Here is a 110,442-nt window from a genome sequence, read left to right as displayed (position 1 = left end):
GCCGCCCTGGTCAAGCAATTTGCCAAGACCTTGGAACAAAGCGTGGTGACCGGGCACCATTGATTGCCGGGCGGGGCATTCAATGTGACAATGTTCCCGCCAAATCAACAACAAGCAGACAGGCAATGACGGGACAGGAAAAGGACGGGTTTGAACCCCGCCTGGCGGAGCGGATCTCTAGGCTCATCAACTGGGGCCACTGGTTTACTTTCTTCAATATCCTGCTGGCGATGGTGATCGGCAGCCGCTATCTCATCGACAACGGCCTGCCCGACAGCTTCCTGGGCCTGCTCTACACCGCGGCCACCTGGGCCGGGCACTTCGCCTTCCTGACCTTCATCCTCTACATCGTCACCCTCTTCCCCCTCTCGATACTGGTGCCGCTGCCAAGGCTTATCCGCTTCGCCGGTGCCCTGGTGGCCACCCTGGGGCAAGGGGTGCTGCTGGCCGATACCTTCGTGTTCGGCCAGTACCGGCTGCACCTCAACGGCTTCATCTGGGATCTCATCGCCTCAGGCGAGGGCCAGATCCTCACCAAGCACTATTTCACCTGGATGGCCCTGGGGGGCCTGATGGTGCTGATCTTTGCCCTGGAGCTGACGGCCGGTAACTACCTCTGGAAGCGGCGCCACCGCTTCAAGGAAAAGCGTATCGGCTTCAACGTGGCCACCGCCTTCGTGGCCTGTTTCTTCGCCTCCCACAGCCTGCACATCTGGGCCGACGCCAGGCTCTATTACCCCATACTGCGCCAAGGCGCCGTCTTCCCCCTGTCCTACCCCGCCACCGCCAAGGCCTTCCTGGCCAGCCACGGCCTGCTGGACATGGAGGACTACCAGAAGCGGTTGCGTGACGCGGCCGACACCGACAGCCTGCTGAAGCTGCCCAAGACCCTGGCGCCGTTCGAGAAGACTCCCAAGGTGCTGCTGGTGGTAGTGGAAGGGCTGAGGGCCGACGCCCTCAACGGCGATGTGATGCCGAACCTCGAGGCCCTGGCCGATGGCGGCCTGCGCTTCAACCAGCATTTTGCCGGTTCCAACGAACCCAAGGACGGCCTCTTCAGCCTCTTCTACGGCCTGCCTGCCGTCTACCAGGATGCGGTGCGCCTGGGCCGTGACCCTTCGCTGCTGGTGCAAAGCTTCCGCGACCAGGGGGACGCCCTCGGCATCTTCGCCTCAGACGGCTTCAAGCAGAATGGCCTCGACCAGACCGCCTTCCAGGGCCTGGACATACCCCACTTCCAGGGCAGTGTCGCCACCCGCGACCAGGAAGCCCTCAACGCCCTGCTGGCCTGGACCGCCAAGCAGCAAGGGGGTTACTTCGGCTACCTGCAGCTGGGCGCCCCGGCCAGCTTCTCCACCCCCCAGGACTACAGCAACCCCTACCAGCCCGACTGGCAGGTGGTGAACCTGGCGGAGCTGGACAACCAGAGCGACATCACGCCGGTCAAGAACCGCTATCTCAATGCCGTCCATTACGCCGACGGCCTGCTGGGCCAGCTGATCGACAAGCTCAAGGCCAGCGGCCAGCTGGACGACACCTTGCTGCTGGTCACCTCGGATCACGGCATGGAGTTCAACGACAACCGTGACAACAGCTGGGGCTACAACTCCAACTTCAGCCGCTACCAGACCCAGGTGCCCCTGGTGATCCACTGGCCGGGCATGACCCACCAAGTGATCAACCATATCACCAGCCACCAGGACATACTGCCGACCCTGGCCGGCAGCGCCTTCGGCAGCCAGGTGCCGGCCAGCACCTTCAGCTCAGGGGCCAGCCTCTTTGCCGATACGGGCCCCGGCTGGGTGATCCTCGGTGACTTCCACCAGTTCGCCGTGCTGCAGAACGACAGGGTGCTGGTGATGGACAAGATGGGCCAGTACAGCATCCGCGACAACAACTACCAGCCCCTGGATCAGGCCCATGTGCGGGTCGGCACCCTGATGGATGCCCTCAAGGAGCTGAAACGCTTCTACCGCTGAGGCTTGCCGCCTTGTGAAAGCGCCCGCCTTGTTGCGGGCGCTTTCGTACTGATTTCCCTGGATAAAGTCCCCTACCTCTGGAGACAAAGGCGGCAAAACGGCGCTTTGGTCGCCAGCGAGGGCAAAAAGTCGGCAAACGGTTGGCCTGGATGCAAAGAACCCTTGCATGACGGCGCCGGATCAGTAAACTTGTCGGCGTTGCAGGGCAAGTCCCCACGCTTACTGCAACGCAAGTGGTCAACGGCGCGTAGCGCAGCCTGGTAGCGCACTGTCATGGGGTGTCAGGGGTCGGAGGTTCAAATCCTCTCGCGCCGACCATAACGAGAAAGCCCTCACCGCAAGGTGGGGGCTTTTTCTTTGCGCGCTCGCCTCCCCTCTTGACCCTGCCCTTGCCAACAGCGATGCTGGGGCCATGAAGAACTTCCCTGCCCTCACCAGCGTCATTATTACCGCCATTCCCTTGATGGCGGACTAGCGCTGGTATCGGCAGCAGACCCGCCCTGGAAGGCGGGTTTTCGTTTTTCAGGGCATAGGCAACCAAGGAGAGATACCCATGCCCTCAACAAGACTGCACTTTTTCTGTGGCAAGGCCGGGGCCGGCAAGTCCACCCTGGCCAAGCGCCTGGCGGCAGAGCCGGGCCACCTGCTGCTGAGCGAAGACGACTGGCTGGCCGCCCTCTTCGGCCCCGAGCTTAAGAGCCTGGCCGATTACGGCCGTTTTGCCCCCAGGCTGCGCACGGCGCTCAAGGGCCACCTGCTGGCGCTGTTGGACCAGGGGCTGAGCCTGGTGCTGGACTTCCCCTTGAACACCCGTGCCAGCCGGGCCTGGGCAAGGGAACTGGCAGAAGAAGCCGGCCTGCCCCACCAACTGCATTACCTGGACCAGCCAGAGGTCCTCTGCCTGGACAGGGTGCTCGAGCGCAATGCCAGGGGCGAGCATCCCTTTGCCCCCACCCAGGCCCAGTTCGCCGCCCTGTGCAGCTACTTCGAAGCACCGGACGCCGCAGAAGGTTTTTGCCTGGTTCACCACCCCTGATGCTCAATGCGCTAGCAAGTCGGCCAGAAAGTCGGCAGTCGGCAGGGGAAAATGCAAAGAGCACTTGCATCCAAGGCCAAGATCGAGGACATTAGCGGCCGCTGCACGGCAAGTCCCCACGCTTATTGCAGCAAAGTGGTCAACGGCGCGTAGCGCAGCCTGGTAGCGCACTGTCATGGGGTGTCAGGGGTCGGAGGTTCAAATCCTCTCGCGCCGACCATAACGAGAAAGCCCTCACCGCAAGGTGGGGGCTTTTTCATTTTGCGGCTTTTCTGCCTGGGCCAGAGCGCCCAAAATAGGCCTATCCCTTTTTGGAGTACCGCCATGTCCTGGGTGCTTTGCCATATCGACGACAGTTTCTCCCACACCATGCTGCTGGAGCGTGGCAGCCAGTACCAGTGGCTGGATGACGACGACAGCCTGCACCACTACCTGCTGGAAGACTACCTGCAACTGGTAGCCCAGGCCGGGGAGCTGGACGAAGAGCAACAGGAATCGGCCCGGGAGCGCTTCGAGCTGCTCTGCGACAGCCTCGAAGGCCAGGCATTGGCGGAAGCCTTGAACGACCTCACCGTCGGCCTTAGGCGCATCGTCTACCTTGGCACCATCGAGGAGCTCTGCGAGCAAAGCAGTCCCTTCAGCGACGCCCTGCGCGCCTTCTTCTGGGCCGAAGAGGATGAAGGGGACGAAGACGACCCCACGGCCCCGGTACCGCTGGAGCGGGCCGACGATCTGGTAGCGGCCCTCGACGACTTCCTCTTGGAAGGGGACTACCGGCACATCTAAAAAAGGCGGGGTAACCCGCCTTTTTCGCTTCAGGAAGCGCTGGCCTTGAGCCGCAGCTGCTCAAGGGGCTGGGGCTCGTCGATGGCATAGCCCTGGACCATGTCCACCCCCAGGCGTTTGAGCAGCGCCAGGGTGGCCTCGTCGGTGACATACTCGGCGATGGTCATCTTGCCAAGGGCCCTGGCCAGGGAGGCGATGGTGCGCACCGCCACCCTGTCGAAATGGGTGTGCTTTATCTCGCGGACAAAGGCGCCGTCTATCTTGATGTGATCCACCGGCAGGGCCTTGAGGTAGGACAAGGAGCTCATGCCGGAGCCGAAATCGTCCAGTGACAAGGTGCAGCCCTGGGCCTTCAAGGCATCCATCAGCTCCACCGCATGGCCAAGGTGTTCTATGACGGCCGTTTCAGTGACCTCGAAGCAGAGCTGCTCGGCGGCAACGGAGCTCTTGGCCAGGGTATCGAGCAGCCAGCGGCAGAAACCCTGGTCCGACAGCGAGGCGCCGGAGAGGTTGAAGGCCAGCTTTTCCTGGGGCTGGCCGGCCAGCCAGGCCAGGCCCTTGGTGATCACCGCCCTGTCCAGGGCCACCATCAGGCCGTAGCGTTCGGCGGCCGGGATGAAGCGGCCGGCCGGCACCAGTTGGCCGGCCTCGTCCAGCAGCCGCACCAGCACCTCCCGGTGGGCCACCCGGTTCGGATGCTGGGCCAGGGCGATGCTCTGCACCGCCAGCACCAGCCTGTCCTGCTCCAGGGCCAGGCGCAGCTTGTCGGCCCAGGCCATCATCTCTTCCCTGGCCTTGAGCCAACCGTCCCCCTCCCGGTAGCACTGCAAGCGGTTGCCGCCGGCTTCCTTGGCGGCATAGGCGGCCATGTCGGCAATGCGTTTCAAGGACTGGGGATCCGGAGCGGCGCCAAAGGGCACCAGCCCCAGGCTGGCGGTGACGGAGAATTGGTGGGGGCCGGCCTGGAGCGGCTCTGCGCACAGGGCTTGGCGCAGTGCATCTGCCTGGCCATCCAGGGCCTGGTGATCCCCCTGCAGCAGGACGGCGAATTCGTCACCCCCGAGCCTCGCCAACAGGCCCTTGCCGCCCAAGGCCAGTTCCAGGCGCTGGGCCACGGCCACCAACAGGGCGTCCCCCAGTTCATGGCCAAAGCGGTCGTTGACCAGCTTGAACTGGTCGAGATCCATCAGCAGCAGCCCCTGGCAGGGCTCGCCGCTTTCCCAGGCCAGGCCCAGGGCCTTGTCGAAGGCGTAGCGGTTGGCAAGGCCCGTCAGGGCATCGTGGGCCGCCTGGTGGCGGATGCGCCGCAGCAATTCTGCCTCGTCGGTCACATCCCGTAAGATGCCCTCGAAGCCCCCCTCCACCTTGCCAAGGGCCACTTCGACCCGCCGTTCGCCCAGTTCGGGCAAGGCCAGGGGCAGCTGCAACCGCACCGAGCTTTCCCCGGCCAGCAGCCTGGCCTTGGCCTCCTGCCAGCGGTTGTGGCCCCGCAGCTCCTCCAATACGGCAGTCGCCTCCCGCTGGCCGAACAGCTCGGCCCCGCCTTTGGAGATGAAAGCCGGCTGGCCCTGCTCGTCGAGGGTGAAGATGAGGTGGCCGCGCAGCCCTTCGATGAGGCGCCGGTACTTGGCCTCACGGTCGGCCAGATCCTGTTCCTTTAGCTTGAGCTCTGTGATGTCGCGCAAGGTGATGGCGAGGTTCTCCCCCGCCGCTACGCCCTGCAGCTGCAGCCAGCGGCCATCAGGCAGGCCAAACTGGCGGATAAGGCTGCCGGCCTGGGCCGGCAAGGCCATCAGCTCTGCCGCCAGGGCCGGCTGCTGTAGGCGCTGGCAAAGCTCCATCAGTGTCAGGCCTGGGCTTACCGGCAGGATCCGGACCAGGGCGGCGTTATGCTCGGCCACCGACCAGTCCTCCCTCCCCGGGCTCAGCACCAGCAGGCCGTCCATGGCGGCCTGGGAGGCCCCCTGGAAAAAGACGCGGCTGCGGTTGAGGGCCCAGGCGCGCTTGAGGGATACCTGGATCAGCACCGACAGCATCAATACCACCAGCATCGCCGCCCCTATCATCAGGTAAAGGTGCCAGCCAAGGCGGGCCGAAGGCGACAGGCTTAGGCGCAAGGAGCTACCGAACCAGGGGAACTGCTCCGCCACCTGGATATCGCCACCCTGCCCCAACCGGTAGACGGTCTGGTCCCCCAGTTGCACCTCGGCGGCAAAACCGGTGGCCAGGGCGCTGTCGAGGATGGTGGGCAGTACCTGGCAGAGGGCGATGCGGTAGCGGATCTGCCCGAGCTGTGGGCTGATGGGGGTGCTGCCCTCTTGCTGTTCACAGCCCTGGATCTCGGCCGTCCTGCGGCTGATGCGCAGCCGCCCCTGGCCGTCTTGCCAGGCAAGGTAAGACAGGCCCGGCAGCATGTTCTGGAGGTTGCCGGCCTCCTGATAGAACCAGTTTTCGGTGTTGGGATGGGTCAGGGGCCAGACGGCGGCCAGCTGTTTCAGGGCCGCCTGGCGCTCTTTGGCAAAGGTCTTGAGGCGCTCCTCTATCTGCAAAGCCAGGATATGGGTCTGCTGGGCCTGGTGATGCTGGTTCTGCTGGACCAGCCAATAACCGCCCCAGCCCAGCAGGGTCCAGAGGAAAACCAACAACAACAAGGGGAGGTAGCGATTTGCCGAGGGGGACACTTGCACCAGGACCATAGCCGGGGAGCCAATGCCCGGCAGGCTACCCCAGCTCCATGACAGGGGCGTGACAACCTCAGGGCTGGGAGCTGGCCTGGGCCTTGGCCTGGATCAGCAGCAGCCGGTCTCGCACCTGGTCCTGAGGGCCGGGCAACAGCAGCAACCAGCCGGGGCCGGCCAGCCAGCGGCCGCCGTCCTTGGGCAGGGGCAGCTTCAGCCGCTGCAAGCGCTTGAGCCTGTCGCCTTCGAGCCCATAGAGGCTTACCTCGTCTTCGTCGCTCTGCACCACAAAGCTGGCTTGGCGGCCCTCCAGGCGGGCCGCCGCCATCAATGGGATGCGAAACTCGCCGCTGCCGATGGACACCTTCATGTCTGCCGTCACCCCCTTGCCGGCGGCCTGGAGCCGGCGCTGTGGGGTCTGCCTTTCCAGGCGCAGATCCACCGACACAGAGCCGGTGAGCAACGCCGATACCACCTTGCCGAGGCCGAGCCTGACGGCCGGGGTGAAGAAGTCGATGCGGCCGTCACCGTCCACGTCCTGGCGGCGCAGGCTGAATACTACCCCCTGGGTCTTGAAGGTGGCGTCCGGGGCCACGGTAAAACCCAGGCCACTGTCGGTGCGGCGCCCAAAGTGGATCTCGAAGACCACCTCCTGATCCAGCAGACTCTTGGTGCGCAGGCTGCTCACCACCAGGTCGGCCAGGCCGTCCCCGTCCAGATCGGTCACCGCCTCCAGGGTGCGGATCCTGAGCTTGGCGAAGTCCTCGCCGTCGTTCAGCCGCACGGCACGCCTGGCCAGGGGCGTCAGCTCGAGGGCCGGCGCGAAGCGCAGCGGCTCGGGTTCAAAGCCGGCCCCCTTGCCGCGAAAGTAGTAGAGGCCGTCGTCCTCCACCAGCAGATCGGCGGTGCCGTCCAGGTCGATGTCGGCCAGGTAGAGGGACTTGCCCCTGTAGCTGGGGGCTCCGCGGTTCAAGGACATGAAGGCGCTGACCGGCAGCCCGGCGTCCAGCTTGAGTTGGCCTTGAACCAGGGAATAGACGCGCAGCTGGTCGAAATCGGGGAGGAAGAGACGGTTGCCCTGGCACCAGCCGACCTTGTTGAGATCCCGCGGCGCCAGGCCGCGCCAGAGACTGGGAAAGCGGCCAAGCAGCCTGGGCTGGTCGCCGCCCAGCCAGATCTGGTCCCGGGAAAAGAGCAGCAGGCTGCCGTCGTCCAGGGCGCAGAAGCGATCGGTATCCGCTGGCAGGGGAACGGCGCTGGCCTGCCAGGTGCGGTTGTCCAAGCGGTTAAGGACCGGCCGGCCCTGGTCACGGCCGGCGACATAGACAGTGCCGGCCGCCTCCTGCCAGTCCCCGTCCCCCGGGGCAGGCAGGGGCAACGCCGTCCATTGCGCCCCCCAGGCCGGTAGTGACAGCATCACCAACAAAATCCCTTTTGCGCCCATGCTGCCGTCCCCTTCAGAGTGCCGAGAGCAACGGCTGCTGGTTGAGGGTCAGCTGCTTGTTCTTGATCTGGAAGTCCAGCAGCAGATCCTGGCCCTGCTCCTTGAGCCAGCCCCTTTCCTTGAACAGGGCCAGGGTGTCGGCATCCAGGGGCTCCAGGCTCCCCAAGTGCTGAGGCAGGCTGAGCCGTACCTGGCCGTCGGCCTGGGCCATGAAGCCCTTGAGGCTGTCGAAGGGCCCTGCCTTGACGGTCAAGTGGCCCTGGCCAGAGAGGTTGCCGGTGTCGGAGCTGAGGCGCAGCTTGTCGAAGGAAAGGCTACCGCCCTTGGCCAGCAGCGCCGTCAGGGTGCTGAGGAAATTATCCGTGGTGGCCTTGTCATCGCTCTTGTCCAGGGCCAGGGCCAGCACGGCCGAGCCCAAACGGGACAGGGCCTCTTCATCCAAGTTATCCAGGGCCAGGTCCAGGCCCAGATCCTTGAAATGCTCGCTGTTGTACTTGCCCTCGTCGGCCTGCCACTGGCTGTGGCGCTGTACCCTGCCCCCCTGGCGCGCCAGATCGCCGGTGATCTTGAGGTTGGACAGGCCAAGGAAGCCACCGTCGCTAAAGGTCAAGGCCCCGATTTCGGCCTGGTATTGCTGGTCGTCGCCCTGCCCTTTGCGGCCCAGCTTGACCCCGGACAGCACCAGGCGGTCCTGGCCGGCCTGCCATTCGAGGCCGTTCCAGTTGAGGTGCTGGGTCCAGCCGTCGGCGTTGCCATGGAAGCTGAAGGTCAGGGGGAAAAGCCGCAGGCCGTGACCGTCCTCGTTCCGCTGCAGGTAACCCAGGCGGCCTTCGACAGACTGGCTACCCCAGAGGGTCTGGACGCTGGTGACGGCCAGGGGGCTGGCATCGTCGAAGAGGCCCTTGAGTTTGGCGCCATCCCCTTCCCAGAGCGGTTGGGTATGGCCTGTCACCTGCCAAGGCAGGAAGCGGAACTGGTGTTCGAGGATGATGCTGCTGGGCAGGCCCTGTTCGGCCAACAGCGCCACCAGCTCAGGATCGGTCAGGGTCAGGCGGGTCTTGGCCGTGGCCTCCAGCAGCTTGGCGTCATAGCCCAGGCTTTCGGCCTTGAGGCCCTTGCCGGACAGGCCCTGGATCCAGGCCTCATATTGAGGTTCGGCCTGCTGGCCGACATAAAAGGTGCTGCCGGCAGCGGTCAATGCAAGCACGGAGACGGCTATCAGTGTTTTTTTCAAAGCCCTAATTCCTTGTTTTTTCGCCGCTTAAAACGGTCTCTTTGTCTACAACGCCATGTTACTGCAATGTAAATGTACAAGTACAGGCACAAAGCGCTAATACCTCATCAGTGTCTGCCTTGCTTTTTGAGAGCCAGCCCCCATATTGCAAACATGACTCAAACGCCAAGAACCCTATGAGCCAATACAGCTTCGACGCCACCCTAGAAAATGTTCAGCAGCAACTGCTGGAAGCCTCCTTCGCACAGCCGATCCTGGTCGCCTTCCACGTCAAGGGCCACGGACCCAGCGAACAGCTGCTGGCCCTTGCCGAGAACCTGGCCGGGCAGTACCAGGGCCGTTTCCTGTTGGCCAAGGTCGACTGCGACGCCCAGCAGATGCTGGCCGCCCAGTTCCAGATCCAGAGCGTCCCAACCCTCTACCTGGTCGACCAGGGCCGCCCCATCGACGGCCTGGCCGGCCCCCAGACCGAGCAAAGCCTCAAGGCCCTGCTGGACAAGCACCTGCCGGCCCCTGTGGACCCGGATCTGGAAGCGGGCCTTGCCGCCCTTGACGCCGGTGACAGCACCGGCGCCATCAGCCACCTGTCCCAGGCGGCCCACAACGCCGCCGATCCCTACCCGGTGCAACTGGCCCTGGCCCGCGCCTACCTGCTGGCCCAGCGCCTGGACGAGGCACAAAAGCTGCTGGCCGGCTTCCCCTTGGCCCAGCAGGACGGCGACTACAAGGCGCTGGTGGCAGAACTGACGCTGAAACAGGACGCGGCCGACAGCCCGGAGATCCGTGAGCTGAGCCAGGCCTTGGAGGCCGCCCCCGAGGACAATGGCCTGCGCCTCAAACTGGCCGTGCAGCTCTCCGCCGCCGGCCGCCACGAGGAGGCCCTGGAGGCGCTGCTGGCCATACTGCGCGCCGATCTGGGCTTCCAAAACGGCGAGGCCAAGCAGACCTGCCTGGATATCCTCGCCACCCTGGGCCAGGGTAACGCCCTGGCCGCCAAGTACCGCCGCCAGCTGTTCAGCTTGCTGTACTGACAGTGTCAGGAAAGGATAAAGGCGCCGCTCTGGCGCCTTTATTTTTACCGTTTTTTGAAAAATGAACTGTAAAAGTTAGAAGCGGCTGGGACGCTGGCAGCGCCAGCAGATCTCGAAGGCGCCGCCATTGACCTCGCCACAGCCGCCACAATACCAGTCGCTGTTGGCGGTCTGCAGGTAGCCGGCCAGGACCTGTTTGGCCCTGTCGAGCTGATAGGCATTGCACCAGATCCGCACCTGCTGCACCTCGGTGGGCAACTCGCCCACGGCCCCCATCAGGGCGTCACTGTCCAGCCAGACCCCTATGCCCTCCCCCTGGAAGAGCCCTTGCAGCAGGTAGGCCTCCAGGTTGTTGGCGGCGGTGTAGATCAGGCTGTCGTTCAATGGCGAGCCCCCAGGGTCAGGAACTGGTACTCCTCGACGCTGTGTTCGTTGATGTCACTGATATCCTTGGCGAATAACCATTGGCCGTGGTACTGGCAGCGGTCCCAGAAGCCGTCCCACCAGCGCTGGCCGTCGGCCAGATGCAGCCGGCCCGTAGCGTCGAAATAGCTGAGATGGCCGCCGTGGCGGTAACCAAAGCAGCGGGGCGGCAGCCGGGTCACCACGTCCTGGTCGTTGACCACCCGCCAATAGAGTTCCCCCAGCACCTCTTCCAGGGCGGCGGCCAGGCGGTTGTCGAATACCCTGGGGCTGCCGAAGGTGCAGAGTCCCGTGACTTCCAGCTCCTCCACCAGCGCCAGCTCGGCGGCCAGCACTGAGGCGATGGCGCCGCCGACGCCGTGGCCGGTGAGCCAGAGCGCCACCCCGGCCTTGAGGTGTTTGGCCAGCACCGGCACCAGCTGTGGCAGGCATTGGTGGGCCAGGGCCAGGAAGCCCTGGTGGACCTTGCCAAGGGGCCTGGCCTCAGGCCAGGGCACCGGCAAGGCCTTGAGATCCGTGGCCCAGTCGCGGGTATTGGTTTCGGGATGGTGCACCACGACGATCAGGTGCTTGTTGGTGATCTCCAGCCCCAGGCGGACCTCGCCGACGGCCAGGGCTTCTTGCTTGAACATGCCCTCACCCAGCTCGAGGCTGAGGGTGCTCAGGTGGGCCAGGTTGGCCCTGCTCAAGTGTTGGGGGTGATTGTAGAAACTCACGGCAACTCACTCTGGTCTTTTGAAAAGACCATAGCCGCCTTTTAGTCGAAACGCACCTTGCCGCGGCCCGACTTCACCTGGGCCCTGCCCTTCTTGGACTGGATGCGGCGCTCCTGGGAGGCCTTGGTGGGCTTGGTGGCCCGCCGTACCTTGGGCCTGTGCCCGGCCTGCTCCAGCAGCGCCTTGAGCCGCTCTATGGCCGCGTCCTTGTTCATATGCTGGGAGCGGTATTCCTGGGCCTTGATGACGATGAGGTTGCCGTGGATCAGGTGGGAGCTCAGGCGCCTGAGCCCCTCCTTGTAATGCTCGGGCAGCGAAGGAGAGGCTTCGAAGTCGAACTTGAGCAGCACAGAGGAATCGGTGGTGTTAACGTGCTGGCCGCCGGCCCCCTGGGCGCGCTGAGTCGAAAACTGCAGCTCGTTCAAGGGAATATGGACGCGGCCAGAGAGCAACAGCATCAGTTGTCCCTGTCGATGCGGCTGGCCACGGCGCCCTGTTGGTCCTTGTACTTGGCGTCTTGGCGCTTGTTGTAGGGGCGCGCCGCCGGGGCGGACAGGGTCTCGAAGTTGAGCGCCCCTATCTTCATCTTGGGCCGCAGGGCCAGGGGCAGCTTGCCGGAGTTGTAGAACTCCAGGACGATGCGCCCGGACCAGCCCGGATCGATGCGGTGGGCGGTGACGTGCACCATCAGCCCCAGGCGGGCAAGGGACGAGCGGCCGTCCAGCCAGCCGACGATGTCGTCGGGCAAGGTCACGGACTCCAATGTCACGGCCAGGGCCAGCTCGCCGGGGTGCAGGAAGAAGGCGTCGCCGTCGGCAATGGTGATCTCATCGCTCATCACCCTTTCCAAGGCGGCGTTGACCTCGGAACGGGGGCCGGACAGGTCGATGAAGGGCGCCTGGTGATCCTGGAAGACCCGGAACTGGTTACCGAGGCGCACGTCGACGCTGACGCCACTGATGGAGTCGCTGGCCGGCGGCGGCACTATCTGGATGCGGCCATCGGCCAGGTAACGTTCGATGTCGGTATCACAAAGGCGCATGGCAATTCCCTAGAGGTACTGGCGGATCTTGGCTTTGAGCATGTCGATGGCGATGCGGTTCTTGCCGCCCCGCGGCACTATGATGTCGGCGTACTGCTTGGACGGCTCAATGAACTGCAGGAACATGGGGCGCACCGTGTCCACGTATTGGCGAAGAACCGACTCCATGGTGCGGCCGCGCTCGGCCACGTCCCGCTGCAGGCGGCGCTTGAGGCAGATGTCCAGGGGCGCGTCCACGAACACCGACGCTTGCAGCATGTCCCGTAACGGCTTGTAAGACAAGAGCAGTATCCCCTCGAGGATGATCACCTTCTTAGGGGTCAGGCTGTGGGTGCTGGCCTTGCGGGTGTGCTGCTCGTAGCAGTACTCGGGGATCTCCACCGCCTGACCGTCCTTCAAGGCCTGCAGCTGGGAAACCAGCAGATCGTGCTCGAAGGCCTGGGGATGGTCGTAGTTGGTCTTGACCCGCTCTTCCATGCTGAGGTGGCTCTGGTCACGGTAGTAGCTGTCTTCGGTGATGACGGCAATTTCCTCGCGCCCCACCTCGGCCTTCAGCTCATTCAGGATAGTCCTTGCAATCAATGACTTACCTGACGCAGACGCGCCGGCTATACCGATAATCACACAAGGCTGTTCCGCTGACATGGCTCGCTACTCTCGTTACCTGGGCAAAAAATTGCGGGGAGTCTACACCATTTTGATGTCGATGGGGGCCGGCACCACAGGTCTTTTCAGGAGTTCGGCCAGGAGCCGGCGCGCCGCCTGGTCATAATGCGAGGCTTCCATGCTGGAAGGCGCCGCCAGCACCTGGGGTTTGCCGCCGTCCGTGCTCTGGCGGATGGCGAGGGTCAGAGGGATCTGGCCGAGCAGCGTCACCCCCTTCTCTTTCGCCAGGGCGGCGCCGCCGGCATCGCCGAAGAGGTGTTCCTTGTGGCCGCACTGGCTGCACTGGTGGTAGCTCATGTTCTCCACCAGCCCCAGTATCGGCACCGAGACCTTGTCGAACATGGCCATGCCCTTGATGGCGTCGCTCAGGGCCAGGTCCTGGGGGGTGGTGACGATGACGGCCCCGGCCAGGGGCAGCTTCTGGGAGACGGTCAGCTGGATGTCGCCTGTGCCGGGCGGCATGTCGATGAGCAGCAGGTCGATGTCGGGCCAGTGGGTCTCGTTCACCAGCTGCATCAAGGCCGTGCTGGCCATGGGGCCGCGCCAGACGGCGGCATCCCCTGCGTCCACCAGGTAGCCGATGGACTGGGTATAGAGGCCCAGGGCCTTGACGGGCAGCATGGTCTTGCCGTCGGGGCTGTCCGGGTGCTCGCCTTTTTTGCCCACCATGATCGGCAGCGAAGGGCCGAACAAGTCGGCGTCCAGCACCCCCACCTTGAGTCCCAGGGCCTTGAGGGCCAGGGCCAGGTTGATGGTGGTGGTGGACTTGCCCACTCCGCCCTTGCCGGACGCCACCGCCACCAGGTTCTTGATCTCCCCCAGGGGCTTGCCGTGGCGCGCCAGCTCCCCTTCCAGGTGCAGCTTGCGGCCCTTGAGCAGGGGCTCTGCCGCCGCCTTGAGCTCGGCCTCCAGGGCCGCCACAGGGTAAGGCAGGCGCAGCGACAATAGCGCCTCGCTGTCTTCCAGTACCTTGGCCACCTCCAACAGGGGCCTTTGGGTGATGGGGCAAAGGGGGGCGGTGGCGGGCTTTTTACTGAAAAAACGCATGGGGAATTCGTGCTGATGGCGGTGGCGACAGTCTAGCACCAAGGCCGGCGGCCCGGAATCGCAGCTCTTTTCCCTTAGTGCTTGAATTGCCAAGCGCCCCTCGGCCCCAACACAGGTACAAGGGCCCGCAAATTTGGCGTAAACTGTCGCCCTTATCGAAAGAGACAACCAAGAGCGAGAGAGATGGCTAATTCGCGCCGCATTCTGGTCACCAGCGCCCTGCCCTATGCCAACGGTCCCATCCACCTGGGCCACATGCTGGAATACATCCAGACCGACATCTGGGTCCGTTTCCAAAAACTCCGTGGCAACGAAACCTATTATGTGTGCGCGGACGACGCCCACGGCACCCCCATCATGCTCAAGGCTAGAGAGCAGGGGATAAGCCCTGAGGAGATGATCGCCAAGACCAATGTGGAGCACCAGGCCGACTTCGCCGACTTCGAGATAGGCTTCGACCACTACCACAGCACCCACAGCGATGAGAACCGCGAGCTGGCCGAACTCATCTATAACCGCCTCCATGACGGCGGCTATATCAAGACCGAGACCATCTCCCAGTTGTTCGACCCCCAGGAACAGATGTTCCTGCCGGACCGCTTCGTCAAGGGTACCTGCCCCAAGTGCGGCGCCGAAGATCAGAACGGCGACAACTGTGAAGTCTGCGGCGCCACCTACCAGCCGGTGGACTTGAAAGATCCCAAGTCCGTGGTATCCGGAGCCACCCCTGTACTGAAGGACTCGGTGCACTACTTCTTCGATCTCCCCGCCTTCGAGGGCATGCTCAAGGCGTGGATCCGCTCCGGCTCCTTGCAGGAAGAGATGGCCAACAAGCTCGGCGAATGGTTCGAACAGGGCCTTGCCCGCTGGGACATCTCCCGCGACGCCCCCTACTTCGGCTTCGAGATCCCCAATGCCCCCGGCAAGTATTTTTACGTCTGGCTGGACGCGCCCATCGGCTACCTCGCCTCCTTCAAGGCGCTCTGCGCCAAGACGGGGCTGAACTTCGACGACTTCTGGAAGCAGGACTCCGATGCCGAGGTCTACCACTTCATCGGCAAGGACATCATCTACTTCCACAGCCTGTTCTGGCCGGCCATGCTGGACGGCGCAGGTTTGCGCAAGCCGTCCAACGTCTTCGCCCACGGCTATGTCACCGTCAACGGCGCCAAGATGTCCAAGTCCCGCGGCACCTTCATCAAGGCCCGCACCTACCTGGACCACCTGGACCCGGAATACCTGCGCTACTACTACGCAGCCAAGCTGTCCCACCGTATCGACGATCTGGACTTGAACCTCGAAGACTTCAGCCAGAGGGTCAACGCCGACCTGGTGGGCAAACTGGTCAACATCGCGTCGCGCACCGCCGGCTTCGTCACCAAGCGCTTCGACGGCAAACTGGCCGACGCCTTCGATACCGGCCTCTTCGACGAGTTCGTGGCCAAGGGCGACGACATAGCCCGCGCCTTTGAGGCCCGCGAGTTCGGCCGCGCCGTCCGCGAGATCATGGCCCTGGCCGACAAGGCCAACGTCTACATCGCCGACACCGCCCCCTGGGTGCTGGTCAAGAACGACGACACCCTGGAAGAGGCCCACAGGGTCTGCACCGCCAGCCTCAACCTCTTCAAGGTGCTGGTCACCTACCTCAAACCCGTGCTGCCTACACTTGCCAAGAAGGTCGAGGCCTTCCTGGGCGTGGAACTGGGCTGGGACAACCGCAGCGAACTGCTGGTCGGCCGCGCCATCAACCCCTTCCAGGCCATGATGAGCCGCATCGAGCCGGCCAATATCGAAGCCATGGTCGAAGCTTCCAAGGAGAACATGGTGAAGAAAGTCGAAGGCCCCCTGATGGATGACCCCATCAGCCCGGAGATCAGCTTTGAGGATTTCGCCAAGGTCGACCTGCGCATCGCCCGCATCAATAAGGCCGAGCACGTGGAAGGGGCCGACAAGCTGCTGCGCCTGGAGCTGGACTTGGGCGGCGAGACCCGCCAGGTGTTCGCCGGCATCAAGTCCGCCTACGCGCCCGAGGATCTCCAGGGCAAGCTCACCGTCATGGTGGCGAACCTCGCGCCCCGCAAGATGAAGTTCGGCATGAGCGAAGGCATGGTGCTGGCCGCCGGCCCCGGCGGCAGCGATCTCTGGGTGCTGGGCCCGGACGACGGCGCCTCAGCCGGCAGCGCCCAGCCCGGCATGCGCGTCAAGTAAGCAAAAACCCCGCCTCCTGGCGGGGTTTTCTTTAGGGGATCCTGTTTTGACGCGGGGTTTTGGCGTGTTAGCCTGGCGGTGAGCAAACTGCATGGAGGCAAAATGCTTAGAGCCCTGCCCTTGGTGTCCCTGTTGGCACCCTTTAGCCAGGCCGCCGTCTATCAATGCGGCCCAGGCCAGTACCAACAAGTCCCCTGCCCCGAACAAAAAGCCGAAAAGGACGACAAGCCCGGGCCTAAACCGCTGGCAACCGCTCCCACCGGCACTGTGCCCTCCTGGCACCCCTGCGCCGGGGTCGACCGTTCTGGCTTCGATCAGGCACTGCAAGCCCACCAGCTCCGCCGCTGCATGACCCTAAACCAACTGCTGGACATCGCCAGCAGCCGCCAGAACAGCTACAGCGTCAAACCCATCAAGGTCGAAGGGAAACCCATGACCCGATACCGCTTCGCGAAGAGTTGGGAAGGCTTTCCCGGCATCGCCACTGTCTACACCGGCTATGTCGTCTCCTTGGAATGAAGAAAAGCCGCCCAAGGGCGGCTTTTTTAGAGCTCTTTTTTCCTGACCTGGTGCTTGATGGCGTCGTGGGCCGCGTCCTGCTCCTTGAGCAGCTTGCGGCGCAGTATGGCGGCCTCGAAACGCTGCTTTTCCTCCTCGGTGCCGGGCACCAGGGGCGGCACCGGCGTCGGCTTGCCCTCGTCATCCAGGGCCACCATGGTGAAGTAACAGCTGTTGGTGTGGCGCACCACCTTGTTGCGGATGTCCTCGGTGATCACCTTGATCCCCACCTCCATGGAGGTGGTGCCGGTGTAGTTGACCGAGGCCAGGAAGGTCACCAGCTCGCCGACGTTGATGGCCTGGCGGAACATCACCCTGTCCACCGACAGGGTCACCACGTAGGCGCCGGCGTAACGGCTTGCGCAGGCATAGGCCACCTTGTCGAGGTAGGACAGCAGTTCGCCGCCATGGACCTTGCCGGAGAAGTTGGCCATGTCCGGCGTCATCAAGACGCTCATGCTGAGCTGGTGGCTGGGGGTATCCATAGGGGTACTTCCTAAAAGGGACTTCGGCACACCTTAGCAGCTGGGGCGCCCCAGCTGCTAGGTCCCAGAGCTGTCCGGCTCAGGCCAGGCCCAGCAGGTGCTGGCGCAGGATCAGGCTGCCGACGACGATAAGCACCAGGCCGCCGGCCACCTCGGCCTTCTTGCCAAGCCAGCTGCCCAACTGCCGACCGACGAGCAGGCCCAGGGTCACCATCAGGGTGGTGGCCAGGCCGATCAGCAGGGATGCGACCAGGATATCGACCTTGACGAAGGCAAAGCCGAGGCCCACCACCAGGGCATCGACGCTGGTGGCCATGGCGGTGACCAGCAGCAGCCAGATGGCGCGGCGTCTGGGTTCGACATCCGTATCCGGGGCCTGCAGGCCCTCATGGATCATCTTGGCGCCCAGGGCCGATAACAGGCCGAAGGCCAGCCAGTGATCCCATTCGGCGATATAGCCGGCGGCCCCCACCCCCAAGAGCCAGCCCAGCAGCGGGGTCAGGCCTTCCACCAGGCCGAACAGCAAGCCGTCTTTCAAGGCATGGGAGAAGCGGGGATGGCGCAGGGCGGCGCCCCTGGCCAAGGCTACGGCAAAGGCGTCAGTGGACATGGCAAAGGCGATGAGGATGAGGGAGAAGAGGCTCATTGAATTGTCCTGAACAGGCAAATAACAGCAGCAAGGCAGGCACCCGATGGCACGGCCTTGCCTATCTGGAGGTCGCCTGCACCAGGGTCCTTGGGACCCGGCATCCTGATAGAGGCCATCTTTGGCGAGAGCCGGCTACTCCCCAAAGCGGCGGCCAAGGTATCAAGGCAAGCTATTGAAAGCAAGGTCAGGATCCTGGGCTATGCTGATGAACGGCTGTTCAATAAGGAAGCGGTTGTCTCCCATCACTCAGGAAGGTCATCATGGCAACAAGACAGCACTACGGGTTCCTTGCCCTAACCGCCATGCTGGGCACCACCCTCTGCCTGGCCCTAGGCGTTACCTTAGATGTCTACCGGCAAGACCAGTCAGCACATCAACTGGACGTCAATTCCCTTCCCGCTCCTGCCGCCGGCCCTTCTGGGCTGGACGAGTTGGAAGGCCTGGCCAGGCAAAACCTCTTCAAGCCCGACAGCTTCGAGCGCCTGGCGGTCAACCGCTGGCCGGCCGGCAGCGATTTCGTGGTGCGGCTGACGTACAGCGCCGTCAACAGCAGGGGCGATCGCACCGAGCGCCACATCGAGGCCAAGCTCAACAGCGACGGCAAGGTGCTGGAAGTCATAGGCCGCTGGTGAGTGGTCTACCCGAAAAGCGCCGGATTGGCTATTCGTCTTGCGCCGCTGTCGCTCTAAGGTAAGGCCATCCCCGCAGTGCGCGGGCCACCTTAGGAGACAGTACCATGACCGCCAGGATCCAATGGGCCAAAGCGGCCCCCGACGCCTTCAACGCCATGTTGGCAATGGAAGAGGCCGTAACCAAGTCAGGCCTGGATAAACCTCTGCTGGAGCTGGTGCGACTGCGCGCCTCCCAGATCAACGGTTGCGCCTATTGTGTCAACATGCACGCCGAGGACGCCCGTAAGGGCGGTGAAACCGAGGCCCGCCTGCAGACCCTGGGCGTCTGGCGCGACACCGACTTCTTCACCCCCAGGGAGCGTGCCGCCCTGGCCTGGACCGAGAGCAATACCAAATTGTCCCAGCAGCACCCCAGCGACCAGGAATTCGAGGCCCTGCGCCAGCACTTCAGCGACGCCGAGATAGTCAACCTGACCCTGGCCATCGCCACCATCAACGCCTGGAACCGCTTCGGCGTCGGCATGGCCCTCAAGCCCTGAACCCTGGGCCCGGCACAAACCGGGCCTTTTCTTTGTGCACCTGCCCTGTTCAGCCCCACCCAAGGGGAGTTAGGCTAATGGCCTTGCCCCCTTGGGAGAGGAAGATGGAGTTACACCTCGTCATCGAAGGCGACAGGGATCTTGGCGCGCAGCTCTACCGCCAGCTCAAGGACGCCATAAGATCGGGCCGCCTGGCACCGGGCAGCCAGCTCCCGCCCAGCCGGCTGCTGGCCAAGCAGCTGGGGCTGTCCCGCAAGACAGTGGCCGACACTTACGCCCTGCTGACCTACGACAACCTGCTGCAAGGCAAGGTCGGTGTCGGTACCTTCGTCAGCCCAAGGCCTCCCGAGCCCAACACCAGGGACCACCAACCCCGGCTCGCCAGTGCCAATACGCTGCGCCGCTGGCAAGGCATAGCGAACAACCTGCGCCACCCTCCTCCAGACCAGGCCCTACGCTACGAATTTCTCGGCGGTGCCGTCACCAAGACCCATTTCCCCCAAGACGATTGGCGGCGCTGCGTGCAGCATGCCCTGCGCCAGGCCGACAAGTCCCGTGGCCTCTACAGCCAGCCGGCAGGGCTGCCGGCATTGCGCCACGCCATAGCCCACCACATCGGCTTCAGCCGCGGCGTTCAATGCCAGGCTGACGATCTGGTGGTCTGCAACGGTGCCCAGCAGGCCCTGGATCTGCTGGCCAGGGTGCTGGTCGAGCCCGGTTGCCTGGTGGCGGTGGAAGAGCCCGGCTACCCTCCGGCCCGCCAGTGTTTCGAGGCCCAGGGCGCCAAGGTGCAAGGCGTGCCGGTGGATGCCGAGGGCCTGGTGGTGGACGCCATCCCTGAAGGGGTTCGCCTCATCTACGTGACCCCGTCCCACCAGTTTCCCCTCGGCATGCCCATGAGCGACGCCAGGCGCAAGGCCCTGCTGGCCAAGGCCGAGGCCCTTGGCGCCGTCATCATCGAAGACGACTACGATTGCGAGTTCCGCTACGAAGGCAGGCCCCTTGACACCCTCTACAGCCTGGACCAGGCCGGGCTGGTGGCCTACGTCGGCACCTTTTCCAAGACGTTGCTGCCCGAGCTGCGCCTGGGCTACACAGTGCTGCCGCCATCCCTGCAGACCGCCGTCATCGCCGCCCGCCACCTCATCGACAGGCATAGCCCGACCCTCAGCCAATGGGCGCTGGTCAAGTTCATCGAGGAGGGCCTGCTGCTCAAGCACATCCGCCGCTGCCACGAGCTCTTCAGCAGCCGCCGCGAACGGCTGCTGGCCCGTTTCCAGGGGGACCTGGCTCCCTGGTTCGAACTGGTGCCGTCGGTAGCCGGCTTCCACCTGACGGCCCTGGCCAGGCAGAAGCTGGATCTGGTGCAGCTCATCGCCCAGGCAAGACAGCGGCAACTGGGGCTCTACCCCATCGACGGCTTCTACCATGAAGGCCTAGGCGCCCAAGGGCTGCTGCTGGGCTACGGCGCCATAGAGACCCTCGACATAGATCCGGCCCTCGACATCCTGGGGGATATCCTCACCCAGCTGGCAGGCCCGGGCGCCAGGTGACGGCGGCGGCGGATTTTGTCATAGTCCAGGCGTTTTCCCTTCAGCCCGAACCATGATGCAAATCCACGACAACCCTGAACCGGCCCTGCTTGAGCGCCTGAGCCTTGAGATACGCAGCTTCAACAGGGCCCATTGGCCGGCCATAGCGCGCAAACCCCTGGCCGTGTCCCTGGCAGGCGACCAGGGCGAGCTGCTGGGCGGCATCGACGGCAACACCTTCGGCAACTGGCTCTTTATCGAGCACCTCTGGGTCAACCCGGCCCAGCGCGGCCAGGGCACCGGCAGCAAGCTGCTGGCCGCCATGGAAACCGCCGCCCGTCAGCGCGGCTGCACCAAGGCCTTCCTCGACACCCTGGACTTCCAGGCCAGGCCCTTTTACGAGCGCCACGGCTATGTGCTGGCCTTCACCCTGGACCACTACCCCCTGGACGGGGCCCGCCATTACCTGACCAAAGATCTTTAAAGCGGCCCAGGCCCTGTATACTGGCGGGCCAAGCCATGAAAAGACGAAGACAGATGCTAGGTACCCTGGACAAGATGCGCACCCGCCAAGGGGATGAAGTGGCCTACCAGCTGGTGGTGGGCGAGCAGCTGCTGGACCTCAATCCGCTGATCGGCAAGCCCATCTCCCTGGCCTTTACCGGCAACATCTATTGCTGCCATTGTGGGCGTAAGACCAAGAAGAGCTTTTCCCAGGGCTACTGCTTTCCCTGCATGAAGAAGCTGGCCCAATGCGACATGTGCATCCTCAAGCCCGAGACCTGTCACCTTCACCTGGGCACCTGCCGGGAGCCGGACTGGGGCGAAAGCCACTGCATGATCCCCCACCTCGTTTACCTGGCCAACACCTCTGGGCTCAAGGTCGGGATCACCCGCCAGGCGCCGACCCGCTGGATGGATCAGGGTGCCAGCCAGGCCCTGCCCATCATCAAGGTGGCCACCAGGCGCATCGCCGGCCTGGTGGAAGTGGCATTGGCCGATTTCATCAACGACAAGACCGACTGGCGGGCCCTGCTCAAGGGCGAGGCCGAGCCGCTGGATCTCAAGGCGGAGGCGGCCAGGCTGCTGCCGCAGATAAGCCAGTCACTGGACGGCCTCAAGCTGCAGTTCGGGACTGACGCCTGGGAACTGCTGGACGAAAGCGTGCTGGAATTTAACTACCCGGTACGCCAGTACCCGGCCAAGCTGAGCGCCCTCAACCTGGACAAGACCACGGCTATCGACGGCACCCTGCTGGGGATCAAGGGCCAATACCTGATCCTCGACTGCGGCGTCCTCAATGTCCGCAAGTTCAGCTCCTACGAGGTGGAAGTTCTAGCCTGAGCGAAGATGGGGAAGGAAAAAAGGCGGCCAAGGCCGCCTTTTTTTATCAGCAACCGAGGTCGCTGGCCAAGCCGCCGAAGCTCGCCTCCAGGGCGTCCTGGGTGGCGGCGGGCAGTTGGGGCAGGACATTGAGGCCGGTGCGGTATTCCACCTCGTCGATGGTGGTCTGGTAGCCGCAATGGCTGTCGCTGCGGGGGGTGTCCTGATCCATGATGAAGGCCGAGGCCTTGAGGCCCTGGCTGGTGCTGCGCACCACTATCTTCCAGTAACCGGACGGGATCACATGGCTCTCGTCGGCACCCGGCAAGGTGCCCCAGTAGCGCTCGTAGAGGGGGCCTGTCAGCACATAGGTGTCGCCCTGGGCGCGCACCAGGCTCCTGACGGCGTTCTCCAGCTTTTCCCAGGCACCTTCGTTGAGGTCGGCGTTCTGGGGGGTGATGTTGGAGAGGTAGTTGGCGGCGGCCCAGTTGCTGGTGTTGGAGAAACTGGCCAGCGGTACCTGGTGGCCGCGGTCTGTGCCCAGCTCGGCGTTGGCGCCGGTGTAGTCGGCCGGCTCCAGGGTGTCGGCGGCGGGCAGCTCGGGATCGGCCTTCCAGTAACGCTTGCGGGTCGGGCCGTCGATGGTGGCCTGGGTCACCACATAGGCGGCCCAGTCGGCGAACTTGGTGGTCTTGTTGTTGGACAAGGTGTAGATGTCCCTGAAGATCAACTCGTCTGACGCAGCAGCCCCCTCGGGACAGCCGTAAAGGCAGTTGGGTGAGGTAACGGCAGCGGCAGAAGCCGACACCAGGGCACTGATCAATATCCATTTTTTCATGTTTGTCTCTCTAGGTTGTGTAAAGCCACAGCCAAACTAACCGAGATCGACAACAAAAATATTTCACGGAGAATACAAAAGGATAAAAATCAGGCGATAGTCACAAAGCGAGCACGAGGAGGACTAGAAAGGCATCTTTCTTGTTGTTTTCAAAGGAAAAAGGAGATAAGGGAAAATGGTGCCCGGAGCGGGACTTGAACCCGCACAACGCGAACGTCGAGGGATTTTAAATCCCTTGTGTCTACCAATTTCACCATCCGGGCTGGTGTAAAGCTGGAGGCGCGACCCGGAGTCGAACCGAGATACACGGATTTGCAATCCGCTGCATAGCCATTCTGCCATCGCGCCAAATTGTGCAGGACCCTGGGGTCCATCAGACCAGGCAGGGAGCCCAGTCTTGAATTGGAGGCGCGACCCGGAGTCGAACCGAGATACACGGATTTGCAATCCGCTGCATAGCCATTCTGCCATCGCGCCTTGGTGAACATCGCCGCTGGCGTTGTTCTAGGTTGGTAGCGAGAAAGGAGACTGGAAGGGGGCACCTAGCCCGAGCGACCTGTCGCTTTCTTGCCGCCGGTGACCGGCCTATTGACCCATCACCTGTCTTGTTTGGAGCGGGAAACGAGACTTGAACTCGCGACCCCAACCTTGGCAAGGTTGTGCTCTACCACTGAGCTATTCCCGCTTGTCTTGCTGCCGGAGCAGCTTGGAAAGGCTTTCACTCGCGAGGCTGCGCGCCCCGCCCCAACCTCGTGAGGTTGGCTTTGCCACCAAGCTATTCACGTTTTGCGTTACCCCGGGAGGCCCCGGAAGTGCGAGCCATTCTACCTGTCTGCCCCGCCGAGTCAATAAGGTGAAACAGGGGGTTATGACTGTTTAGCCAAAAAAACAGCAATCAGCTGGTGTTTTGAGCATTAACTGCCGGCATGCTTCCACAGGTACTGCCAGGCGGCCGCCAGGTAGCTCACCATGGACCAGAGGGTCAGCACGGCGGCGATGTAGAGCAGCGGCATGCCGAGGAACACGAAGGGCTCCCAGCCGGACACCAGGCCAATGAGGGCCAGCATCTGGGCCGTGGTCTTGACCTTGCCTATCCAGGACACGGCCACCTGCTCGCGCTGGCCCATCTCGGCCATCCATTCCCGCAGCGCCGAGATGACGATCTCGCGGCTGATCATGATGATCGCCGGCACCGTTACCCAGAGGCTCTGGTAGTCCTGGACGATCAGCACCAGGGCGGCGGTGACCATCACCTTGTCGGCCACAGGGTCGAGGAAGGCGCCAAAGGGGGTGCTTTGCTGGAGCTTGCGGGCCAGGTAGCCGTCCAGCCAGTCGGTGATGGCGGCCAGCCAGAACACGAAAGCGGCGGCCCAATGCGCCCAGAAAACAGGCACATAGAACATCACCAGGAAGATGGGGATCAGCAGCAGGCGGAACAGGGTCAGGATATTTGGAATGGTCATGATTGTCTGACGGGGCCCTTCAATGGCTGTGCAGTGTAGCATGGATCTTTTCGGCCAAGGCACGGCTTATGCCGGGCACCTTGGTCAGTTCGTCGATACTGGCGGCCCGCACTTGTTGCAGGCCGCCGAGGTATTTGAGCAGCGCCTGGCGCTTCTTGGGCCCGACCCCCTCGATGTTCTCCAAGGTCGAGGTGCGCCCGGCCTTGGCTCTCTGGCCGCGGTGGCCTGTGATGGCGAAGCGGTGGGACTCGTCGCGGATGTGCTGCACCAGGTGCAGGGCCGGGCTGTCCGGGGGCAGCGTCAGTTCCTTGTGGCTGTAGCCGAGGATCAGCACCTCCTGCCCTGCCCGCCTGTCCACGCCCTTGGCCACCCCCACCAGCAGCGGCGGCTTGGGCCAGTCCTGGAAATGGGCTTCCGCCTGGGCCAGTTGGCCCTTGCCGCCATCGATAAAGAGGATGTCGGGCAGGTTGTCGTCCGGGCTCTTGAAACGCCTGGCCATGGCCTGGGCCATGGCGGCGTAGTCGTCACCCGGGGTGATGCCCTCGATGTTGAAACGGCGGTAATCGGATTTGAGCGGCCCCTCAGGGCCGAACACCACGTTGGAGGCCACCGTATGGGTGCCCTGGGTGTGGGAGATGTCGAAACACTCCATCCGCTCTATGGGGTCGGGCAACGCCAGGAAGGTCTTCAGGGCCTTGTAACGGGTACTGACGGTGCCCTTATGGGCCAACTGGGCATCGAGGGCAGTGGCGGCGTTCTTGGCCGCCAGCTCCAGGTAACGGCGGCGCTCACCCCTGACCTTGGTCCTGAACTGCACCTTGCGGCCGGCCTCGGCGCCCACCGCCTCACCCAGCAGGTCCAGCTCCGGCAGCTCGCGGTCGAGGATCACCTCCGCCGGCACCTGGCGGCCGTGCAGGCCCCCCAGGTAAAACTGCTGCAAGAAGCCCTGCAGGCCCTCGATGAGATCGGTGTCCCTGGGCAGCTTCGGGAAGTAACTGCGCGAGCCCAACACCTTGTTGTCACGCACCACCAGCACCTGCACCACCAAGGTACCCTGGCGCTCGGCGCAGGCGATGACATCCAGCTCCTCGGCGTTGCCGCTCACCCACTGGCTTTCCTGGACCTTGCGAAGCGCCTGGATCTGGTCACGCAGCCGCGCCGCCTGCTCGAAATCCAGGGCCTGGGCTGCCTGCTCCATTCGGGCCACCAACTGGGCTATCACCTGCTGGTTCTTGCCGCTCAAGAACAGTTTGGCCAGGCGCACCTGCTCGGCGTAGTCCTGGTCAGTGACATAGCCGGCCACGCAGGGAGCCAGGCAGCGCTTGAGCTGGTATTGCAGGCAGGGGCGGGAGCGGTTCTTGTAATAGCTGTCGTCGCACTGGCGCACCGGAAAGAGCCGCTGCATCAGTTTCAAGGATTCACGCACGGCGCCGGCCGACGGATAGGGGCCGAAGTAGTCGCCCTTCTCCCGGCGGGCACCGCGGTGCACGGCGATGCGGGGATGCTGATGACCGGACACCAGAATATAGGGATAGCCCTTGTCGTCCCGCAGCAGCACGTTGTATTTGGGCCTGTGGGCCTTGATCAGGTGGTTTTCGAGGATAAGGGCTTCGGTCTCGGTATTGGTGACCGTCACCTCTATGTTGGCGATGTTGGCCACCAGGGCCACCGTCTTGGCGCTGTGCTGGCTGCGGGTGAAATAGCTGGAGACCCGCTTCTTCAGATCCTTGGCCTTGCCCACATAGATGACGGTGCCGTCGACATCGAACATGCGGTAGACACCAGGCTGGCTGGTGAGGTGCTTGAGGAAGGCCTTGTGGTCGAACATCAGAGCTTGCTGGTGTCGAGCATCCCGAAGCGGATCGCCAGGTGGGTCAGTTCCACGTCGTTGGTGATGTCCAGCTTCTCGAACAAGCGGTAGCGGTAGCTGTTGACCGTCTTGGGGCTCAGGCTCAGCTTCTCTGAGATGTCCTGCACCTTCTCGCCCTTGGTGATCATCATCATGATCTGCAGCTCACGGTCGGAGAGCTGACCGAAGGGGTTCTCGTCGCCGCCATCGAACTGGCGCAAGGCCATCTTCTGGGCGATCTCCGGGGCCAGGTAGCGCTGGCCGGTGCAGACGGCCTTGATGGCCTTGATCATCTCGTCGGGGTTGGCGCCCTTGGTGAGGTAACCGGCGGCGCCGGCCTGCATCACCTTCTGGGGGATGGGATCTTCGGTGACGACGGTCAGTACGATGATCTTGGTGTCGGGGCAGTAACGGGCCAGCTTGCGGGTGGCCTCCAGGCCGCCGATGCCGGGCATGTTCATGTCCATCAGCACCACGTCGGGGGCATTGTCACGGCACAGCTTGATGGCTTCCTCGCCGGTCTGGGCTTCGCCCACCACCTTGAGTCCCTTAGTGTCTTCGATGATCCGGCGGATCCCCGTCCGTACCAGATCATGGTCATCGACCAGCAGAACCTTGATCAAAGCGTGCCCCCAAAAAAGGCCAATGTCTCTGCACCACAATCTAAGCAATGGTCGGGGGTCAGGCAAGGTATTCCGGCACGGCGCGGGCGCGAATGCCCAGAAATAAAGCAAAAAGTAAGGAAGTCAGAAGCTTGAATGCAAAAAGGCCGCCCCAAGGGCGGCCTTTCAGGATTTGGCGGAAGGTCAGGGATTCGAACCCTGGATGGGCGTTAACCCATGCCGGTTTTCAAGACCGGTGCATTCAACCGCTCTGCCAACCTTCCAAGTCGATAGCGAAGCGGCTCGCTATCGACGGCCTGCACTATAGCCAGATGCCGAAAGGCTGTAAAGAGGCCCTTGAATTGTTTGCCTAAATCCCGAGCAACCCGCCCTGCCTGGCGCGGCGAACTTTGTTAAGATGGCGAGGTTCAAAGGGTTAGACGCATTCCTCAAGGAGCCTTCATATGCAGCAATACCAAACCCAGACCCGTACCCTAGGCCGCGCCGTCGGCGTCAACAAGGTGCTTCGCAACACCTATTGGCTGCTGGGCATGACCCTGGCCTTCAGCGCCCTGGTGGCTTTCGTGGCCATGAGCCTGAACCTGCCCTACCCCGGCCCCATCATCACCCTGGTGGGTTTCTACGGCCTGCTCTTCCTCACCGCCAAGACCGCCAACTCCGGCGCCGGCATCCTCTCTGTGTTCGCATTGACCGGCTTCATGGGTTACACCCTGGGCCCCATCTTGAGCCTCTACCTGCACGCCGGCATGGGCGAGCTGGTGTTCATGGCCCTCGGCGGCACCGGCCTCATCTTCTTCGCCCTCTCCGCCTATGTGCTGGTCACGGGCAAGGACATGTCCTTCCTGGCCGGCATGATCCAGGCCGGCTTCTGGGTGCTGCTGCTGATGATGATCGGCAGCTTCTTCGTGCACGCGCCTTTCTTTTATCTGGCCATGTCCGGCCTCTTCATGCTGTTTTCCAGCGCCGTGATCCTGCTGCAGACCAGCGCCATAGTGCATGGAGGCGAGCGCAACTACATCATGGCCACCGTCACCCTCTTCGTCAGCCTCTACAACATCTTTGTGAGTCTGCTGAACATTCTGGGTATCATGAACGACGATTGATAAAGACCCGAGGCAACAAGGGCCCGGCAGGGCCTTTTTTAGTGGAACCATGGCGACTTTCACCCTGCTAATCACAGACGATCCCTGGGCGGGCCTGGCCTTTGCCGAGGCGGCCCTGGCCGAAGGCCATGCCCTGGCGCGCATCTTCTTCTACGGCGAGGCGGTGCGCACGGCCAACGGCATGGTGCCCCAGATAGGGGACGAACCCCATGTCGGCAAGGCCTGGGCGGACTTTGCCAAGGCCCAGGGCCTGGAACTGGCCGTCTGCGTGGCCGCCGCCGAGCGGCGCGGCATTTTGGATGCCGAGCAGGCCGAGGAGGCGGAATTGGCCCCGGCCATGGCGGCCCCCTTCTGCCAGGCGGGCCTCGGCGAGCTCATCACGGCCAGCGCCGCCTCAGAGAGGACAGTGCAATGGTAGAAAAACGCATCCTGGTCATCTTCAGCGCCCCGCCCTTCGCCGGTTTCCAAGGCCGCGAGGCCCTGGACGCCGTGCTGGCGGCCTCGGCCTATGAGCAACAGCTTAGCCTGCTCTTCCTCGACGACGGCCTCTGGCAACTGGTCAAGGGCCAAGACCCTTTACAAGGGCGCAGCAAGGACTATCTTTCCACCTTCAGGGCCCTGCCGCTTTATGAGGTGGAAGACATCTACGTCTGTGGCGAGGCCCTGGCAAAAAGGGGGCTGAGCGCTGCCGATCTCAGCCTTGAGGCCAAGGTCCTGGACAGCCAGGGAATGGCCGAGCTGCTGGCACAGCAGCAGTGCATCTACAGGTTCTGATGATGAGCACACTCCATATCATTTCCAACCGCCAGGCCTTTGCCCGGGCCCAGTCCTTGATGCAAAGCGGCGACGCCGTGCTCTTCCACGGCGACGGTTGCTATCAGGCCCTGGAGGCCTTACCCTCCCTGCCCTGCTACTGGCTGCAGAGCGATGCCCGGGCCCGCGCCCTCTGCTCGCGCTGCCCGCCGGCCATCACCGCCATCGAATGGCCCAGGGTGGTGGCCCTGACCCTGGATTTCGACAACACGGTTACCTGGTAAATGCTGGACAACATCGCCCGCGACAAACAAGGCTATCTGCTCAACACCAACGACTGGACCGAAGCCCTGGCCCCCCTGCTGGCCGCAGAGGAAGGCATAGAGCTCACCGAGGCCCATTGGGAGATAGTGCGCTTCGTGCGCGACTTCTACGGCGAGTACAAGACCAGCCCCGCCGTGCGCCTGCTGGTCAAAGCCGTGAAGGAAAAATACGGTGAGGAAAAAGGCAACTCCCCCTACCTTTTCAAGCTCTTCCCCGAAGGCCCAGCCAAGCAGGCGACCAAGATAGCGGGGCTGCCTAAACCCGCTAAGTGCCTGTAAAAATTTCAGCAGTGGCGTTCTGACCCGTCCCTGGTGGCAGGACCCGGCCCGGCCATCCAGTGCCTCTGATAAAAAGCCCAGCGGTTGCTGGGCTTTTTATTCGGTGATCTCCACATAATCGGCCTTGGCGGCGCCGCATTCGGGGCAGACCCAGTCGTCAGGGAGTTCGTCCCAGAGGGTGCCGGGGGCAATGCCGTCCTCCGGCTCGCCCTTCTCCTCGTCGTAGATATGGCCGCAGACGGTGCATTCGAACTTGCGGTATGTCATGGGGCGTCCTCTCTCCTGGCTGGTGTCTTCTCAGCATAGAAGCCAGGTTGCCGTGGATGACCCGGGAAACCGATGTATGGCGTTTTATCTGCGACTTCCCATCCTCAAAACGCGCAAAGAAAAAAGCGGGCCATGGCCCGCTTTTTTCAAGGTTGATTAGGCTTAGAAGAAGATGAGGTAAATCAGGCCGAAGTAAAAGCCGTATTGCACAACGTTGTAGAGGGGCTTGTTGATGCCCTTCAGCTGCCTAACCCAGTTCCGCACCTTGAACAGGTAATGGAAAACCCTGTTGATGATACCGACCTTGTCGCCTTTCACGTTCTTGGTGGCGGAGGCGGCCATCAGCGTATAAGACAGGACGTTGTTGAACCAATCGACAAGGAAGAACTTCACCGGCCTTTTGACATCCAGGAACAGGATGATCCGGTTTTTATCGGTATTGTTCTCGGCGTGGTGCACAAAGGTCTCGTCGAAGATCACCGACTCGCCGTCTTTCCAATGGTACTTCTGCCCGTCCACGACGATGTTGCAGTCTTCGGAGTTCGGCGTGACCAGCCCAAGGTGGTAACGCAATGAGCCGGCATAAGGGTCTCTGTGCTCGCCCAGGCGCGAGCCCGGCGGCAGCATGGTGAATACGGCCGCCTTGACGCTGGGAATACCGGAGAGCAGCTCGACCGTCTTGGGGCAAAGTTGCTGGGCAGATTTGAGGTTGGTGCCACCGTACCACTTCAGGTAAAAGCGTTTCCAGCCGGTGCGAAAGAAGGAATTGAAACCGAGATCGTCCAGATCCTCGGAGGCCTTGATTTGCGCGGCCTCGTTCAGGCTCAAGGCTTCGTCACGGATCATCTCCCAATGGTCATCGATGACTTTCAATTCGGGAAAGTCCTTGACCTCGAGAAAGGGGGTATTCTTGACGCCGGAAAACAAATAGAAAATGCAGTTGATGGGCCCCATCAGGTTGGCGTGATCCGTGACCTTACGGAGCAACTTATCATGTTGCACCACACCACGATTCTGAACATAGATGCCACACAAAATAAACACGGCTAAAACAGTCAGTCCCATGACCCGCTCCTCGTCGATAAGCAGTGTGATCAATATCCCAAAAAGCCCCAAAACGCCACCGTCGCCCCTGAAAAAGTCGCTCGGATGGTTGGGCTTTAACCAGAGTCCGGGCCATGGCTGCCGCGGCCTCGCCGGCCTTCCCCCCTTGCGTCGGGGGCCTCACTGGCCAGTTGGGCTTCACCTCATAGCAAGGTGTGTCGTGCTGTAGCAAAGTGTGCGCTGCACGGGCACGACGAATCATGTGGCGACGCCTTTAGCCAAGCGAGCCAGATTGAGTGGCCTTTTTATTCTTACTGCGCAGCGGGTTTTACTCCTAAGGGACCGTTTTTAACGGCGTTGTTGATCAAATCAGAGCCTGGAAAGCCTGCTCCTAAAGGGCTTGCTGCCCTTAACTGACCTGGCGAACAGGCATGCCGAGGCCCAGCATTTTGTTCATCACCTTCACCCCAGCCAAAGCCTCTGCCACTTGGCCGTTGTAGTCGCGCAGACTCAGCTTCGGGCTGATGAGCTGCTTGTATCGCGACATAGCCGTTTCCGCTTTTGAGCGTTGGTGATAGCCGCTTTCCCTTTTCCACTCGGCCAGTTGCCCGGCTTTCAGCGCCGCCACTGCCTCGTTCCTTGGGTGACCTTGCTCCCAGTACCCCGCTGTCTTGCGAGGCGGGATGCTGGCTTTGGCGCCTTTTCTTTGCAGTAGCCGGTGGCAGGCTCTGCTGTCGTAAGCCCCGTCGGCGCTGACTTGGTCGATACGGCGGCGCAGAGGATTGAGCAGGCCGGGCAGTACCTCGCTATCACCGACGTTTTCCAGGCTGACTTCGGCGGCGATAGCCTCATGGGTCTGCGCATCGACGGCCAGGTGTAGCTTGCGCCAGACACGGCGCTTCTCCTTGCCGTACTTGCGTTGCTTCCACTCGCCTTCGCCATAGACCTTGAGCCCGGTGGCGTCGATAACCAGGTGGGCAACTGGGCCCTTGCTGGGCAGGCGGTAGCGGATGTTGACCGTCTTGGCGCGCTTGCTGATGCAGCTGTAACTGGGCGAGGTCAACGGCAGTTCCATCAACTGGAATAGCGAGTTGATAAAGCCTTCCAAGGCACGCAGCGGCAGGTCGAACAGGCCCTTGAGCATCAGCGCTGTCTCGATGGCGGTGTCGCTGTATTCGAAACCACGACCCCGACCGCCGTGATGCTGTTGGCAATGCCAATGGCGGGTAGCCGCTTCATCCATCCAGAAGGTTAATGAGCCTCGGTTAACCAAGGCGCGGTTGTAGTCTGCCCAATTGGTGATAGTGCGTTTAGCCTGACCCATCTGCTGTTCCCCATCGATACGTCGGGGATCGGATCACAGTCAGGCGGATTGGTTCACCGGATTTGGGAAACAACGCCGTTTTTAACCCAAGTTGCTTTATATGCCGGGACTCGCCCCGGCAGGCGACCTACTTTCTTGCTTGTCCAAGAAAGTAGGCGGGGCCACCCAGGCAAAGAATGACACCCCAGCGTTACGCTCAATCTTCGTCTCTGGTCGCTCGGAGGCCACCGGTTCATACGCGATCCCGGCACGTACTCACCTGCACCTGGGCGGTCCCCTGCCATCCTGTCTCGGCTGGCCTTTCACTCCCGCCGACTCAGCGCTTCACTAAAAGGGGCCCCGAAGCCGCTTCGAGCAACATCGCATGAATCTTGAATTATTTCCGCCTCGAAACAGGCCGCTGCCAGATGTTCGTTAGCGTTAGCCGGTAAAAGGACTGGCAATAACAGTGACGGGCAGGGTGAAATTAGTATCAGGCTTGCTGGCAAGCAGGGCGTAGAGGCTGTCAAAGTCGGCTGGGCTTTCCTGATGACTGCGCCAGATAGCGCTGGTGTCACCTATGACCAAATCCAGGGCTCCGGCCAGCCGCACCATGATCCGCTGCTCGCGGTTGCAAAAGCGAAGCAGCCGGTCAAAGGCGCCGACAGCGCCACTGATGGCTATCTGCTCTTGGTGCCTGCCTCTTACGGCCTGTTCCATGACAGCATTGGTGACCCGCAGTTGTACCGTATCCATTGTTGCCTGCCTTCCTTTGGTAAGGGGGAACCGGATTTAGGATAGTCCCTACCGCCAGAAACTTGCGCAAAATTCCGCCCAACAAAACCATAGTCCTGCGCCCCTCGCTCCTTGCCTTGGTCGCTTGCCGCTGACCGCTGCGTACGGTTCCCAACGCATCCTCTGCTCAACCAAGCTGGCCGCCTCGCATCCTTGTCTCGCGCCAGCTCACTCCCCTGAAGGGTCAGTGCTTCACTTTAAGGGGCCCTAAAAGCTGCTCCGTTCAGCTCCGAATAAATGGTCGCAGCGTCATTCTCCCTTACCCATAAAACGACAAAGTCCGGCTTATGCCGGGCTTCGGGAAGCAGGTTACAGCTAGCTAGGTCAGTCCGCTTTGAATGTGGCCGTAGCTGAAAGTGACTGTCCTATGTACTTCTCCTGAAATGTCGTCTTTTCAAGGGCGTTGAGGGTCTCAGCGTCCAAAGTCTTTCCTGCCGAAGCCAGCACCTTGAGATTGGTTGGCTTACGATCCTTACCAACGATGAACCCAATCTTCACTGTCCCCTCTTGATGCTTGGTTAAAGCCGCTTCGGGGTACGCTGGGGTGAAATAGAAGATGGGTGTTGCCCCTTCGAAGGAGACAGTAACACCCACGCCAGACTTGGCCGTCTTAGTGGATGCACAAGCTGACAGCAATATGGCGGAAAGAAGTACCAAGATTTTTTTCACGAAAGTCACTCAACGTCATGTCTCAATGACTGCCGATCCTCGCACAAGTGGGCCACAGGCACCATTCATCCCGGCGTTTGAATGGATTTCTGACGCAGCCAACGCAAAAGGGTGCCAGGCAGGCTATTGCTGCCCAACAGGACTGTCAAAGTGCGAAAGGTTTTCCTAATGAGAGCATCATATGATGATCTTATCGCCAATCCTCGTTATAGCCTCCACTTATGGGTTTTATTAGCATAATTAGTTATTTAGCGGAACTTAAGTCAATGAACATGCCATAATAAATCCCGACTCTCGTCGGGATTTTAATTCAGAGGACCGTCATTCAAGTCGATAGCTTGGCACAAACTAGGCGATTTAAGCTCACACCGGTTTCAGCGGCTTCTATCGCCAAGGCCCGGTGTTGCTCAGGAAGCAATCTGACCTGAAAGTTACCGCTGTACTTCCTCTCAGAGTATGGCTGCGGTACAGGCTCACCACTCTCAACAAGCTCCTCAATTACCGCCCGAACGACTTCTCCGATACCTTCAAAAGCCCCGACTTTAGTTTCATCCAGGCACGACAAGCTCGGGAACTCAGCACACAGGCCAACGAACTCCTGATCATCCTCAGACCAGGTAACCCGGTAGGTATAGTGATCAAAGTTAACCATGTTTCACCTCTCGCTCATCAAAATCTTCGCCGTCACAGTCCATTCGTTTGAGCTTATCAATGGCCTTTAAGACTTGTTTCACCTGATAGGACTTAGCCCTACCATTCCGACCTTCTTGGATGTTTATCCTAGGGTCTCCCACCCAAGGTGTCTTGAAGATCCGGTGGCTAGTACGGTTCTGTCTGCCTTTACCAAAATGGTGTTCACATAGCCTTTCCAAGTCGCTGAAGCGAACGTCACCCGGGTTGGCCCTGCAGGCGTTCTCAATGTCTTCAATAGATGCCATAAGGCTCACTCCTTTGATACCATTATTAGTACCAATTTGAGAGCAGTCAACTAGTCTCTGACAGTTTTGGAGCCCACCTCTCACTCCACCGTCTTGCAATAGTCGTATTCGTCCGCACAACTTTAGACCAGTTCTAGGCTGAGAGAGCCGCTCTCCCGCCCGTTAAGTGCAGCGCTGAGGCGGCGGGAGTGGAGGGGCAGCCGAGACAGGGATGTCGAGGCAGGTGAGTACGTGGTTGGACCCGCGTATGAGCCGGTGAACCGGGAACGACCAGAGGCGAAGACCAAGCGGAACGTGGGCAAGGTTTTTGCCTACTTTTGACCCCAAAAGTAGGGCGCCGCGGGGCGCCCCCCGCAAATCAAAGCCGTGGCGCAGCCACATCAGATCGACTGTTTCTACGAGCAGATGTGAAGGCTCAGGGTCACACAAAGGATTCAAAATCCCTCGCACCTCAGCAAGCGGAGCTGCACACCTCAAGCGCCGCCTGGCCGGCAGCCACCAACGCTTCTTTGCGCGCTTTGCTAAAGCGCTTCACCTCCATCTCCCTCCTAAGCGCCTCCGAATGCGAGCCAACGCATTCGGCATAAACCAAGGCAAGGGGCCCTTTGCCCCTAAGGGCCTTCGCCCCCTTCCCTGCTTGATGCTCGGCAAAGCGCCGCGCCACATCGAGGGTGATACCGGTATAGAGATGCCCCCTGGCGGTGCGCACCAGGTAGAGATACCAAGGCTTGGGGGCGGGACCTGACGAAAGGGGCCTTTCGGCCCCGTTCTGGTCAGTCATAGAGGGTGGGGATGGGTTTGCGCTTGTGCTGGGTGGCGAGGTAGATCTGCACCAGGCGGTCACGCACGGCATCCTTCACCGGCCGGCCTTCGAGGAAGTCGTCTATTTCGTCGTAGGTCAGGCCCAGGGCCACTTCGTCGGCCTTGCCGGGATTGAGGGTCTCGAGATCGGCGGTCGGCACCTTGCCCACCAGCAGCTCGGGGGCGCCGAGGTGCTTGGCCAGGGAACGGACCTGGCGCTTGGAGAGGCCGAACAGCGGCGCCAGATCGCAGGCGCCGTCGCCCCACTTGGTGTAGAAGCCGGTGATGTTCTCGGCGCTGTGGTCTGTGCCCAGCACCAGGCCGTGGACCAGGCCGGCGATTTCGTACTGGGCGATCATGCGGCTACGGGCCTTGACGTTGCCTTTGACGAAGTCGCGCTTGAAGTCGTCTTCCGGCACCAGGCCGGTGGGGGCCAGGCCGTCGTGGGCGGCGGCGGAAAGGCCATCGACCCCGGCCTGGATGTTGACGGTGACGGCGTGGCTTGGCTGGATGAACTGGACGGCCAGCTGGGCCTCGTCCTCGTCGTGCTGCACCCCATAGGGCAGGCGCACGGCGATGAAACGGTAGCTGTTGTCGCCGCTCTCGGCGTTCAGCTCGTCCACGGCGATCTGGGCCAGGCGGCCGCAGGTGGTGGAGTCCACGCCGCCGCTGATGCCCAGCACCAGGCTGGACAGGCCGGCGCCCTTGAGGCTGCTCTTGATGAAATCCACCCGGCGGCGCACCTCGTGGGCGACGTCTATCTCGGGCAACACGCGCATCTCGTCGCGGATCTGTTGTTCAAGGGACATGGGTCAATATCCTTCTGCCAAAGAGACAGGGCGCCGATGGCGCCCTTTTTTCTTAACCGATATGGGTCTTGCCGCCCAGGTAGGGGCGCAGCACTTGTGGTACCTCGATGCGACCGTCGGCTGTCTGGTAGTTTTCCATCACCGCCACCAGGGTGCGGCCCACCGCCAGGCCGGAGCCGTTGAGGGTGTGCACCAGCTCGGGCTTGCCGGTCTCGGGATTGCGGAAACGGGCCTGCATGCGCCTGGCCTGGAAATCGCCGACGTTGGAGCAGCTGGAGATCTCGCGGTAGGTGTTCTGGGCCGGCAGCCAGACTTCCAGGTCGAAGGTCTTGGTGGCGCCGAAGCCCATGTCACCGGTGCAAAGGGCGACAGTGCGATAAGGCAGGCCCAGCTTCTCCAGCACCTTTTCGGCGTGGCCTGTCATTTCGTCCAGGGCCGCGAAGGAGGTGTCGGGGTGCACTATCTGCACCATTTCCACCTTGTCGAACTGGTGCATGCGGATAAGGCCACGGGTGTCACGGCCATAGGAGCCGGCCTCAGAGCGGAAGCAGGGGCTGTGGGCGGTGAACTTCAGCGGCAGGCTGGCGGCCTCGACGATTTCGTCGCGCACCAGGTTGGTCAGCGGCACCTCGGCGGTAGGAATGAGGGACAGCTGCTGGCGCTCTTCGGTGGCCGGCTTGATATTGAACAGATCCTCGCCGAACTTGGGCAGCTGGCCGGTGCCTTTGAGGCTGTCTTCGTTGACCAGATAAGGCACATAGGTCTCGAGGTAGCCGTGCTCCTCGGTGTGGAGATCCAGCATGAACTGGGCCAGGGCCCGGTGCAGCTTGGCCAGCTCACCGCGCATCACCACGAAGCGGGAGCCGGACAGCTTGACGCCGTCCTCGAAGGACAGGCCGCCCAGGCTGGTGCCCAGATCGACGTGGTCCTTGACCTCGAAGTCGAAGCTGCGGGGGCTGCCCCAGCGGCGCACTTCGACGTTCTCGCTCTCGTCCTTGCCCACAGGCACGGACGCGTGCGGCAGGTTGGGAATGGCCATGGTGATGGCGTCCCAGTCGGCCAGCACCTGATCCAACTCGGCCTTGGCGGCGTCCAGCTCGTCGTTGATCTGGCTGACGGCGGCGCGCAGCGGGGCTATGTCTTCGCCGCTGCGGGCGGCCAGGCCTATGGCCTTGGAGCGGGTGTTGCGCTCGTTCTGCAGCTCCTGGGTACGCACCTGCAGGGCTTTGCGTTTCTCTTCCAGGGCTTCGATGGCGGCCACGTCCAGCTTGAAGCCGCGGGTGGCAAGGCGCTCGGCTGTGGTGGCCAGCTCCAAGCGCAGAAATTTGTTATCCAGCATGGTGTTGTTTCAGGTCCGTTCAGTCTTGGGGCAGTGTATCAGAGCCCTCGGCGGTGGTGTAGCGCTGCACCGGGCTTTGGCTGTCTCGCTCGGCCAGATAGGCGAGCTTTTCGCCGATTTTCAGTTCCAGGCCGCGGTTGCTGGGCTGGTAGTAGCGCCTGTCCTTGAGCGCTTCGGGGAAGAAGTTCTCGCCGGCGGCGTAGGCGCCGGGCTCAAAGTGGGCATAGCGGTAATCGGCGCCATGGCCCAGCTCTTCCATCAGCTTGGTGGGGGCGTTGCGCAGGTGCAGCGGCACCGGCAGGTCCCCGGCCTCCCTGGCGTCCTTGCGGGCGGCCTTGAAGGCGGTGTAGACGGCGTTGGATTTGGGGGCGCAGGCCATGTAGACGGCGGCCTGGGCTATGGCCCTCTCCCCTTCGGCGGGGCCGACCCGGGTAAAGGTGTCCCAGGCGTTGAGGCCTATGGTCAGGGCCTTGGGGTCGGCGTTGCCGATGTCCTCGGAGGCGATGGCCAGCAGCCGGCGGGCCACATAGAGGGGATCGCAGCCCCCTTCGAGCATCCGGCAATACCAGTAGAGGGCGGCGTCCGGCGCCGAGCCGCGCACCGACTTGTGAAAGGCGGAGATCATGTCATAGAAGAGGTCGCCACCCTTATCAAAGCGGTTGACCTCCCTACCCAAGGTGCCGGCGATAAGATCCTTGGTGATACGGCCGTCGTCCGCCATGTCCGACAGCATCTCGAGGTAATTGAGGGCCCGGCGGGCGTCGCCCCCGGCCATCTTCACCAGCACCGCCAGAGCCTCTTCATCCAGGCTAAGGCCGGACAGGCCCTCAGGCACCGACAGGGCCCGCAGCAAGAGGCCGCGGATATCGCCCTCTTCCAGCGCTTTCAATACATAGACCCGGGCCCGGGACAACAAGGCGCCGTTCAGCTCGAAAGAGGGGTTCTCGGTGGTGGCGCCGATGAAGATGATGGTGCCGTCTTCGATATGGGGCAGGAAGGCGTCCTGCTGGGACTTATTGAAGCGGTGCACCTCGTCCACGAACAGCAATGTCTTGCGGGCACGGGCCTTGGCCGCCTCTATGGCGGCGCGGATGTCCTTGACGCCGCTGGTCACGGCCGAGATCCGTTCCACCTCGGCGTCGGCATAACGGGCGATAAGCTCGGCCAGGGTGGTCTTGCCGGTGCCGGGCGGCCCCCAGAGGATCATGGAGTGGGGCTTGCCCGCCTCCAGGGCGCGGCGCAGCGCCTTGCCCTCGCCCACCAGGTGCTGCTGGCCCACATAGTCTTCGAAGCGCCTGGGGCGCATCCGCGCCGCCAGGGGTTCGACAGGGCCGTCGCCGAAGTCGAAACCCAGGTTCATCGCTGGTCGTCTACCGCCACCCCGGCGGGGGGGGTGAAGTGGAACTGGACGGCCGCATCTGTGGTGCGGGGGGCCTTGAAGCCGGTGAAGGTGACGGTGTTCTGCTGGCCGGAGGCGTCATGGATCACCAGGCCCGCCACCTTGTCGCCGTCAAACTTCACGGTCAGGGCCGTGACGTAGGCGTCCTTCTCGTCTTTCGGGGAGATGGAGAAGTCCTTGCCCTCGGCCTTGATGTCGAACTGGTCCCAGATCTTGGGATCCTGGCTGGAGAGCAGCAGCATGGGGGTGCGGCCCACGGCCTGGGTCGGGGAATAGAGGGTGACCTGCTCGACGAAGGGGTTGTAGAGCCAGAGGGTCTTGCCGTCCGAGACCATCAGGGTCTCGTCGGGGGACTGGGTGTGCCAGTAGAGCTTCTGGGGGCGCTCCACGGCCATCTCCCCCTGGGCTTCCATGGCCAGGTTGCCGTCGCCGTCCACCACCTTCTGGGTGAAGTGGGCGGAGAAGCTGTCGAAGCCGGCCAGTTTGGCCTTGAGGGCGGCGGCATCGTCCGCCAGGGCGGAACTGCTGGCCAACAGCAGGGCCAGGGACATCAAGCGCATATCAATCTCCGTGGTGGGGCACCAGCACATCGCGGTTGCCGTTGTGGCCGGCGCTCGAGACGATGCCGGCCATTTCCATCTGTTCTATGAGGCGGGCGGCGCGGTTGTAGCCGATCTTGAGCTTGCGCTGCACGCTGGATATGGAGCCGCGGCGGCTCTCGATGACGAAGGCCACGGCCTCGTCGTAGAGGGGGTCCTGCTCGCCGTCTTCGTCCATGGATTCGCCCGGCAGCAAGGTTTCCTGGGTCATCTCGCCACTCAAGATGGCGTCGATGTACTGGGGCTTGCCGCGTTTCTTCCAGTCTTCCACCACCCTGTGTACCTCGTGGTCGTCCACGAAGGCGCCGTGGACTCGGGTCGGAACCCCTGAGCCCGGCGGCAGGTAGAGCATGTCGCCTTGGCCCAGCAGGCTTTCGGCGCCCTGCTGGTCGAGGATGGTGCGCGAATCTATCTTACTGGACACCTGGAAGGCGATACGGGTGGGGATGTTGGCCTTGATAAGGCCGGTGATGACGTCTACCGAGGGGCGCTGGGTGGCCAGGATCAGGTGGATGCCGGCCGCCCTCGCCTTCTGGGCGATACGGGCGATAAGCTCTTCCACCTTCTTGCCGACGATCATCATCATGTCGGCGAATTCGTCCACCACCACCACGATGCGCGGCAGGGGCCCGAGGTCCGGCGCCTCGGTCTCCATGGAGGCGTTAGGGTTCCACATGGGATCCTTGATGGGCTGGCCCTCTAGAATGGCGTCCTTGACCTTCTTGTTGAAGCCCTTGAGGTTACGGACCCCCAGCAGCGACATCAGCTTGTAGCGGCGCTCCATCTCGCCGACGCACCAGCGCAGGGCGTTGGCGGCGTCTTTCATGTCGGTAACCACCTCGGCCAAGAGATGGGGTATGCCTTCGTAGACCGACAGCTCCAGCATCTTGGGGTCGATCATGATGAGGCGCACGTCCTCCGGGGTGCTCTTGTAGAGGAGCGACACCAGCATGACGTTGACCCCCACCGACTTACCCGAGCCTGTGGTACCGGCCACCAGCAGGTGCGGCATCTTGCCGAGGTCCACCACCACCGAATTGCCGGCGATGTCCTTGCCCAGCACCATGGCGAGCGGCGAGTCGTTGTTGTTGAACTTGTCGTCGTTGATGACTTCGGAGAGGTACACCACTTCCCGGTGCTTGTTGGGCACTTCCAGGCCGATCACCGACTTGCCGGGTATGACTTCCACCACCCGCACCGAGATGGCGGACAGGGCCCGGGCCAGGTCCTTGGAGAGGTTGGAGATCTTGGAGACCTTGACGCCGGGGGCGAGATCCAGCTCGAAACGGGTGATGACGGGGCCGGGGTGGACGTCCACCACGTTGGCCTGGACCCCGAAGTCCAGCAGCTTTTCCTCCACCAGGCGGGAGACGGCGTCCAGCTCTTCCTGGCTGATGGGGTTGCGGTTCTTGTCGGGCCTGTCCAGCAGATCCATGGACGGCAGGGGCAGCAGCTCGCCCTGCCCTGCTTCTTGGCCGTCGGCCATGGCCGCCGCCAGGCTCTGTGGGAAGTCAGCCTTGGGAGCAGCCGCGGGGGCAGCCTTGGGCGCCGGCTTATGCACTTGCTTGGGCGCCAGGGCGACCTCGCTGTCTGCCGCGCCGGGCTCGTCCAGCCAGGGCAGATCCAGTTCGTCGTCATCGCCCGGCAGGGACAGGCTGAGCTCAGGATCGCTACCGAAGTTGAAGCTGGGTTCGGCGTCGAACTCGGGCTCGCTGGCCTTGGCTTCTTCGGCAGCGCTGCTGTCGAGGGCGTTGCCGATGGCCAGCACCGGCTCCTTGATGCGGGGCAGCTTGCGGGCCGGCTCGGCCTGACTTTCTTCCTGCGGCTCGGCGTCCAGCACCTGGTCGGCGCGGCTGCGCTGGGCTATGCCGGCCAGGCGCTGCCAGGTCCAGGAAGCGCCTTCCACCACCAGGGCGCCGAGGCGGTCCACCACCGCCACCCAGGACAGGCCCGTCATCATGGTGATGCCGACGGCGGTGAGGCCCAGCAGGATAAGGAGGGTGCCGACGAAGTTGAACCAGGGGCGAAGGGCCGTAGCCACCAGGTCGCCGATAAGGCCACCGGCGGAATAGGTGTGGATGTCACCAAGATAAACGGAACAGAGGCCCGCCAGGCCCAGCAGGGTCAGCACGGTGCCGATAAGGCGCAGCCCCGCCGCCAGGTAGTCGATGTCCATCAGGGTGCGGTAATGGCGGAAGCAGAACCAGCCACACAGGGCCACCCCAAAGGGCAACAGGTAGGCCAGCAGGCCGGTGCCGAACAGCAGTATGTCCGCCACCCAGGCGCCTATGGTGCCGGCGGCGTTTTGGATCTGGCCGGGCACGCCGGTCTGGGACCAGCCGGGATCGGCCGGGTTGAAGCTGGCCAGGGCCACCAGCAGGAACAGGGAAAAAAGGGTGCACAGCACCAAACCGGCTTCCAGCAGCCGCTGTACCCCTGATAAACGTCTGAGCTCCATGCGCTCCAAAGACCCCACTCCAAACTTGCTTCTTATCTTGGCGATGATACCAGCCTCACCCATTGATCAGTACCTTGGATACACTCTTTACTTCTTCCATCACCACGTAGGTTCGGGTCTCCTTGACCCCCGGCAACCGCAGCAGGGTTTCCCCCAATAATTCGCGGTAGGCAGACATATCTGCTACCCGGGTCTTGAGGAGGTAGTCGAAATCACCAGAAACCAGGTGGCACTCCTGGATGATGTCGAGCTTCTGCACCGCCAGGTTGAATTGGTCGAACACCTCGGAACTGGTGCGCTCCAATGTCACCTCCACGAAGACCAGCAGCGCCGAGCCCAGGTAACGTGGGTTGATGATGGCCGCATAACCCTGAATGAAGCCTTGCCGTTCGAGCCTTTTTACCCTTTCCAAACAAGGCGTTGGGGAGAGCCCGACGCGCCTGGATAATTCCACGTTGGACAGCCGGCCGTCATTTTGCAGCTCTTTCAATATGTTGCGATCGATGCGGTCAAGCTCTTTGACCCCTTTTTTGGCGGATGACAGCATAAATCCTCTAGCGCACTGGGCCACATCAGCACAAAATACTGAAAAATCCCTAAATAAAGCAACCTATTCTCTAGGGTGCTCCCTATACTAGCCGCACTTTCCACTACCTGTTTGATAACAAAGGAAACAGCAGATGATCATCGGCGTACCTAAAGAGATTAAGAACCACGAATACCGCGTCGGCATGGTGCCCGCTTCCGTCCGCGAGCTGGTCAACCACGGCCACCAGGTTCTGGTTGAAACCAACGCCGGCCTCGGCATCGGTTTTACCGATGAAGATTACGTCGCCGCCGGCGCCGGTATCCTGGCCACCGCCGAAGAGGTGTTCGCCAAGGCCGAGATGATCGTCAAGGTCAAAGAGCCCCTGGCCCAGGAACGCGCCCGCCTGCGCCAAGACCAACTGCTGTTCACCTATCTGCACCTGGCCCCCGACCTGGCCCAGACCGAAGATCTGGTCAAGTCCGGCGCCGTCTGCATCGCCTATGAAACCGTCACCGACGATCGCGGCGGCCTGCCCCTGCTGGCCCCCATGTCCGAAGTAGCCGGCCGCATGTCCATCCAGGCCGGAGCCCAGGCCCTGGAAAAATCCCGCGGTGGCCGTGGCGTACTGATCTCCGGCGTCCCCGGCACTGAACCTGCCAAGGTCGTCATCATCGGTGGCGGTGTGGTGGGTTCCAACGCTGCCCGCATGGCTGTCGGCATGCGCGCCGACGTTACCATCCTCGACCGTTCCATCGACACCCTGCGCCGCCTGGACGCCGAGTTCGGTGGCCGCGCCAAGGTGCTGTACTCCACCGCTGACGCCCTGGAGCACCACGTGCTGGAAGCCGATCTCGTGATCGGTGCCGTACTGATCCCCGGCGCCGCCGCGCCCAAGCTGGTCACCGCCGACCACATCAAGCGCATGAAGCAAGGCGCTGCCATCGTTGACGTCGCCATCGACCAGGGCGGCTGCTTCGAGACTTCCAAGGCCACCACCCACGCCGAACCCACCTACATCGTTGACGACGTGGTGCACTACTGCGTAGCCAACATGCCTGGCGCCGTGGCCCGTACCTCCACCTTCGCCCTGAACAACGCCACCCTGCCCTACATCATCAAACTGGCCAACAAGGGCTACAAACAAGCCCTGCTGGACGACAAGCACCTGCTGGCCGGTCTGAACGTGATGCACGGCAAGGTCACCTGCAAAGAAGTGGCCGAAGCCCACAAGCTGGCCTTCACCGAGCCCATGAGCCTGCTGAACACTTAAGCGATTAGCTGGATCGGAAAACCCCCGCCTCGCCGGGGGTTTTTTGTTTGCGCCCTTTTCCCTAGAATGCGCTCAACGATTTGCAAGGAGTCTCTATGAAACACGCTCGCCTGATGATCCTGGGCTCAGGCCCTGCTGGCTACACCGCCGCCGTCTATGCCGCGCGCGCCAACCTCAACCCTGTGCTGATCACCGGTATGCAGCAGGGCGGCCAGCTGACCACCACCACCGAAGTGGAAAACTGGCCCGGCGACGCCGACGACCTGACCGGCCCTCTGCTGATGGAGCGGATGCAGCGTCACGCCGAGAAGTTCAACACCGAGATCCTCTTCGACCACATCAACGAAGTGGACTTCAACCAGCGCCCCTTCATCCTCAAGGGTGACAACGGCGAGTACTCCTGCGACGCCCTGATCATCGCCACCGGCGCCTCCGCCAAATACCTGGGCCTGGAATCCGAGACCACCTTCGCCGGTCGCGGCGTTTCCGCCTGCGCCACCTGCGACGGTTTCTTCTACCGCAACCAGAAGGTGGCTGTAGTGGGCGGCGGCAACACCGCCGTTGAAGAGGCCCTGTATCTCGCCAACATCGCGTCCGAAGTGCACCTGGTGCACCGCCGCGACAGCTTCCGCGCCGAGAAGATCCTCATCGACCGCCTGCACAAGAAGGTCGAAGAGGGCAAAATCGTGCTGCACCTCAACCGCACCCTGGACGAAGTGCTGGGCGACGACATGGGCGTCACCGCCGTACGCCTGGCCTCCACCATTGGTGAAACTTCTGAAGACGTGGCCGTGGCCGGTTGCTTCATCGCCATAGGCCACAAGCCCAACACCGACATCTTCGCCGGCCAGCTGGAGATGAAGGACGGCTACCTCAAGGTCCAAAGCGGCCTGGAAGGCAACGCCACCCAGACCTCCGTCCCCGGCGTCTTCGCCTGTGGTGACGTCATGGACCATATCTACCGTCAGGCCATCACCTCCGCCGGCACCGGCTGCATGGCGGCCCTGGACGCCGAGCGTTATCTCGACGGCCTGGCAGGCTAAACATCGAGCTTCACGAAACAAGGGCCGCTATCGCGGCCCTTTCAGTTAGCGCTACACTCAAAAAAGACATCGACGCCCTTAGATCGCCATGACCATAGCGTTGCCTGAACTGCCCGACAATCCCTGCCTCTTTCCCGATCCTGTCCACGCCCTGGATCAACCCAACGGCTTGCTGGCGTTTGGTGGCGATCTCTCCCCTACCCGGCTGATGGCGGCCTACCGGCTGGGGATCTTCCCCTGGTTCAACCCGGGCGAACCCATCCTCTGGTGGTCCCCCAATCCCCGCGGCGTGATAGCGCCGGGGGAAGTGGTGATCAACACCAGCCTGCGAAAATGGCTGCGCAAGACCCCCTACCGCTACCGCTGCAATACCGCCTTCGACCAGGTGCTGGGCGGCTGCGCCGCCCCCCGTGAGGGCCAGAGCGGTACCTGGCTGAGCCCGCAGATGCGCACCGCCTACAACCGCCTCCACGGCCTGGGCTTTGCCCACAGCGTCGAGGTCTGGCTGGAAGACAAACTGGTGGGGGGCCTCTATGGCGTGACGGTGGGCAATATCTTCTGCGGCGAGTCCATGTTCCACCGCCACCCCAATGCCTCCAAGGCCGCCTTTGTGGCCCTGCACGCCCACCTCGAGGGCAAGGCGGCCCTCATCGATTGCCAGCTGATGAACCCCCACCTGGCGCGGCTCGGGGTGTACGAAATGCCCAGGGCCCAGTATCTGGCCCTGCTGGCCGCCGAACGCGACAGGCCCATGGCGCCTGAACTCTGGATCCCGGGAGAATGGCCATGTCCGTTAACCTCCTGAAGGGCCTTTACTGCGGCCTCACCAAACCCTTCCCCTGTGCCTACCTGCCGGGCAAGGACGAGCAGCTGCTGGTGGTCACTCAGTCACCCATGGATGCCGAGCGCTACGAGGTGCTGCTGGCCATGGGCTTTCGTCGCAACGGCTCCGACGTCTACCGCCCCTACTGCAACCAGTGCCAGGCCTGCCAGTCGTTGCGGGTGGATGTGAAGGCCTTCGAGCCGGACCGGCGCCAGCGGCGCATCCTGAAAAAGAACAGCGATCTCAGCTTGCGTATCGAGCATGTGCTGCGGCACCAACACTTCGATCTCTATTGCCGCTACATCAATGCCCGCCACCAGGACGGCGGCATGTATCCGCCGTCGGAGAGCCAGCTCACCCATTTCGCCAAGGCCACTTGGCTGCCCTTGACCTTACTCTGCCTTTACCGAGGGCGGCAGCTGATGGCCTGTGCTATCACCGATGAAACCCCGGGGGTCTACTCGGCCCTTTACACTTTCTTTGATCCGGATGAGGAGAAGCGCTCTCTGGGCACCCTGGGGGTGCTGATGCAGCTGGAGGCGGCGAAACGGCGGGGTAAGAGTTGGCTCTACCTTGGTTACCAGATAGATGAATGCACTAAAATGAATTACAAGACGCAGTACCTGCCCCACGAGCGATACAAGGGCGGCGCGTGGCAACGCTTTACACCCGGGGCCAGTTAGGGCAAGATCTGCGCCGATTTATGGTAACAAGAGGTTTTGCATCTAAATGTCGAAAGAAGACGTGATTGAGTTGCAGGGGACTATCCTGGAGACCCTGCCCAACACCATGTTCCGCGTCGAGCTCGAGAACGGCCACGTGGTAACCGCCCATATCTCCGGTAAAATGCGCAAGAACTACATCCGCATCCTGACCGGGGACACCGTTACCGTGCAGATGACGCCGTACGACCTGAGCAAGGGCCGCATCGTCTTTCGGCAGCGTTGATGACGAGCCGCTAAAAAACCCGCCAGTTGGCGGGTTTTTGTTTTTGCTCTCAGGCCGTGGTGGCGGCTGCCTGGCCTTCCACCTCGAGGCGCAAATCGCCGTCCTTGACGCCGACCAGCACCTTGCCACCTTCCGACAGCTTGCCGAACAGCAGCTCGTTGGCCAGGGGCTTCTTGAGATGCTCCTGGATGACGCGGGCCATGGGCCTGGCGCCCATGGCATGGTCGTAGCCCTTTTCCGCCAGCCAGGTCTTGGCCTCGGCATCCACTTCCATGGTGACGCCTCTGGCATCCAACTGGGCCTCCAGCTCGGCCAGGAACTTCTCCACCACCTGGGCGATAACGGCCGGGCTCAAATGGTTGAACCAGATGATGCCGTCCAGGCGGTTACGGAATTCCGGCGAGAAGATGCGGTTGATCTCGGCAAGGGCCGTGTCGTCGTGTTCCACCGCCTTGAAGCCCATGGACTTGCGCTCGGTTTCCCGCACGCCGGCGTTGGTGGTCATCACCAGGATCACGTTACGGAAATCCGCCTTGCGGCCGTTGTTGTCGGTCAGGGTGCCGTTGTCCATCACCTGCAGTAGCAAGTTGAAGACATCGGGGTGGGCCTTCTCTATCTCGTCCAGCAGCACCACCGAATGGGGGTGCTTGATGACCGCTTCGGTCAAGAGGCCGCCCTGGTCATAGCCCACGTAACCCGGAGGGGCACCGATGAGCCGGGACACAGTGTGGCGCTCCATGTACTCGGACATGTCGAAGCGAATGAGCTCCACTCCCATCTGCCGGGCCAGCTGCTGGGTGACCTCGGTCTTGCCCACGCCGGTAGGGCCGGCAAAGAGGAAGGAGCCCACCGGCTTGTGCTCGACGCCGAGGCCGGCACGGCTGAGGCGGATGCTGGCTGACAGGGCCTCTATGGCTTGATCCTGGCCGAACACCACCAGCTTTAGGTTGCGGTCCAGAGCCTCCAGGGTGTTCTTGTCGTTGCTGGACACGGATTTTTCCGGGATCCGCGCCATCCGGGCCACCACAGATTCGATATCCGCTTCGTTGACCGTCTTGCGCCGCTTGGGCATCAGGCGGGCACGGGCGCCCGCCTCGTCTATGACATCGATGGCCTTGTCGGGCAGGTGGCGCTCGTTGATGTACTTGGCGGACAGCTCGGCAGCCGCCTTCAGGGCCCCCTGGGTGTAGCGCACATCGTGGTGTTCCTCGTAATGGCCCTTGAGGCCTTGGAGGATCTTGATGGTGTCCGCCACTGTGGGTTCCACTATGTCTATCTTCTGGAAACGCCGGGCCAGGGCCACATCTTTTTCGAAGATGCCGCGGTATTCCTGGTAGGTGGTGGAGCCCATGCACTTGATGTTGCCGGACGCCAGCAGCGGCTTGATGAGGTTGGAGGCGTCGGTCTGGCCGCCGGAAGCGGCGCCGGCACCGATCAGGGTGTGGATCTCATCGATGAAGAGGATGGCCCCTTCTTCTTCCTTCAGTTCCTTCAAGAGGCCCTTGAAGCGCTTCTCGAAGTCGCCACGGTATTTGGTGCCGGCCAGCAGGGCTCCCATGTCCAGGGAATAGACGGTGCAGTGCTCTATGAGTTCGGGCACTTCGCCGTCGACGATGCGCTTGGCCAGGCCCTCGGCGATAGCGGTCTTGCCGACGCCGGCCTCCCCCACGAACAGCGGGTTGTTCTTACGGCGGCGGCACAGCACCTGGATGGTACGCTCCAGCTCCGCCTCACGGCCGATCAGAGGGTCGATGCGACCACTGCGGGCCAGTTCGTTGAGGTTGTTGGTGAGCATCTCCAGGTAACTTTCGGCCTTGCCCTCCCCTTCCAGCTCCTTGGGCTGAGGCTCGCTGGCGCTGGGTTCGTCTTCCTGCTTGCGCACCCCGTGGGAGATGTAGTTGACCACGTCCAGGCGGGTGATGTCGGCCTTGCGCAAGATGTAGACGGCCTGACTCTCCTGTTCGCCGAAGATGGCCACCAGCACGTTGGCGCCGGTCACCTCCTCCTTGCCGGAACTCTGGACATGGAAAACGGCCCGCTGCAGCACCCGTTGGAAACCCAGGGTCGGTTGGGTCTCGCGATCGTCGTCGTCTTCAGGAATGCGGGGAGTTGTCTGGTCAATGAAACTGCCAAGCTCGGAACGCAGCTGCGCCAGATCGGCGCCGCAGGCGAGGAGGGCCTCGGCCGCGGCGCTGTTGTCCAGCAGCGTCATCAGAAGGTGCTCAACAGTGAGGTATTCGTGCCGTTCGTTCCTGGCCCGACGGAAAGCGTCGTTCAGGCTCTGCTCCAGCTCTTTGTTCAACATATGCGCCCCCTTGAGTTACAGCATGGGTCAAGCCGGTTCCATGGCACAGAGCAAGGGATGGCCATTGTCCCTCGCGAATCGATTCACCTGGGCGACCTTGGTTTCGGCCACGTCGGCGCTGAAGACACCACAGACTCCCTTGCCCTGATAGTGTACGGACAACATCACCTGGGTGGCCTTCTCGTGATCCATGCTGAAGAAACGCTGCAGCACCAGTACCACGAAATCCATAGGGGTGTAGTCATCGTTCATCAATACCACCTTGTACATGGGCGCTCTTTTGAGCGCCGGGTCGGCGGTTTTTGTCTGCTCTTTATGTTGAATATCGGTACTGCCGGCCATGCTTTTCAAGTCCTAGGGCTGCATTTTTTACCAACCATGCATCAGCACAGCCTCGTTGTTAACCTGTTGTTAAAAAAACTTGACTCCGTTTTTTTCTCCACTAAATTGTACTTTGAGGTAGGTCGGGGCTCCACTTTTTAGCGGTAACCGACTGCAGGAAAACAGGTATATAGACGACGGGAATGACGTATGGCTACCGGAACAGTCAAATGGTTTAACAACGCCAAGGGATTCGGTTTCATTTGCCCCGAAGGGGGTGGTGAGGATGTCTTTGCGCACTACTCCACTATCCAGATGGACGGCTATCGTACTTTGAAGGCCGGCCAGGAAGTGGACTTCGATATGAGCCAAGGCCCCAAGGGCTACCACGCGGTGAATATCAAGCCCAACGAGAAATGAGCCGGTAGTCACCGGTCGTAACGAAAGCCCGAAAGGGCTTTTTTATTGCAAAAAAAAAACCGCCGGCAGCTGCCGGCGGTCTTGCCTTCACATCAGCTGCCTTGTCAGAGGGCGGCCAGGGCGGCATTGAAGGTAGCGCTGGGGCGCATGGCCTTGGCGGCGAGATCCGCATCAGGCTTGTAGTAGCCGCCGATGTCCATGGCAACGCCTTGGGCACCGTTCAGCTCACCGACGATGGTCTCTTCTTCACGGCTCAGGGTCTCGGCCAGGGCAGCGAACTGGGCTTTGAGCTCGCTGTCCTTGTCCTGGGCGGCCAAGGCCTGGGCCCAGTACTGGGCCAGGAAGAAGTGGCTGCCGCGGTTGTCGATCTGACCGACCTTGCGAGCAGGAGACTTGTTGTTGTCCAGGAACTTGGCGGTAGCGGCGTCCAGGGTGTCGGCCAGGACCTTGGCCTTGGCGTTACCGGCGAACTCGGCCAGGTGCTCCAAGGACGCGGCCAGGGCCAGGAACTCGCCCAGGGAATCCCAACGCAGGTAGTTTTCCTTTTCGAACTGCTGCACGTGCTTGGGCGCAGAGCCGCCGGCACCGGTCTCGAAGAGGCCACCACCGTTCATCAGCGGCACTATGGACAGCATCTTGGCGCTGGTGCCGAGCTCGAGGATGGGGAAGAGGTCGGTCAGGTAGTCACGCAGCACGTTACCGGTAACGGAGATGGTGTCCTTGCCTTCTTTCATGCGCTGCAAGGAGAAGCGAGTGGCTTCCTCCGGGCTCATGATCTGGATGTCCAGGCCGTTGGTATCGTGCTCGGGCAGGTAGGCCTTGACCTTCTTGATGATCTCGCTGTCGTGGCCACGGTCCTCGTCCAGCCAGAAGACGGCCGGGGTGCCGGTGGCGCGGGCGCGGTTGACAGCCAGCTTGACCCAGTCACGGATGGGGGCGTCTTTGGTCTGGCACATGCGCCAGATGTCGCCTGCTTCCACGTCGTGGGCCATCAGCACCTGGCCGTTCTGGTCGACAACCTGCACAGTGCCGGCGGCGCCGATCTCGAAGGTCTTGTCGTGGGAACCGTATTCCTCGGCCTTCTGGGCCATCAGGCCGACGTTGGGCACGCTGCCCATGGTGCGGGGATCGAAGGCGCCGTTTTCCTTACAGAAGGCGATGGTTTCCTGGTAGACGCCGGCGTAGCAGCGGTCGGGGATCACTGCCTTGGTGTCCTGCTGCTTGCCTTCGCTGTTCCACATTTGGCCGGAGGCACGGATCATGGCCGGCATGGAGGCGTCGATGATGACATCGGAAGGCACATGCAGGTTGGTGATGCCGCGGTCGGAGTCCACCATGGCCAGGGCCGGGCTTTGGTCGTAGACGGCCTTCAGATCCGCTTCGATGGCCTCACGCTGCTCGGTAGGCAGTTGAGCGATACGGGCATAGACGTCACCGATACCGTTGTTGGCATCCACACCCAGCTCTTTGAAGAGATCGGCGTGCTTGGCGAAGACGTCCTTGTAGAACACCTTGACGGCGTGGCCGAAGATGATGGGGTCTGAGACCTTCATCATGGTGGCCTTCATGTGCAGGGAGAAGAGCACGCCTTTGGCCTTGGCGTCTTCGATCTCTTTTGCGAAGAAGTCGCAGAGGGCGTTCTTGCTGATGGTGGAGGCGTCGATGACTTCACCGGCCAGCAGGGCCAGCTTGTCTTTCAGTACCTTGACCTGGCCGTCCTTCTGCACCAGTTCGATGCGGATGCTGCCGGCGTCTTTCATGGTCACGGACTTCTCGGAACCGTAGAAGTCGCCGTGGTCCATGCTGGACACGTGAGACTGGGAATCCTTGGCCCATGCGCCCATGGAGTGGGGGTGCTTGCGGGCATATTGCTTGACGGAGGCCGGGGCGCGGCGATCGGAGTTACCTTCACGCAGCACGGGGTTGACGGCGCTGCCTTTGACCTTGTCGTACTTGGCCTGGATGGCCTTTTCTTCGTCGTTCTTGGGCTCTTCGGGGTACTCGGGCAGGGCATAGCCCTTGGCCTGCAGTTCCTTGATGGCCGCCTTGAGCTGGGGTACGGAGGCGCTGATGTTGGGCAGCTTGATGATGTTGGCTTCGGGAGTCTTGGCCAGTTCGCCCAGCTCGGCCAGGTCGTCACCGATGCGCTGGGCTTCGGTCAGGTACTCGGGAAAGGTGGCGATGATACGACCGGCCAGGGAGATATCCCGGGTCTCCATCTCGACACCGGCCTTGGCGGCAAAAGCTTCGATGATGGGCAGCAGCGACTGGGTCGCCAGGGCCGGCGCTTCGTCGGTGATGGTGTAGATGATCGTGGACTTGCCTGTTGTCATGTTACGGCTTCCTAAGCTTGGTGTGGCGAAAGGACTTCGCATCAGGCCCCGGCTGTGGTTTTTTATCCTTATCCCGGGACCGGCTAGAAAAGGGTGCGCGGATTATAACAACAACGCCCGATTTTTTGCTGCCTTGGAATTGGGGTACGACCAGTTGCCGAGTTTTTGTACAGCTCGCATTTTTGCGGGCTTTGGCCGCTCCAGCCCTTGGTGCTAGGCTTGCGCCAATCGCCCTTAACGAAGGCTTCCTCCCTTGCCAAAAGCTCCAGCCAAAGGCCCCTTCAAACCCAGGCCGCAGCGCCGCAAGCCACCTGCACCCACGGGGCCGCCCAGGCTACTGCTGTTCAACAAACCCTTCGATGTGCTCTGCCAGTTCACCGACGAAGCGGGCCGCCAGACCCTCAAGGACTTCGTCGATGTGCCTGGCGTCTATGCCGCCGGCCGCCTGGACAGGGACTCCGAAGGCCTCTTGCTGCTCACCAACGACGGTGCCCTCAACGCCCGCCTGACCCAGCCCGGCAAAAAGACCGAAAAGACCTATTGGGTGCAGGTGGAAGGAGCGCCGACCGACGCCGATCTCGAGCCGCTAAGAAAAGGGGTCGTGCTCAACGACGGCCCTACCCTGCCGGCCAAGGTGCGGCTGCTAGACGAGCCCGAGCTTTGGCCCCGCAACCCGCCGGTGCGCTTTAGAAAAAGCATCCCCACCCAGTGGCTGGAGATCCGCATCACCGAAGGGCGTAACCGCCAGGTGCGGCGCATGACGGCCCATATCGGCTTTCCCACCTTGCGCCTGGTGCGGGTCGCCATAGGCCCCTACCGGCTGGACGATATCCCGAGCGGGCAGTACAGGGAGCTGACCCCATGATCCAGGCCGCTACCATCGCTTGGGTCATAGAGGCACAGGGTCTTTACCTTGTGGTGGAAGAGGATATCGACGGCCAATCGGTGTTCAACCAACCTGCCGGCCACTGGGAGAGTGGCGAATCCCTGCTGGAGGCCGCCAAGCGGGAGCTGAAAGAAGAGACGGGCCTTCAGCTCGAACCCCAGGGCCTCTTGGGGCTCTACCGGCTGGAGCTGCCCCACAAGACCTTCTGGCGCCACGTCTTTTATGCCCGGCTGCCGGCGCCGCTGGCGGCCAATCCACAAGACCCTGACATCCTCGCCTGCCATTGGCTGAGCAAAGCCGAGCTTGAAAAAAGCCCCCTTCGCAGCCATCTGGTATTGGCGGCCATCGAGGATTTCGAGGCCGGTGTCCATCATCCCCTGTCCGTGCTGCGCGGCGCTTAGGCTTTTGCTACAATGCGCGCACTTTTTTCGCCGAGGTTGTGAAGTCCAATGAGCGACAAACCCCTTTCCCAGACCAAAGTCATCGTCGGCATGTCCGGCGGCGTCGATTCCTCCGTGTCCGCCTACCTCTTGCAGGCCCAGGGCTACCAGGTGGAAGGTCTGTTCATGAAGAACTGGGAAGAGGACGACGACACCGACTACTGCACGGCCGCCGAGGACATGGCGGACGCCCAAGCGGTGTGCGACAAGCTCGGCATCAAGCTGCACAAGATCAACTTCGCCGCCGAATACTGGGACAACGTCTTCGAGTATTTCCTGGCCGAGTACAAAGCCGGCCGGACCCCCAACCCGGACATCATGTGCAACAAGGAAATCAAGTTCAAAGCCTTCCTGAACTTCGCCGCCGATGCCCTGGGTGCCGACTACATCGCCACAGGCCACTATGTGCGCCGCCGCTGCCATGAAGGTCACTGGCAGATGCTGCGCGGCCTGGACGCCAACAAGGACCAGTCCTACTTCCTCTATACCCTGGGGGAAGAGCATATAGCCCAGACCTTGTTCCCGGTCGGCGACCTGCCCAAGCCAGAGGTGCGCAAGATCGCCGAGCAGCAGGGGCTCATCACCGCCAAGAAAAAGGACAGCACCGGCATCTGCTTTATCGGTGAGCGCAAGTTCAAGGACTTCCTGCAGCGCTTCCTGCCGGCCCAGCCCGGTGACATCGAGACCCCCCAAGGGGACGTCATAGGCCGCCACGAAGGCTTGATGTACCACACCCTGGGCCAGCGCAAGGGCCTTGGCATCGGCGGCATGAAAGACGCCGGCGACGAGCCTTGGTACGTGGTGGACAAGGACGTGGCGCGCAACGTGCTGATCGTCGGCCAGGGCCACGACCATCCGTTGCTCTTCTCCGACGGCCTCATCGCCACCCAGCTCGACTGGGTCGACCGCAAGGGCCCACAAGGCCCGGTCAAGATTACCGTCAAGACCCGCTACCGCCAGCAGGACATCCCCTGCACCGTCCAACCTTTGGAAAACGGTGACGTCAAGGTGCTGTTCGACGAGCCGCAGATCGCCGTCACCCCCGGCCAGAGCGCCGTCTTCTATGACGGCGAGGTCTGCCTGGGCGGCGGCATCATCAACAGCTACATCCGGGGTGGCCAATGAGCCGCGCCATGGCCCTGGCCGCCGCCGCCCAGGCGGTGAGCCTGGTACAAAAGATCGCCCGCCAGGGCAGCTGCGACAACGACCAACTGCTGGCCGTGGTCAAAGGCATTTTGGTCACAGATCCCGAGCGCCCCGCAGACGTCTATGAAGGGGCAAACCTCGACGCAGGCTACCGCCTGGTCATAGAGCTGCTGGGAGACGCGTCCCGCAACAAAGACCCGGAGCTCACCCGTTACCTTATCGGCCTCTTGGCCCTGGAACGTCGCCTCGCCAAGCGCCGCGACGTGCTGGCCCTGATGGGCGAGCGCATCAACCAGGTCAAGCGCCAAGTCAGCCACTATGGCCTCGAGGACGAGAAGGTCCTCGGCAACCTGGCCGACATCTATGTCGAACTCATCAGTCCCCTGGGTGCGCGCATCCAGGTGGCTGGTTCCCCTATCCATCTGCAACAAGGCCTCAACCAGGCCAAGGTACGGGCCGCCCTGCTGGCCGGTATCCGCGCCCTGGTGCTCTGGCGACAGCTGGGCGGCAGCCGCTGGCAGCTGCTCTTCAAGCGCCGCGCCCTGGTCGATGAGGCACGCCAAGCCCTAAGGAGCCACTAAACATGGAACTGTCCGCCCTGACAGCCATCTCCCCCGTCGACGGCCGCTACGCCAATAAGGCCGCCGTACTGCGTTCCATCTTTTCCGAATTTGGCCTGATCAAGTATCGGGTCCAAGTGGAAGTCCGCTGGCTGCAATTGCTGGCCGCCACCCCCGGCATCGAGGAGGTCCCTGCCCTCTCCAGCGATGCCAATGCGGCCCTCGACGCAATCGTTTCCGGCTTCAGTGAGGCCGACGCCCAGCGGGTCAAGGACATCGAGCGCACCACCAACCACGACGTCAAGGCGGTGGAGTATTTCCTCAAGGAAAAAGTGGCCGGCAACAGCGAACTGAACGCCGTCACCGAGTTCATCCACTTCGCCTGCACCAGCGAGGACATCAACAACCTGTCCTACGGCCTGATGCTGAAGGAAGCCCGCGAGCAGGTGGTGCTGCCCTACTGCGACAAGCTGATCGGCGCCATCAAAGATCTGGCCGGCAAGTACGTGGCGGTGCCGATGATGGCCCGCACCCACGGCCAGCCCGCCTCCCCCACCACCATGGGCAAGGAGATGGCCAACGTGGCGGTGCGCCTGGAGCGCCAGCGCAAGCAAATCGCCGCCGTCGAGATCCTCGGCAAGATCAACGGTGCCGTCGGCAACTTCAACGCCCACTACAGCGCCTACCCGGATCTGGACTGGCCGGCCATGGCCGAAGCCTTCGTCACCGGCCTGGGCCTTGAGTGGAACAAGTACACCACCCAGATCGAGCCCCACGACTACATTGCCGAGCTGTTCGACGCCCTGGCCCGCTTCAACACCATACTGCTGGATTTCGACCGCGACCTCTGGGGCTACATCGCCCTCGGCCACTTCAAGCAGAAGACGGTGGCCGGCGAGATCGGCTCTTCCACCATGCCCCACAAGGTCAACCCCATCGACTTCGAGAACTCCGAAGGCAACCTGGGTATCGCCAACGCCGTCTTCGATCACCTGGCCGCCAAGCTGCCGGTGTCCCGCTGGCAGCGCGATCTGACCGACAGCACAGTGCTGCGCAACCTGGGCGTGGGCGTGGCCCACTCCGTCATCGCCTATGAGGCCTCCCTCAAGGGCATCTCCAAGCTGGAAGTGAACGAGCAGAGCCTGCTGGACGAGCTGAACCAGAACTGGGAACTGCTGGCCGAGCCCATCCAGACGGTGATGCGCCGCTACGGCATCGAGAAGCCCTACGAGAAGCTCAAGGAGCTGACCCGCGGCCGCCGCGTCGACCAGGCCGGCATGCACGCCTTCATCGACGGCCTCGAACTGCCGGAAGAGGTCAAGGCCGAGATGAAGCTGATGCGCCCCGACAACTACCTCGGCATCGCCGAGCGGCTCACCCGCGAACTCTAAGCGGCGAGTCATGAAAGAAGGCGGCCTTAGAGCCGCCTTTTTTGATCCCCCACAAGCGCCTTTGCCGCTCTTGGGTTAGCATTAGCGCATCTGCTGTTCCTTACGTAAGAGACTTTATGAAACTGGCATTACCCGGTGGTCCCCAGGCCTTCCTCAGCGAATACTGGCAAAAGAAACCCTGCCTCATCAAAGGCGGCATAATGCAGTTCAAGGATCCCCTGGACGCCAACGACCTGGCGGGCCTGGCCATGGAGGCCGAGGTGGAATCGCGGTTGGTGGTACGGATGGGTGAGAACTGGGACGTCCAGCACGGCCCCTTCGAGAGTTTCCCCAGCAGCGACAAGGACTGGACATTGCTGGTCCAGGCCGTGGATCACTGGTTCGAACAGAGCAATGAGCTGATGCAGCTCTTCGACTTCATGCCTGGCTGGCGTGTGGACGACCTGATGGTCAGCTTCTCGGTACCGGGCGGCGGTGTCGGCCCCCATTTGGACCAGTACGACGTCTTCATCATCCAAGGCGAAGGCAAGCGCCGCTGGCGGGTGGGCGACAAGCAGCCACTCAAGACCCTGACCCCCCACCCCAGCCTGCTGCAGGTCGAACCCTTCAAGGAAGCCCTGATCGACGTGGAGATGGAGCCCGGCGATATCCTCTATATCCCCCCCGGCTTCCCCCATGAAGGCTACGCGGTGACGGCGGCACTCAACTACTCTGTGGGCTTCCGCGCTCCTTCTGGCCGCGATCTCTTGACCCACTTTGCCGATCTGGCCATCGACGAAGAGCGCTACAACCACCGCTATGGCGACCCGGATCTGCGGGTACGGGACAAGCGCGGCGAGGTAAGCCTCCCCGAGCTCAACCGCCTCAAGCGCTGCCTGACCGAGATCTTCGACGACGAAGCCACCCTCTACCGCTTCTTCGGCCTCTACCTGTCGGAAGCCAAACACGAGCTGGACTTGGCCCCCTGCGAACCCGAATACCATGAAGAGGAAGTAGCGCAGCTGCTGGAGGCCGGCACAGTCCTGCATCGCCTGGCCGGCACCCGCGCCCTCTACCTGGCCGGCGTTGCCGATTGCCTCTTCGTGGATGGCGAAGCCCATGCCCTGCCCCAGGCCGTGGCCGAGGAGCTTGCCAACCAGGGCTGCCCCGACACAGGCCTGCTGGCGGCCCATCCTGCGGCCCTCAGGCCCCTGACCCGCCTTATCAACCGCGGTTACTGGTTCTTCGAGGAATAAAAAAGCCGCCCTTCTGGGCGGCTTTTTTCAGGCTTCCTGTTGCCAGAGGCCGGGCTCGTCATAAATCTTGTAGAGCCCTTCGGCACGCCCTATCAGCAGGTTGGCGAAATCCACCTGCACCTTGTCGTTGCGGCCGGGGCCGCGAAGGATGTTTTCGGCTTGCATCTGCCAGTTGAGGGCAAAGTGACGCAGTGCTTCACGGGCACTGGCAGCAGTGCTGTGGGGTAGGTGATCGGCCGGCAGGTTGCCGGTGATGACCCAGAAGTCAGACACCTTGTTGCTTTCCTTGGCCTTGATGCGCCACACCGCAACCAAAGGCGCCAGCACCCGGCTGTCGCTCTGGCGCACGCCCTGGGGCAGTATGCCCTTGGAAGCCAGATAAGCATTGGCCTTCTGGAAGCTCTGGCGTACCCACTGGGCTTCCAGCTCCTGGCGCTGCTCTTCGCTCAGCGGCTCGGCGGCTTGCTGTTGTTCTTGTTCGGCCATTGTTACAACCTCTTTTCAAATACGGCACGCGGCCTACCATAGCCGGGGCCTGGACCCAAGGCAAGAGGGGCCCTGTCCAGATTGCTTTACTGGTTGGAGCAGAGGCTATAACCTTCCGGCCATCTGGTCAGCGGGGCCAGACTTATCTAAGATGTCGCCGTCACGAACACCATTGGTTTACGTTTACGGCAACGTTAAGTACCATGCGTACCCACTGGTGTCACTATTACCCCTACACGGAGAACAACGACGTGGCTGTATTCAATCACACTGCGTTCGATGGGCATGAGCAGGTCATGTTCTGCCATGACCCGGAGACCGGCCTCAAGGCAATTATCGCTATTCACAACACCAACTGTGGTCCTGCCGTCGGCGGCTGCCGCATGTGGAACTACGCCTCAGACGATGAAGCCTTGACCGATGTGCTGCGCTTGTCCCGTGGTATGACCTACAAGAACGCCATGGCCGGCCTGCCCTTCGGCGGCGGCAAGTCCGTCATCATCGGCGATGCCAAGACCATGAAGTCCGAGGCCCTGTTCCGCGCCTTCGGTCGTTACCTGAACACCCTGGGCGGCCGCTACGTCACCGCCGAGGACGTGGGTACCTCCACCACCGACATCGCCCACATCCTTAAAGAAACCGACTATGTTGCCGGTATCGAAGGCATGTCCGGTGATCCGTCCCCCTTCACCGCCCTGGGTACCTACCTGGGCATCAAGGCCGCCGTTAAGCACAAGCTGGGTCGCGACGACCTGGAAGGCCTGACAGTCGCAGTGCAGGGCCTGGGCTCTGTCGGCTACTACCTGTGCGAGCACCTGAACAAGGCCGGCGCCAAGCTGTTCGTGACCGACATCAACCAGGATGCCCTCAAGAAGGCCGAAGCCGAGCTGGGCGCTACCATCGTTGGTCTGGACGAGATCTACGACCTGGACGTGGACGTCTACGCGCCCTGCGCCCTGGGCGCCACCGTCAACGACAACACCCTGGGTCGCATCAAGGCCAGCATCATCGCCGGCTGCGCCAACAACCAGCTGGCTGAAGCCCGCCATGACCAGGCTGTTCGCGACAAGGGCATCCTCTACGCGCCCGACTACGTGATCAACGCCGGCGGCATCATCAACGTTTCCTTCGAGAAGGACTATGATGCGGCCAAGGCCACCGCCAAGGTCGAAGAGATCTACGCCACTCTGATGGATATCTTCCAGCGCGCCGACGCAGAGAACAAAGGCACCGGTATCGTTGCCGACGTGATGGCCCGCGAGATCATCGCCCGCGGCGGCAAGTAAGGCTGCAGCGGAAAAAAAGGCCCCTTCGCGGGGCCTTTTTTATTGGGTTGGGCAAAAATCTTGGAATGAACCCGGTTTCCTGAGGAAAGGTCATGCAATACGCCAAAATCACCGGTTGGGGCAAGTGCCTGCCGCCGGCCAGCATCAGCAACGACGAGCTGAGCCAGATAGTCGACACCAACGACGAATGGATCCGCACCCGCAGCGGCATCCGCAGCCGCCGTATCAGCCATGTCGATACCGCCACCCTGGCCACAGTCGCCGCCAAGCGGGCCATCGACTGCGCAGGCATTGATCCGACCGGTATCGACCTGGTGCTGCTGGCCACCTGTACCCCCTCGACCATGGTGGCCAACACCGCCTCCCAGGTTCAGCACGACATAGGCGCCACCAACGCCGCGGCCTGTGACGCCAACGCCGCCTGCTCCGGCTTCCTCTACGCCCTGCAGATGGCCACCGCCCAGATCCAGGCCGGCATGATTAAGAAAGCCGTGGTCATCGCCGCCGAGCGCATGAGCTGGCACCTCAACTGGGCAAGGCGTGACAGCGCCGTACTCTTCGGCGACGGTGCCGGCGCCGTGGTGCTGGAGGCAAGCAACGAGCCTGCCGGCCTGCTGGCCGCCAAGACCGGCTGCGACTCGGGCGATCGCGGCATTTTGCACATCAGCAACTGCGGCACCAACACCGACAGGTACCAGCCCCTTGGCCCCTCCGAGATCCACTTCGAAGGCCGTGAGATCTTCAAGCGCGCCGTCAAGGGCATGAGCGAGGCCTGTGACGACGTGCTGCGCCAGGCCAAGCTGGAACTCGCCGACATCGACCTGCTGGTCCCCCATCAGGCCAACCTGCGCATCATCCAGGCCATCCAGCATCGCCTGGATCTCCCGGACGACAAGGTGATGGTCAACATCGACCAGTACGGCAACACCTCGGCCGCCACCATTGCCATCGCCCTCTGCGAAGCGGTGGAGCGGGGCCTCATCCAGCCCCATGCCAACATCATGTCGGCCGCCTTCGGCGCCGGCCTCACCTGGGCCGCCGCCTACATCAGGTGGGGCGAGCGGGTCACGCCGGTTCGCCAGAGCCAGGCGGAGCTGCCGCCTTGTGACAAGACCGGCCTGGAGCTGGTGATGCCCGCCGTCAAGGCCTGCCAGGGCGGCTAAAGCCCAAACGAGAAAAGGCCCCATCCCGGGGCCTTTTTGTTACCGGTCTCAATGGCCGCGCATATAGGCCCGCAGGGAAGCCCCTATGGCTTCGATGGGATGTTGCTGGTTCTGCTCGTCGACGGCGGCCAGTTTGGCGTCGTCCACCGCCGCGAAGCTTCCGCCCTCCCCCAGCTCGCGCAGATCCCAACCGGCCATCACCGTCTTGAGGATGCCGGTGGCCTGGTCGGCGAAGAGGTAGTTGCCGTACTCGGCGGTGTCGCTGATCACCAGGTTCATCTCGTGCAGGCGGCGCCGGGCCAGGGTGTTGGCGATGAGCGGCAGTTCGTGCAGGGACTCGTAATAGGCCGAGGCCGGGCTGATGCCCGCTGCCACCATCACCTCGAAAGCCAGCTCCACGCCGGCGGCGAAGAGGGCCACCAGGCCGCTGGCACGGTCGAAGTCGAGATTGAAGGGCGTGCTGGGCGGGGCTTGCTCGAAGGCACTTTCGCTGCTCTGCTGGCGCCAGGTCAGTAGCTCCACGTCGTCGTTCTGCCAGTCGGTCATCATACGCTCGGCGAAACGGCCGGCCAGGATGTCGTCCATGTGCTTCTCGAACAGGGGCCGCAGCGCCGCCTTGACGGCATCGGCCTGGGCACGGGCATGCGCCCTGGCGCCGGGGGACAGGCGGGAGAAGGCCAGGCGCACGCCGCCGGCCTTCATGCTCTCGGCCACCTGCTCTATGCCGTACTGGAAGAAGGCGGCGGCCTGGTCGGCCGGCACCTTGAGCTCGGCCAAACGTTCGAAGCCGGCCACGCACACCGCCTGGGGCAGGCCGCACAGTACCGTCTGTTCCCCCATCAGGTCGGATTTCACTTCCGCTTCGAAGCTGGACTCCAGCACCCCGGCCCTGTGGCCGCCGGTGCCGGCGCACCAGGCCTTGGCCCAGGCCTGGCCTTTTCCTTCCGGATCCTGGTGGACGGCGATAAGGGTCGGTACCCCAAAGCCGCGCACATACTCGGCCCGCACTTCGGTGCCGGGGCACTTGGGCGCCACCATGATGACGGTGATGTCGCTGCGGATGGCGCGCTGGGCTTCGATGACATCGAAGCCGTGGGAATAACCCAAGGCCGCCCCCTCCTTCATCAGCGGCATGATGGCGTTCACCACGGGGCCGTGCTGCTTGTCGGGGGTCAGGTTGATGACCAGATCGGCCTTGGGCACCAGCTCTTCGAAGCTGGCGACGAAGAAGCCGTTGTCGCTGGCCCGCCGGTAGGAGGCGTTCTGGCCATCGATGGAGGACTGGCGCAGCGCATAGGCCACGTTGAGGCCGGAGTCGCGCAGGTTCAGCCCCTGGTTCAGGCCTTGGGCGCCGCAGCCGAGGATCACGATCTGCTTGCCCTTGAGGGCGTTGACGCCGTCCTCGAAGGCGCTCTTCGGCAGAGGGTGGCAGTGGCGCAGGGCGGTCAACTGCTCGCGCAGGGGCTTGTGGTGAAACGCAGTCATCTATTACTCCTTCAACATAAAAAGCGGCTGTAGGCGGGATTGGTGTCTTCGGCCTTGTAGGGGTACCCGATGGAGTCCAGGTGCCTGACCAGGCTGGTCTTATCCGCGTCGGCAAAGGCGGCCAGCACCCGGCCGACGTCGGCGCCATGATGGCGGTAGTGAAAAAGCGAAATGTCGAAATGGCTGCCCAGGGTTTCCAGGAAATTGAGCAGGGCCCTGGGGTGCTCCGGGAAGGCGAAGCTGTACAGGGACTCGGGCCGGGCTACCGGCGGCTTGCCCCCCACCATGTAACGGACGTGGAGCTTGGCCAGCTCGTCGTCGGACAAGTCCAGCACGTCGAAGCCGGTGCTGTGCACGTCCGCCAGCAGGGAGACCCGCTCGCCTTGGGAGCCGATGCGGACCCCCACCAGGATCTGGGCCTGCTCCTTGTCGCGAAAGCGGTAGGAAAACTCGGTCACCGCCCTGCCCTTCAAGGTGCGGCACAGGGCCAGGAAGCTGCCCGGGCGTTCGGGGATGGTCACCGCCAACACCGCTTCGGTGCCTTCCCCCAGATCGCAGCGCTCCGAGACCTGGCGCAGCAGGTGGAAGTTGAGGTTGGCCCCGGACAGCACCGCCGCCAGTTGGCGCTTGTCGCCGCCGTGGCCCTCGGCCCAGGCCTTGAGTCCGGCCAACGACAAGGCGCCGGCCGGCTCGGCCACGGCCCTGACGTCCTCGAAGATGTCCTTGATGGCGGCGCAGATCGCGTCGTTGGACACCAATACCACCTCGTCCAGATACTGGCTCAGCAGCCGGTAGGTCTCGGTGCCGATGCGCTTGACGGCGACGCCGTCGGCAAAGCTGCCCACCTCGTCCAGGGTCACGGGGCCGCCTGCGGCCAGGGCGGCCTTGAGGCAGGCCGAGTCCTCCGGTTCGACGCCGACGATATGAAGAGAGGGTTTCAATTGCTTGATCACGGCCGCCACCCCGGCAGCCAGGCCACCGCCGCCCACCGGCAGGAAGAGCACTTCGAGCTTGGGTAGATCCTTGATGAGCTCAAGGCCCAGGGTGCCCTGGCCGGCGATGACCTGCTCGTCGTCGAAGGGTGCCACGAACACCAGGCCGTCCTGCTTGGCCAGGCTCTGGGCGTGGTCCTTGGCCGCGTCGAAGTTGTCGCCCAGCAGCACCACTTCGGCGCCCAGGGCGCGCACCGCCTCCACCTTGATGGCCGGGGCCTGGGTCGGCATGACGATGATGGCCTTGAGCCCCAGGGCTCTGGCCGACAGCGCCACCCCCTGGGCGTGGTTGCCGGCCGAGGCCGCCACCACGCCACTGCCCGCCGGCAGGCTGGCCAGCTTGTGGTAGGCGCCGCGCAGCTTGAAGCTGTGCACCGGCTGCAGGTCTTCGCGCTTGAGCCAGATGTCCAGGCTAAGGCGCTCAGAGAGCCTTGGCAGGCGGTTCACCGGCGTGGCCTTGGCCAGCTCGTAAACCGGCGAGCAGAGCGCCTCGCGCAGGTAGGCCTGGCCGTCTAGCATGGCGCCCCCTTCAGGATTTGTGGGTCACGCACCCCGCCCTGGTCGGCGCTGGTGGCCAGCAGCGAGTAGGTGCGCAGCCAGGCGCTGATGGCCCTTTGGCGGGGGCCTGGGCGGTAGGTGGCGGTCTTGGCGCGCTCGGCCAGTTCGTCGTCGGTCAATGTCACCGACAGCGCACGGCTGGGGATATCGATAACGATGACGTCCCCTTCCTCCACCAGGGCCAGGGGCCCCTTGGCCGCCGCCTCCGGGGCTATGTGGCCGATGGACAGGCCAGAGGTGCCGCCGGAGAAGCGGCCGTCGGTGATAAGGGCGCAGCTCTCGGCCAGCCCCATGGATTTGAGGTAGCTGGTGGGATAGAGCATCTCCTGCATGCCGGGGCCGCCCCTGGGGCCTTCGAAGCGGATCACCAGCACGTCGCCGGCCTGGATCTGGCCGCCGAGGATGGCCTCGACGGCGCTGTCCTGGCTGTCGAAGACCCGGGCTGGCCCTTCGAAGTGCAGCAGGGCGTCCGGCACCCCGGCCGTCTTGACCACGGCCCCGCGGGGGGCCAGGTTGCCGGTCAGCACCGCCAGGCCGCCGTCCTGGCGGTAGGCGCCCTGGACTGAGCGGATGCAGCCCTGGTCGCGGTCGACGTCCAGGCTGGGCCAGTAGCTGTCCTGGGAGAAGGCGGTGCTGGAGGGGATGCCGCCGGGGCCGGCCAGGTAGAATTCGGCCTGCTTGCTGGTCTCGAAGGCGGCCAAGGTCTCCTTGAGCGTCTCGCCCCGCACGTTAGGGGTGTCGGTCGTCAGCAGGCCGCCCTTGGCCAGCTCGCCGAGTATGGCCATGACGCCTCCGGCCCTGTGCACGTCTTCCATGTGGTATTGGCTGGTGGCCGGGGCCACCTTGCACAGCTGGGGCACCTTCTTGGACAGGGCGTCGATGTCGGCCAGGCCGAAGTCCAGTTCCCCTTCCTGGGCCGCCGCCAGCAGGTGCAGTATGGTGTTGGTGGAGCCGCCCATGGCGATGTCCATGGCCATGGCGTTCATGAAGCTTGGCCGGCTGGCGATGGTTCTCGGCAGGGCTTTTTCGTCGCCCCTGTCGTACCAGGCTTCCACCAGTGCCATGATGCGCTTGCCCGCCTCCAGGAACAGCGCCTTGCGCTTCTTGTGGGTGGCCAGCATGGAGCCGTTGCCCGGCAGGGCCAGGCCCAGGGCCTCGGTCAGGCAGTTCATGGAGTTGGCCGTGAACATCCCCGAGCAGGCGCCGCAGGTGGGGCAGGCGGATTTTTCCACCTGCTCTACTTCGGCGTCGGACACCCTGGGGTCGGCGGCCTTGACCATGGCGTCCACCAGATCCAGCTTGATTAGCTGATCGGACAGTTTGGTCTTGCCCGCCTCCATGGGCCCGCCGGACACGAAGATGGTGGGGATGTTGAGGCGCAGGGCCGCGTTCAGCATGCCAGGGGTTATCTTGTCGCAGTTGGAGATGCACACCAGGGCGTCGGCGCAGTGGGCGTTGACCATGGTCTCCACGGCGTCGGCGATGAGCTCCCGCGACGGCAGCGAATAGAGCATGCCGTCGTGGCCCATGGCGATGCCGTCGTCCACCGCTATGGTGTTGAATTCCCTGGGGGTGCCACCCGCTTCCCGCACGGCCCCCGCCACCAGCTCGCCCAGGTCTTTCAGATGCACATGGCCAGGCACGAACTGGGTGTAGGAGTTGGCGATGGCGATGATGGGCTTGCGCAGGTCGCCATCAGCCAGGCCTGTGGCGCGCCACAAGGCCCGGGCCCCGGCGTTGCGGCGGCCCTTCAGGGTAGTGTCACTCCTACGCGGCGGCATCTTGGGCCTCCACCGGATCCAGCCAGCCCCATTTGTCCTGGGTTTCGCCGTTGAAGAGGCCGAAGAAACGCTGCTGCAGCAACTGGGTGACGGGGCCCGGCTTGCCGCTGCCCACCGCCAAGCGGTCGATGCTGCGCACCGGGGAGATCTCGGCGGCGGTGCCGGTGAAGAAGATCTCGTCGGCGATGTAGAGGGCCTCGCGGGCAATGGGGGCCTCGACGATCTCCATGCCCTCTTCCCTCGCCAGAGTGATGATGGCGTCGCGGGTCAGGCCCGGCAGTATGGAAGCGGTGGCAGGCGGCGTGTAGAGGACGCCGTTCTTGACCATGAAGATGTTCTGCCCTGCCCCTTCCGAGACCTGGCCGCGGCTGTCCAAGGCAATGCCCTCGTGGAAGCCGTTACGACGCGCCTCGCTTGCTATCAGCAGGGACGACAGGTAGTTGCCGGCCGCCTTGGCGCCTGTGGGCAAGGTGTTGGGGGCGCTCCTGGCCCAGGAGGCGACGCAGGCGTCCACCCCTTCTTCGATGGCGCTGGCCCCCAGGTAACGGCCCCAGGGGAAGGCGGCCACCAGCACCGACATCTCGTTTTGTGGCGGCACTATGCCCATGCCCACTTCCCCCAGGTAGGCCAGGGGGCGGATGTAGGCGCTTTTCAGGTTGTTGGCGGCCAGTACCTGGCGGCTTGCCGCCATCAGCTCGTCGACGCTGTAGGGAAGGGTGAAACGGTAGATGCGGGCCGAATCGTGGAGCCGCTGCATGTGCTCGCGGTGGCGGAAGATCACGGAGCCGCTTGGGGTGTCGTAGGCGCGGATCCCCTCAAAAAAGGCGGTGCCGTAGTGCATGCTGTGGCTCATGGGGTGGATCTGGGCTTCGCTCCAGGGCGCCAGTTGGCCATCCATCCAAATAAAATCGGCGCGGGTCATGCTGCTTCCTCCGTCAGGGATACCACGTCAGCCAGCTTTTCCAGCTGCCGGGTCAAAAGGGTCAAGGGTTGTTCGTGCTTGACGCAAAGGCGCAGGCCATCGGGCTGCCATTGCACCAAGAGGGGTTCGAAGCCCCGGTGGCGGACCAGGCGCAGCAGGCGCTCCAGGGCCGCCGGGGCGGGTCTTAAGGTGATCAACAGGGTCGTCTGGGCCACGGCTCAGGCCTCCATCATCTGGTGGTTGCCCTTGCCCGGCGGCACCAGGGGCCAGACCCCCAGGTCGCTGGGGATGGCCACATGCAGGAAGTAGCTGCCGTCGGCGGCCAGGAAGCGGTCCAGGGCGCCGTCCACCTGGTCGGGGTGGCTCAGGCGCTCGCCCGGGATCTCGAAGGCGCTGGCGATGGTCAGGAAGTCCGGGTTGTCGGACAAGTCCACCTCGGAATGGCGGCCGTCGAAGAAGAGGCTCTGCCACTGGCGCACCATCCCCAGGCGCTGGTTGTCCAGCAGCAGGATCTTCACCGCCAGCCCCATGCGCTTGACGGTGGCCAGCTCCTGGATGTTCATCATGATGGAGCCGTCGCCGGTCACCAGCAGGGTCTGGGTGCCGGGCTCGGCCAGCTTGGCGCCGATGGCCGCCGGCAGGCCAAAACCCATGGTGCCGAGGCCGCCGGAGGAAATATGGCGGCTGGGGTGGTCGAAACCCATGTGCTGGGCCACCCACATCTGGTGCTGGCCCACGTCGCAGCAAACCCGCGCCTGCCGACCCGCCTTGCGGGACAGCTCCGCCAGCAGCCAGGGGGCATGGATATGGTCCGGTGCCCTGGGGGCGCTGAAGCTGTGCTCGGCCTTGTAGGCGGCGCAGTGGGCCTGCCAGTCGGCACCGGCAGGCACCCGCGCCAGCTGCTTCAGGGCCGCCTTGGCATCCATGGCCAGGGCCACGTCGGCATGGCGGCGCTTGCCGAGCTCGGCGGCGTCGATGTCGACATGGATCACCCGGGCATGAGGGGCGAACTCAATCAGCTTGCCGGTGACGCGGTCGTCGAAACGGGCCCCCAGCACCAGCAGCAGGTCGCACTCCTGTACCGCCATGTTGGCGCCGCGGCTGCCGTGCATGCCCAGCATCCCCAGGTTGTATTCATAGTCCAGGCCACAGCTGCCCAGGCCTTTGAGGGTCTCCACCGCCGGCATGCCGGTGGCGGCCAGAAAGTCGCGCAGCTCCTCGATGGCATTCCCCATGCCGATGCCGCCGCCCACGTAGGCGATGGGTCTCTTGGCGCTGCGCAGCAAGGTCTCGGCGCGGCCCAGGGCGACAAAGTCCACCCGGGTGGCCCCTTGGGCGGGGCCCTTGGCGGCCGGGCGGCGGCCGACGGCGGCCTGCTGCACGTCCTTGGGGATATCCACCAGCACGGGGCCCGGCTTGCCGCTCTTGGCCAGGGCGAAGGCCTCTTCGATGATGGCCGGCAGCTCGGCAGGATCGGTCACCAGGTAGCTGTGCTTGGTACAGGCCAGGGACAGGCCCAGCACGTCGATCTCCTGGAAGGCATCGGAGCCGATGGCATTGCTGGGCACCTGGCCGGTGATGGCCACCAGGGGGATGGAGTCCATCATGGCGTCGGCCAGGCCGGTGATGAGGTTGGTAGCCCCCGGGCCCGAGGTCGCCATCACCACCCCCACCTGGTTGCTGGCCCTGGCGTAGCCGATGGCGGCCAGGGCGGCGCCCTGCTCGTGGCGGCACAGCACATGGGTCAGCTCGGCATCCACCAGGGCGTCGTAGATGGGCATGATGGCGCCGCCTGGGTAGCCGAACAGGGTATGGACGCCTTGCTGTTGCAGGCATTCCACCAGGCACTGGGCGCCGGTGATGCTGTCGATGAGGGGTCTTGCTTGGTTCATGGCTTTTTTCCTTGGCCCTAAAACGAAAAACCCCCCGGGCTTCTCAGCGCGGGGGGTTTTTGGATTTCTGCTTTGTCAGCGTTTACACAAAAGCACCCCGCGCGGCTGGCGAATAATCACCACCACGAGCACGAGGACGAGAAGAATGGCTTGTTGTGTAAAGGCGTTCACAAGGCTGTCCGACTAGAGGTTATCAAGTTGCTAATAGAACTAGCACAGCCAAAAAGAAAAGCACAACTCCTTTTTTCAAGTTTTTTAAATTCTTGAAAATCAGTGCGTTGCGCTAGATGCATGAGAGGGTAATTGTTGACGCTGACGTCAAGGGAATGTCAATCCAGGGCTTGCCGATCGGCTTCGCTGAACAACTCGAGGGGCAGGCGCAGCCGATAAGGCCCGGCCTTGGCCAGCACCAGGCGCCCTTCCCTGCGCACCCCCGCCCTTGGGCTGCGCAGCTCCAGGTCGCCGAAACGCACAACCAGCTGCCCTGCTTCGAGCCAGGCCGCCGTCGCCTGGCCGAGGGCCCGGCCTTGGCGGATCCCAAGGCCCCATTCGAGCAGTACCAGGGCGAACACCAGGCCCAGCAGCACCGCCGTCGGCCAGTGCCAGCCCCCTTCCAGCTCCCGGTCGAGGCCGACCAGGATCAGGGCGTAGAGTATCCAGCGCAGCAATCGCATCAGCTCATCTCCAGCAGCCACTGCACAGGGTGCAGGGGCTTTTGTCCTTCCATGCGCCCAACCTGGCAGCGGCAGGAATAGCCGGTGGCCAGCACGGTATCGGCCTTGGCCACGGCGCCGCGCCAGGACAGCTCATAGAGGGCCTTGGAGGTCTCCTGGTGCTCGGCCTCGTGGCCGTAGGTGCCGGCCATGCCGCAACAGCCGACGCTGGCGACGGACAGGCTCAGGCCGGCCTTGTCGAAGATCTGCTGCCAGGCCTTCTCGCTGGTGGGCTCGGCCGTCTTTTCGGTGCAATGGGCAAAGAGGGTGGCGCTGCCTGCATTGGCCCGGCCTGCAGTGGCGCTGTCTTGGCGGAGGGCCGCGAAAGCCTCTTCAGGCAGCTTGGCCAGCCACTCCTGGGCCAGCAACACCTGGAAGTCGCCGCGCTTGTCGCCAAGCGCCTTGCGGTACTCGTCCCGATAGCAAAGCACCAGGGACGGATCCACCCCCACCAGGGGCAACCCCAGGGCATGCAGGGGATTGAGGAAGTCCGCCGCCGCCTGGGCTGTCTTGTTGAAACGGGCCAGGAAGCCCTTGACGTGCTCGGGCTTGCCGTTGGGTTTGAAAGGCAGCAGCTTGGGCACAAAGCCCAGCTTTTCGATGAGGCGGACCAGGTCGGCCACCACCTTGGCGTCGTAGAAACTGGTGAAAGGGTCTTGGACCACCAGCACCAGCTTGTCCTTCTGGGGGTGGCTGGCGAGGCTGGCGAGATCCCAGTCCAGGGCGTCGTGGCCGGCCAGCTGGTCCTTGAGGGTCGGCGCGGACAGCAGCGGCGAGTCCACCATGCCGACTGTCTTCTTGAGCAATCCCTGGAACCAGTTTTGGCCCAGCAGGGCGTTGACCAGCTTGGGCCAGCGGGCCATCAGCGGGCTGCTTAGCTCCACATTGGCCACCAGGTGGTCTTTGAGAGGCCGCAGGTAGCGCTGGTGGTAGAGGTTCATGAAGCGAGCCCTGAAACTCGGCACGTCCACCTTGATGGGGCACTGGCTGGAGCAGGCCTTGCAGGCCAGGCAACCGTCCATGGCCTCTTTGACCTCGCGGCTAAAGTCGTATTCACTGCCCAGGCTGTTGCGCAGCCGGTTGAAGAAGGGCAGCTTGCGGTTGCCTGCTTCGAGGGCGTCGGGGTTCACGCCACTTTCGGCCAGGAGGCGCAGCCATTCGCGCACCAGGCCGGCGCGGCCTTTGGGGCTGTGGCGCCTGTCGCCCGTGACCCGATAGCTGGGGCACATGGGGCTGGTGGCGTCGTAGTTGAAACAGAGGCCGTTGCCGTTGCAGCTCATGGCGCCGCTGAAGCTGTCCCGCACCTGGACGGGGATCTGCCGGTCCAGGGCGCCGCGCTTGGGCCCGTCCACCGACACCAATCGATGCTCCCCTTCCAGCGGCGTGCAGATCTTGCCGGGGTTCATGCGGTTGTCCGGGTCGAACTGGCTCTTGACCCAGCGCAGCTCGTCCCAGAGTTCGCCGAAGAAGGTGGGGGCGTATTCGGAGCGAAAGCCCTTGCCGTGCTCGCCCCACATCAGGCCGCCGTACTTGGCCACCAGGGCCACCACCTGGTCTGAGATCTCCCGTAGCAGCAGTTCCTGCTGGGGATCGCAGAGATCCAGGGCCGGGCGCACGTGCAGCACGCCGGCGTCCACGTGGCCGAACATGCCGTAGTGCAGGCCCTTGGCGTCCAGCAGGGCGCGGAACTCCAGGATGAAGTCGGCGAGGTTCTGGGGCGGCACCGCCGTGTCTTCGGCAAAGGGCTGGGGCTTGGCGCTGCCCTTGGTGTTGCCGAGCAGTCCCACCGATTTCTTGCGCATGGCGTAGATGCGGTTGATGGCGCCGAGATCGCTGGTGAGCTGGTAGCCGATGATACCGCTCTCGCCGCCCAGGGCCTCGTCCAGGCGCTGGCAGAGGCTCTGCACCTTCGCTTTTTGCGCCGCCTCGTCCACGTCGTTGAATTCGACGATGTTCAGGCCCTGCATGTCGTGGCCCGGCACCTCGCTGATGAGGTCCTTCACCTGGTGCCAGATGATGTCTTCACGGGCAAGGGAAAGCACCTTGGAGTCCACCGTCTCCACCGAGGTGGCCTTGGCCGCCACTAGGAAAGGGGCGTTGCGCAGGGCCTTTTCGAAGCTGTCGTACTTGATGTTGATGAGGGTCTTGAAGGGCTCGATGCGGTTGACATGGAGCTTGGCCTCGGTGACGAAGGCCAAGGAGCCTTCGGCGCCGCAGATGAGCCTGCCGAGGTCGAAATGTTCCAAGGCCTCGTCATAGACGTGTTCGAGGTCATAGCCGGTCAGGAAGCGGTTGAGGCGCGGGAAGGTCTCGAGGATCTGCGCACGCTTGTCCTTGAGCCGCTTGGCGATATCCCGGTGCAACTGCCCTGCCCGGCCCGGCAGCCTTTCCAGCTCGGCCAGGGGCAGCGCTCTCGTTTCCAGCTCTTCGCCGTCAACCAGCACGGCCCTTAACCCCAACACATGATCCGAGGTCTTGCCGTAGACCAGGGAGCCCTGGCCGGAGGCGTCGGTGCTGACCATGCCGCCGACGGTGGCCCGGTTGGAGGTGGACAGATCCGGGGCAAAGAAAAAGCCGTGGGGGCGCAGGAAGTCGTTGAGCTGGTCCTTGATGACCCCGGCCTGGACCCGCACCCAGCCCTCTTCGGCGTTGAACTCGAGAATGGTGCGCATGTGGCGGGACATGTCCACCACCAGGCCGGTGTTGAGGCTCTGGCCGTTGGTGCCGGTGCCGCCGCCGCGGGCGCTGAACTGCACCTGCGGGTGGCCCTTGGCGACCCGGGCCAGCAGCAGCACGTCTTCATGGTCTTTCGGCAGCACCAGGGCCTGGGGCAGCAGCTGGTAGACGGAGTTGTCGGTGGCGACACTCAGCCTTTCGCTGTAGCGGGTCTCGATATCGCCGCGAAAGCCGGCGGCCTTGAGGGCATCGAGGAAGGCCAGGTAGGGAGCGCTGAGCTGCGGTGCTGTGTCGAGTCTTGGGATCATGAAGGCCGGGCCAGAACGGGTTTTCGGCCAGTATATCAAAGAAAACCCCGGCCGAGCCGGGGTCTTATTTGCTGTTTTGCCAATACGTTATCAGCGGTTTTTAAGCCTAGTCCAGGCCTGGGCCGGCAACCGGAAACGGCCAAGCTGGGCGGCAAGCTCCTCGGACAGCCGGGCCAGGTGTCGGCTGGCTTCCGAGACCTGGCTGGCGGCCTGGGAGTTCTGCTGGGCCGAGACGCTGATACTGCTGACGTTTTGGGCCAGTTCCTTGGATACCTGGGATTGCTGCTCCGATGCCGTGGCCGTCTGGCTGACGGCGTCCCCCATCGCCTTCAAGGCCTCGAAGATCTGCGGCAGGCTCTGGGCCATGGCGTCGACATCGACCAGGCTCTGCTCGGCCAGGCCGTTGCATTGCTGCATGGCGCCAGTCAGGGCCGAGGTCTTGCCTGACACGCTGCCGATCAGGCCCTCGATATCGGCCGTGGCCTCCTGGACCCGGGTGGCCAGCTTGCGCACCTCGTCGGCCACTATGGCAAAGCCACGGCCGTGTTCCCCTGCCCTGGCCGCCTCTATGGCGGCGTTGAGGGCCAGCAGGTTGGTCTGCTCGGCGATATTGGCGATCACCACCACCACCTGGCGGATCTGCTGGCTTTCCTGGTCCAGCAGCGCTATGTCCCGGCCTATGGCGTCGAAGTGCTCGACCGTCATGCCCACCTGGCGGCGGGTGCTGCCCACCTGATCGCCGACGCCGGTCAACAGCTCCGTCATCAGCTCCGAACGCTGGCTGGCATGAACGGCGTTGTTGCTGATCTCGTTGGCCGCCAGGCTCATCTCCTCGATGGCGGCCGCCAACAGTTCCACCTGCTGGGACTGGGTGACGATGGAGCTGGAGGTCTCGTTGGCTATCTGGGTGGTGGTGCCCGATTCCTGGCTGAGCTGGTTGCTGGCATGGCGGATGCGCCCCAGCAGTTCGATGAACATGGTCTGCAGCTGGGCCAGGCCGTTGTGGACATTGGCGCCCTGGCCGTTGGCGGCCAGGGGTTCGCTGAGGTCGCCGCTGGCGATCCGGTTGGCCAGGCGCTGCATCACCTCGGGCTCGTTGCCAAGGGGCCTCAGCACCCAGCGGCCGACCAGGGCCACCCCCAGCACCACCAGCAGCAATACCGGCAGCAGCACCATCAGGGCCGCAAAGCGCATCTTCAGCACCGGCGCCATGGCCTCGCTGAGGTCCATCTCGGCGATGAGGGCCCAGCGCATCCCGGCGACATCCACGGGGGCGAAGGACGACAGCACCTGGTGGCCGTTGTAGTCGGTGAGGATCTCGGTGCCGCTTTTCCCTGCCAGAGCCTCACGGCTGGCGCGGGTGTCGACGCCATTTTCGGCGACGCTGCCGGCAAAAGAGGCGCTCAGGGAATGGCTCTTGGGGGCCAGGAAGGAATCGGAACGCATCCGCAGATCCTGGCCCACCAGGTAGGACTCGCCGGTGCGGCCCATGCCGGCGCGCAGCTGCATCAGCTCGTTGATCTCGGTGGGGTCCAGCTGCAGCCCCAGCACCATCTGCTTGCCCTGCCAGGCCATGGGCACGCCGAGGAAGGCCGCCGGCTCCCCCTTGCTGGGGGCATAGGGGCTGAAGTCGACCAGGGCGTAGTTGGCGCCGTCCTCCACCTGGTGATAGAGCCGGGCCAGGCCGCTGTCCCTGAAGGGGCCATGCTGCAGGTCGGTGTGGAAGTCCGGCTCTTTCATGACGCTGTACTGCACTATCCCCTCTGGATCTATGACGAAGAGGTCATAGAAGCGGTTTTCCTTGATGAAGTGTTCGAACAACGCCTGGTGCTGCTGCCAGTCGCCGTTGCTGGGCAGGCTCGCCACCACCTGGCGCAGCGTCAGCAGTTGGTGCTGCTTGGCGTCCAGCAGTGTCTTCAGTTCACTTTGCTTGAGGGCACGGATAGAGGTGAGCTGGTCGAAGATCTGGCCCTTGAGGGCGCTGGAGGCAAGGGGACAGAGGATGAGGGCGACCAGCAGGGCCGGTACCAGGCCTATGGACAGGATAAGCAGGGTCACGCGCTGACGAAAACTCATGGCGGTTCCTCCTTGAACTGAATGCAAAATGCCATCATGGCTCTAGCAGTCTAGGCGCTGTTCCTGCCCTGCGCCGGATTTCATCGCGGCCCTGCGGCCGCTGTCAGGTCCAAGCACTCGCCGCCACAAAAAAGGGGGGAGCCATGGCTCCCCCCTTCCTGCTGGGTCTGGACTCAGGCCTGCACCAGGCTCTTGTCCTTCAAGGTGTCGTGGCAGATGGAGCGCTCGCTCTTGGCCACCAGGGTGGACACGGCCGTGTCCCCCACCACGTTGGTGGTGGTGACGAAGGCGTCGCAGATGCGGTCTGTGGCGAGGATGATGGCCATGGCCTCCATGGGCAGGCCCAGCTGGTGCAACAGCACCCCTGTGGTGACGGCGGCGCCGCCCGGCACGCCGCCGGTGGCGATGGCCAGCAGGAAGGTGGTCACGCCCAGGGTCACCAGTTGGCTGCTCTCGAGGCCGGTGCCGTAGGCGTTGGCCACGAAGATGGTGGCCACCGTCATGTAGATGGCGGAGCCGGACATGTTCATGGTGGCGCCGAGGGGTACGCCGAAGCCGGCCACGGACTTGTCCACGCCCAGCTTCTCGGTGAGGGTCTTGAAGGTCACGGGGATGGTGGCGTTGGAGCTGGCCGTGGACAGGGAGAAGAAGATCTGTTCGCGCAGCTTGGCCAGGTACAGGGTCGGCTTGATGCCGGTGAAGAAGGACACCACCAGCGGGTAGAAGACCAGCATCCAAAGCAGCAGTATGCCGACGTTGGTGCCGACGTAGGCGCCCACGGCCTTGATGGCGCCGGTGTCCAGGGTGGCGGCCAGGCCCACTGTCAGGAAGAAGACGCCGTAAGGGGCCAGGGACATCACCATGGTCACCAGCTTCATCATCAGCTCGTTGGCTACGGCAAAGCCCTTGGCGGCGGCCTTGGACTCTTCCTCACCCAGGCCCTTGATGGCGATGCCGGTGATGATGGCCATGAACAGGATCTGCAGCATGTTGCCTTCGGCAAAGGCCTGGAAGGGGTTGCTGGGCACCACTGAGGCGATCAGGGCCAACAGGCTCGGGGCCTCTGTCAGGGTCGGCACGAAGGGCTTGCCGTCCAGGGTCAGGCCGGCGCCGGCTCCCGGGGCCAGCCAGAGGCCGATGATAAGGGCGGCGGCGATGGCCAGCACCGTATTGACCAGGTAGAGCAGGAAGGTCTTGGTGCCGAGGCGCCCGAACTGGCCCAGGTTCTCCAGGGAGCAGACGCCGTTGACGATGGAGATGAACACCAAGGGCACGACCAGGAGCTTGATCAACGACACGAATAGGCCGCCGGCGGTGCCGAAGAGGTCGTGGATCAACGTCTGGTGCAGGAAGTCGGCGCCGGGAAAGAGGCGGCTCAGGGCGCCAAAGGCCAGGCCCATCGCCAGGGCGATGAAGATCTTGGTGGTCAGGGAAAGCTGCATAAGTCGGGTTTCTGGTTATGGTAGTGGCCCCGGACTATACCCAAAGTCGCGGGCCCATACCTGTGATCCATTTCACATCTTGTTGTGGCGCCCCGGGTTCTTGGCGAGAATGGCGGCATTTGCCACACTGGGCCTTTGCCCTCAGGGGACGACCTCGATGTCCAACACCGAGCTGGTACTGCTCTTCCTCCTGGCCGCCGTCGTCGGCGTGCCCCTCTTTCGCCGCCTGGGCCTGAGCCCGGTACTGGCCTACCTGGCCGCCGGCCTGGTGCTGGGCCCCTCTGTTTTCAACCTGGTCAGCGACGCCGAGACCCTGCTGCACTTTTCCGAACTGGGCATCATCCTGATGCTGTTCGTGCTGGGGCTGGAGCTGTCCCCGGCCCGGGTGGTGGCGCTCAAGAGCGCCATCTTCCTGCTGGGAGGCGGCCAACTGCTGCTGACCACGACCGCCTTCACCGGCGCCGGCCTGGCCCTGGGGCTCGGCTGGCAGGCGGCGCTCATCGCCGGCGCCGCCCTGTCCCTCTCCTCCACCGCCTTCGCGGTGCAGCTATTGAAGGAACACGGCCTGCTGGCGTCCCAGCGCGGCCAGGACAGCTTCGCCATACTGCTCTTCCAGGACATGGCAGTGGTGCCTTTGCTGCTGCTCTTGGCCGCCCTGGCCCCGGACGGCAGCGCCAGCCAGCTGGCCCCCTGGTACGCGATAGTGGCGGCCTTCGCCGCCGTCGGCCTCTTCGCCCGCTTCGGCCTGGCGCCGCTGATGGAAGCGGTGGTGGGCGCCAAGGTGCGGGAGGTGCTCACCGCCCTGGCCCTGCTGCTGGTGCTGGGCAGCGCCTGGCTGATGGAAACCCTCGGCCTTTCCGCCGGCATGGGCGCCTTCCTGGCCGGCACCTTGCTGGCCAACTCCTCCTATCGCCACCAGCTGCACGCCGACATCGAGCCCTTCAAGGGCCTGCTGCTGGGGCTCTTCTTCATGGCCATCGGCATGGTGCTCAAGCTGGAGCTGCTGTGGACGGCGCCGCTGACGGTACTGGGCGCCCTCGCCCTCTTCCTGCTGGTTAAAGTTGGCGTGCTCTGGCCCCTGGCCCGGCTCTGGGGCCACAACGGCGTCAAGGCCCTGCAACTGGCCGTGATCCTCAGCGAAGGGGGCGAGTTCGCCTTCGTGCTGGCCAGCCAGGCAGGTAGCCGCGGCCTCTTCAGCCCTTTCCAGCAACAGCTGTTGGTGCTGGTGGTGGGCTTGTCCATGGTGCTGACCCCCTGGCTGTTCGCCGCCGTGAAAAGGCTCTGCACCCTGGCCGAACAGGGCCCGGACGTGCCAGGCCCTGCCCCCAGCGGCAAGCCGAGGGTGATAGTGGCGGGCTTCGGCCGCTTCGGCCAGATAGTGGGCCGGGTGCTGGCCGCCTACCGCATCCCCTTCATCGCCCTGGACAAGGACGCCCAGCACGTCTCCCTGGTGCGCCGTTTCGGCGCCGAGGTGTTCCTCGGCAACGCCACCGAATTCGAACTGCTGGACAAGGCCAGGGCCGGTGACGCCGAGATCCTGGTGGTGGCGGTGGACGACAAACGCGACGCCATGGCCATAGTGGCCCTCAGCCAGGCCCGCTTCCCCCACCTCAAGCTGCTGGTGCGGGCCGTGGATCGCCAGCACGCCATCGAGCTCAAGCGCATCAGCGGCGTCAGGCAGGTATTTCGGGAGACCTTCACCTCGGGCCTGGAAGCCACCCACGCCACCCTGATGGAGCTGGGCATTCCCGAGCCCGAGGTGCGGGATATCGTCGGCAAGTTCCGCGAACACGACGAGGCCCTGCTGGAATCGGCCGTGGAGCAAGTGGAGGACGAGAAGGAAAGGATCAAGCTGGTGCGGGCCAGCCGGGCCCAGCTGGCGAAGCTGCTGCGGGAGGATGCGGAGCTCTGAGGGAGCCAAGGCCGGGCCGGCATCGACAGCATAAGGTGCCAAGGCGCTGATGCCGGAGCGCCATGGGGCCAGCGCTACCTTTTAGCCAAGGGAAAGTGGCATGGCGGCCTTTGTTGGGCTTCACTTCCCTTGCAACGGGGCCAGCCAAACCGGCTTGGCCCCAAGCGTCCATTCACAAGGAGCAAGTGACATGCATTCCAAAGTACTGGCGCTGTCTGTCGCCGCCGCCCTCTCCGCCGTTTCAGCCAGCGGCAATCCCCCTCAAAGCGGGTCCTCTATCTCTCCCGCAACAACGCCGCAGGCCCGCCTGGCCGCCTTCGCCGGGCACTGGCAGGTGCGCCAGTCCCTGTGGACGGCCCCAGGCAAAGCGCCGCAGGTCGACAAGGGCTTCGCCACCTTCAGCGAGATCCTCGATGGCCACCACCTGCGCCAGGATCTGCATATCGACTCCGCGGCCAAGCCCTTCCAGGGGCTGGGCTTCCTCGGCTACGACGACGCCAGCGGCCGCTACGACAGCCTCTGGATGGACGTCAACTTCTCGGGGGTGATCCTGGCCCACGGCAGCTATGATGAAGCCAAGCAGACCTACACCTTCACCGGCTCCATACCCCTTGACGGCCACGCCGCGCCGCTGCGTGAAGTGCTGCGCGTCAGCGACGCCAACCACTTCGTCTACGAGTACTACGAACAGCACGGCGGCCCCGAGATGCTCACAGTCCGACTCGAGTACAGCAGGGCGGAGCTTTAGCGGCGTAGCGCCGCACCCTATGGTTGTAAGGCCTGGGGGCGGCTGGGCCCCCTACTCTTTTCGGGTTTACCCTTTTGGATTAGGGGGTTATGTTGGAGCTTGAGGATGATGGTTTCCCAAGGGGGACCATATGATGGCGTCTCAAAAGCAAGACTGATGATAGGGAAGCGATCAGCAATTGGGAGCTGTGACTCAAGGGCGGTAGCGTGTCTTGAAGGAACCTGCGGGCACGGGCTTTTATATGCCGGTTCCCGCACCGGCGGGCGGGATACTTTGTTTTCGCACAAAGTATCCAAAAGCACCGCCCCTGACGTTACGCGATGTCCTTACCTCTGGTCGCTCGGAGGCCACCGGCTCATACGCGCTCCCGGCACGTATTCGCCTGCCTTGACGTCCTGTCTCGGCTGGCCTTTCACTCCCGGCGGTAAGGCGCTCCACTTAAAAGGGGCTCCGGGGCCTTATCCACAGGTTCGGCTGGTTGTGAAAGGGTTGGTGACGCTGTTCAGTGTTTTGGATGGACATACAGTATGAACGGTATTGGACGCTGACAAATGCGCACTATCCCCACGGCTAATGCGCGTTTTCACACCTCCAACCAGTAGTAAGTGGTTGATGGGGTGGGTTTTATCGTGATCCGATGAGTAGATAGTCGAGCCAAGGCTGGAATGATAACGCGCATGCTCGTTTTCATCCTTGGACATATTATGACACTGGTGAAATGCATAGGGGGATCAGCACCTTGTACAACCTTATAGGCACTGGTCTAATGAGACAAAGCGCGCATGCGCACTATTACGCTGTTATGCATAATCAAGTATGAACTACATAGAAGAAGCAAGAAGAAGAGCGACACGAAGAAAAAGCAAATGGAATCTTTTGCTTATTCCTAGTATTTCGACAACTTTATTATTATTGTGGTGGGTAACGTTTATTGCACTAGAAAGTATTCATTCAAAAATCTATTCTATGCAAAACTTTCAAGACACTCCCAATGGAATAGGTGTAATTCTTTCTGCTATAGCCCCATTTTTAGGGCTTATACCGCTATCAATGTTAATTGGTAACTATATTGTTTTTTTGGTGCATCCAGCAAGAAAGGCTTTGGACACTGAAGCTAAAGGGGTGCGAGGTACTACTTTTCTAGAGGCTCAAAAAGGGTTGTTAAAATTGACAATGATTTTAATACCAATATTTTATGGTTTGGCACTCGTTGGCGTGTTCTTGCCATGGGGCAAATAAAATGCATAACAAAAACAGGCAGCATCGTGCCCTGCGGGCACTGGACCTCCTTTCAGTCGGCCGCTGCTGTTGGCGTTAGAGGGCGTATGAGACTAACCATTATTCCTTTATTGATCATCCCACTAGTTTCATGTGCCAACAAAGTGGTTAGCCCAACTACCACTGATATCTATGGGTATTGGCACTCTGGGCAGTCCTTAAATGGAACTGATTATCAGCTAAGTGATTGTCTATATAAATCTGATGGCATATTTAAATGTACGGTCATTGACAGAGGATGCAGTGGCAATTTTTGCGAGGCGCAGTCGTATTCATTTGCAGGAACTTGGTATTTTGATGGAACTACCTTGACACGCGATTGCAATGAACAATGGTGTCCTCATGCAAAAGACAGTTGGACAGTCATTAGCCTAAATAGCAATACCCTTCAGCTATCAGATGGTAAGCGCTGGTTTAAATCAGCAGGTATGCGTGACAAGCAAGTCTTGGGTGGCCTCTAACAAGGCCAGTCAAATCGGACAAAAACTTGCTGTTACTTTTCTTGCAAACGGCGCAATAAAAGTGCCATCAATTTTTTGCCGCTGCTGGCGGCGTTATGTTCATCATCACCATCCCACCTATATGTAGCAGCGACTCCCATGCCAAATAATAAGGAGGTAGTAAATTGATCCCAGCCATTTTCCACGATCCATTCGTACAAAAAGTGGTTATTTTCATAATTGGTTGCATTGTCGGCAACTACTTCCATCTTTTCAGAGATAAACGGAAAGAGTTCAACGATGCGACTGAACAAATACGACAGTTGCTCAATACCGAAATACGCCACCTCTCTGACAACAAAAACAGTATTAGTGACAGGCTTATCCCAGAATTGGAGGCTGTCTGTGATTATATTCCATTGCGCCACCAAGGAAGCTATGAAAGCTGTAAGACAAAATACAAAGAAGCATACAGCAGTTATAGCTACTATAATTCTGATGGCGAAGCTGAAATAACACAAAATATTCCTCATGTTTTACAAATCCTCCTAGATTTAAAGAAAATATTTAAACGTAGATAACCAACAAGGAGTGTTACCATGAATTTTATACAAATCATTTTCCCAAATGATAAAAAGACTCATGAACTTTTATACTCCCCATTAGACACTCTTATACATACATTTTATAAAAATGTGTCTTGGATTTGTTCTGAGACTTTCTCTATGTATGTTCATACAAGTGACCATGATATCTCGTCAATCGACTAGGCAGTTTCTCCACATATGACCACGGTCAGGGCCCACTGTTTAAAGGGAGCAACAATGGGTTTTGACACAATGACGGACCAGGAAGTCTGGGACATTGCCAACCCCATCATGGACAACCTTATGGAAGCTTCTACCTGCATCGATCATGGCAGCCATGTTCGGGATTTCACCGAGCGGATGCGCAATATCGTGACGCCGGAGTACCTTGAGCGGGTCTGCCGGCAGTACCAGGCGGAGAAGGGCTTTTTTACTCAGCGCCTGCCGGTGGCTGTCTTCAAGCGGCCAGATTCAGTGGCAGTCATCTGGAAGCAGTATTTCTCAAAGGCGCCCGGTGAGTTCGTGGCGGAAATGGTGCTGGTGAAGGAAGGTGGCAGTTACCTTGTTGATCATGTGGCGATATTCTAAAGTAAAAACCATTCTGCGCAACGACGGATCTCTAAGAGTAATGGGACGGCCATCTTGATGATCGACCATTCAGTACGTCTGAAGTAAGCGCAGACACTAAAAATTTATAATTAAAAGACTGAAATTATGAAAATAAAAATACTTCCTTTTCTTTTACTATTTCCTGCATTCTGCTTCTCAGGAGAGGGATCACACTCATTCAAATTAGGAAATAACTCCTTCGAGTTGAAATATAAGACCAAAGATGTGACTACTATTCGTGGTCCCGAAGATCTAGTTTTATTCAGTGTTTATAAAAATGGAAAGTTTATTCACTCCGAAAAAATAGATGACGGGCGATTCTTCAGCTGCAAATACGAAAAGCTCAATATTGTCCCTTTAAATACCGTTGAAAAACAAGCTGGTTGGATGTTAACTGGTGGTGGAGTTTGTGGAAACACGTTCTCTTATAACGTAGAACTGATAATTCCTGATGAAGGGGATGAGTCCTCTTACCATTCAAAAAACTTCATTTCCAAGGAAATACCGTTAATCAAGCCACTAAAAAATGGATTTTCTCTGTGGTACTACGAGCAAAACTGGGGCCATGGGGGCACAGCTACCAGTTTCTTCGTTCCAAGCAAGATCGATGTCAATCTTAATGATGAATTTTTCAGGTTCAAGAAGGGTGACATTTTGACCGATATAAAGACATTAGAAAATTCCTCAACCTCTAAATGGGCTGCCAGCTTCATGGGGCTATTTTCAGCCGGCATTCGAGATGTAAATCCGGCGTTGATGCAATACGCTTTAGACAATTACTACAACGACGATCAAAAAGAATTGATAGCCGTTCACTTCGGGAAGTCTGACAAAGAGTATCTACATGAACTCATAGAAAAAGCCAAAGTGACCAAGGATTTAGTCACCTTGATTAACGGTATTACAGCAATCAATTCGGGGGATTGAAAAAATTGGTATTTCACCGCCGTCAGGACATCGACTTTTGGCTTTGTTGGTGAAGCTATGTATCCCTTCACCGCCGAGAGCCTGAGCTGGTGCGGGACGGGACTGACGCCATGTATTGCTGGAGCTCGACCCAGGATCGCCGGCGGCAGGACCAGCATTACTCCCACGCAGGGAACCGGGAAGCACCGCTAGTGGCGGTCTGACCCCTCTTTAAAGCCAATACCGCTTTGCGGCTCTGCTTTAATCAGATCTTAGGCGTCACCCATTTCGACTGGGAGGGGGCATGATGACGAGCGTTAGAGAGCTGCAAGCACCGCTGCGAGACCGCTACAAGGGCGACCCGTCCGCTGCCCTTGTGGTCGATCGCGCGGCGACGGCCGACCATGATGTGACCGACCCCTTTCACGCGTCCGTCTCCGCCCAGGGCGCGGCGAATACCATGCTGGTGGCGACGCATAGGGGGCATGGCGGCCCACACGACGCTGCCACCCCTGGCGACCTCTTGTGCGCCGCGCTCTGCGCTTGCCATGAGCTGACCCTGCGCATGGTGGCGAACCTCATGGGCCTTGAGATAGACACCCTGGAAGTGCGGGTAGAGGGTGACGTGGACCTGCGCGGCTCCCTCGGCATGGGTACGGCCCCGGTCGGCTTTCAGGCAATGCGCGTGCAAACGAAGGTCAGCCTGCGCAATGGCGGCCCGTCCGAAGTGGCGCGACTGATGCGCACCGCCGAGGCCTGCTGTGTCGTGGGGCAGACCCTGCAAGCGGGAGTGCCTGTCGAGCACATCAGCCCTTAGGGGTTTACCGAGAAATGACGCCTGACGGAGAGTTGGGCATCAAAAGTTTCGTCAAGCAGTAGGAACTCACAAGGGTATTTTTTAAAACAAGGAACCATTTATGCTGAGTAACGATATTAAGGGAGTCTGTCTTTTCCTGGGCCTGATAGGCATGGCCTATGCGGCCTTGCTGATTATCCTGGTTGCCTTCACTGGCGTGAAAATTGTCAAAAGCATTCTCTTTATCGTCGCCATGTCCGCAGCCCTCTTCAGTATGGGCTTGAGGTCTCAGGTCAAACAGCGGATCTTTATGTACGCCAAGACCCTGCTGATAAAATAAGTCGCTCAATGGGACACCCTCTTTTCAGTCTTGTTGGTCATCATGCACTTGCCTGTCGTGGGCCGAAGCGGCGGCCATTCAAGTCCTTTCTGGTGAAACCCCGGAGCCCGTCAAGTGACGCGCTGAGCCGTTGCCTGAGTAACCAGGGATGTTGGCGGCAGGCCCAGCTTACAACCGATGGATTGGACCTATGACGATTGATCACGAGCAACTCCAGCGGGACGGCTATGTCCTGCTCAGGCAGGCGATACCGGCAGACTGGCTGGGGGAGCTTAGGAGTGCCTTCGATGCGGGGGTGAAGCCGTCTGAGCAATGGCCTGTACCGCGTGGCCGGGATTGGCGCCATGCCTTGCTGGATCTCGACCCCGGGGTGCAGGCGCTGTGCCGTCTTCCTGCCGTACTGGCCGCCGTGGGGGCCCTTATAGGCGAGCGCTTCTTTCTGTCGCAGGTGGAGGGCCGCGAACCTCTGGCCGGGGGTGGCCATCAGCAGCTGCACCGGGATCTGTCGGCCCAAAGGCCCGGCGATACGGTCAACGCCCTCGCCTTCTTCGACGACTACGGTCACCTGAACGGGGCAACCCGCCTGGTGCCCGGCAGCCATCGCACCAGGCCAAACGAGCCGCCCTTCGATTTCAACGACGAGTCCCGCTCGGTGCAGCTGTCAGGCTCGGCCGGCGACATCTTGGTGTTCGATGCAGACCTCGTTCATGCAGGCAGCCTCAACCAGAGCGGCGCCCGCCGCCGCGCCATCCTGATCGGCTATTTCGCGGAATCGCTTTACGACACTCACCTTAAAACCGCGGGGCTTCGTGGTGTACGGATGGACACCACAGACAGGTTCGAGCCGACGGGGTCTCCCCTGAAGAGTGGCGGCAGCTAAAAGCACGCAGTGCTGTTTACTTTACGGCGTTGTGGAAGGAGTGGGATTGGCAATGAGAGCCTTGTTTAAATTTGACGGCGCCTTGGCGCAGCATCCCCGGGTAAGGCAATGGTTCGACGACCATCAGGGCCCCCTTGGAGAGCTGGCACGGCATTGGTTCGACGCCCTTCGCGGCTGCGGCGGTGACGTCGAGGAAGTCTTGCATGACGGCCAGCCCACGGCCTGCGTCGGCGGCGGCGCCTTTGCCTATGTCGACGCCTTCAGCGCCCACGTTAACCTCGGCTTCTTCCAGGGCGCGGCCTTGCCGGACCCACAAGGATTGCTTGAGGGTTCAGGCAAGCACATGCGGCACGTTAAGCTAAGGCCTGGCAAGGCGCCTAACGCAGCGGCCCTCTCAGCCCTTATCCATGCCGCCTATCAGGACGTCAAAGAACGCCTTGCTGCCGAGTGATATGCAAGGCCGACGGTCTCGCCTGCTGACGCTAGCCAGACTGGGACCCCTGGCAGGGCTTTTTATTGAAACGCTTCTATTGGAAAGCAAAATGAAGATTTTACGTAACGCCGCGATCTGGTTGGGCATCATGTCGCTTCTGGTAGGCATGGTCGGGCTCGTTGCCACCTTTGTGGCGGGTGAAGAGCCCTCAGGGGTGATGTTGATGGTTGCCGAGACTTGGGCCAAGAAGGGTTGGATCCTGCCCTATTCATGCGGAGCAGCACTCATGTGCGCCCTCGCCTACAGGGCTTTCAAGCCAGCAGAGGCAGGGAGTAATAAGGATACCGTCAAGTAAGGAGGGTGATCCTCGCCGTGCTGACGCGACAGCAAGAGGAATGGCGCATCAAGGCATTGGAGAATGTCACCCTCACCAACCCAAGAACAGGAGAGGCCGTGCTGTGTGAGTGGTAGCAACGTCAGAGGGTTTAAAATCAGCCTGGCAATTCAACATAAAAAGGATTTGAAAAAATGAGCCGAATTACTGTATTGGGCATACTGGCATTGGCAACGCTATCTGCATGCAAGAGCATCAGTGGCGCTAATGTCACCAATTACACTGCTGAGCATGACCTTGAGTCCACCAAACCAGCCGCCTGCACCAACATCAGCGGACTGTCCAGTCAGCAAAATCCGGCTGACATATTTTCCGGGGTAAAAAAATGCCTCGCCGAGGGGAAATATGACAAGGCTGCCAAGCTGTATTTTGCAGCCATCAGCTACGGATCCTTTGACACAAAGCGCGTCTCTGACCAAACGGCACACCAAGCCATCAGCGTCCTTCGCATGAATGTGTTGGGTTCCCAGCCACAAGACGCCTTGAATAAGTTGCAAAGCAAACTGAAAAGCCTGTCCTCGGACAACACCTCACTATGCGGAAGTTTAACGAAGCTGGGCGCACCAACCTATTACCCCAGCTACATGATCCAGCATGGAATGGGAGCCTTCTCCGGCCAAGTGGCCAAGAATGATCTGGTCGAAAATTTCGACGGCAAAAAGGCATGGCAGGAAACTTTGGCCACTATTGCCCATTGCCAGTAAGACGATTGTCCTTCACAGGAGCACCACTTGGTTAATTGGAAGACAGACCTAGTCCGGCAGTATCGGAACTGCATCCACGCCTCTATTCCGGCGTTATCCATCCTCTTAGCTTCATGTACTTTCCATCAACAGGAGCAGGATCCGCTCTGCCAAGCGATAGCCCAGTTTGCCAATGCCACCGCAGGTGGAGAGGTCCACTCGGTCAAGCTGATGACTGATTGGGCAGGTAAAGCAGATGTCTTGGCTTCCAAACAATGCGAGCACCATGGGTATGGGCCCGGCATAGCGCTTTGCCAGTACCTGATAACGCACAGCTCCACAGAGTTTGCTGAACGCAATTTCAGCCGTGTGGCGGCTTGCCTGGGTGCAAAGGCCTATGCGCCACCTGCCGGCGTCAGTGTGGACTACCTGGAAGCCAGATACAGTTCCTACGGTGCTGTGGGCGTGAAACCGGATATCGCCTTGGTTGTTGAATTCTCCGATGGCAACAGGGGCACAACACCCTATCTGGAAATCACATCCGAAGGGCCAGACGCCGAATGACCTAAGTCTTCTTCATCTAGTTGCGAGCGACTGAGGGCCAGGCGGCATTCACAACTGCGGCTACGCAGTTGACAGGAGGTTCCAATGACAACGTCAAAACACGGCAGGCAGCACTATATCGGCTTAGGTCTCGTCCTTGGGGTGGCCATAGGGGCGGGGATGGGCATTGCCTTTGGCAACCTGGCCCTGGGCATGGGGCCTGGCATCGCCATAGGGGTAGCCCTGGGGCTGGCGCTGGCCCGCAAGAGCGGCAGCATCCAGGGCCGAGACAAAACGGATTAACGCCTGGCCTTCGGGGGCAGAGACAACCCCCTTGGCCAACGGCAATAAAAAACCCCGGCAAGCCGGGGTTTTTTATTGGGTGACTCTATCAGGCCTTGTGTTGCTCGGCCAGGTAGAGCCAGGTGTCGACGACGGTGTCGGGGTTCAGAGACACGGAATCGATGCCCTGGTCCACCAGCCAGGCGGCGAAGTCTTCGTGGTCGCTGGGGCCCTGGCCGCAGATCCCCACGTACTTGCCACGGGCCTTGGCGGTCTTGATGGCCATGGACAGCAGCGCCTTGACGGCGTCGTTACGCTCGTCGAAGAGATGGGCGATGATGCCGGAGTCGCGGTCCAGGCCCAGGGTCAGCTGGGTCAGGTCGTTGGAGCCGATGGAGAAGCCGTCGAAGTGATCCAGGAACTGGTCCGCCAGCAGGGCGTTGGAGGGCAGTTCGCACATCATGATCACCTTGAGATCGTTCTCACCGCGCTTGAGGCCCTGTTCGGCCAGCAGTTCGACCACCTTGGCACCCTCGGCGACGGTGCGCACGAAGGGGATCATCACTTCCACGTTGGTCAGGCCCATGTCGTTGCGGACCCGCTTGATGGCCTCGCACTCCATGGCGAAGCAATCGCGGAACTCGGGGCTGATGTAGCGGCTGGCACCACGGAAACCGATCATGGGGTTCTCTTCGTGGGGTTCAAAGGCCTCACCGCCCAGCAGGTTGGCGTATTCGTTGGACTTGAAGTCCGACATCCGCACTATGACCCGCTCGGGGCTGAAGGCGGCGCCCAGGGTGGCGATGCCTTCCACCAGCTTGCTGATGTAGAACTCGCGGGGGCTCTCGTAGCCGGCCATCATCTGGCGGATCTCGGCCTGCAGGGCCGGGCTCTGCTGCTCAAGGTTCAAGAGCGCCTTGGGGTGGACACCGATCATGCGGTTGATGATGAATTCGACGCGGGCGAGACCGATGCCGGCATGGGGCAGGCGGCAGAAGTCGAAGGCGCGGTCGGGGTTACCGACGTTCATCATCACCTTGATCGGCAGGGGCGGCATCTTGCCCACTTCGGAGGTCTCGACGCTGAATTCCAGCTTGCCGTCGTAGATGAAGCCGGTGTCGCCTTCGGCGCAGGAGACGGTCACTTCCTGGCCGTCCTTGATGAGGTCGGTGGCGTCGCCACAGCCCACAACGGCGGGGATACCCAGCTCACGGGCGATGATGGCCGCGTGGCAGGTACGGCCGCCGCGGTTGGTGACGATGGCGCTGGCGCGCTTCATGATGGGCTCCCAATCCGGGTCCGTCATGTCGGTGACCAGCACGTCGCCGGGCTTGACCAGGTCCATGTCCTTGATGGAGGCCAGGACGCGGGCGGCGCCGGCGCCGATCTTGTGGCCTATGGCGCGGCCCTCGGCAACGACCTTGGACTTGCCCTTGAGGCTGAAGCGCTCCAGCACCTGGCTGGATTCGTTGGAGCGGACCGTCTCGGGACGGGCCTGCACTATGTAGAGGTTGCCGTCCAGGCCGTCTTTGGCCCATTCGATGTCCATGGGGCGGCCGTAGTGCTGCTCTATGGTCACGGCCTGCTTGGCCAGGGCTTCGACTTCGGCGTCGCTCAGGGAGAAGCGCAGGCGGTTTTCTTCCTCGACCTTCTCCACTTTGACCTGCTTGCCGTGGCTCTCGTCACCGGAGTAGATCATGCGCTCCATCTTGGAGCCCAGGGTGCGGCGCAGTATGGCCGGGCGGCCGGCGGCCAGGGTCGGCTTGTGGACGTAGAACTCGTCGGGGTTGACGGCGCCCTGCACCACCATTTCGCCGAGACCGTAGGAAGAAGTGATGAAGACCACCTTGTCGAAACCGGACTCGGTGTCGATGGTGAACATGACGCCGCTGGAGGCGATGTCGGAGCGCACCATGCGCTGGATGCCGGCGGACAGGGCCACACCCTTGTGGTCATAACCCTGGTGCACCCGGTAAGAGATGGCGCGGTCGTTGAACAGAGAGGCGAAGACGTGCTTGATGGCTTCCATCACAGCGTCGATGCCGCGCACGTTGAGGAAGGTCTCCTGCTGGCCGGCAAAGGAGGCGTCGGGCATGTCCTCGGCGGTGGCGGAGGAGCGCACCGCGAAGGAGACGGCGTCGCCAAACTCGCCGGTCAGGGCGGCGTAGGCCTCGCGGATGGTTTTATCCAACTCCGGCTGGAAGGGAGTGTCGATAACCCACTGGCGGATCTGGGCACCGGCCTTGGCCAGGGCGTTGACATCGTCGACGTCCAGCTTGTCGAGGAGGTCATAAATCTTGGCGTTGACACCGCTTTGCTCCAGGAACTCGTTGAAGGCGTGGGCAGTAGTGGCAAAGCCTCCCGGTACTTGTACACCCAGGCCGGAGAGGTGGCTGATCATCTCGCCCAGCGAGGCGTTCTTGCCACCGACGCGGTTGACGTCGTGCATGCCGAGGTTTTGGTACCAGAGAACGTAATCTTGCACTGTGGGACTCCCTAAGTATTTCCAGCAGAAGGGTTTGTGCGTAAGCGCGCCGCTATTCTACACTGCCGGCCGGCGGCCGGTAAAACGTTTGTCTGGCCGTAGTTAACCGTCAACAAAAGGGCAATTTGATGGAAAGACACGTGTATTTCGTTTCCGACGGGACAGCCATCACCACTGAGGTGTTCGGCCATGCGTTGCTTTCGCAATTCCCTGTAAAATTTAAGCAATTTACCGAACCTTTCGTCGACAATGAACGCCAGGCCGGGCGGGTTCTCGACAAGATAAACCGTAGTTTTATTACCACAGGGCAGCGCCCCCTGGTGTTCCACACCATAGTGGATGCGAAGCTCAGATCCTTCATCGACGAGGGGGACGGCATCAACTACGACATCCTTTCCACCTTCGTCACCCCCCTTGAGGCGCAGCTGGGAGTCAAGGCCGAGCCCAAGATAGGCCGCTCCCACGGCATGTTGGACAACGCCTACCACTACCGTATCGAGGCCGTAAACTACGCCCTGGACAACGACGACGGCGCCGTCACCAAGCACTACCATGAGGCGGACATCATCCTCACCGGCGTCTCCCGCTGCGGCAAGACCCCCACCAGCCTCTACCTGGCGTTGCAATACGGCATCAAGGCCGCCAATTACCCCTTCACCGAAGAAGACATGGACCACCTGACGCTGCCGGCCGTGCTCAAGGAGAACAAACACAAGATCTACGGCCTGGTCATAGACGCCGAGCGCCTGGCCGAGATCCGCAACGAAAGGGCACCGGGCACCCGTTATGCCTCCCTGCGCCAGTGCCGGCTGGAGACCAAGGAAGTGGAGTTGCTGTTCCAGCGCGAGCGCATCCCCTACCTCAACACCACCCGCCACTCGGTGGAAGAGATCTCGGCCCATATCCTCCAGGACACCGGGCTGGAAAGGCACAAGTACTGAGCACAGGGGCGCTGCGGCCAGAGCGCCGCCAGCCAAAAGAAAAGGCCCTGTTGGGCCTTTTCTTTTTCAGGGCAGCAAAGCCTCGGCGGGCAAGTGGGGGCAGGCCCCTTGTTCTTCAGCGTCGAGGATCAGGGCCTGGAGGTGACGGTTGACCGGGGTTTCGATGCCGAGCTTTTCTCCCTGGCTCACCACCCAACCGTTGAGGAAGGCCACTTCGGTAGGCCGCCCGGCTTCCAGGTCATCCTGCAGCGAAGAGCGGGCCTGCTCGTCCATGGCCAGCAGGCCCTTGGCCAGGCGCCTGAAGGCCCCGTCCGGCAGGCCGAGGATATAGGGCAGCAGGGCCGGTGGAGCCCCCGCCAGCTTGGCCGGCTTGACGCCGATGGCCTTGAACAGCTTGAGGGCCTCGCGCTGGGCCGCCGCCAGCACCTGGCGGTAGCCCTGTTGGGACAGCTCTTCCACCAGGGGCAGGCCGCAGAGGCCGTTGACGGCGTTGTTGAGGTTGAGCAGCAGCTTGCCGGCAAGGACAGCATCCATGTCGTCGACACTGTCGGCGTCCCAGGCGCTGGCAAAGGCGCCGAGGGATTTTGGCACTATGACCTGGCCGCCGGTGCCCTGGTGCAGCAGGCCAGGGCCCTGCCAGGCCAGGTTGAAGGGCACCATGATCGCCAGGGCTGGGCAGTCGCTCAGGGCCATGACTTCCTCGGCGGCGCCCAAACCGTTCTGGGCGACGATAAAGCTGGGCTTGGCCTCCAGCACCGGCGCCAGGCTTTGCAGTACCGCCTCGGTGTCATAGCGCTTGCAGGCCAGGATCACCCAATCGAAGGGGCCTTCCCCTTCCAGGCTGGTCACCACCTTGAGCTGCGACAACGCCAGGGGTTCGCCCAGGCCGTCGATGGTCAGGCCGTCGGCCAGGCGGGCCGCCGTGCCCTCGCGGCCAAAATAGGTGACATCCACCCCCTTGGCCTGGAGCTTGGCCCCCAGCCAGGAGCCGATGGCGCCGGCTCCTGCCACCAGAACATTCGTCTTATCGATTAACACGCATATAATGCCCAGCACAGATTTGCCCCAGACTAAATTCAAGTCGGGGAAAAGAACAGGACTTTCATGACGTTCCGCGGAACCTCCCAGCCCCTGCTGGCACCCGGCGACCTCAAGGCCGCCTACCCTTTGCAAGACCCAGGCCCAATAGAGGGGCAACGCCAGGCCATCAACCAGATCCTCGATGGCCAAGACGACAGGCTGATGGTGGTGATAGGCCCCTGCTCTGTCCACGATCCCAAGGCCGCCCTGGACTACGGCCGCCGCCTGGCCGAGCAGGCCAAGGCCCTGAGCGCCGATCTGCTGCTGGTAATGCGGGTCTATTTCGAGAAACCCCGTACCCGCCACGGCTGGAAGGGGCTGGTTTACGATCCTGGCCTCAATGGCCAGTTCGACGTCAACCAAGGCCTGGCCCAGGCCAGGGGCCTGCTGCTGGGCCTCCATGAACTCGGCCTGGCCCTGGCTACCGAATTCCTGGATCTGACCACCTGCCACTACCTGGCGGATCTCATCAGCTGGGGGGCCATAGGGGCCCGTACCACCGAATCCCAGGTGCACAGGGCCCTGGCCTCGGCCCTACCCTGCCCCATCGGCTTCAAGAACGGCACCGACGGCAATGTGCGCATCGCCATCGACGCCATCCGCGCCGCGGCCGACAACCACCTGCTGTTCGTACCGGACGAACAGGGCCGGCTGCAGAGCCTCACCAGCAACGGCAACCCCCATTGCCACCTGATCTTGCGTGGCGGCAACCAGCCCAACTATGACGCCGAGTCGGTGGCGGCCGCCTGTGGCCAGCTGCGCCATGCCGCCCTGCCCCAGGGCCTGATGATCGACTTCTCCCACGGCAATTCCCGCAAGGATCACGAGCGCCAGTTGCTGGTGGCCGACGATGTCTGCCGACAGTTGGCCGGCGGCGATGGCCACATCAAGGGCGTGATGATCGAGAGCTTCATCGAGGCCGGCAGCCAGCCGGAGGGCCCGAGGGAGGGCCTCACCTACGGCAAGTCCATCACAGACGCCTGCCTGAGCTGGGAACAAAGCGTGACCTTGTTGGAAAAGCTGGCAAAAGCCGTCCGTGATCGCCGCGGCTGTGCTAAGGGTTTATAGACGTGAACCCTAAGATAAGGGCCGTCGATGAAAGCTGCTTGCTGCCTGTCGCTGTTGCTGGTGGGATTTCCGGCTGTCGCCGCGCAAAACCCCGGCACTGATCCCTTCACATCGCTGTTCCAAGACGGTTGGCCCGGCTATTCGCTGCTGGGCGCCCGCGGCGGCGATTGGTACCAGGAAGGCGGCCTTGTCTACCAGGGGCCGCCATCCCAGTCCCCCGGCAAAGGGCAAGCCCTGGCGCTCTTCAGCGGCCGCCTGTCGCTCTTTGCCGAGCAACTGCCCATGGGAGCCCCAGATCCGATCCTTTTCCAGGCTGTGGGCGGTCCCCCATCCACGGCCAATTACGGCGGCGTCCAGTACAGTGTCAGCCCCTTCAAGCAGCAGTGGCTGTCGGCCCGCTTCAGCCTCTCTCCCAAGGACGTCAGCCACCCTGTGCTGCCCCGCAGCGTACTCCAGTACCGCTTCCTTTGGCAGCGCTCCAGCCTGGACCTTTCGGTTGCCGATCAACAGCTTCCCCAAGACAACAGCGATATCGCCCTGACCCTTTCCTACCGCCGCCGTTTCTGACAGCCTAGGGAGATGAACTCATCCGTGGGGAAGGGAATGCCAAGGACACTGTTGCTACTGGCTTTGATGGCGGTGCTGCCAAGGGGGGCGGCTGAGGATTTCGGCCCGCTACAGCTGATGACCCAGGCGCCACTCTTTTCCAGCAGCCTGATGCCGGGCCTGAGGGACGCCGCCCTCTCCGCCAGCGGCCCCGTGGAAGCCGACCTTGACGCCAACACCGCCTCCATCTGGGATCAGGATGACCAGGTCCCCTACTCCCTCGACTACTACCAGAGCGATCTGACGGCGCGGCTGTCCGGCCAGGTGGCACCAGGCTGGCGCCTGGAAGGAGCTTTCTCATACCATTGGGTGGCCAACAGCCACCTCGACAACCTCACAGAGCATTTCCACAAGGCCTTCGGGATCAGCGAGAACGGCCGGGAAAAGGTTCCCAAGAACGACAGCCGGATCTGGCTCCCCTCCCAAGGGGCCGACTACCGTGATTTCAACGGCGCCACCCTCGACAGGACCCTGACCCTTTACGGAGAGCTTAACCTCTTCGCCGACGCCCGTCAGGCCATGAGCCTGGGGGCAAGCCTTTTTTGGAACCAGCTCGGCGGCCGTTTCGCCAAGCATCAGTTCGAGCAGGCATTACAGTTGAATTACAGCCTCAACATCGCCAGCCGGCACCAGCTGCACCTGCTGCTGGCGGCCAGCCACCGGCAGGAAGAAGGCTTTGCCGACATCCGGCTGCGCCGTTACAGCTGGAACGCCGCCACCGGCTATCGCTACCAGCTGAGCTCCCACCAGGCCCTGCTGGCCGAATACCGGCTCTACCAGGGCCTGGCACCGGATCTCGGCCAGTTCAAGAAACCGCTGCATGAGCTGGCCCTCGGCTACCGCTACCAATGGCAAAGCTCCGCCCTGGAGTTTGCCGTCATCGAAAACGCCGTCTCCTACGACAACTGCGCCGATATCGCCTTTGCCCTCAACGGCCGCTGGCGTTTCTAGCCGGCCCTAGTGGCCAAACACCACCGTCAGCACCAGTACGCAGGCCAGGTTCAACCAGAGCCCGGTGCGCATCATGGTCTTTTGAGGCACCAGGCCGGTGCCGAAGACAATGGCATTGGGGGGCGTGGCCACCGGCAACATGAAGGCGCAGGAAGCGGCGATGGCGATCAGCACCGCCATGTTGGCCACCGGCAGGCCAAGGGCCTGGGCTATGCCACCGAAGAGCGGCACCAGCAACGCCGCGCTGGCGGTGTTAGAGGCCAGCTCGGTGAGGAAGACCACGAACAGGGCGATAAGACCATAGAGCAGCCAAACCGGTGCCCCCTGGGTCAGGGATGAGAGCCCCTGGGCCAGCCAGGCGCTGGTACCCGTGGCCTTGAGTACGGCGGACAGGGTCAGGCCGCCACCGAAAAGCAGCAATACACCCCAGTCCACATCCCGCTCCAGCGATTTCCAACTGGTCAGCCCCAGGGCCCCCACCAGCACTGTGGCAGTCAGCGCCACCAGGCTGTCCAGATCCTTGACGCCCCCCAGCAAGGCGCCAAGGGGCTTGGAGAAGATCCAGCACAACACAGTGACACCGAACAGTGCCAGCGTCAGCAGCCGCTGCCGGCTCCATTCGAAGGGCTCGTGGCGCACCGCCACCCTTTGCCCCAGTTCAGGCCGCAGCTGCCAGTAGAGCACCAGCCAGGCCAGGGGCAGCAAGATGGCCACCATGGGTAGCCCCACCTTCAACCAATCGTCAAAGCCCTGGTGCAGGTAACCCGCCGCTATGGCGTTGGGCGGGCTGCCCACCAGGGTTCCCATGCCGCCGAGGCTCGCCGAATAGGCGATACCCAGCAGCACGAAGATCTGGGTGCTGGCCGTCGCCTCTTCGTCCAGGCGTTTAAAGAGCCCCAGGGCCAGGGGCAACATCATGGCGGCGGTGGCCGTGTTACTGATCCACATGGACAGGAAAGCGGCGGCCAGGAACAGCAGCAGCACCGACAGCCAAAATCGGCCGCCAGCCAGGCGCATCACGGCCGAGGCCATGGCCCTGTCCAGCCCCTGCTCCTTGAGGGCGGAAGCCAAGGCAAAGCCTCCCAGGAAGAGGTAGATGATGGGGTTGGCGAAGTTGGCCATGGCCGACTTGACGTCGAGGACATGCAGCAAGGCGGCCAGCACCGGCACCAGCAACGCCGTTATGGTCACCGGCAGGGCCTCAGTCACCCAGAGCACGCCGACCAGGACCAAGATGGCCAGCCCGGCATCTATCTGCCCTCCCAGGGGGCCGGCAGACAACAGGAAAGCGCCGAGGGCAACGGCGATGAGCACCAGGATCCTTTGCATGGGAGAGACTCTTCGACAAGGCGTTGCCTTGGATACTGGCAAACTTTGCCGGGCTCCGCGAGCCGCAACAAAGCCAGCGGCGCCGCTGGTCCTCTAAGCGGAGCCCCGTTGTTCAGTCCTTCACCAGACACACCTTGTAACAAGTTGCGGATGCCAACCTGTCGCCAGCCGTGTTACTTAAATAACACAGCAACACAAAAAGGAGTTCGACGTGCAAGGACAATGGCAACAGGGCCAGCCTCTATACGAACAACTGGTGTCGAGGCTGGTGGCCACCATTCTGGAGGGCCGCCTGGCCCCGGGGGATCCGCTGCCCAGCGTGCGCCAGTTGGCTGCCGACATGCAGCTCAACCCCCTGACGGTACAGCGGGCCCTGGCCCAGCTGGCCGATCTGGGAGTGGTGGAGAAGCGCCGCGGCATCGGCAGCTTCGTGGCCGAAGGGGCCAGAGAGGCATTGCTGGCCAGGGAAAGGACCCGTTTCCTTGAAGAAACCTGGCCGAGAATAAGAGAAGAGATAAAACGCCTGGGGCTCAACCCCGGGACCTTGCTGCAAACCCTGGAAGGAGTTAGGGATGGACACACTGATTAAAGGCCAAGGCCTGACCAAGCGCTTCGGGCGCAAACAGGTACTGGACGGCATCGACCTCGAGATAAAACGCGGCCAGATAGTCGGGCTGGTGGGCGTCAACGGTGCCGGCAAGAGCACATTGCTGGGGGCCATACTGGGCCTGCTGCCGGTGGATGGCGACCTCCAGGTGCTGGGCCAGGATCCCTTGCACCACAGGGCCAAGTTGCTGGAGCGCGTGACCTACATCTCGGACGTGGCCTCCCTGCCCCGCTGGGCCAAGGTAAGCCAGTTGCTCAAGTACATGGCCGCCACCCACCCCCGTTTCAGCGCCGAGCGCTGCAGGGCCATACTGGCCGGCACCGACATTCCCCTGGACGCCAAGGTCAAACAGCTGTCCAAAGGCATGGTGACCCAGTTGCACCTGGCCCTCATCACCGCCATAGACGCCGAGCTGCTGGTGCTGGACGAGCCCACCCTGGGCCTGGACGTGGTCTACCGCAAGGGCTTCTACCAGCGGCTGCTGGAAGACTACTTCGATCACCAGAAGACCATCCTCATCACCACCCACGAGGTGGAGGAAGTGGAACACCTGCTGACCCATGTGCTCTTCCTGCACGGCGGCAAGCTGGTGCTGGACAGCCCAGTCGAAGAACTGGCCCAGCGCTTTTGTGAACTGGAGGTGGGCAAGGCCGAGCTGGAAGCGGCCAGGGCCCTGGGTCCGCTGGCCGAGCGCAGCACCCTGGGCGGCCACCTGCTGACCTTCGAACGCCCCGCCGACGAACTGGCGGGCCTTGGCCGGGTGGGGAGCCCCTCCCTTGCCGATCTCTTCGTCGCCAAAGCCGGGAGGGCTGCCTGATGAACAGCTTCATGATGCTGGTACGCAAGGAGTGCTGGGAGAACAACAAGACCCTGTTGTGGCTGCCGGCCATGCTGGTGCTGCTGCTCTGGGCCCTGCAGCTCTATGTCGTCTTGAAGGGTGGTGGCAGCGTCCGTACACAGGGTGACGAGGTCACCGGTGCCCCCCTGCTGCTGGTCTTTGCCAGCCCCTTCTTCGTCTGCGCCGTCTTGGCGGCCGTCACTTTCTGTGGCAACTGCCTGTTGGACGAGCGCAAGGACAGATCCATCCTTTTCTGGCGCTCCCTGCCGGTCAGCGATCTGGCCACAGTCGCCGCCAAGGTGGCCGTGGTGATGCTGGTGGTGCCACTGCTCTACCTGGCCGCCATCATCTTGGCTGAACTGCCCCTGGCGGCCCTGATGGCATCGGGGGGCCAACTGAGCCCGGCCGGTAGCCTGGCCGGTTGGTGGGGACTGGGGCTGCATCTGTTCTGGCTGTCGCTGCTACTGGCCCCCTTCTACGGCTTCATGATGCTGTTGTCTGCCACCACACAACGGCCGCTGCTGTGGATGCTGCTGCTGCCAATGCTGCTGTCCCTGGCCGAAAGCCTGCTGCTGGGCGGGCACCCCGTCACCCAGTTCATCTTCGGCCACCTCGGCAAAGAGGCCCTGGTGCTGGGGGCAAGCCTCAAGGTTCATTTTGGCATGGCACTGGGCGGCATCGGTGGGCAAGATGGTGAGCTCCTTGCCGTCACCGGAGGCCTGGGCATCGCCTGCCTCTTCTGGCTGGGCTGCGCCGAGATAAGGCGCCGCCACCTGGCCTGACGAAAAAAGCCGCCCGAGGGCGGCTTTTTTTTATTCCTCCCTCAGCACCGGGTACCGCAGGTAAGTCTGGTCGAAATAGGGGCTGCGTTCGTAGAACCAGCGCAGCCGCGCTTCGGGGTCCGCCTTGAAGGCTGGGTCGGCCAGGGCCTTCTCGAAGGCGGCCTTGAGCTTGGGCTCTTTGAGCATGGCTTCTGCCATAGGGGCTATCACGTAGGGCTCCATGTACTCGGTGCGGCTGAAGATGGCGTTGAAGAAACCCCATTGCAGGAAACTGTCCGGGGCCTGGGGTTCGAGCAACAACATGGCGAGGTTGCCAAGGGGCTGATCGGTGCTGATCCGCACCGAGCCGGCCGGCAGCTTCTCGTCGACGATTTGCCATTGGCCCTGGGTGCTGACCCGGAAATGGCCCTCGAAAGGCGCCTTGGCGAACTGGAACTGGTCGATGTGGTATTGGCGGGCCCGGAGCTTAAGGGGCATATCCAGCCGTTCCATCTGGATCCCCTGTTCTGCCAGGCGCTGGATGACGCCTGGCCACTGGGCCGGAATGACATAGGCCTTGGGCCGCTTGGCAAAGAGGACGGGCTTGTCCATGGGCCAGACCGGCACCTGCTTCCAGGTAAGGGGCTCGCCCGTCCAGCGCACTTCTTCTGCCCCCGAAACAGGGCTCTGGTAGTACTGGTAGCCGACCCCGGGGATGTCTTTCCTCTCTGCCTTGTCGCCCCGCCCGAAGGCCAGGGGCAGCTCGGCCGGGCGGGCCTGGTCGTCGGCGGCTATGGCCTGCTGCAGTGCCTTGCCGTCGTCGGCAAGCAGCCTCAAGGACTCTTCGATGAGCGCATAAGTGGCCAAGACCCGCCGCTGATAGGGTTTCAGGCTGTGGTTTTCCACCAGCACCGTCGGCAGGTTACGGGCCGGGCCATAGCCGTTGGAATAGCGGGGCTCGGCCTGCCAGAGGATGGCGCCCTTCTGCGGATGCTTGCCGTCTTCAAGGAAGAGGAAATCCCCCGGCATATGGCCCTGGCTTTTCAGGTAGGCATAAAGCCTGGGCCTGTAATAGCCGGTCAGCCAGGCAGTAGTCTTTGGCGCGTAAGTGGTGTTGATGGCGATAAGGCTGTCGTACTGCCAGTCCTCACCGTCGGTGACATGGACGTCGACATAGAGGCTGGGTTGGACTTCGTTGATCAGCGCCACCATGGCCCGCATCTCTGGGGTATCGAGTTTGGTGTAGTCGCGGTTGAGGTTGAGGTTGCGGGCATTGCTCCGCCAGCCCATATTCTGGGGGCCCCTTTGGTTGGGCCTGTTAAAGGGGCCGGCGCGCTCATGGCCATCGGCATTGAAGATGGGCACGAACACCAGGTTGACCTTGGCCAGCAGCGCCCTGTGCTGCCCTGCCGCCCAGTCCCGCAGGAACATCAGGCCGGCGTCCTTGCCGTCTATCTCCCCGGCATGGATGCCGGCCTGCAGCAAAAGGGTCGGCTTGCCGTTACCGGGCTGGCCCAGGGTCACAGCCCAGAGGTCACGGCCCTGCCCTGACTTGCCAAAGCGGCTGAGCTTAAGCGCGGGATGGCCTGCGGCCAGGGTCTTTAGGTAGGCGACGGTGGCGGCATAGTCCGGGGTTACCGCAAAGCCGGCCGCTTCCACCGGAGTGGGATCCTGGGTGTTGATAAGGGCCAGGGTCTTGCCCTGCCAAGCCGGCTCGGGGGGCAGGGGCGCCTGCAAGGGCGCCGTTATGGCGGCGCTGAGCAGCAAGGGTAGCAGCATGATTTTTCTCCTTTTCTATCGCTTCTACCCAGTTTTAAAAAGCACTGCAAGGCACTCTCGTCAGCCTGTTGCTCCAGTCCTCTCAACGGAGAAGGGGCTGCCTAAAGATCATTACTCGGCCAATATCTCGAGGCTGTTGCTACTGAGGCAGTTAACCCGGCTACCGCTTTTCCCCCGTTCGCAGAAATGCGCATTGAGATCCAGCTTCCCTTTGGGGTTACCGTGAAAACTCAGCAGGTCTTTAATCGGAACTAATTTCCCAACAACACAGAAAGGCTCCAACCGAAAGTGGCTGTCGAGGTCGCAATCTTCATTGAGCATCACCTGAAAGGGATAACGATGCCCATCACTTCCGATGACGTCAAAAGACAGATCCCCTACCGACGACTGGCAGAAGTTGTAGTCAAAACTGGCCGGCTCGTCGTTGTTATTCACCACCAGCAGCTGCAATTTTTCCTTATTAAACCGAGACAGTGTGATCTCGACCTGGGGCTGGCAATGGAGCCCAGAGGAAATGAGCGCCAGGCAGATCAGCGGGGCAGCTTTCTTCATCATATTCATCCCTCAACGAAGCCAGGTCTTCCTAACTTGAATACTGTCTCCCAGAACCCGGATGACTGAAACAAAAAAAGCCGGCTGCTGCCGGCTTTTATCACACGCAAAGAGGGTTGCTCAGAGGCTGGGCTTTTCCAGGGAGGCCTTGAGGGCCTTGAGGAAGCGGGCCGCCTCACCACCAGTACAGGCCTGGTGGTCCATGGTCACGGACAGGGGCAGCATCTTCTTGGCCACCAGCTGGCCTTCCTTCAGCACAGCCGTCTCGTAGCTGCGACCGGCACCCACTATGGCCACCTGGGGCGGCGTGATGATGGGGTTGGCATAGCGGCCGGCGATGGCACCGAAGTTGGACAAGGTGATGGTGGCGCCTTTCAGCTCCTCCTGGGGTACGCGGCGATCGCGCACGTCCTTGATCATCTTGTCCAGGCCTTCACGCAGGCTCTTGGCGTCGCGGCTCCCGATGTCACGCAGCACGGGCACGTAGAGGCCGTGGGGGCTGTCGACGGCGATCCCCAGATCCACCTTGTCGAAGAGGCGGCGGCTGTAGGTATCGGCGTTGAAGTGGGCGTTCAGGGCCGGCTCGGCGGCGCAGGCATCGCTCATGGCCTTGATCAGGCGCACTGTCGGATCCTGGCCCGGCTCCCAGTTGGAGACGTCGGCGTCGTCGGCCAGGGTGACGGGCACCACTGTCTCGAAGGCGTGACGCATGGCGTCGGTCATGGCGCGGCGGGCACCCTTGATGATCTCGTTCTTGGACAGGCTGTCGTCGGCTTCGAAGGCCTTCTGCACGTCGGCGTCGGTCACCACGCCACCGTGGCCGCTGCCCTTGAGCTCTTCGATGTCCACGCCCAGCTTCTTGGCCAGCAGGCGGGTGGCAGGCAGGGCCTGGATGCGGGAGCCGACCACGGGCGCGACGCTGTTACCGGCCACGAAGCTGTCTTCACCGCTGGCGACGGCGCCGTGGGTATCCACTTTACCGACGACGGTGCCGGCGTCTTCTTCTTCACCTTCGAAGCCCACCAGGGGGGAGCCGGTGTGGATGACGTCACCCACGTCGCCGAACAGCTTGGCGATTTTGCCTTTCAGCGGGGAAGGCACATCCACTATGGCCTTGGCGGTTTCCATGGAGGCCAGCACCTGGTCCACTTCTACCTCGTCGCCCGCCTTGACGTGCCACTCGACGATTTCTGCTTCCGGCAGACCTTCGCCCAGGTCGGGCAGTTTGAAGTATTTCATGCGCTCTGCTCCATGACTTTTTTCACGCCCAGAAGAATGTCTTCCGGATGGATCTGGTAGTACTTCTCGTTTTGGTAGTAAGGCATGGTGACGTCATAGCCTGTCACCCGGCCGATGGGGGCCTTGAGCTCCCACAGGGCCTGCTCGGACACCTGGGCGGCGATCTCGGCGCCGACGCCGAAGCTCTTGGCCGCTTCGTGGACGATGCACAGGCGCCCCGTCTTGCGGACCGACTTCAAAATGGTGTCGATGTCCAGGGGCTTGATGGTGGCCAAGTCGATGACCTCGGCGCTGATCCCCTCGTCGGCCAGCTTCTCGGCGGCGATCAGGGTCTCGTTGACCGAGGCGCCCCAGCTCACCAGGGTGATGTCGGTGCCGGGCTTGAGGATAAAGGCTACATCCAAAGGCAGTGCCACGCCGTTGTCTTCCACCTCGTGCTTGACGGTGCGGTAGATACGCTTGGGCTCGAAGAACATCACCGGATCGTTGCTGCGGATGGCCGCCAGCAGCAGGCCGTAGGCACGGGCCGGGCTGGAGGGGATCACGACCCGCAGGCCAGGAACATGGGCGAACAGGGCCTCGACGCTCTCGCTGTGGTGCTCGGGGGCGTGGATGAAGCCGCCGAAGGGCGCGCGGTAGACCAGCGGCAACGTCAGGCGGCCGCGGGTACGGCTGCGCATGCGGGCCGCCTGGCAGATGATCTGTTCCATGGCCGGGAAGATGAAGCCCTGGAACTGGAACTCGGCCACGGGGCGCAGCCCCTGTGAGGCCATGCCGACGCTCAAACCGCCGATAAGGCCTTCGGCCAGGGGGGTGTCCATCACCCGCTTGAAGCCGAACTTGTCCTTGAGGCCGACGGTGGCGCGGAAGACGCCGCCGTTGGTGCCGATGTCTTCACCGAGGCAGACCACGTTTTCGTCGCGGGCCATCTCGTGATGCAGGGCCATGTTGACCGCTTCGATAAGGCAAACCTTAGCCATTGTGGCCTCCCTGCATGCGCATGGCCTTGGCGATCATCTCCTCGCGCTGGCCGGCCAGGGGCTCGCTGAGGCTTTCGAAATGGTAATCGAACATGGATTCCGGCGGCTCCTTGCCCAGGGCCAGGTACTCGTCCACGGCGGCCTGGACCTTTTGGTTGCATTCGTTCTGCCAGGCCACTTCCTTGTCCTCGTTCCAGACGCCCTGGTTGTGCAGGTACTGGCGCAGGCGCTTGACCGGCTCACGTTTCCAGGCGGCGTTGACTTCGTCGGAACCGCGGTAGCGGGTGGCGTCGTCGGCGGTGGTGTGGTCGGAAAGGCGGTAGGACACGGCTTCGACAAGGGTGGCCCCCTTGCCGCTGCGGGCCCGCTCCAGGGCTTTTTGCATCACGTCATAAACGGCGACGATGTCGTTACCGTCGACCTGCACGCCGGGGATGCCGGCGCCCACGGCCTTCTGGGCCAGGGTCGGGGCACCACACTGGATGGCGCGGGGCACAGAGATGGCCCACTGGTTGTTGTTGATGACGAAAACGCAGGGCAGCTGCCAGGCGCCGGCGCAGTTCAGGGCTTCCAGGAAGTCGCCCTTGGAGGTACCGCCGTCACCGATGGCGGTGACTGCGACCCGCTTCTCGCCGCGCAGTTTGAACGCGCCCGCCACGCCGGTGGCGTGGGTGCACTGGGTCGCTATGGGTACACAGATGGGGAAGTCTTCCGACAACTGGCCATCGGGCCTGTTAAAGTAGCTGCCGCGCTCGCTGCCGCCCCAATAGAGCAGGTTGTGGGTCATGGTGGCGCCACGCATCATCATGGTGGGCATGTCGCGGTAGTAAGGGACGTAGACGTCGTCCACGGCCATGGCGCTACCCACACCTATACCTACGGCTTCGGCACCCAGGTGCGAAGGATAGGTGCCCATCTGCCCGGTTCGCTGCAGGGCGATGGCTTTCTTGTCATAGGTGCGTACCAGCACCATGTTCTTGTAGAACTCGATCAGCTTATCCAGATCGTCCGCCCAGGCGGGCAACGGCTGGACTACATTGCCGTCTTCATCCAGGTAGCGTACCTGGGTGACAGTTGACTTTGACGTAAAGGTCATACGTTAACCTTAAATTCCAGACCCAAAGGATTAGGGTCTCCCCCAATGGATTAACGGCACTGACTTTACCTTTACGTAAACTTCCTTTCAACAACGCAATGGTAGAAATCAGACCAGTCATAAAAAAGCCCCGCTGCTGCGGGGCTTGTTGTCAATCGAGCCGGGTTCGGGCGACCAGCAGGCAGGCCCGCTGCCCCACCGCCACCTTGATATTGGGGAAGATCACCGCCTCTTCCGCCAGCTCTACCCTGTGTTCCAGGTCCCCGTCCTTGGCCAGCAGATGGCCCTTGGGATAAGGGGTAAAGTTCTCCACGTCCTCGCCAAAGGTAAAGCTAAAGGCCTCACTTTGCTTATTGATGACACGGGAAATGCGGTACAGGTTAACGGCTGTCTCGTCGTAATCCGGTAGGACCAGCTGTGCCTGGCTGACCAGTTCGGCAAGCCCCTCAGCCGCCGCCTCAAAGCGGGACATGTCGTTCTGACCGAAGGGCTGCACCTTGCCAAGCTCTACTGTGAAGCCATGGGCGCCGAACGTGTTGGTCGAGAAATAGCTGAAGGTGGTGGTGGGGCTTTGTGACAGCAGCACAGTGTCTACGCCGCAGCGGGCCAGGAACATGATCTGTTCGCGGCTGCGGGGCTTGCCGTGCAGGAAGGGGTAGACCACGAATTTCTCGTGCTTGGAGCCGCGGATGGCGGTGTGCAGATCGTAATGAAGGCGCTCGACGTTGCTACGCTGGCCGTAAAAGCGGGCCACAGCCGCTTCCAATGCCTGGGCCCGGCGGCGCTCGGCGTTGTCGATGCCGCCTTGGGCATGGGCACCACTGAACAGGCGGTTGAGGTTTTCTTCCAGCTCCCGTTTGCCGGCGTTGATGGCAGGCACGTTGCCGATGAGGATCAAGAGCCGGTGGGCCAGGGGCAGGCTGCCGTCCAGCAGCTGTTTGACCAGATCCCGCACTATCTCTATGGGGGCCGTCTCGTTACCGTGTACGCCGCAGGAGAGGATGATGTCCTTGTTGCCAGGGTTGGCCGGGGTCAGGCAGAAGATGCCGGTATCCCAGGTTTCCACCACGATGCCCTGGGCCGTGGTGAAGGCGCTGACCTCGGCACCGTCCGGGTTTGCCAGGGTGAAGGCGAGGATATCGTTGTCCTTGAACATGGAGACTCCAAAAAAGAAGAGGCGCTGCTGCGCCCCTTTCTATCATGCCTCGGCCAGCCATTGGGCCAATAGCGCTTGTGCATCCTTAATGATGGCGTCCAGGTGGCCCTGGCTCTTGAAGCTCTCGGCGTAGATCTTGTAGATGGGCTCGGTGCCGGAGGGCCTGGCCGCGAACCAGCCGTGCTCGGTCACCACCTTGAGGCCGCCGATGGCCGCATTGTTGCCCGGAGCCTGGGTGAAGGCATCCACCACAGGCTCACCGGCCAGCAAGGCACCCTTGGCCACCTCACTGCCGAGGCGGGCGAAGCCGGCCTTGAGCTCGTCGGTGATGGGGGCGTCGATACGTTGGTACCAGGTGGGGCCGAACTGGGCCTCGATGATGTCCTTGTAATAGCGGCTGGGGGTCATGCCGGTCACCGCCAGGATCTCGGCCGCCAGCAGGCACATGATGATGCCGTCCTTGTCGGTGCTCCAGGGCTTGCCGTCACGGGTGACGAAGGTGCCGCCGGCGGACTCTTCGCCGCCGAAGATGAGCTTGCCGTTATAGAGGCCATCCACGAACCACTTGACCCCCACAGGGGTTTCCATGAAGTGGCGGCCGGCTGCCCGGGCCACGCGCCCGACCTGGGCACTGGTCACGACGGTGGTGCCCACCCCCAGGGTTTCGGGCAGGGTCGGCCTGTGCTTGAGCAAGTAATCCACCACCACCGCCAGGTAACGGTTGCAGTTCAAGAGGCCTGCATCCGGGGTAACGATGCCGTGGCGGTCGCCGTCGGTGTCGTTGCCGAGCGCCAGGTCGAAGTCGTCCTTGACGGCAATGAGGCTGGCCATGGCATGGGGGCTGGAGCAGTCCATGCGGATCTTGCCGTCGTGGTCGCAGGGGATGAAGCCGAAACGGCTGTCCACCCGCTCTTCCACCAGGGTCACGTCCAAGCCCCAATGCTGGGCTATGGCCCGCCAGTAATCGATGGCGGCGCCGCCCATGGGGTGGACACCGAGGCGCAGACCGGCATCCTTGATGGCGGCCATGTCCACCACCTCGCCGAGGCGCTGCACATAGTCGGCCATGAAGTCGAAGCGTTCGGCATGGGGGCTGCTGATGGCCCGCTCGAAGCTCAGCATCCGAACCCCATCCAGGCCCGCCTCCAAGTAGCTGTTGGCGCGGGACTGGATCACCTTGGTGACCTGGGTGTCGGCCGGGCCACCGTCCGGTGGGTTGTACTTGATGCCACCGTCTTCCGGCGGGTTGTGTGACGGCGTCAGGATCAGGCCGTCGGCATTACCGCCATGGGCCAGAATGGCGTGGGAGACCGCCGGGGTCGGGGTCAGCTGCCTGTCCTCGAAACGGACATTGACGGCGTTGGCGATCAGCACCCGCAGCACTGTGGCAAAAGCGGGATAGGAAAGGGCGTGGGAGTCGAGGCCCAGGTAGAGGGGCCCTGTGATGCCCTGCTCCTTGCGGTGATCGGCAACCGCCTGGGCCACGGCCAGGAGATGGGCCTCGTTGAAGGCCTTGCTGAGGCTGGAGCCGCGGTGGCCAGAGGTACCGAAACTGACCTTCTGGGCCGGCTTAGCCGGATCCGGCTGCAAGGTAAAGAAGGCGGTGACCAGCTCGCTGGGGTCGATAAGGCTCTCTGGCGCCGGCATCTTGCCGGCATTGGGATGTAAGGACATCAAGGTCTCCCTTTTCAGATCTGCTCTACGAAAGCCTGGACGGCGTCCTCTTCATAGCCGAGTTCGGCCATCACCTGCGCCACTATATTGCGCTTCTTCTCGGTGTTGTTGTTGGTCACCACCCAGTAGGGGCTGCCGACGATGGCCTTGGGATTGGTGGACTTGCCGGCCTGGCTCAGCGCTTCGGCGCTGGTGGCGAAATAGAGGCGGTCGCGGCCGCGGATGTTGAGCACCAGGCTGAAGGCGTCGCCATGGCGCTGATAGAGTTCGGTCAGGGCGCCGATAAAGCGGCCTACGGCACTGTTGGCCTCGGGAGCGGCTGCCTTGACGGCCGGTGCGGGCTGGCTTGCCGGCTGAGTGGCCTGGGCTTGGGTCTGCTGGGGGGCGGTAGCAGCCTGGGTGCCAAGGGGGGCAAAGCCCAGCAGGCGGCGCAGTATCTCGGAGGCGCTCTCTCCTATTTTCTGGGTATTGGACGCGATGTACTGGTACAGCTCGTCGTCGACTTCGATGGTTTTCATCCCTTATCTCAAGGTCCTGGTTGACTCCAGGCGATTATACATAGGCGCACGTCATTTGCATGCCCGCCTCGACCTTTGCACAATAGCAGCCCCTTTTAGGAGTCAATGCATGCTCAACTACCAGCAGCGGGGCCAAGGCCCCGACGTGATCCTGGTCCACGGCCTGTTCGGATCCCTGGACAACCTCGGCAACCTTGGCCGCGCCCTGGAAGACGCCTTTACCGTCACCACCGTGGACCTTCGCAACCACGGCAAGTCCTTCCACAGCGAAGAGATGAGCCTGGCCGCCATGGCCGGCGACCTCCTGGGCCTGATGGACCAATTGGGTATCGAAAAGGCCCACCTGGTAGGCCACTCCCTTGGGGGCAAGGTGGTGATGCAGCTGGCCCTCAACCACCCCGAACGGGTGGACAAGCTGGTGGTGGCCGACATAGCCCCCGTCACTTACCGCCACAGCAACCATGACAGCGTCTTCGCCGCCCTGACCCAGGTTGACCCGGCCCAGTACCAGAGCCGCAAGGAAGTGGAAGCCGCCGTGGCCCAGCATATCCTTGAGCCCGGGGTGCGCCAGTTCATCCTCAAGAACCTGCAAAAGGGGGATGACGGCTACTATTGGCGGCTCAATGTGCCAGTACTGGCGCACCGCTACCCGGATATACTCCAGGGACCGCAAGGCCGGCCCTTCAGCGGCCCTACCCTTTTTATCAAGGGCAGCGAGTCCGACTACCTGACGGGGGACCATGCCGGGGCCGTGCAAAGTCTCTTCCCAACGGCCAAACTCAAGGTCATCAGCGGCACCGGCCACTGGCTGCACGCCGAAAAGCCCTTGGTGTTCAACAAGCTGGTCAGGGACTTTTTGAGCTGACCCTGTGCCTTGGGTATAATCCGCGGGCTCAAAGGAGGGCAAGGGCATTCCATGCTGGCTGAGCATTACGAAACCATCGAGGCCATAGGACTTAACCTGTTCTTTCTGGTGATCTTTTTGCTCATCGGCCTGGCCATACAAGACGTCTTGAAGAAGGGCAATGTGCCCAAGTACGGCCGCTACATCGTCTGGCTGGTACTCTTCCTGGGCTGTGCGGGCTTTATCTCGAAGGAAGTGATCAGGCTCATCTGGGAAAATTCAGGTATAGGTTAATGGCCAAAGAGAGCGCCGACAGAATTACCATCGACCTCTTTGCCGAGGAAAAGCGCCGGGGGCGTCCCAAAACCAATCCCCTGCCGCGCCAGGCGCAGTTGAAGGTCAACAAGCGGAACCAGATCAAAAGGGACAGGCAGAAGGGCCTCAAGAGAGTGGAGCTGAAAGTAGACAGCGACCTGTTCGAGACCCTCAATGAGCTGGCCAAAGCGCAAAGCGTCAGCCGCAGTGAACTGATTGAAACCATATTGAAAGCCGGTGTAGAGAGACTCGACACCGCCAACAGCGAGAGGAATTGAGTCGAATGGCATCTGTAGGTCTGTTCTTCGGCAGCGATACCGGTAACACCGAAGCTGTCGCCAAAATGATCCAGAAGCAGCTGGGCAAGCACATGGTGGAAGTCCATGACATCGCCAAGTCCAGCAAGGAAGACATCGAAGGCTTCAGCCTGCTGCTGCTCGGCATCCCAACCTGGTATTACGGCGAGTCCCAGTGCGACTGGGATGATTTCTTCCCCACCCTGGAAGAGATCGACTTCTCCGACAAGCTGGTCGCCATCTTCGGTTGCGGCGATCAGGAGGACTACGCCGAGTACTTCCTGGACGCCATGGGCACCTTGCGCGACATCATCGAGGCCAAGGGCGCCACCATCATCGGCCACTGGCCTACCGAGGGTTACAACTTCGTGGCCTCCAAGGCCATGGCCGACGACAACCACTTCATCGGCCTTGGCATCGACGAAGACCGCCAGCCCGAACTGACCGCCGAGCGGGTCGAGAAGTGGGTCAAGCAGATCTATGAAGAGATGTGCCTGGCCGAACTGGAAGACTAAGAAAAGCCCCTCGAACGAGGGGCTTTTTTCATGCCGGCCTGTGGTGGCGCTTGAGGCGCACATAGAGGGTGCGCTCTATCCTCGCCACCAGCTCGCCCTTGGCGTCCTTGACGTCTGTCACCACCTCAGGCAGGAATTTCTCACCTTCCCCCGTGGCCGCCGCTATCTCCTCCAGCAGCGGCTCGCTGATGATGAACTCGGCATAGACCTTGCCCGTCCCCGGCTTTTCGAAATGGATGCGCGCCGCCCTGTCCCAGACATGGTAGCGCTTGCCGAGGATCCCCATCAGCATCAGGGCATAGATGGGATCGGTCATCGCAAAGAGGCTGCCACCGAACTGGGTGCCGTTGGCATTCTTGGTCCAGGGCCTGTCCTTGAGCTCCACCCGGCACAGGCGGAAGTCGTCGGACAGCTCGCGGATGCGGATCCCGGTAAAGAAGAAGGGGGGCCAGAGATTAAGCAGATGTTTTATCCGCGACCCTTTTTTAAACAACCAGCTTTTCATCAAACACCTAATCGACAAAATCGAACACATTGGCGAGGCTTGCCTCTGGAAAAGGTCCGCCCACTTGGGTACCTTTGTCCAGATAACCAACGCGGGTTGAGCCCGCCCATATAAAACAGGACCATACATGGCGGACGAGAATCAGGCCCTGCGCGAAGCCGGCCTCAAGGTCACCCTGCCCAGGGTCAAGATCCTGGAGCTGTTGCAGCAGCCCGACTTCCAGCACATCAGCGCCGAAGATCTCTACAAGAAGCTCATCGAGCTGGGTGAAGAGATCGGCCTGGCCACTGTTTACCGCGTACTGAACCAGTTCGACGACGCCGGCATCGTCACCCGCCATCACTTCGAAGGCGGCAAGTCGGTCTTCGAACTGGCCCAGAAGCGCCACCATGACCACCTGGTTTGCCTCAAGTGCGGCCTGGTGCTGGAATTCATGGATGACGTCATAGAGCAGCGCCAGAAAGAAGTGGCCAAGAAGAACCACATCAAACTGACCCACCACAGCCTCTATCTCTACGGCGAGTGCGAAGACACCCAAGCCTGCGAGAAACGCCGCCGCGGCGAAGAATGACAAAAGGGCCAGCCAAGACTGGCCCTTCTGCTATCTAGAGCCTGGCCGCCAGCTCGGCTCCCTGGCGGATGGCGCGCTTGGCGTCCAGCTCTGCCGCCACGTCTGCACCACCGATGAGATGCGCCTGGACACCCTGGTCAGTCAACTGCTGCCAGAGCCCCTTGTTGGGCTCCTGGCCGGCGCAGAGGATGACGTTGTCCACGTCCAGCACCAGGGATTCCTCGCCGCGGCGGATGTGCAGGCCCTTGTCGTCGATGCGCTCGTAGTTGACGCCAGCCCACATCCTGACCCCGAGATCGTTCAAGGTCTGGCGATGCACCCAGCCGGAGGTCTTGCCGAGGCCCTTGCCGACCTTGCTGGTCTTGCGCTGCAGCAGCCAGATGTCCCTGGCCGCTTCCGGCTTGTGGGGCGCGGTGAGGCCGCCCGGGCCGGCCAACGCCTTGTCCACGCCCCAATGGCGCAGCCAGCGATCCCTGTCCTGGCTGAGGGACGGGCCCTTTTCCGCCAGGTATTCGGCCACATCGAAGCCGATGCCGCCAGCGCCGATGATCGCCACCTTCCGGCCCACCGGTTTCTTGTCCCGCAACACGTCCAGGTAGCTCAGCACCTTGGGGTGTTCGACCCCGTCGATGGCGGGGGTGCGGGGGTTGATGCCGGTGGCGATCACCAACTCGTCGAAGCCGGCGGACTTCAGGGAGTCCGGGGTCTGGGGGCTGTTCAGGCGCAGTTCCACACCCAGGTCATGGAGGCGGTTGCGGAAATAGCGCAGCGTCTCAAAGAACTCTTCCTTGCCGGGGATCTGCTTGGCGTAGTTGAACTGGCCGCCCAGCTCCGCCGCTGCATCCATCAGCACCACCTTGTGGCCCTTCTCGGCCGCGTAGCAGGCAAAGGCCATACCGGCCGGGCCCGCCCCCACCACGCCGATGCGTTTGGGGGTGGCGGCTTCCTTGAAGATAAGCTCGGTCTCGTAGCAGGCCTGGGGGTTGACCAGACAACTGGCGCGTTTTTGCTCGAAGACATGGTCCAGGCAGGCCTGGTTGCAGGCGATGCAGGTGTTGATGCGATCGGCCTGGCCGGCGGCGGCCTTGTTGACGAAATCCGGATCTGCCAGCAAAGGCCTGGCCATGGACACCATGTCCGCCTGGCCTTCACTCAGGATCTGCTCGGCAACCTTGGGATCGTTGATACGGTTGGTGGTGATGAGCGGCACCTTGAGGCCTTCTTCCTTCATTTTGGCCGTGACCCAGGAGAAGGCCGCCCTCGGCACCGAAGTGACTATGGTGGGCACCCTGGCCTCATGCCAACCGATGCCGGTGTTGATGAGGGTCACGCCGGCGGCCTCCAGACCACGGGCCAGCTGCACCGTCTCGCTCCAGCTCATGCCCTGCTCCACCAGCTCGAGCATGGACAGGCGGAAGATGATGATGAAGTCTGCGCCGGCCTTTTCCCTGACCGCCCGGACTATCTCCAGAGCCAGGCGGGCGCGGTTGTCGAAGCTGCCGCCCCAGCTGTCGGTGCGGTGGTTGGTGCGGCTGGCCAGGAACTGGTTGATGAGGTAACCCTCGGAACCCATGATCTCGACCCCGTCGTAGCCGGCTTTGCGGGCAAGCAGGGCCGTCTTGGCGAAGGCCTTGATGGTGCCTTTGATCTGCCGCTCGGACATGGCGCTGGGCTTGAAGGGGTTGATGGGGGCCTTCTTGGCGCTGGGAGCCAGGGAAAAGGGATGGTAGGCATAGCGGCCGGCGTGGAGGATCTGCAGGCAGATCTTGCCGCCTGCCTCATGGACGGCCTGGGTCACCACCTTGTGTTTCCTGG

At 62.2% G+C, this 110,442-nt stretch carries 113 protein-coding genes and 7 tRNA genes (2 of these 120 running past the window's edge); 58 read left to right on the top strand and 62 right to left on the bottom strand.

Annotation, left to right across the window (positions count from 1 at the left end; translation table 11 throughout):
• The 6 genes from PVT67_RS08725 to PVT67_RS08700 form a co-directional block, all read left to right on the top strand.
• Nucleotides 1-63, top strand: the 3' end of a protein-coding gene (locus PVT67_RS08725) for a YejL family protein (protein ID WP_301499506.1). 162 nt of this gene lie to the left of the window's left edge; only the last 63 of its 225 coding nucleotides appear in the window; its start codon lies beyond the left edge, outside the window; its stop codon occupies nt 61-63.
• 62 nt (nt 64-125) lie between these two features.
• On the top strand, nt 126-1,979 hold the full coding sequence (locus tag PVT67_RS08720) for a DUF3413 domain-containing protein (protein ID WP_301499505.1): 1,854 nt from the start codon (nt 126-128) through the stop codon (nt 1,977-1,979).
• A 241-nt stretch (nt 1,980-2,220) separates the two neighbouring features.
• Nucleotides 2,221-2,297, top strand: a tRNA-Pro gene (locus tag PVT67_RS08715).
• 235 nt (nt 2,298-2,532) lie between these two features.
• Nucleotides 2,533-3,015: a P-loop nucleotide/nucleoside kinase family protein gene (locus PVT67_RS08710; RefSeq protein WP_301499504.1), complete on the top strand. Its 483-nt coding sequence runs from the start codon at nt 2,533-2,535 to the stop codon at nt 3,013-3,015.
• Between the two features lie 143 nt (nt 3,016-3,158).
• Nucleotides 3,159-3,235: transfer RNA gene (locus PVT67_RS08705), tRNA-Pro, on the top strand.
• A gap of 104 nt (nt 3,236-3,339) precedes the next feature.
• The gene (locus tag PVT67_RS08700; protein WP_301499503.1) at nt 3,340-3,801 is read left to right on the top strand and encodes a hypothetical protein; all 462 of its coding nucleotides are present in this window, start codon (nt 3,340-3,342) and stop codon (nt 3,799-3,801) included.
• A gap of 29 nt (nt 3,802-3,830) precedes the next feature.
• On the opposite strand, the gene PVT67_RS08695 is transcribed toward PVT67_RS08700, so the two are convergent.
• Genes PVT67_RS08695 through PVT67_RS08685 form a run of 3 tightly spaced genes read right to left on the bottom strand, consistent with a single transcriptional unit; the run spans nt 3,831 to nt 9,157 of the window.
• The gene (locus PVT67_RS08695; protein WP_301499502.1) at nt 3,831-6,497 is read right to left on the bottom strand and encodes a putative bifunctional diguanylate cyclase/phosphodiesterase; all 2,667 of its coding nucleotides are present in this window, start codon (nt 6,495-6,497) and stop codon (nt 3,831-3,833) included.
• Nucleotides 6,498-6,555: 58 nt separating this feature from the next.
• Nucleotides 6,556-7,899, bottom strand: coding sequence for an FG-GAP repeat domain-containing protein (locus tag PVT67_RS08690; RefSeq protein ID WP_301499501.1), 1,344 nt, complete (start codon nt 7,897-7,899; stop codon nt 6,556-6,558).
• A gap of 37 nt (nt 7,900-7,936) precedes the next feature.
• The gene (locus tag PVT67_RS08685; protein WP_301499500.1) at nt 7,937-9,157 is read right to left on the bottom strand and encodes a DUF945 family protein; all 1,221 of its coding nucleotides are present in this window, start codon (nt 9,155-9,157) and stop codon (nt 7,937-7,939) included.
• Nucleotides 9,158-9,333: 176 nt separating this feature from the next.
• On the opposite strand from PVT67_RS08685, the gene PVT67_RS08680 reads away from it, so the two are divergent.
• Complete coding sequence (locus tag PVT67_RS08680) at nt 9,334-10,188, top strand: tetratricopeptide repeat protein (RefSeq protein WP_301499499.1); 855 nt, start codon at nt 9,334-9,336, stop codon at nt 10,186-10,188.
• A 75-nt stretch (nt 10,189-10,263) separates the two neighbouring features.
• Here the strand turns inward: PVT67_RS08680 and PVT67_RS08675 are convergent, their stop codons facing one another.
• Genes PVT67_RS08675 through apbC form a run of 6 tightly spaced genes read right to left on the bottom strand, consistent with a single transcriptional unit; the run spans nt 10,264 to nt 14,082 of the window.
• Nucleotides 10,264-10,572 carry a putative signal transducing protein gene (locus tag PVT67_RS08675; protein ID WP_301499498.1) on the bottom strand — a complete coding sequence of 103 codons (309 nt, stop codon included), beginning with the start codon at nt 10,570-10,572 and terminating at the stop codon, nt 10,264-10,266.
• Complete coding sequence (locus PVT67_RS08670; RefSeq protein ID WP_301499497.1) at nt 10,569-11,327, bottom strand: lipase family protein; 759 nt, start codon at nt 11,325-11,327, stop codon at nt 10,569-10,571. The genes PVT67_RS08675 and PVT67_RS08670 overlap by 4 nt, the downstream gene beginning before the upstream one ends.
• A gap of 41 nt (nt 11,328-11,368) precedes the next feature.
• On the bottom strand, nt 11,369-11,785 hold the full coding sequence (arfB, locus tag PVT67_RS08665; protein WP_301499496.1) for an alternative ribosome rescue aminoacyl-tRNA hydrolase ArfB: 417 nt from the start codon (nt 11,783-11,785) through the stop codon (nt 11,369-11,371).
• A complete protein-coding gene (dcd, locus tag PVT67_RS08660) occupies nt 11,785-12,369 on the bottom strand; it encodes a dCTP deaminase (RefSeq protein ID WP_301499495.1) in 585 nt (194 codons plus the stop codon). Before dcd ends, arfB begins: the two co-directional genes overlap by 1 nt.
• Before the next feature lie 9 nt (nt 12,370-12,378).
• Nucleotides 12,379-13,014 carry a uridine kinase gene (gene udk / locus PVT67_RS08655; RefSeq protein WP_301499494.1) on the bottom strand — a complete coding sequence of 212 codons (636 nt, stop codon included), beginning with the start codon at nt 13,012-13,014 and terminating at the stop codon, nt 12,379-12,381.
• 42 nt (nt 13,015-13,056) lie between these two features.
• Nucleotides 13,057-14,082: an iron-sulfur cluster carrier protein ApbC gene (gene apbC, locus PVT67_RS08650; protein WP_301499493.1), complete on the bottom strand. Its 1,026-nt coding sequence runs from the start codon at nt 14,080-14,082 to the stop codon at nt 13,057-13,059.
• A 183-nt stretch (nt 14,083-14,265) separates the two neighbouring features.
• On the opposite strand from apbC, the gene metG reads away from it, so the two are divergent.
• Nucleotides 14,266-16,290, top strand: a complete 2,025-nt coding sequence (gene metG, locus PVT67_RS08645; protein WP_301499492.1) for a methionine--tRNA ligase — start codon at nt 14,266-14,268, stop codon at nt 16,288-16,290.
• A gap of 102 nt (nt 16,291-16,392) precedes the next feature.
• Nucleotides 16,393-16,809 (top strand): hypothetical protein, encoded by a 417-nt coding sequence (locus PVT67_RS08640; RefSeq protein ID WP_301499491.1) that lies wholly within the window; start codon nt 16,393-16,395, stop codon nt 16,807-16,809.
• A gap of 26 nt (nt 16,810-16,835) precedes the next feature.
• Here the strand turns inward: PVT67_RS08640 and PVT67_RS08635 are convergent, their stop codons facing one another.
• Together PVT67_RS08635 and PVT67_RS08630 are read right to left on the bottom strand one after the other, a co-directional pair.
• Complete coding sequence (locus tag PVT67_RS08635) at nt 16,836-17,333, bottom strand: acyl-CoA thioesterase (RefSeq protein WP_301499490.1); 498 nt, start codon at nt 17,331-17,333, stop codon at nt 16,836-16,838.
• A 79-nt stretch (nt 17,334-17,412) separates the two neighbouring features.
• Nucleotides 17,413-17,979, bottom strand: coding sequence for a manganese efflux pump MntP (locus PVT67_RS08630; RefSeq protein WP_301499489.1), 567 nt, complete (start codon nt 17,977-17,979; stop codon nt 17,413-17,415).
• 263 nt (nt 17,980-18,242) lie between these two features.
• Between PVT67_RS08630 and PVT67_RS08625 the strand changes: the two genes are divergently transcribed.
• From PVT67_RS08625 to PVT67_RS08605, 5 genes are all read left to right on the top strand, one after another.
• Nucleotides 18,243-18,614 carry a hypothetical protein gene (locus PVT67_RS08625; protein WP_301499488.1) on the top strand — a complete coding sequence of 124 codons (372 nt, stop codon included), beginning with the start codon at nt 18,243-18,245 and terminating at the stop codon, nt 18,612-18,614.
• Nucleotides 18,615-18,718: 104 nt separating this feature from the next.
• Nucleotides 18,719-19,153, top strand: a complete 435-nt coding sequence (locus tag PVT67_RS08620; protein WP_301499487.1) for a carboxymuconolactone decarboxylase family protein — start codon at nt 18,719-18,721, stop codon at nt 19,151-19,153.
• Nucleotides 19,154-19,257: 104 nt separating this feature from the next.
• Nucleotides 19,258-20,706, top strand: a complete 1,449-nt coding sequence (pdxR, locus tag PVT67_RS08615) for a MocR-like pyridoxine biosynthesis transcription factor PdxR (RefSeq protein ID WP_301499486.1) — start codon at nt 19,258-19,260, stop codon at nt 20,704-20,706.
• A gap of 52 nt (nt 20,707-20,758) precedes the next feature.
• Nucleotides 20,759-21,169, top strand: a complete 411-nt coding sequence (locus PVT67_RS08610; RefSeq protein WP_301499485.1) for a GNAT family N-acetyltransferase — start codon at nt 20,759-20,761, stop codon at nt 21,167-21,169.
• A 53-nt stretch (nt 21,170-21,222) separates the two neighbouring features.
• Nucleotides 21,223-22,029 carry a DUF2797 domain-containing protein gene (locus PVT67_RS08605; protein WP_301499484.1) on the top strand — a complete coding sequence of 269 codons (807 nt, stop codon included), beginning with the start codon at nt 21,223-21,225 and terminating at the stop codon, nt 22,027-22,029.
• A 46-nt stretch (nt 22,030-22,075) separates the two neighbouring features.
• Here PVT67_RS08605 and PVT67_RS08600 read toward each other — a convergent pair whose 3' ends face one another.
• The 9 genes from PVT67_RS08600 to PVT67_RS08560 form a co-directional block, all read right to left on the bottom strand.
• The gene (locus PVT67_RS08600; RefSeq protein WP_301499483.1) at nt 22,076-22,846 is read right to left on the bottom strand and encodes a DNA/RNA non-specific endonuclease; all 771 of its coding nucleotides are present in this window, start codon (nt 22,844-22,846) and stop codon (nt 22,076-22,078) included.
• A gap of 176 nt (nt 22,847-23,022) precedes the next feature.
• Nucleotides 23,023-23,109, bottom strand: a tRNA-Leu gene (locus PVT67_RS08595).
• 11 nt (nt 23,110-23,120) lie between these two features.
• Nucleotides 23,121-23,194 (bottom strand) — tRNA-Cys (locus tag PVT67_RS08590).
• Between the two features lie 55 nt (nt 23,195-23,249).
• Nucleotides 23,250-23,323 (bottom strand) — tRNA-Cys (locus PVT67_RS08585).
• Nucleotides 23,324-23,456: 133 nt separating this feature from the next.
• Nucleotides 23,457-23,531, bottom strand: a tRNA-Gly gene (locus PVT67_RS08580).
• A 229-nt stretch (nt 23,532-23,760) separates the two neighbouring features.
• A complete protein-coding gene (pgsA, locus tag PVT67_RS08575) occupies nt 23,761-24,309 on the bottom strand; it encodes a CDP-diacylglycerol--glycerol-3-phosphate 3-phosphatidyltransferase (protein ID WP_336407827.1) in 549 nt (182 codons plus the stop codon).
• Between the two features lie 19 nt (nt 24,310-24,328).
• Nucleotides 24,329-26,137: an excinuclease ABC subunit UvrC gene (gene uvrC / locus PVT67_RS08570; protein ID WP_301499482.1), complete on the bottom strand. Its 1,809-nt coding sequence runs from the start codon at nt 26,135-26,137 to the stop codon at nt 24,329-24,331.
• A complete protein-coding gene (gene uvrY / locus PVT67_RS08565) occupies nt 26,137-26,781 on the bottom strand; it encodes a UvrY/SirA/GacA family response regulator transcription factor (RefSeq protein ID WP_301499481.1) in 645 nt (214 codons plus the stop codon). Before uvrY ends, uvrC begins: the two co-directional genes overlap by 1 nt.
• 173 nt (nt 26,782-26,954) lie before the next feature.
• Nucleotides 26,955-27,044: transfer RNA gene (locus tag PVT67_RS08560), tRNA-Ser, on the bottom strand.
• Between the two features lie 180 nt (nt 27,045-27,224).
• On the opposite strand from PVT67_RS08560, the gene PVT67_RS08555 reads away from it, so the two are divergent.
• Genes PVT67_RS08555 through PVT67_RS08535 form a run of 5 tightly spaced genes read left to right on the top strand, consistent with a single transcriptional unit; the run spans nt 27,225 to nt 29,239 of the window.
• Nucleotides 27,225-27,884, top strand: a complete 660-nt coding sequence (locus PVT67_RS08555) for a Bax inhibitor-1/YccA family protein (RefSeq protein ID WP_301499480.1) — start codon at nt 27,225-27,227, stop codon at nt 27,882-27,884.
• A gap of 49 nt (nt 27,885-27,933) precedes the next feature.
• Nucleotides 27,934-28,302, top strand: a complete 369-nt coding sequence (gene tusD, locus PVT67_RS08550) for a sulfurtransferase complex subunit TusD (RefSeq protein WP_301499479.1) — start codon at nt 27,934-27,936, stop codon at nt 28,300-28,302.
• Nucleotides 28,296-28,658, top strand: a complete 363-nt coding sequence (tusC, locus tag PVT67_RS08545; RefSeq protein ID WP_301499478.1) for a sulfurtransferase complex subunit TusC — start codon at nt 28,296-28,298, stop codon at nt 28,656-28,658. The genes tusD and tusC overlap by 7 nt, the downstream gene beginning before the upstream one ends.
• A 2-nt stretch (nt 28,659-28,660) precedes the next feature.
• Nucleotides 28,661-28,921: a DsrH/TusB family sulfur relay protein gene (locus PVT67_RS08540; RefSeq protein WP_301499477.1), complete on the top strand. Its 261-nt coding sequence runs from the start codon at nt 28,661-28,663 to the stop codon at nt 28,919-28,921.
• Nucleotides 28,922-29,239 (top strand): TusE/DsrC/DsvC family sulfur relay protein, encoded by a 318-nt coding sequence (locus PVT67_RS08535; protein ID WP_301499476.1) that lies wholly within the window; start codon nt 28,922-28,924, stop codon nt 29,237-29,239. It abuts the gene before it with no gap.
• Nucleotides 29,240-29,335: 96 nt separating this feature from the next.
• Here PVT67_RS08535 and PVT67_RS08530 read toward each other — a convergent pair whose 3' ends face one another.
• From PVT67_RS08530 to lrp, 14 genes are all read right to left on the bottom strand, one after another.
• Complete coding sequence (locus tag PVT67_RS08530; protein ID WP_301499475.1) at nt 29,336-29,506, bottom strand: rubredoxin; 171 nt, start codon at nt 29,504-29,506, stop codon at nt 29,336-29,338.
• A gap of 162 nt (nt 29,507-29,668) precedes the next feature.
• Nucleotides 29,669-30,493 carry an aspartyl/asparaginyl beta-hydroxylase domain-containing protein gene (locus tag PVT67_RS08525; protein ID WP_336407826.1) on the bottom strand — a complete coding sequence of 275 codons (825 nt, stop codon included), beginning with the start codon at nt 30,491-30,493 and terminating at the stop codon, nt 29,669-29,671.
• Nucleotides 30,494-30,959: 466 nt separating this feature from the next.
• Nucleotides 30,960-31,874: an IS5 family transposase gene (locus PVT67_RS08520; RefSeq protein ID WP_301494219.1), complete on the bottom strand. Its 915-nt coding sequence runs from the start codon at nt 31,872-31,874 to the stop codon at nt 30,960-30,962.
• Nucleotides 31,875-32,294: 420 nt separating this feature from the next.
• Nucleotides 32,295-32,609, bottom strand: a complete 315-nt coding sequence (locus PVT67_RS08515; RefSeq protein WP_301499473.1) for a hypothetical protein — start codon at nt 32,607-32,609, stop codon at nt 32,295-32,297.
• A gap of 363 nt (nt 32,610-32,972) precedes the next feature.
• Nucleotides 32,973-33,317, bottom strand: a complete 345-nt coding sequence (locus tag PVT67_RS08510) for an energy transducer TonB (RefSeq protein WP_301499472.1) — start codon at nt 33,315-33,317, stop codon at nt 32,973-32,975.
• Between the two features lie 325 nt (nt 33,318-33,642).
• Nucleotides 33,643-33,969, bottom strand: a complete 327-nt coding sequence (locus tag PVT67_RS08505; RefSeq protein WP_301499471.1) for a type II toxin-antitoxin system HicB family antitoxin — start codon at nt 33,967-33,969, stop codon at nt 33,643-33,645.
• On the bottom strand, nt 33,962-34,255 hold the full coding sequence (locus tag PVT67_RS08500; protein WP_301499470.1) for a toxin HicA: 294 nt from the start codon (nt 34,253-34,255) through the stop codon (nt 33,962-33,964). The genes PVT67_RS08505 and PVT67_RS08500 overlap by 8 nt, the downstream gene beginning before the upstream one ends.
• Before the next feature lie 451 nt (nt 34,256-34,706).
• Complete coding sequence (locus PVT67_RS08495; protein ID WP_301499469.1) at nt 34,707-35,036, bottom strand: GIY-YIG nuclease family protein; 330 nt, start codon at nt 35,034-35,036, stop codon at nt 34,707-34,709.
• Complete coding sequence (nadE, locus tag PVT67_RS08490) at nt 35,029-35,865, bottom strand: ammonia-dependent NAD(+) synthetase (protein WP_301499468.1); 837 nt, start codon at nt 35,863-35,865, stop codon at nt 35,029-35,031. The genes PVT67_RS08495 and nadE overlap by 8 nt, the downstream gene beginning before the upstream one ends.
• A 52-nt stretch (nt 35,866-35,917) precedes the next feature.
• Nucleotides 35,918-37,204, bottom strand: a complete 1,287-nt coding sequence (gene serS, locus PVT67_RS08485; RefSeq protein WP_301499467.1) for a serine--tRNA ligase — start codon at nt 37,202-37,204, stop codon at nt 35,918-35,920.
• A 19-nt stretch (nt 37,205-37,223) separates the two neighbouring features.
• Entirely contained in the window at nt 37,224-38,564 is a 1,341-nt protein-coding gene (locus PVT67_RS08480; protein WP_301499466.1) for a replication-associated recombination protein A, read from the bottom strand.
• The gene (gene lolA, locus PVT67_RS08475; protein WP_301499465.1) at nt 38,561-39,163 is read right to left on the bottom strand and encodes an outer membrane lipoprotein periplasmic chaperone LolA; all 603 of its coding nucleotides are present in this window, start codon (nt 39,161-39,163) and stop codon (nt 38,561-38,563) included. Before lolA ends, PVT67_RS08480 begins: the two co-directional genes overlap by 4 nt.
• Before the next feature lies 1 nt (nt 39,164).
• Nucleotides 39,165-41,660, bottom strand: a complete 2,496-nt coding sequence (locus PVT67_RS08470; protein ID WP_301499464.1) for a DNA translocase FtsK — start codon at nt 41,658-41,660, stop codon at nt 39,165-39,167.
• Between the two features lie 55 nt (nt 41,661-41,715).
• Nucleotides 41,716-42,207 (bottom strand): leucine-responsive transcriptional regulator Lrp, encoded by a 492-nt coding sequence (gene lrp, locus PVT67_RS08465; RefSeq protein WP_301499463.1) that lies wholly within the window; start codon nt 42,205-42,207, stop codon nt 41,716-41,718.
• 133 nt (nt 42,208-42,340) lie between these two features.
• Between lrp and ald the strand changes: the two genes are divergently transcribed.
• From ald to infA, 5 genes are all read left to right on the top strand, one after another.
• Nucleotides 42,341-43,459: an alanine dehydrogenase gene (gene ald, locus PVT67_RS08460; RefSeq protein ID WP_301499462.1), complete on the top strand. Its 1,119-nt coding sequence runs from the start codon at nt 42,341-42,343 to the stop codon at nt 43,457-43,459.
• A gap of 95 nt (nt 43,460-43,554) precedes the next feature.
• The gene (gene trxB / locus PVT67_RS08455) at nt 43,555-44,502 is read left to right on the top strand and encodes a thioredoxin-disulfide reductase (RefSeq protein WP_301499461.1); all 948 of its coding nucleotides are present in this window, start codon (nt 43,555-43,557) and stop codon (nt 44,500-44,502) included.
• A 94-nt stretch (nt 44,503-44,596) separates the two neighbouring features.
• Nucleotides 44,597-45,307 carry a leucyl/phenylalanyl-tRNA--protein transferase gene (gene aat, locus PVT67_RS08450; protein ID WP_419181035.1) on the top strand — a complete coding sequence of 237 codons (711 nt, stop codon included), beginning with the start codon at nt 44,597-44,599 and terminating at the stop codon, nt 45,305-45,307.
• Nucleotides 45,289-46,008, top strand: a complete 720-nt coding sequence (locus PVT67_RS08445; protein WP_301499459.1) for an arginyltransferase — start codon at nt 45,289-45,291, stop codon at nt 46,006-46,008. Before aat ends, PVT67_RS08445 begins: the two co-directional genes overlap by 19 nt.
• 46 nt (nt 46,009-46,054) lie before the next feature.
• The gene (infA, locus tag PVT67_RS08440) at nt 46,055-46,273 is read left to right on the top strand and encodes a translation initiation factor IF-1 (RefSeq protein ID WP_008482294.1); all 219 of its coding nucleotides are present in this window, start codon (nt 46,055-46,057) and stop codon (nt 46,271-46,273) included.
• Between the two features lie 49 nt (nt 46,274-46,322).
• On the opposite strand, the gene clpA is transcribed toward infA, so the two are convergent.
• Nucleotides 46,323-48,578: an ATP-dependent Clp protease ATP-binding subunit ClpA gene (gene clpA, locus PVT67_RS08435; protein WP_301499458.1), complete on the bottom strand. Its 2,256-nt coding sequence runs from the start codon at nt 48,576-48,578 to the stop codon at nt 46,323-46,325.
• Between the two features lie 27 nt (nt 48,579-48,605).
• Nucleotides 48,606-48,920: an ATP-dependent Clp protease adapter ClpS gene (clpS, locus tag PVT67_RS08430; RefSeq protein ID WP_301499457.1), complete on the bottom strand. Its 315-nt coding sequence runs from the start codon at nt 48,918-48,920 to the stop codon at nt 48,606-48,608.
• Between the two features lie 189 nt (nt 48,921-49,109).
• Here clpS and cspD point away from each other — a divergent pair, with 189 nt between their 5' ends.
• A complete protein-coding gene (cspD, locus tag PVT67_RS08425; RefSeq protein WP_301499456.1) occupies nt 49,110-49,319 on the top strand; it encodes a cold shock domain-containing protein CspD in 210 nt (69 codons plus the stop codon).
• Nucleotides 49,320-49,423: 104 nt separating this feature from the next.
• On the opposite strand, the gene PVT67_RS08420 is transcribed toward cspD, so the two are convergent.
• Nucleotides 49,424-51,652: an NADP-dependent isocitrate dehydrogenase gene (locus PVT67_RS08420; RefSeq protein WP_301499455.1), complete on the bottom strand. Its 2,229-nt coding sequence runs from the start codon at nt 51,650-51,652 to the stop codon at nt 49,424-49,426.
• 253 nt (nt 51,653-51,905) lie between these two features.
• Here PVT67_RS08420 and rluE point away from each other — a divergent pair, with 253 nt between their 5' ends.
• The 6 genes from rluE (at nt 51,906) to PVT67_RS08390 (ending at nt 57,310) form a co-directional block, all read left to right on the top strand.
• Nucleotides 51,906-52,517, top strand: coding sequence for a 23S rRNA pseudouridine(2457) synthase RluE (rluE, locus tag PVT67_RS08415; RefSeq protein WP_336407825.1), 612 nt, complete (start codon nt 51,906-51,908; stop codon nt 52,515-52,517).
• A complete protein-coding gene (locus tag PVT67_RS08410; protein WP_301499454.1) occupies nt 52,514-52,939 on the top strand; it encodes an NUDIX domain-containing protein in 426 nt (141 codons plus the stop codon). Before rluE ends, PVT67_RS08410 begins: the two co-directional genes overlap by 4 nt.
• A gap of 48 nt (nt 52,940-52,987) precedes the next feature.
• On the top strand, nt 52,988-54,103 hold the full coding sequence (gene mnmA / locus PVT67_RS08405; protein ID WP_301499453.1) for a tRNA 2-thiouridine(34) synthase MnmA: 1,116 nt from the start codon (nt 52,988-52,990) through the stop codon (nt 54,101-54,103).
• Nucleotides 54,100-54,705: a high frequency lysogenization protein HflD gene (gene hflD / locus PVT67_RS08400; protein ID WP_301499452.1), complete on the top strand. Its 606-nt coding sequence runs from the start codon at nt 54,100-54,102 to the stop codon at nt 54,703-54,705. Before mnmA ends, hflD begins: the two co-directional genes overlap by 4 nt.
• Before the next feature lie 2 nt (nt 54,706-54,707).
• Nucleotides 54,708-56,075: an adenylosuccinate lyase gene (gene purB / locus PVT67_RS08395; protein ID WP_301499451.1), complete on the top strand. Its 1,368-nt coding sequence runs from the start codon at nt 54,708-54,710 to the stop codon at nt 56,073-56,075.
• 116 nt (nt 56,076-56,191) lie between these two features.
• Nucleotides 56,192-57,310, top strand: a complete 1,119-nt coding sequence (locus PVT67_RS08390) for a cupin domain-containing protein (RefSeq protein ID WP_301499450.1) — start codon at nt 56,192-56,194, stop codon at nt 57,308-57,310.
• 27 nt (nt 57,311-57,337) lie between these two features.
• Here the strand turns inward: PVT67_RS08390 and PVT67_RS08385 are convergent, their stop codons facing one another.
• Nucleotides 57,338-57,796, bottom strand: coding sequence for a DUF4826 family protein (locus PVT67_RS08385; RefSeq protein WP_301499449.1), 459 nt, complete (start codon nt 57,794-57,796; stop codon nt 57,338-57,340).
• Nucleotides 57,797-57,999: 203 nt separating this feature from the next.
• On the opposite strand from PVT67_RS08385, the gene PVT67_RS08380 reads away from it, so the two are divergent.
• Nucleotides 58,000-59,082 carry a Glu/Leu/Phe/Val dehydrogenase dimerization domain-containing protein gene (locus PVT67_RS08380; protein WP_336407824.1) on the top strand — a complete coding sequence of 361 codons (1,083 nt, stop codon included), beginning with the start codon at nt 58,000-58,002 and terminating at the stop codon, nt 59,080-59,082.
• Between the two features lie 92 nt (nt 59,083-59,174).
• Nucleotides 59,175-60,245, top strand: coding sequence for a ketoacyl-ACP synthase III (locus PVT67_RS08375; RefSeq protein ID WP_301499448.1), 1,071 nt, complete (start codon nt 59,175-59,177; stop codon nt 60,243-60,245).
• Between the two features lie 48 nt (nt 60,246-60,293).
• Here PVT67_RS08375 and ilvC read toward each other — a convergent pair whose 3' ends face one another.
• The 10 genes from ilvC to PVT67_RS08325 all read right to left on the bottom strand — a co-directional run bounded on the left by ilvC (nt 60,294) and on the right by PVT67_RS08325 (nt 75,090).
• A complete protein-coding gene (ilvC, locus tag PVT67_RS08370) occupies nt 60,294-61,730 on the bottom strand; it encodes a ketol-acid reductoisomerase (protein ID WP_301499447.1) in 1,437 nt (478 codons plus the stop codon).
• Between the two features lie 11 nt (nt 61,731-61,741).
• Nucleotides 61,742-63,241, bottom strand: coding sequence for a threonine ammonia-lyase, biosynthetic (gene ilvA / locus PVT67_RS08365; protein WP_301499446.1), 1,500 nt, complete (start codon nt 63,239-63,241; stop codon nt 61,742-61,744).
• Nucleotides 63,235-65,061, bottom strand: coding sequence for a dihydroxy-acid dehydratase (ilvD, locus tag PVT67_RS08360; RefSeq protein WP_301499445.1), 1,827 nt, complete (start codon nt 65,059-65,061; stop codon nt 63,235-63,237). The genes ilvA and ilvD overlap by 7 nt, the downstream gene beginning before the upstream one ends.
• Nucleotides 65,048-65,983, bottom strand: coding sequence for a branched-chain amino acid transaminase (locus PVT67_RS08355; protein ID WP_301499444.1), 936 nt, complete (start codon nt 65,981-65,983; stop codon nt 65,048-65,050). Before PVT67_RS08355 ends, ilvD begins: the two co-directional genes overlap by 14 nt.
• On the bottom strand, nt 65,980-66,198 hold the full coding sequence (locus tag PVT67_RS08350) for an ACT domain-containing protein (RefSeq protein ID WP_301499443.1): 219 nt from the start codon (nt 66,196-66,198) through the stop codon (nt 65,980-65,982). The genes PVT67_RS08355 and PVT67_RS08350 overlap by 4 nt, the downstream gene beginning before the upstream one ends.
• 3 nt (nt 66,199-66,201) lie before the next feature.
• Nucleotides 66,202-67,845: an acetolactate synthase 2 catalytic subunit gene (gene ilvG, locus PVT67_RS08345; RefSeq protein ID WP_301499672.1), complete on the bottom strand. Its 1,644-nt coding sequence runs from the start codon at nt 67,843-67,845 to the stop codon at nt 66,202-66,204.
• A 359-nt stretch (nt 67,846-68,204) separates the two neighbouring features.
• Complete coding sequence (locus PVT67_RS08340; RefSeq protein ID WP_301499442.1) at nt 68,205-68,549, bottom strand: hypothetical protein; 345 nt, start codon at nt 68,547-68,549, stop codon at nt 68,205-68,207.
• Nucleotides 68,549-71,572: a D-2-hydroxyglutarate dehydrogenase YdiJ gene (ydiJ, locus tag PVT67_RS08335; RefSeq protein ID WP_301499441.1), complete on the bottom strand. Its 3,024-nt coding sequence runs from the start codon at nt 71,570-71,572 to the stop codon at nt 68,549-68,551. Before ydiJ ends, PVT67_RS08340 begins: the two co-directional genes overlap by 1 nt.
• Nucleotides 71,573-71,662: 90 nt before the next feature.
• Nucleotides 71,663-73,648, bottom strand: a complete 1,986-nt coding sequence (locus tag PVT67_RS08330; RefSeq protein ID WP_301499440.1) for a methyl-accepting chemotaxis protein — start codon at nt 73,646-73,648, stop codon at nt 71,663-71,665.
• Nucleotides 73,649-73,821: 173 nt separating this feature from the next.
• Complete coding sequence (locus tag PVT67_RS08325; RefSeq protein WP_301499439.1) at nt 73,822-75,090, bottom strand: dicarboxylate/amino acid:cation symporter; 1,269 nt, start codon at nt 75,088-75,090, stop codon at nt 73,822-73,824.
• 157 nt (nt 75,091-75,247) lie between these two features.
• Here PVT67_RS08325 and PVT67_RS08320 point away from each other — a divergent pair, with 157 nt between their 5' ends.
• The 3 genes from PVT67_RS08320 to PVT67_RS08310 all read left to right on the top strand — a co-directional run bounded on the left by PVT67_RS08320 (nt 75,248) and on the right by PVT67_RS08310 (nt 78,989).
• Nucleotides 75,248-77,002 carry a cation:proton antiporter domain-containing protein gene (locus PVT67_RS08320; RefSeq protein WP_301499438.1) on the top strand — a complete coding sequence of 585 codons (1,755 nt, stop codon included), beginning with the start codon at nt 75,248-75,250 and terminating at the stop codon, nt 77,000-77,002.
• Nucleotides 77,003-77,192: 190 nt separating this feature from the next.
• On the top strand, nt 77,193-77,750 hold the full coding sequence (locus PVT67_RS08315) for a DUF1579 family protein (protein WP_301499437.1): 558 nt from the start codon (nt 77,193-77,195) through the stop codon (nt 77,748-77,750).
• A gap of 816 nt (nt 77,751-78,566) precedes the next feature.
• Nucleotides 78,567-78,989 (top strand): hypothetical protein, encoded by a 423-nt coding sequence (locus PVT67_RS08310; RefSeq protein ID WP_301499436.1) that lies wholly within the window; start codon nt 78,567-78,569, stop codon nt 78,987-78,989.
• Nucleotides 78,990-79,521: 532 nt separating this feature from the next.
• On the opposite strand, the gene PVT67_RS08305 is transcribed toward PVT67_RS08310, so the two are convergent.
• A complete protein-coding gene (locus PVT67_RS08305; RefSeq protein ID WP_301499435.1) occupies nt 79,522-80,001 on the bottom strand; it encodes a hypothetical protein in 480 nt (159 codons plus the stop codon).
• 291 nt (nt 80,002-80,292) lie between these two features.
• Here PVT67_RS08305 and PVT67_RS08300 point away from each other — a divergent pair, with 291 nt between their 5' ends.
• The 10 genes from PVT67_RS08300 (at nt 80,293) to PVT67_RS08250 (ending at nt 85,942) form a co-directional block, all read left to right on the top strand.
• The gene (locus tag PVT67_RS08300) at nt 80,293-80,643 is read left to right on the top strand and encodes a hypothetical protein (RefSeq protein ID WP_301499434.1); all 351 of its coding nucleotides are present in this window, start codon (nt 80,293-80,295) and stop codon (nt 80,641-80,643) included.
• A gap of 126 nt (nt 80,644-80,769) precedes the next feature.
• Nucleotides 80,770-81,591 carry a hypothetical protein gene (locus PVT67_RS08295; RefSeq protein ID WP_301499433.1) on the top strand — a complete coding sequence of 274 codons (822 nt, stop codon included), beginning with the start codon at nt 80,770-80,772 and terminating at the stop codon, nt 81,589-81,591.
• A 283-nt stretch (nt 81,592-81,874) separates the two neighbouring features.
• Nucleotides 81,875-82,387 (top strand): OsmC family protein, encoded by a 513-nt coding sequence (locus PVT67_RS08290; RefSeq protein ID WP_301499432.1) that lies wholly within the window; start codon nt 81,875-81,877, stop codon nt 82,385-82,387.
• A gap of 100 nt (nt 82,388-82,487) precedes the next feature.
• Nucleotides 82,488-82,706 (top strand): hypothetical protein, encoded by a 219-nt coding sequence (locus PVT67_RS08285; RefSeq protein WP_301499431.1) that lies wholly within the window; start codon nt 82,488-82,490, stop codon nt 82,704-82,706.
• 190 nt (nt 82,707-82,896) lie between these two features.
• Entirely contained in the window at nt 82,897-83,586 is a 690-nt protein-coding gene (locus PVT67_RS08280) for a phytanoyl-CoA dioxygenase family protein (RefSeq protein WP_301499430.1), read from the top strand.
• 52 nt (nt 83,587-83,638) lie between these two features.
• Complete coding sequence (locus PVT67_RS08275) at nt 83,639-84,037, top strand: DUF1801 domain-containing protein (protein ID WP_301499429.1); 399 nt, start codon at nt 83,639-83,641, stop codon at nt 84,035-84,037.
• Nucleotides 84,038-84,128: 91 nt separating this feature from the next.
• Nucleotides 84,129-84,374: a hypothetical protein gene (locus tag PVT67_RS08270; RefSeq protein ID WP_301499428.1), complete on the top strand. Its 246-nt coding sequence runs from the start codon at nt 84,129-84,131 to the stop codon at nt 84,372-84,374.
• Nucleotides 84,375-84,547: 173 nt separating this feature from the next.
• Nucleotides 84,548-85,117, top strand: coding sequence for a hypothetical protein (locus tag PVT67_RS08260; protein WP_301499427.1), 570 nt, complete (start codon nt 84,548-84,550; stop codon nt 85,115-85,117).
• 27 nt (nt 85,118-85,144) lie between these two features.
• A complete protein-coding gene (locus tag PVT67_RS08255) occupies nt 85,145-85,660 on the top strand; it encodes a hypothetical protein (protein ID WP_301499426.1) in 516 nt (171 codons plus the stop codon).
• Nucleotides 85,661-85,744: 84 nt separating this feature from the next.
• Nucleotides 85,745-85,942: a glycine zipper domain-containing protein gene (locus PVT67_RS08250; RefSeq protein ID WP_301499425.1), complete on the top strand. Its 198-nt coding sequence runs from the start codon at nt 85,745-85,747 to the stop codon at nt 85,940-85,942.
• An 88-nt stretch (nt 85,943-86,030) separates the two neighbouring features.
• Here PVT67_RS08250 and ppsA read toward each other — a convergent pair whose 3' ends face one another.
• On the bottom strand, nt 86,031-88,406 hold the full coding sequence (gene ppsA / locus PVT67_RS08245) for a phosphoenolpyruvate synthase (RefSeq protein ID WP_301499424.1): 2,376 nt from the start codon (nt 88,404-88,406) through the stop codon (nt 86,031-86,033).
• Nucleotides 88,407-88,534: 128 nt separating this feature from the next.
• Here ppsA and ppsR point away from each other — a divergent pair, with 128 nt between their 5' ends.
• On the top strand, nt 88,535-89,347 hold the full coding sequence (ppsR, locus tag PVT67_RS08240; protein WP_301499423.1) for a posphoenolpyruvate synthetase regulatory kinase/phosphorylase PpsR: 813 nt from the start codon (nt 88,535-88,537) through the stop codon (nt 89,345-89,347).
• Between the two features lie 66 nt (nt 89,348-89,413).
• On the opposite strand, the gene PVT67_RS08235 is transcribed toward ppsR, so the two are convergent.
• Complete coding sequence (locus tag PVT67_RS08235; RefSeq protein WP_301499422.1) at nt 89,414-90,385, bottom strand: 2-dehydropantoate 2-reductase; 972 nt, start codon at nt 90,383-90,385, stop codon at nt 89,414-89,416.
• 66 nt (nt 90,386-90,451) lie between these two features.
• Here PVT67_RS08235 and PVT67_RS08230 point away from each other — a divergent pair, with 66 nt between their 5' ends.
• From PVT67_RS08230 to PVT67_RS08220, 3 genes are read left to right on the top strand one after another with little or no spacing between them, the layout of a single operon-like run.
• A complete protein-coding gene (locus PVT67_RS08230; protein ID WP_301499421.1) occupies nt 90,452-91,495 on the top strand; it encodes a 3-deoxy-7-phosphoheptulonate synthase in 1,044 nt (347 codons plus the stop codon).
• Nucleotides 91,496-91,522: 27 nt separating this feature from the next.
• Nucleotides 91,523-92,062 carry a hypothetical protein gene (locus PVT67_RS08225; protein ID WP_301499420.1) on the top strand — a complete coding sequence of 180 codons (540 nt, stop codon included), beginning with the start codon at nt 91,523-91,525 and terminating at the stop codon, nt 92,060-92,062.
• 36 nt (nt 92,063-92,098) lie between these two features.
• Nucleotides 92,099-93,052, top strand: coding sequence for a DUF3187 family protein (locus tag PVT67_RS08220; RefSeq protein ID WP_301499419.1), 954 nt, complete (start codon nt 92,099-92,101; stop codon nt 93,050-93,052).
• A 6-nt stretch (nt 93,053-93,058) separates the two neighbouring features.
• Here PVT67_RS08220 and PVT67_RS08215 read toward each other — a convergent pair whose 3' ends face one another.
• The gene (locus PVT67_RS08215; RefSeq protein ID WP_301499418.1) at nt 93,059-94,381 is read right to left on the bottom strand and encodes an SLC13 family permease; all 1,323 of its coding nucleotides are present in this window, start codon (nt 94,379-94,381) and stop codon (nt 93,059-93,061) included.
• Between the two features lie 211 nt (nt 94,382-94,592).
• On the opposite strand from PVT67_RS08215, the gene PVT67_RS08210 reads away from it, so the two are divergent.
• The 3 genes from PVT67_RS08210 to PVT67_RS08200 are packed head-to-tail and all read left to right on the top strand — an operon-like array spanning nt 94,593 to nt 96,608.
• Nucleotides 94,593-94,970: a GntR family transcriptional regulator gene (locus PVT67_RS08210; RefSeq protein WP_301499417.1), complete on the top strand. Its 378-nt coding sequence runs from the start codon at nt 94,593-94,595 to the stop codon at nt 94,968-94,970.
• On the top strand, nt 94,954-95,805 hold the full coding sequence (locus tag PVT67_RS08205) for an ABC transporter ATP-binding protein (RefSeq protein WP_301499416.1): 852 nt from the start codon (nt 94,954-94,956) through the stop codon (nt 95,803-95,805). Before PVT67_RS08210 ends, PVT67_RS08205 begins: the two co-directional genes overlap by 17 nt.
• Nucleotides 95,805-96,608 carry a hypothetical protein gene (locus PVT67_RS08200; RefSeq protein ID WP_301499415.1) on the top strand — a complete coding sequence of 268 codons (804 nt, stop codon included), beginning with the start codon at nt 95,805-95,807 and terminating at the stop codon, nt 96,606-96,608. The genes PVT67_RS08205 and PVT67_RS08200 overlap by 1 nt, the downstream gene beginning before the upstream one ends.
• A gap of 30 nt (nt 96,609-96,638) precedes the next feature.
• Here the strand turns inward: PVT67_RS08200 and PVT67_RS08195 are convergent, their stop codons facing one another.
• The 8 genes from PVT67_RS08195 to PVT67_RS08160 all read right to left on the bottom strand — a co-directional run bounded on the left by PVT67_RS08195 (nt 96,639) and on the right by PVT67_RS08160 (nt 105,581).
• Entirely contained in the window at nt 96,639-98,366 is a 1,728-nt protein-coding gene (locus PVT67_RS08195; RefSeq protein ID WP_301499414.1) for a M14 family metallopeptidase, read from the bottom strand.
• A 111-nt stretch (nt 98,367-98,477) separates the two neighbouring features.
• Nucleotides 98,478-98,918 carry a hypothetical protein gene (locus PVT67_RS08190; protein WP_301499413.1) on the bottom strand — a complete coding sequence of 147 codons (441 nt, stop codon included), beginning with the start codon at nt 98,916-98,918 and terminating at the stop codon, nt 98,478-98,480.
• A gap of 120 nt (nt 98,919-99,038) precedes the next feature.
• A complete protein-coding gene (locus tag PVT67_RS08185; RefSeq protein WP_301499412.1) occupies nt 99,039-100,157 on the bottom strand; it encodes a dihydrolipoamide acetyltransferase family protein in 1,119 nt (372 codons plus the stop codon).
• Entirely contained in the window at nt 100,154-101,137 is a 984-nt protein-coding gene (locus PVT67_RS08180) for an alpha-ketoacid dehydrogenase subunit beta (protein ID WP_301499411.1), read from the bottom strand. The genes PVT67_RS08185 and PVT67_RS08180 overlap by 4 nt, the downstream gene beginning before the upstream one ends.
• Entirely contained in the window at nt 101,130-102,233 is a 1,104-nt protein-coding gene (gene pdhA / locus PVT67_RS08175) for a pyruvate dehydrogenase (acetyl-transferring) E1 component subunit alpha (protein WP_301499410.1), read from the bottom strand. Before pdhA ends, PVT67_RS08180 begins: the two co-directional genes overlap by 8 nt.
• A 151-nt stretch (nt 102,234-102,384) precedes the next feature.
• The gene (gene astE / locus PVT67_RS08170; protein WP_301499409.1) at nt 102,385-103,389 is read right to left on the bottom strand and encodes a succinylglutamate desuccinylase; all 1,005 of its coding nucleotides are present in this window, start codon (nt 103,387-103,389) and stop codon (nt 102,385-102,387) included.
• 42 nt (nt 103,390-103,431) lie between these two features.
• The gene (locus PVT67_RS08165; RefSeq protein WP_301499408.1) at nt 103,432-105,063 is read right to left on the bottom strand and encodes a phosphohexomutase domain-containing protein; all 1,632 of its coding nucleotides are present in this window, start codon (nt 105,061-105,063) and stop codon (nt 103,432-103,434) included.
• Nucleotides 105,064-105,077: 14 nt separating this feature from the next.
• Nucleotides 105,078-105,581, bottom strand: coding sequence for a replication initiation regulator SeqA (locus PVT67_RS08160; protein WP_301499407.1), 504 nt, complete (start codon nt 105,579-105,581; stop codon nt 105,078-105,080).
• 109 nt (nt 105,582-105,690) lie between these two features.
• Here PVT67_RS08160 and PVT67_RS08155 point away from each other — a divergent pair, with 109 nt between their 5' ends.
• The 4 genes from PVT67_RS08155 to fldA are packed head-to-tail and all read left to right on the top strand — an operon-like array spanning nt 105,691 to nt 107,551.
• Nucleotides 105,691-106,446: an alpha/beta fold hydrolase gene (locus PVT67_RS08155; RefSeq protein WP_301499406.1), complete on the top strand. Its 756-nt coding sequence runs from the start codon at nt 105,691-105,693 to the stop codon at nt 106,444-106,446.
• Nucleotides 106,447-106,497: 51 nt separating this feature from the next.
• Entirely contained in the window at nt 106,498-106,719 is a 222-nt protein-coding gene (locus PVT67_RS08150) for a DUF2788 domain-containing protein (protein ID WP_301499405.1), read from the top strand.
• Entirely contained in the window at nt 106,719-107,018 is a 300-nt protein-coding gene (ybfE, locus tag PVT67_RS08145) for a LexA regulated protein (protein ID WP_301499404.1), read from the top strand. Before PVT67_RS08150 ends, ybfE begins: the two co-directional genes overlap by 1 nt.
• Before the next feature lie 5 nt (nt 107,019-107,023).
• Nucleotides 107,024-107,551, top strand: a complete 528-nt coding sequence (gene fldA / locus PVT67_RS08140; RefSeq protein WP_301499403.1) for a flavodoxin FldA — start codon at nt 107,024-107,026, stop codon at nt 107,549-107,551.
• Nucleotides 107,552-107,579: 28 nt separating this feature from the next.
• Here the strand turns inward: fldA and PVT67_RS08135 are convergent, their stop codons facing one another.
• Nucleotides 107,580-108,056: a DUF4442 domain-containing protein gene (locus PVT67_RS08135; protein WP_301499402.1), complete on the bottom strand. Its 477-nt coding sequence runs from the start codon at nt 108,054-108,056 to the stop codon at nt 107,580-107,582.
• Between the two features lie 127 nt (nt 108,057-108,183).
• Between PVT67_RS08135 and fur the strand changes: the two genes are divergently transcribed.
• Complete coding sequence (gene fur, locus PVT67_RS08130; protein WP_301499401.1) at nt 108,184-108,627, top strand: ferric iron uptake transcriptional regulator; 444 nt, start codon at nt 108,184-108,186, stop codon at nt 108,625-108,627.
• A gap of 34 nt (nt 108,628-108,661) precedes the next feature.
• Here the strand turns inward: fur and PVT67_RS08125 are convergent, their stop codons facing one another.
• Nucleotides 108,662-110,442, bottom strand: partial view of an NADPH-dependent 2,4-dienoyl-CoA reductase gene (locus PVT67_RS08125; protein WP_301499400.1) — the 3' portion only. Its footprint extends 247 nt past the window's final position; 1,781 of the gene's 2,028 nt are visible here — the last part of the coding sequence; its start codon lies off the right edge, out of view; the stop codon is at nt 108,662-108,664.

Source organism: Gallaecimonas kandeliae, from assembly GCF_030450055.1.
Lineage (GTDB): Bacteria > Pseudomonadota > Gammaproteobacteria > Enterobacterales > Gallaecimonadaceae > Gallaecimonas > Gallaecimonas kandeliae.
Note: the sequence above shows the minus strand (reverse complement) of the source record. Positions and strands in the feature narration are given on the sequence as shown.

Bases quoted from the DNA above. Each gene is read 5' to 3' on its own strand.
- PVT67_RS08720 (WP_301499505.1), top strand. From the start codon at position 126: ATGACGGGACAGGAAAAGGACGGGTTTGAACCCCGCCTGGCGGAGCGG.
- PVT67_RS08710 (WP_301499504.1), top strand. From the start codon at position 2,533: ATGCCCTCAACAAGACTGCACTTTTTCTGTGGCAAGGCCGGGGCCGGC.
- PVT67_RS08700 (WP_301499503.1), top strand. From the start codon at position 3,340: ATGTCCTGGGTGCTTTGCCATATCGACGACAGTTTCTCCCACACCATG.
- PVT67_RS08695 (WP_301499502.1), bottom strand. From the start codon at position 6,497: ATGGTCCTGGTGCAAGTGTCCCCCTCGGCAAATCGCTACCTCCCCTTG.
- PVT67_RS08680 (WP_301499499.1), top strand. From the start codon at position 9,334: ATGAGCCAATACAGCTTCGACGCCACCCTAGAAAATGTTCAGCAGCAA.
- arfB (WP_301499496.1), bottom strand. From the start codon at position 11,785: ATGCTGTTGCTCTCTGGCCGCGTCCATATTCCCTTGAACGAGCTGCAG.
- dcd (WP_301499495.1), bottom strand. From the start codon at position 12,369: ATGCGCCTTTGTGATACCGACATCGAACGTTACCTGGCCGATGGCCGC.
- udk (WP_301499494.1), bottom strand. From the start codon at position 13,014: ATGTCAGCGGAACAGCCTTGTGTGATTATCGGTATAGCCGGCGCGTCT.
- apbC (WP_301499493.1), bottom strand. From the start codon at position 14,082: ATGCGTTTTTTCAGTAAAAAGCCCGCCACCGCCCCCCTTTGCCCCATC.
- metG (WP_301499492.1), top strand. From the start codon at position 14,266: ATGGCTAATTCGCGCCGCATTCTGGTCACCAGCGCCCTGCCCTATGCC.
- PVT67_RS08640 (WP_301499491.1), top strand. From the start codon at position 16,393: ATGCTTAGAGCCCTGCCCTTGGTGTCCCTGTTGGCACCCTTTAGCCAG.
- PVT67_RS08635 (WP_301499490.1), bottom strand. From the start codon at position 17,333: ATGGATACCCCCAGCCACCAGCTCAGCATGAGCGTCTTGATGACGCCG.
- PVT67_RS08630 (WP_301499489.1), bottom strand. From the start codon at position 17,979: ATGAGCCTCTTCTCCCTCATCCTCATCGCCTTTGCCATGTCCACTGAC.
- PVT67_RS08625 (WP_301499488.1), top strand. From the start codon at position 18,243: ATGGCAACAAGACAGCACTACGGGTTCCTTGCCCTAACCGCCATGCTG.
- PVT67_RS08620 (WP_301499487.1), top strand. From the start codon at position 18,719: ATGACCGCCAGGATCCAATGGGCCAAAGCGGCCCCCGACGCCTTCAAC.
- pdxR (WP_301499486.1), top strand. From the start codon at position 19,258: ATGGAGTTACACCTCGTCATCGAAGGCGACAGGGATCTTGGCGCGCAG.
- PVT67_RS08610 (WP_301499485.1), top strand. From the start codon at position 20,759: ATGATGCAAATCCACGACAACCCTGAACCGGCCCTGCTTGAGCGCCTG.
- PVT67_RS08605 (WP_301499484.1), top strand. From the start codon at position 21,223: ATGCTAGGTACCCTGGACAAGATGCGCACCCGCCAAGGGGATGAAGTG.
- PVT67_RS08600 (WP_301499483.1), bottom strand. From the start codon at position 22,846: ATGAAAAAATGGATATTGATCAGTGCCCTGGTGTCGGCTTCTGCCGCT.
- pgsA (WP_336407827.1), bottom strand. From the start codon at position 24,309: ATGACCATTCCAAATATCCTGACCCTGTTCCGCCTGCTGCTGATCCCC.
- uvrC (WP_301499482.1), bottom strand. From the start codon at position 26,137: ATGTTCGACCACAAGGCCTTCCTCAAGCACCTCACCAGCCAGCCTGGT.
- PVT67_RS08555 (WP_301499480.1), top strand. From the start codon at position 27,225: ATGCAGCAATACCAAACCCAGACCCGTACCCTAGGCCGCGCCGTCGGC.
- tusD (WP_301499479.1), top strand. From the start codon at position 27,934: ATGGCGACTTTCACCCTGCTAATCACAGACGATCCCTGGGCGGGCCTG.
- tusC (WP_301499478.1), top strand. From the start codon at position 28,296: ATGGTAGAAAAACGCATCCTGGTCATCTTCAGCGCCCCGCCCTTCGCC.
- PVT67_RS08540 (WP_301499477.1), top strand. From the start codon at position 28,661: ATGAGCACACTCCATATCATTTCCAACCGCCAGGCCTTTGCCCGGGCC.
- PVT67_RS08535 (WP_301499476.1), top strand. From the start codon at position 28,922: ATGCTGGACAACATCGCCCGCGACAAACAAGGCTATCTGCTCAACACC.
- PVT67_RS08530 (WP_301499475.1), bottom strand. From the start codon at position 29,506: ATGACATACCGCAAGTTCGAATGCACCGTCTGCGGCCATATCTACGAC.
- PVT67_RS08520 (WP_301494219.1), bottom strand. From the start codon at position 31,874: ATGGGTCAGGCTAAACGCACTATCACCAATTGGGCAGACTACAACCGC.
- PVT67_RS08515 (WP_301499473.1), bottom strand. From the start codon at position 32,609: ATGGATACGGTACAACTGCGGGTCACCAATGCTGTCATGGAACAGGCC.
- PVT67_RS08505 (WP_301499471.1), bottom strand. From the start codon at position 33,969: ATGGTTAACTTTGATCACTATACCTACCGGGTTACCTGGTCTGAGGAT.
- PVT67_RS08500 (WP_301499470.1), bottom strand. From the start codon at position 34,255: ATGGCATCTATTGAAGACATTGAGAACGCCTGCAGGGCCAACCCGGGT.
- PVT67_RS08495 (WP_301499469.1), bottom strand. From the start codon at position 35,036: ATGACTGACCAGAACGGGGCCGAAAGGCCCCTTTCGTCAGGTCCCGCC.
- nadE (WP_301499468.1), bottom strand. From the start codon at position 35,865: ATGTCCCTTGAACAACAGATCCGCGACGAGATGCGCGTGTTGCCCGAG.
- serS (WP_301499467.1), bottom strand. From the start codon at position 37,204: ATGCTGGATAACAAATTTCTGCGCTTGGAGCTGGCCACCACAGCCGAG.
- PVT67_RS08480 (WP_301499466.1), bottom strand. From the start codon at position 38,564: ATGAACCTGGGTTTCGACTTCGGCGACGGCCCTGTCGAACCCCTGGCG.
- lolA (WP_301499465.1), bottom strand. From the start codon at position 39,163: ATGCGCTTGATGTCCCTGGCCCTGCTGTTGGCCAGCAGTTCCGCCCTG.
- PVT67_RS08470 (WP_301499464.1), bottom strand. From the start codon at position 41,660: ATGGAGCTCAGACGTTTATCAGGGGTACAGCGGCTGCTGGAAGCCGGT.
- lrp (WP_301499463.1), bottom strand. From the start codon at position 42,207: ATGCTGTCATCCGCCAAAAAAGGGGTCAAAGAGCTTGACCGCATCGAT.
- ald (WP_301499462.1), top strand. From the start codon at position 42,341: ATGATCATCGGCGTACCTAAAGAGATTAAGAACCACGAATACCGCGTC.
- trxB (WP_301499461.1), top strand. From the start codon at position 43,555: ATGAAACACGCTCGCCTGATGATCCTGGGCTCAGGCCCTGCTGGCTAC.
- PVT67_RS08445 (WP_301499459.1), top strand. From the start codon at position 45,289: ATGTCCGTTAACCTCCTGAAGGGCCTTTACTGCGGCCTCACCAAACCC.
- infA (WP_008482294.1), top strand. From the start codon at position 46,055: ATGTCGAAAGAAGACGTGATTGAGTTGCAGGGGACTATCCTGGAGACC.
- clpA (WP_301499458.1), bottom strand. From the start codon at position 48,578: ATGTTGAACAAAGAGCTGGAGCAGAGCCTGAACGACGCTTTCCGTCGG.
- clpS (WP_301499457.1), bottom strand. From the start codon at position 48,920: ATGGCCGGCAGTACCGATATTCAACATAAAGAGCAGACAAAAACCGCC.
- cspD (WP_301499456.1), top strand. From the start codon at position 49,110: ATGGCTACCGGAACAGTCAAATGGTTTAACAACGCCAAGGGATTCGGT.
- PVT67_RS08420 (WP_301499455.1), bottom strand. From the start codon at position 51,652: ATGACAACAGGCAAGTCCACGATCATCTACACCATCACCGACGAAGCG.
- PVT67_RS08410 (WP_301499454.1), top strand. From the start codon at position 52,514: ATGATCCAGGCCGCTACCATCGCTTGGGTCATAGAGGCACAGGGTCTT.
- mnmA (WP_301499453.1), top strand. From the start codon at position 52,988: ATGAGCGACAAACCCCTTTCCCAGACCAAAGTCATCGTCGGCATGTCC.
- hflD (WP_301499452.1), top strand. From the start codon at position 54,100: ATGAGCCGCGCCATGGCCCTGGCCGCCGCCGCCCAGGCGGTGAGCCTG.
- purB (WP_301499451.1), top strand. From the start codon at position 54,708: ATGGAACTGTCCGCCCTGACAGCCATCTCCCCCGTCGACGGCCGCTAC.
- PVT67_RS08390 (WP_301499450.1), top strand. From the start codon at position 56,192: ATGAAACTGGCATTACCCGGTGGTCCCCAGGCCTTCCTCAGCGAATAC.
- PVT67_RS08385 (WP_301499449.1), bottom strand. From the start codon at position 57,796: ATGGCCGAACAAGAACAACAGCAAGCCGCCGAGCCGCTGAGCGAAGAG.
- PVT67_RS08380 (WP_336407824.1), top strand. From the start codon at position 58,000: ATGCGTACCCACTGGTGTCACTATTACCCCTACACGGAGAACAACGAC.
- PVT67_RS08375 (WP_301499448.1), top strand. From the start codon at position 59,175: ATGCAATACGCCAAAATCACCGGTTGGGGCAAGTGCCTGCCGCCGGCC.
- ilvC (WP_301499447.1), bottom strand. From the start codon at position 61,730: ATGACTGCGTTTCACCACAAGCCCCTGCGCGAGCAGTTGACCGCCCTG.
- ilvA (WP_301499446.1), bottom strand. From the start codon at position 63,241: ATGCTAGACGGCCAGGCCTACCTGCGCGAGGCGCTCTGCTCGCCGGTT.
- ilvD (WP_301499445.1), bottom strand. From the start codon at position 65,061: ATGCCGCCGCGTAGGAGTGACACTACCCTGAAGGGCCGCCGCAACGCC.
- PVT67_RS08355 (WP_301499444.1), bottom strand. From the start codon at position 65,983: ATGACCCGCGCCGATTTTATTTGGATGGATGGCCAACTGGCGCCCTGG.
- PVT67_RS08340 (WP_301499442.1), bottom strand. From the start codon at position 68,549: ATGCGATTGCTGCGCTGGATACTCTACGCCCTGATCCTGGTCGGCCTC.
- ydiJ (WP_301499441.1), bottom strand. From the start codon at position 71,572: ATGATCCCAAGACTCGACACAGCACCGCAGCTCAGCGCTCCCTACCTG.
- PVT67_RS08330 (WP_301499440.1), bottom strand. From the start codon at position 73,648: ATGAGTTTTCGTCAGCGCGTGACCCTGCTTATCCTGTCCATAGGCCTG.
- PVT67_RS08325 (WP_301499439.1), bottom strand. From the start codon at position 75,090: ATGCAGCTTTCCCTGACCACCAAGATCTTCATCGCCCTGGCGATGGGC.
- PVT67_RS08320 (WP_301499438.1), top strand. From the start codon at position 75,248: ATGTCCAACACCGAGCTGGTACTGCTCTTCCTCCTGGCCGCCGTCGTC.
- PVT67_RS08315 (WP_301499437.1), top strand. From the start codon at position 77,193: ATGCATTCCAAAGTACTGGCGCTGTCTGTCGCCGCCGCCCTCTCCGCC.
- PVT67_RS08310 (WP_301499436.1), top strand. From the start codon at position 78,567: ATGAACTACATAGAAGAAGCAAGAAGAAGAGCGACACGAAGAAAAAGC.
- PVT67_RS08305 (WP_301499435.1), bottom strand. From the start codon at position 80,001: ATGAGGAATATTTTGTGTTATTTCAGCTTCGCCATCAGAATTATAGTA.
- PVT67_RS08300 (WP_301499434.1), top strand. From the start codon at position 80,293: ATGGGTTTTGACACAATGACGGACCAGGAAGTCTGGGACATTGCCAAC.
- PVT67_RS08295 (WP_301499433.1), top strand. From the start codon at position 80,770: ATGAAAATAAAAATACTTCCTTTTCTTTTACTATTTCCTGCATTCTGC.
- PVT67_RS08290 (WP_301499432.1), top strand. From the start codon at position 81,875: ATGATGACGAGCGTTAGAGAGCTGCAAGCACCGCTGCGAGACCGCTAC.
- PVT67_RS08285 (WP_301499431.1), top strand. From the start codon at position 82,488: ATGCTGAGTAACGATATTAAGGGAGTCTGTCTTTTCCTGGGCCTGATA.
- PVT67_RS08280 (WP_301499430.1), top strand. From the start codon at position 82,897: ATGACGATTGATCACGAGCAACTCCAGCGGGACGGCTATGTCCTGCTC.
- PVT67_RS08275 (WP_301499429.1), top strand. From the start codon at position 83,639: ATGAGAGCCTTGTTTAAATTTGACGGCGCCTTGGCGCAGCATCCCCGG.
- PVT67_RS08270 (WP_301499428.1), top strand. From the start codon at position 84,129: ATGAAGATTTTACGTAACGCCGCGATCTGGTTGGGCATCATGTCGCTT.
- PVT67_RS08260 (WP_301499427.1), top strand. From the start codon at position 84,548: ATGAGCCGAATTACTGTATTGGGCATACTGGCATTGGCAACGCTATCT.
- PVT67_RS08250 (WP_301499425.1), top strand. From the start codon at position 85,745: ATGACAACGTCAAAACACGGCAGGCAGCACTATATCGGCTTAGGTCTC.
- ppsR (WP_301499423.1), top strand. From the start codon at position 88,535: ATGGAAAGACACGTGTATTTCGTTTCCGACGGGACAGCCATCACCACT.
- PVT67_RS08230 (WP_301499421.1), top strand. From the start codon at position 90,452: ATGACGTTCCGCGGAACCTCCCAGCCCCTGCTGGCACCCGGCGACCTC.
- PVT67_RS08225 (WP_301499420.1), top strand. From the start codon at position 91,523: ATGAAAGCTGCTTGCTGCCTGTCGCTGTTGCTGGTGGGATTTCCGGCT.
- PVT67_RS08220 (WP_301499419.1), top strand. From the start codon at position 92,099: ATGCCAAGGACACTGTTGCTACTGGCTTTGATGGCGGTGCTGCCAAGG.
- PVT67_RS08215 (WP_301499418.1), bottom strand. From the start codon at position 94,381: ATGCAAAGGATCCTGGTGCTCATCGCCGTTGCCCTCGGCGCTTTCCTG.
- PVT67_RS08205 (WP_301499416.1), top strand. From the start codon at position 94,954: ATGGACACACTGATTAAAGGCCAAGGCCTGACCAAGCGCTTCGGGCGC.
- PVT67_RS08200 (WP_301499415.1), top strand. From the start codon at position 95,805: ATGAACAGCTTCATGATGCTGGTACGCAAGGAGTGCTGGGAGAACAAC.
- PVT67_RS08195 (WP_301499414.1), bottom strand. From the start codon at position 98,366: ATGCTGCTACCCTTGCTGCTCAGCGCCGCCATAACGGCGCCCTTGCAG.
- PVT67_RS08190 (WP_301499413.1), bottom strand. From the start codon at position 98,918: ATGAAGAAAGCTGCCCCGCTGATCTGCCTGGCGCTCATTTCCTCTGGG.
- PVT67_RS08185 (WP_301499412.1), bottom strand. From the start codon at position 100,157: ATGAAATACTTCAAACTGCCCGACCTGGGCGAAGGTCTGCCGGAAGCA.
- PVT67_RS08180 (WP_301499411.1), bottom strand. From the start codon at position 101,137: ATGGCTAAGGTTTGCCTTATCGAAGCGGTCAACATGGCCCTGCATCAC.
- pdhA (WP_301499410.1), bottom strand. From the start codon at position 102,233: ATGACCTTTACGTCAAAGTCAACTGTCACCCAGGTACGCTACCTGGAT.
- astE (WP_301499409.1), bottom strand. From the start codon at position 103,389: ATGTTCAAGGACAACGATATCCTCGCCTTCACCCTGGCAAACCCGGAC.
- PVT67_RS08165 (WP_301499408.1), bottom strand. From the start codon at position 105,063: ATGTCCTTACATCCCAATGCCGGCAAGATGCCGGCGCCAGAGAGCCTT.
- PVT67_RS08160 (WP_301499407.1), bottom strand. From the start codon at position 105,581: ATGAAAACCATCGAAGTCGACGACGAGCTGTACCAGTACATCGCGTCC.
- PVT67_RS08155 (WP_301499406.1), top strand. From the start codon at position 105,691: ATGCTCAACTACCAGCAGCGGGGCCAAGGCCCCGACGTGATCCTGGTC.
- PVT67_RS08150 (WP_301499405.1), top strand. From the start codon at position 106,498: ATGCTGGCTGAGCATTACGAAACCATCGAGGCCATAGGACTTAACCTG.
- ybfE (WP_301499404.1), top strand. From the start codon at position 106,719: ATGGCCAAAGAGAGCGCCGACAGAATTACCATCGACCTCTTTGCCGAG.
- fldA (WP_301499403.1), top strand. From the start codon at position 107,024: ATGGCATCTGTAGGTCTGTTCTTCGGCAGCGATACCGGTAACACCGAA.
- PVT67_RS08135 (WP_301499402.1), bottom strand. From the start codon at position 108,056: ATGAAAAGCTGGTTGTTTAAAAAAGGGTCGCGGATAAAACATCTGCTT.
- fur (WP_301499401.1), top strand. From the start codon at position 108,184: ATGGCGGACGAGAATCAGGCCCTGCGCGAAGCCGGCCTCAAGGTCACC.